This is a genomic window from Phenylobacterium sp. (genome assembly GCF_004299445.1).
GTDB lineage: Bacteria > Pseudomonadota > Alphaproteobacteria > Caulobacterales > Caulobacteraceae > Phenylobacterium.
Map to the genome: position 1 here is coordinate 168720 of NZ_SCTC01000003.1, position 111309 is coordinate 280028.

The following is a 111309-nucleotide window of genomic DNA, read 5'->3' on the forward strand; positions in this document are numbered from 1 at the left end:
CCCCACACCGTGGCGCACTGCCCGCCGATCTCGGATGGCGCCGCGCTGCTGCTGCTGGGCACGCTGGAGGCCGGCCGAGCGCTCGGCCTGACGCCGGTGGCGCGCATCCGATCGGTCGGCGAGGCCGCCGCCGACCGGGTGATGCAGCTCACCGCCGGTCTCTCGGCCATGGAGCTGGCGCTGGATCGCGCCGGCCTGGCGCTGGGCGACGTCGGCGCCGTCGAGTTCATGGAAGCGTTCGCCGTGGCGCCCGTGCTCTTCGAGCGACGCTACCGGCCCGACATGGACCGCGTGAACCCCAACGGCGGCCACCTCGCCATGGGTCACCCGATGGGCGCCACGGGCGCCATCCTCGCCACCACCCTGCTCGACGACATGGCCCAGCTCGACGCCGCGACCGGCCTGGTGGTGGCCACCGGCGGCGTCGGGGTCGGCGCCGCCGTGGTGCTCGAACGGGTCTAGTGTTCCGTGGTCCCCAGCGCCTTCAGCAGCTGGGCCCGGTCGTAGTACTCACGCCACGTCTTCACCTTGCCGTCCTTGACCTCCAGCACGCCGACCACCGGCACCGAGCCCGGCTTGCCGTTGTAGGTGAACCGGTCGACCCGCTCGATGAACACCAGGCCGTCGATCACGCCCATGTGGGAGACGTCCAGCACCACCCCGTCCGGCGCGCCTTTGCCCAGCGCGGCGATGCGCTGGTAGATGGCCTCGCGCCCCTTCACGGGCTCGATCATCATCGAATGCAGCACGCCATCCTCGGCGAACAGGTCCCCGACCTTGCGCCAGTCGGCGGCCTTCCAGGCAGCGATCATCTCCTTGACCACCGCGATGCGGCCGGCGTCGGTGTCGGCCGCCTGTGCGGCCATCGGCGCAAGCGCCATCGCAAGCGCCGCAGCGGCGGCCAGAAGCACTCTCATGACGTCTCCTCCCGTGCCGGCGCCGCCTCGACGCCGACTAGTCACTTGCACAACAAGACCATGATGCTAGTCTGAGCACAAGGGCGCGCCGATCCGGCCGCCATGACTCTCGGAGAGCTCTGATGAAGATGGAGCGGCTGCCGCCGGTGAAGACCTCCCTGCGGCCGAGCAACCACCCCTATCTGAACGGGGCCTGGACGCCGCTGCACGAGGAGGTCGACGCGACCGACCTCACCGTCATCGAAGGCAGGATCCCCACCGACATCGACGGGATCTACGTCCGGAACACCGAGAACCCCGTGCACCAACCGCTGGGCCGCTACCACCCGTTCGACGGGGATGGGATGCTGCATATGATCAGCTTCAAGGACGGCCACGCCGACTACCGCAACCGCTTCGTCCGGACCCGCGGTTTCGAGGCCGAGCAGGAGGCCGGGCAGGCCCTCTGGGGTGGGCTGATGGACGGACCCGACGTGTCTCTACGCCCGGGATTCGGCGCCCACGGCGGCCTGAAGGACGCCTCCTCCACCGACGTCGTCGTCCACGGCGGCAAGATCGTCTCCACCTTCTACCAGTGCGGCGAGGCCTACTGGCTGGACCCCGAGACGCTGGAGCAGGGCGGCGTGGCCAGCTGGGGTCCGCTCGACGGCGTCTCGGCGCACACCAAGATCGACGAGGCCACCGGCGAGCTCCTGTTCTTCAACTACTCCAAGCACGCGCCCTACATGCACTACGGCGTGGTCGATCGAACGGGAAAGCTGGTCCACTACGTGCCGGTGCCCCTGCCCGGCCCGCGACTGCCGCACGACATGGTCTTCACGACCAACTACTCGATCCTCAACGACCTGCCGGTGTTCTGGGACGAGGAACTGCTGAAGCGCAACGTCCACGCCGTGCGCGAGCACCGGGGCTTGCCCTCCCGCTTCGCGGTGATCCCGCGCTATGGCGACACCCAGGACATCAAGTGGTTCGAGGCGGACCCGACCTACATCCTGCACTTCCTCAACGCCTACGAGGAGGGCGATGAGATCGTCATGGACGGCTACTTCCAGGAGAAGCCGACCCCCCGGCCCCTGGCGGACGCGCCGGACGGCTACCAGCACATGATGGCCTTCGTCGACGAGCACAGCTTCATCCCCAAGCTGCACCGCTGGCGCTTCAACCTGAAGACCGGCAAGACCACCGAACACCATATGGACGAGCGCATCCTGGAGTTCGGGATGTTCAATAACCGCTATGCGGGAAAGCCCTACCGCTACGCCTATTCCACCCGCACCAAGCCCGGCTGGTTCCTGTTCAACGGCTACGTGAAGCACGACCTGCAGACCGGCGAGAGCTGGGAGCTGAACCTGCCCGAGGGCCGCTACGCCAGCGAGAGCCCCTTCGTGCCGCGCATCGGGGCCAAGGACGAGGACGACGGCTATCTGGTCAGCTTCATCATCGACGAAAACACCGGCACGTCGGAGTGCATCCTGGTGGACTGCAAGAACTTCGAGGCGGGGCCGGTGGTCCGCATCGCCCTGCCGCACAAGATCTCCAGCGGCACCCACAGCGTGTGGGCCGACCGCGAGTTTATCCGCGAGGGCCGCATCGCCAGCCTGAGCGCCGCGCCCGCCGCCTGATCGGAAGACTTCAGCACCATGGACATCAAGGACAGCGTCGCCCTGGTCACGGGCGGCAACCGCGGTATCGGCGAAGCCTTCGTCCGCGCCTTTCTGGCGGCGGGCGCGGCCAAGGTCTACGTCGGCGCCCGCGACCCGAAGAACGCCCAGCATCTGGTCGACGAAGGCCAGGGCAAGGTCGTGGCCGTCGAACTGGACATCAGCAGGCCCGAGCAGATCGAGGCTGCGGCTGCACGCTGCCAGGACGTCTCGATCCTGGTGAACAACGCCGGCCAGTTCGCCATGCAGACCCTGATGGGCGCCCCCGACCTCTCGGCGGCGCGCTCGGAGATGGAGACCAACTACTTCGGCCCGCTCGCCATGTGCCGCGCCTTCGCCCCGATCCTGGCGCGCCACAAGGAAAGCGCGATCGCCAACGTGCTGTCGGCCGGCGGCATCGTCGCCGTCCCCGGCATGGGCGGCTACAGCCCCTCGAAGTTCGCGGGCCGCGCCATGACCACCTGCGTCCGCGCCGAACTGGCCCCGCAGGGCACCTCGGTCACCGCCCTGATCGTCGGCTCGGTCGACACGCGGATGGCCAGCCACGTCGAGGGCTTCAAGGAGACCCCGGCCACCATCGCCGAGGCGGGCCTCAAGGCGATCCGCAAGGGCGCCGACGAGGTCGACACCGACTTCATGGCCATCGACGTCCGCGCCAACCTGGCCCGCGACCCGAAGGCCCTCGAGATCGCCATGCGCCGCTCCCTGCTGGGCGAGCGCGTCACCACCGGACGCCAGGGACCCGCATGACCAGCCAGGACTACATCGACTTCGCCAGGAAGTTCGTCGGCGCCATCCAGAGCGGCGACACCGCCACGGTGCGCGCCTGTTATCACCCGGACGCCAAGCTCTGGCACAACAACGACGGGATCGAGCAGACCGTCGACCAGAACATGAAGGTCCTGGACTGGTTCATCCGCGCCCTGCCCGACCGCAACTATCGGGTCCTGCGGCTCGAGGCCCTGCCGGACGGCTTCATGCAGCAGCACATCCTGGAAGCCACGCTACCGGACGGGACGAAGTGGGCGATGGACGCCTGTGTGGTCGTGAAGATGGAGAACGGGCTCATCACCCGGCTCGACGAGTACATCGACAGCGCCAAGTCAGCCCAGCTGCGCGCTCACGGGCGCTGAGGCGGGGCGTCGTAGAGCGGATCGTTCGGCTTCTTGCCGCCGTGCAGCAGGATGGCGGGATCGCCGATCCCGCCGCGGGCCCAGGTCTCAGCGATCGGCTGCTCGCGGTTCCACTCCCAGCGCAGGTTGCGGCGCGCGATCCGCCAGACCCCCTCACGCTTCTCCATCCGGTCCACGGCGCGGGCCAGCGTCAGGGTCTCGAACGGCGGCTCGGCGGCGGGATAGCGCGCGAACGAAAGGTAGTAGGCTTCGGAAGTGGCCCTGCCCGGCCCCTCCAAGTCCACAAGGATGTTGGTGACCGTATGCGTCATCAGCCGGTCGCTGTGCAGTGTCGGCAGAATGGCGGCGATATAGTCGCTGGCGGGGCCCAGGAAGGATCCGCCGTGATCCTCGACCGCATCATCGTGATAGCAGCCCCGCAGCAGCGCCTCATCCCCGCGGTCGACGGCGCGGCTGTAGCGCAGGATCACTTCCGTGATGGCCTGCTTGTCCAGCAGGGCGCGGAGTTCGGCCTGGGAGACATCCGGTTCGCTCATGGCCTTATCGGGTCTTCGCGTCGAAGTCCTCGACCAGTCCCATGGCCTTCAGGAGATGCGCCCGGTCGTAGTACTCCCGCCACACCGAGATCAGGTCGCCATCGAACTCGAGGACGCCCACCACCGGCGCTGAGCCGAACTTGCCCCGGATCGTGAACTCGTCAGTCCGCTCCATGTAGAGCACCCCGTCGATCACGCCCATGTGGCGGATGTTGAGGACGATCGACTCCAGGCCGTCGCCCAGTCCGGACACCCGCTTGTAGACCGCCTCACGACCGACGATGGGCTCCACCATCATCGAGTGCAGCACGCCATCGGGCGCGAACATATCGGCCACCTTGCGCCAGTCCAGCGCGCGCCAGGCCTCGGCCATCTCGCGGCCCTTGGCGATCTTCTGTTCGTCGCTCAGCGTTACCGCCATGGCCTGCGCCCTCCCTCGATCCAGATGCAGCAATTAACTTGCATAACAGTACGAACATCTGGCAAGTCGTTTTCTGCAAGCGTCACTGAACCATCGAAGCGCGGGGCGGCGAAGCCCTGTCACACTCCGGCGGTTATGTGACTTGCTTGACGAGACGCAAACTGACTGCCTATCGCTTTCGAGCCTACGGGTAACAAAAACAATAAGTATCGGGAGGTTGTGACCAGGGATAACTGCAAGTCATAGCGCGCCAACGGCAGTTTTTTGCTGCGGTATATTGATGGCGTTATGCAAGCCGACCGCGCGACCCTTGTCCGCGGATCGGACAGGAATGTCCCAGTCACGCCCCCCGTTCGCAACCGCCTCGTCGCGGACAACACAGGGGACCGCGCCGCCACCGCGGCGGGGCCCGGGGGAGATGAAAAATGAGACTTCAGCACACCGTATCGGCGATCGCCCTGCTGGCGGGTCTGGGCCTGGGCGCGCCCGCCATCGCCGCTGACGCGGACAACCAGCTCGAGGAGCTGATCGTCACCGCCCAGAAGCGCGAGGAGAACGTCCAGACCGCGCCGCTGGCGATCACGGCCATCTCGGGCGCCACGCTCGCCAAGGACCGCGTGCTGACCCTGCAGGATCTGGCCAACACCATGACCGGCATCTCGTTCACCGCGAACTCGCCGCAGTCGTTCGAGATCAACATCCGCGGCGTCGTGAACACCCGCCTCAGCTCGCCCACGGCCGACCAGTCGGTCTCGACCTTCATGGACGACGTCTTCGTCAGCCGCGCGGGTAACCTGAACTCGGCGTTCTACGACATCGCCCGCATCGAAGTGGTGCGCGGCCCCCAAGGCGTGCTGCTGGGCAAGAACGTGGCCGGCGGCGCGGTCAACATCATCAGCGCGGCGCCCAGCTTCGACGCCAGCGGGAAGGTCACCCTGACGCTCGGCAGCTATGACCTGCGCCAGACGCAAGGCTACGTGACCGGCAAGATCACCGACGGGCTGGCCGGCCGGATCTCGTTCCAGACGATCAACCACGACGGCTTCTACAAGGACATCCTGCACAACACGCGGCTGGAGAACCTCGACTCCACGCAGGCCCGCGTGCAGTTGCTGTACCGCCCCGAGGGCTCGGACCTCAGCGCTCACCTGATCGTCGACTACGCCAAGGACAGCAACGACGGCATCCACCGCGTCGGCCTCAAGAGCCCCACGCTGCCGGCCAGCTTCACGCCATGGTCGGGCACGCGCACGCTGATCGCGGCGCGGCGTCCGGGCGGCCTCAAGCAGGATGAGAGCCTGCCGATCTGGCCGCTGTTCCGGGGCGACACGGCCCCGACGCCGCAGCGCGCCGACCACGAGACCTACAGCATCATCGCCAAGGTCGAGAAGGACGTGGCCGAGAACGTCCGCTTCTCCAGCATCACCGGCTATCGCCACAACCACTCGTTCACGCTGTACGACCAGACGGGCCTGGGCCCGGCCAACGGCTTCAACGTGGCCGCCCCGCTGCTGTTCGCCGAGCCGGTGAACTTCATCGAGGGCATGAACCAGGTCTCGCAGGAAGTGCGGCTGGCCTCGACCAACGTCGACAGCCGCTTCGACTGGCTGGTCGGCGCCTACTACCAGAAGACCAATGTCCACCAGTACAACCGCTTCTGGGGTGAATCGACGGTCCTGCCGACGCTGTCGGGCGAGAGCCACTGGGACGACCATGGCCACAATCGCGACCTCGCCGCCTTCGCGCAGGTGGGCTTCAAGATCTCCGACACGCTCAAGCTGGACGTCGGCGCCCGATACACCAAGGACAAGAAGTACGGCTTCCAGCGCGGCATCATCGTCGCCACCGGCGACAGGCTGAACCCCAACGACACCGCGCCGCTGACCCCGCTGACCACCAACTTCGCGACGGCCTACGGAGAGTCCTGGGACGAGCTGACCCCACAGGCCACCCTGCGCTGGACGCCCGACGACGCCAACATGGCCTATTTCACGCTGTCTAAGGGCTTCAAGGGCGGCGGCTTCCAGAACAACGCGTCCAACGCCTTCGCCGCGGCGAAGCCCTACGAGCCTGAAAGCGTCACCAACTACGAAGCCGGCTACAAGACCGAACTGTTCGACCGTCGCCTGCGCTGGAACACCGCGGTCTTCTACATGAAGTACAAGGACCTGCAGGTTCAGCAGACCCTGGCCTCGTGCCTCTGCAACGTCATCAGCAACGCGCCCGGCGCGACCATCAAGGGCGCCGAGACCGACGTTCAGATCGCGCCCACGCCCTGGCTGCGCGTCTGGGGCAGCGGCAGTTACGTCCACGCCGAGTACGACACCTTCGTCTTCGCGGGCGTCAATAACTCTGGCAACCGCATGCAGCGCACGCCGCGGTGGCAGGGCGTGATCGGCGCCGAGGTCACGACCGACGTCGGCTCGTGGGAGGACGCGCTGTCGGCCCGCCTGAACTACCGCTACCAGGGCCGCATGCCCTGGGCGCCAGAGAACACCACCTGGGAAGACGCCTACGGCATTCTCGACGGCCGCGTGACCCTCACGCTGCCCAACCGCCCGTGGAGCGTCTCGGTCTACGCCAAGAACATCGGCGACACCGAATACCGGACCAACATCATTCCCTTCTTCCAGGAAGAGATGTCATCGTTCGGCAATCCCCGGACGTACGGGATCGAACTCTCGGCGTCCTTCTAGACCACCTCTTCCAGCCGGGCGGCCGTCCGCCGCCCGGCGTCCTCTTTCCCAAGAGTTTGCATGGGCCAGCGCATCGAGATCCTCCGCCGGCTGATCCAGGCCTGGCAGGCCAAGGACATCGAGAAGGTCCTGTCCTTTATGTCCGACGACATCGTCTGGCACTACGCCGTGGCCGTCATGCCGCCCGTTCGCGGCAAGGCCGCCGCCCGCAAGCTGCTGACGCGCTTCCAGGCCGACATGCATCGCATCGAGTGGCGGATCTTCGCCTACGCAGAGGCCGGCGACCGGCTGTTCGTCGAGGGCGTCGACGACTACCTCACGCCCGACGGCCATCGCGTCGCTACGCCCTATGCCGGCGTCCTCGACTTCCAGGGCGACCTGATCGTCGGCTGGCGCGACTACGTCGACCTCAGCGTCGCCGCCGAACAGAAGGCCGGCCAGCCCCTCAGCCGCCAGGTCCTCGACCTGCTCGACCGCCCGGTCGCCCCATGACCGTCAACCGCCGAACCCTCGTGGCCGCCGCCGGCGCGCTGGCCGCCGGTCCCGCCCTCGCCCCGCCGGCCCTCGCCAAGGAGACCGCCATGCCGCGCCTCTATCCCGTGCTCGAGGCGATCATCGCCGCCTGGAAGACGCAGGACGTGGAAGGCGTGCTGGCCTGCGTCACCGACGACATCGTCTGGCGCAACTCGTCCGGCTACGCGCCCTCGATCAAAGGCAAGGCCGCCATGCGCGAGGCGCTCACCAGGATGAAGGCCGCGATCGCGCCGGGCAGCAACAAGTGGCGCATCTTCGACTACGCCGAGTCAGCCGACCGGCTGTTCATGGAGGGCGTCGACGAGTTCGACCTCGTCACCGGCCAGCATGTCGCCATCCCCTACGCCGGCAGCCTGCAGTTCCGCGGCCAGCTGGTCAGCGAGTGGCGCGAATACTTCGATGGCCGCATCAGCGCCGAGATGAAGGCCGGTGCGCCGATGACCGCCGAGGTCCGGGAGATGCTGGACCGGCCTACGAAGTAGTTTTCCTTTCCCACGCAGTGGGAGAGGGGGACCGCACGCCGAGGCCGAAGGCCGTAGAGCGGGTGGTGGAGAGGGCGAGCCTCATCCACTGATCTAGCTGGCGCCCGATCGATCCGCCGAGCTTGAAGCCCGCCCTCTCCCCCATCGGCTCTCCGCTACGCTCGGCCGATGGTCCCCCTCTCCCACTGCGTGGGAAAGGAAGAGGGTTATCGGGGCGGCGTCACGTTGAACGCCGTCACCTCTTCGTGGCACTGGTCGCAGGTCACCTTCGACACCAGCTCGTGGCCACAGGGACGGTGATAGGTGATCAGCGGCGGGCCCTTGCCGTCGGCCAGCCAGCGGTCGCCCCAGCGGTTCAGCTCGGCGATCAGCGGGTAGAGGTCGCGCCCCTCGTCGGTCAGCCGATACTCCCAGCGATCCGGCCGCTGCTGGTACAACTCCTTGCGCAGGACGCCCAGGTCCACCAGCCGTGACAACCGGTCGGCCAGGATGTTGGGGGCCACGCCCAACGCGTTCTGAAAGTCGTTGAACCGCCGGCGCCCCAGGAACGCCGAGGCGATCACATGGCTGGTCCAGCGGTCGCCCAGCACCTGGAAGGCGCGGTCCAGCATCGGGTTGCCCTGGTTCAGGCTGCCCGAGGGCACGATCGAGCGGCGTTGGACGCGCGGCGGCGGGGACGGATCAAGGCCCGCGCCGGGACCCTCCTCCACATAGACGTCTCTGGGGCTCACCAGTTCGCCGCAGCACCGGCACCGGAACTCGGGCGTGAACGCCTTGCCGCAGGTGTGGGTGAGGCGGTGGGCCGGGTTGGCCGGATCGTAGAACCACCGCTTCTCCCAGCGGACGATCATCAGCGCCAGGCTGTAGAGATCGAGCCCCATCTCGGTGAGGTGATACTCTTCGCGGACCGGCCGTTCCTGGTAGCGGACCTTCTCGAACACTCCGGCCTTCTGCAACCGGCGCAACCGGTCGATCAGCAGACTGCGGGCCAGACCGATGCTGCCCTGGAACTCGTCGAAGCGGCGCACGCGCTGGAACGCGAGATAGAGGATCATCAGCGTCCAGCGATCGCCCAGGATGTTGAGGGCGCGGGTGGCGGAATTGGCCTGGACGAGCTGGGTCTGAGGCGGCGCTTCGGAAGTTGGGGGTTTGGCCATGTCGCCTCGGACTACGCCTTGCGACCCTTCGAAGCTGGCCGCCGCCTTGTCAAGGCGCGCTCAGGTCGTACGGCCCGCGCGCTCGTAATCGGCCACCATCTCGTCCACGATGGCGCCGAGCGGCTCTATCGCCTTGACCTCGCCCGCGCCGTGGCCGGCCGACCACACGTCGCGCCAGCGCTTGGCGGCGTCTTCAGGGCGGCCCAGATTGATCTCGGCCTTGGCCTTGAGGCCCTCGGCGTCGTAGCCCGCGGCCAGCAGGCTGGCCTTCAGCCAGTTGGCCGGCATGCCTGTGAGCGCCGCGGAGGTGACGATGTCCTCGGCCGTGGCGTCGACCAGCATCTGTTTGTAGCCCGGCACGGCCAGGCTCTCCTCGCAGGCGATGAGACGGGTGCCGAGATAGGCCAGGTCGGCCCCCAGCACCTGGGCCGCGCGCACAGCCCGCCCCGAGCCGATGCCTCCGCCCAGAACCAGCGTGCCCTCAAACCACTCGCGGACCGCCGGCGCAAACGCGAACCCTGAGATCGGCCCCGTGTGGCCACCCGCGCCCGAGGCGACCAGGATCAGGCCGTCGACGCCCGTGGCGGCGGCCTTGTGGGCGAACGTCAGCGAATTGACGTCGGCAAAGACCAGTCCGCCATAGCCGTGAATCGCGTCGACCACCGTGGCGGGACTGCCCAGGGCGGTGATGACAATCGGCGGCCTGTGCTTCAGCACCAGCTCCAGCTCCTCCTCCCAGCGGGCGTACGAGCGGTGGACCATGATGTTCATCGCCCACGGCGGGGCGTCGGGCGGCAGGGTCGCATTGATGGTCGCCAGCCACTGGTCCAGTTCATCCAGCGATCGCGCGTTGTTGCCCGGGAACGAGCCGATGATGCCGGCCTTGCAGGCCGACAGCACCATGTCGACGCCGCTGACCAGGAACATGGGCGCGGCGATGGCCGGGAGCCGCAGCCGCTCGGCGATGTGGGCGGGAAGCGACATGGAGGCTCCGGTCAGGCGGCTTCAGGCGGCTTCGGCGGCCACGGGACGAAAGGCGACGTGCGGCGAACGTAGTCCTCGTAGTCCGGCTTGCGCCGCTTCATGCGGCCCTCGACCGTGGGCATGCCGCTCCAGCGGGTCAGCGTGTAGACGAGGTAGATCGGCCCGACCACGGCGAACAGCCCCAGTTGCGTCTCCGCCGCCACCAGCCACAGCCCCCACCAGACGCAGGAGTCACCGAAGTAGTTGGGGTGACGCGTATAGCGCCAGAGGCCCTTGTCCAGAACCTGGCCGGCGTTGGCGGGGTTCTTCTTGAAGCGGACCAGCTGCCAGTCGGCGAGAGACTCGAAGGCCAGGCCGAACAGCGCCAGCACGACGCCGGCGATCCCCAGCGCGCCGAGTTCCGCCGGCTCGGGGGACACCTGGCCCAACTGGACGGGCAGGCAGACCAGCCACAGCAGCGGCATCTGCAGCATGAACACCAGCCGGAACGACGCGTAGCCATAGCCCCAGCCGCGCTCGGCCTTGGCCTTCTCCATCATCCGCGTGTAGCGGCCGTCCGGCCCATGATCGCGCCAGCGCCACAGCATGTATCCGCCAAGGCGCAGCGCCCAGGCGACGCAGATGCCGGTCAGGATCATCCGGCGTGACGTGCCGCCGCCAGTCTGCAGGAAGGTCGAGATCGCCACGACGCCCATGCCCAGGCCCCAGAGGCTGTCCACCGGCGTCACGTCCCTCTGGGCGACACAGATGGCCCAGGCCAGAACAAAGAGACCCAGGATCACCACCGCGTTGACCGCCAGGATCACCACGAAATCAGGCACGCGCGGCCCTCCCTTTCCCACCCTCGGAACGCGGGGCGGTTTGACAGTCTTTCTATGCAAGTTAAGGTCGCGCCACAACGCGAAAAACCCGGAGATGATGGCATGAGCAGCTACGGCGGCAAGGTGGTGCTCGTGACCGGGGCGGCGGGCGACATCGGGGCGGCCGCGGCGGCCGCCTTCGCCCGCGACGGCGCGGACGTGGTGGTCACCGACCGCCGGGCTGATGCGCTTGAGGCTGTGGCCGCCGCCCTGCGCGAAGCCGGCGGCCAGGTTCTGGCGCATGCCTGCGACCAGTCGGATCCCGCCGCGGTCGAGGGGCTGTTCGCCGCCATCAAGGATCGGTTCGGCCGCCTGGACGCCGCCTTCCTGAACGCCGGCTACGGTCGCTATGGCCCGCTGATCGACATTCCCTTCGACCAGTGGCGCAAGCACGTGGACGTCAACCTCAACGGCGGCTTCCTGATGGCCCAGGGGGCCGCGCGGGCCATGCGCGACGCGGGGCGCGGGGGCGCGATCCTGTTCACGGCGTCGACCGCGGCGACCCACATCTGCGACCTGCTGGGCGCCTATGCCTCCTCGAAGGCCGGGGTGCGGATGCTGGCCAAGTCGCTGGCATCCGAGCTGGGCGTCTGGCGCATCCGGGTGAACCTGGTGCTTCCCGGCGTGATCGAGACGGCGATGACCCAGTCGCTGATCGACGACCCCGCCGTCCGCGCCGACGCGATTACGAACACACCGGTGGGCCGGCTGGGCAAGCCCGAGGACATCGCCAGGCTGGCCGTGTTCCTGTGCGGCGACGAAGCCGGCTATGTCACGGGCGCCGAGATCCTGGCCGACGGCGGCCAGACCCTGCATGGCTATCCCCGCTGGTTCAGCGCCGACTACGCGAAGACCGGCGCCGAGTGGACCCCGCATACCCAGCGCTGAGCCCCTTCCTTATCCCACGCAGTGGGAGAGGGGGACCGCACGCCGAGCCGCAGGCGAAGAGCGGGCGGTGGAGAGGGCGAGCCTCATACACAGAGCCAAGAATACCCGGTCCGACCACAGAGCCTGCGGCCTGCCCTCTCCACCATCGGCTCTTCGGCCGATGGTCCCCCTCTCCCACTTCGTGGGAAAGGAAGGCGTTGAGTCAGAGGGAAATCACACCCGCGTCCGGCGCTTCCGCGAATAGCCGCTCAACCTCGCTGACGCGCCGGTCGATGACGGCGCGGCGGTTGATGGTGCCCTTGTCCGAGATTTCATGGGCGTTGGCGCTGGGCGGGTCCTTGAGCAGCAGGGCGCGCTTGATCCGCGCCGCGCTGCCGTGCTGTTCAGCATTGAAAGCCGCGAGGCGCCGGCCGATTTCGGCCAGTTCGGCGTCCGGCCGGGCCCACAGCATCACGCCCAGATAGGGCCGCCCGTCGTCGCAGAGCACCAGGTCGCTCACCAGCGGCGACAGCGTCTTAATCAGCCCGTCCCGCAGCCCGCCGCCATAGACCCAGGCGCCGCTGGACAGCTTGAACTCTTCGGCTGCGCGGCCGGAGAAAGCCAGGCCTTTGCTGGGGTCGGCGGGGTCGTGGAACGTCACCAGGTCGCCGGTGCGATAGAATCCTTCCTCGTCGAAAGCCGCAGCGGTCTTTTCCGGCTCGTCCAGATAGCCCGTGGTGACGTTCGGCCCGCGGGCGCGCAGCTCGTAGCGGTCGCCCACGGGAACCAGCTTCACCGTCGTGCCCGGCGCCGGCAGACCGATGCCCACCTTGTCGGTCTCGAAGTGGATGACCATGAAGGCCGAGACGGTCTCGGTCATGCCATAGCCGCTGGTCATCATGATCCGATGGCCGGTCTCGGCGACCGCGGCGGCCTGCAGCCGATCCAGCACCGTCTGCGGCAGGCCCGCGCCGCCGTACAGCATCAGCCGCATCTTCCGGAAGAAGGTCGCGCGCAGTTCGGCGTCCTGTTCCAGCGCGTCGGTGAGCATGGCGTAGCCCAGCGGCACGTTGTTGAAATAGCTGACGGAAATCTCGCGCAGGTTCCGGATCGAGGTCTCGAACAGCCCTGGCGCCGGCTTGCCGTCATCGATGTAGAGCGTGCCGCCTTCCAGCAGCGTGGTCCGCAGCACGAAGGCGCCCGCCGCATGGTGCCAGGGCAGCCAGTCCAGCATGACCTCATGCCAGCCGGCGGCCTCGCCGATGGTCTGCTGGCACTGGGTGGAGTTGGCCATCAGGTTGTCGAAGGTGATCGGCACCACCTTGGGCAGGCCGGTGGAGCCCGAGGTGAGCATCAGGGCCGCGCGGTCCTGGGGCTGCAGGCGGGCGATCGACGCCGCCACCGCCTCGGTCGGCGCGGTCGCCAGCACGTCGGCATAGGCGACCGACGGCTTCGACAGCCGGCCCGGATCGCCGGTGATGATGGTCGCGCCGCCGAGGTCCAGCGCCTCCAGCGCGCCCTTCGCCATTGCGGTGTCCTCGGCGAACACGACGCCGGGCCTCACCTTGGACACCACGTGCGCCAGCCGCCCGTAGTCGCCGCCCAGGGCCGCGTAGGTCACGCTGACCGGACAGGCCGCGCGACCCGACGCCTGCGCGGCAAAGCTCATCACCGCGAAGGCCGGCGTGTTGCCCGCCAGGATCAGGACCGCGCCGTCCGAGGCGTTGTCCAGCAGCCACTGGGTGGCCGCATCCATGTCGCGCTTGAGCTGGCCGTAGGACAGGAACGCCCACACGCCGTCCGCGCCCCGCTGGGCCAGCGCCGGCTTGTCGGCCGAGACCGCGGCACGCCGCGCGAAGGCCGCGGGGATGTTCGGATCGTAGGGCCGCAGCGGGATACGCGAGGCGATGGTGATCGCGCCGTCCGCGCGCCGCTCCACCTCCAGGTCCACCGGCATCAGGTGAGCTTCGCGGAACGGCGCCTTCACCTCGGCGACGGCGCTGTCGGCCATGTCAGACGCCCACGACCAGGCTGACCGTCGTGGTGGTCGAGCCGCCGATATTGAGAGTCTGGACGGTCTTGGCCCCCTCGACCTGATAGTCGCCCGCCTTGCCCGTCACCTGCTTGTAGGCGTCGAGGGTCATGCGCACGCCGGTCGCCCCAACCGGGTGGCCCAGGCCGATCAGGCCGCCCGACGGGTTGATCGGCAGGCGGCCGCCGATCTCGATGGACCCGTCCTCCACCGCCTTCCAGGCTTCGCCCGGCGCGGTCAGGCCCAGGTGTTCGATGGCCATGTATTCGGTGGTGGTGAAGCAGTCATGGGTCTCGACGGCGTCCAGCTCGGCGATGTCGGTCACGCCGGCCCGGCTGCGGGCCGCGTCGATCGCCTGCTTCACCCGCGGGAAGACGTAGGGCTGGCCCTCGCTGGCGCGGACCTTCCGGTCGTAGCTGATGGGCGCCGAGGTGTGGCCCCAGCCCTTGATGCGCGGCAGGCTCTCCAGCGGGATGCCGCGCTTGTCGGCGTATTCCTTCGCGGCTTTGGGCGAGGCCAGGAAGATCACCGCCGAGCCGTCGGTCACCTGGCCGCAGTCGTTCTTGCGGATCATGCCCTCGACGACGGGGTTGGCCTCGTCATCTGCAGTGAAACTGCGCTCATTGAAGGCCCACTGGCGCGTCTGGGCGTTGGGGTTCTTCCGGGCGTTGGCGAAGTTGATCTCGGCGATCCGCATGAGGTGCTCGTACTTCAGGCCCCAGCGGCGGTCGTACTCCTCGCCCAGGTCGGAGAAGGCCCGCGGCCAGAGGTAGGTCGCGTCCTGCAGCTCGTGGCCGGTCCAGGCCGCCGCGCCGAGGTTTTCGGCCGCCTTCTGGCCCGAGACATTGCGCATCATTTCCAGGCCGACGACGCAGGCGGTGTCGTAGCGGCCGGCCTCGATCTCGGCGGTGGCCGCCAGGATCGCGACGCTGCCCGAGGCGCAGGCCGCCTCATGGCGCGACGTCGGCATGCCGTCGAACGCGGGGTGCACCAGGCCGAAGAAGCCGCCCAGCAGCCCCTGGCCGGCGAACAGGTCGCCCACGAAGTTGCCGACGTGGCCGGTGTCGATGTCCTTGGGTTCGAGATCGACGGCGGCCAGACCCTCGCCCACCACCTCGGCGAAGGCGTCCGCGAAGTCCATCTGCTTGCGGGCCCAGTTCTGGGAGAAGTCCGACTGCCAGCCGCCAAGAATGTAGGTCATGGTGTCCTCGTGGTTATGCCGGAGTGGCGGCCAGCGCGGGGCGGCCGTCCATGAAGGCCGCAAAGGCCGTGTGGGAGTCAGGATAGGCCTCGCGCGGCTCGGCGCGAATAGCCGCGTGCACCGCCGTGCCGATGGGCCCGACGAGGCTGACCGGAGCGCCTTCGACCGCGGTCGCGATCCGCAGCCGGCCGCCACCCGAGACCAGCGTCTGGCCCGTGATGTCGCAGTCCTCGCTGACCAGCCAGGACACCAGCGGCGCGACATCGGCCGGGTCCATCCGCTCGGCCAGGCCGGGCGCGAGGTGCTGGGCCGTCATCGCGGTGACGGCGTAGGGCGCGATGGCGTTGATGAGCACGTTGCGAGGCCGCCCCTCCGTGGCCAGTCCACGGACCAGGCCGATCAGGGCGGCCTTGGACGAGGCATAGGCCGCCATGCCGTCGCCGCCGTGCAGACCGGCTGACGACGCGCTGACCACGATCCGGCCGCCGGCCTTCGACAGCACGGGCCAGGCCGCATGCACGAGGTCGAACGCGCCGAAGAAGTTGATGTCGAAGATGCGCCGGAAACCCTCTGGGGTCTGGCGATGCAGGCGCAGCGTCTCGGGCACGCCCGCGTTCGACACGACGCCGTCCAGCCGACCGAAAGTGTCGAGCGCCTGCTCGACCAGCCTGGCCCCCGTGTCGGGCGCCTCGGCGGGGTCCAGATTGGCCACGGCGCGGCCGCCCCTGGCCACGATGTCGGCGACGACGGCTTTGGCGCTGGAGGGCTGGCTGCGGTCAGCCCAGCGGTTGTTGACCACAACGCTGGCGCCGCGCGCGGCGAGATCAAGAGCATATGCGCGGCCCAGCCCCTTGCCGGCGCCCGTGACGATCACGACGCGGCCCGACAGGTCGGTCTCTACAGCCGCCATCGCACGCTCCTCCTGGGATCGATCATCCACATACCGTATCGTTATGCAAGTAACTTGCGCCTAAGCTGGCGATCACGCGTCCGCGAGACGGCTGCGAAACGGCGTCGCCAGCGGGCGGGTCATCAGCCCCGGGGCCGCGGCCACGACGTGCGGGATGGCGTTCAGAACCGCGCCGGCCACCCCGATCTGCTCGGCCGAAGTGGCCGTCGTGTCGCCCTCCCGCTTCTCCAGGTCGATGCTGATGCGCACGCCCGGGTGGCCCTTGATCCGGATGCGCCAAAGCGGCGGATCGGGCTCGTCGAGGTGCGCCTCCTCCATCCACCAGTGGATCGACATGGTGAGCTTCGGTTGACCCTCCACGATACCGTTCCAGCGCCAGTTCACGTGACCGATGCGGCCTTCCGGAATGACCCCTGCCGCGACGCCCAACTCCTGGGTGGCGGCGAACACGCGGTGGTCGGTCTCGACGCGTTCGAGCGCCAGGCCGAGGTGCTTGGCCATGGCCGCCAGCACCTCCTCGTACATGCCGTTCAGCGAGCTCGCCGGGCCCCACGCCGGGTCGTTGGGATCGACGTCCGCCGGGTCCGACCCGAACCCCAGAATGCGGAAGACGTAGTCCGGATTGCGCACCGCCCGGCAGTCGACGCTTTCCACCACCTCCACGTGATCCAGCGCCTGGCAGACGCCGGTGGCGACGACGGCGATCTGCTCGGCGGCGAAGCCCGGGTTGAGGCCGGCCGCCATCAGGCTGGTCCCGCCCGCCCGGCAGGCGGCCTCCATCGCCTCGCGGCGTTCACCCGTCCAGTGCGAAGGCCGGCTGTAGCCGTTGATGCTGATGACGTTCTTGCCCGAAGCCAGAAGCTGCAGGATCTCGGCGTCGTGCGAGCCGTAGGGCGGGGCCAGCCGCGCGCAGTGGATGACGACGTCGGCGTCCAGCGCCAGGATCTCGCCGATGTCGCGGGTGGCGATCACGCCGGTGGGCTCGCGGCGGGCGATCTCGCCCGCGTCGCGGCCGGCCTTGTCGCCATAGACGTAGAGGCCCACCAACTCGGCTTCGGGATGGTCGAGCACCGCGCGCAGGCACGCCTTGCCCATCGCCCCCGTCGCCCACTGGATCACGCGAAAGGTCATGCCGCCGTCTCCCTCGCGGTCCGCCTTAACGCATTCAGTATCGTTATGAAAGCGACTTCAGGCCGGCTCTCTTTGGCGGGTTGGGTCGGCCTCGATCACCTCGAAATCGACCGCGTGCGCCTCGACCGGCTGCCCGCAGCACGAGCAGGTGACCGCCGGCTCCAGGTCGTGGCCGTCGGCCTTGTGGCGCAGCAACAGCGGCGGGCCCTCGGGCGAGACGTAGTACTTGTCGCCCCATCGCAGCAGCATCAGCAGGACCGGATAGTAGTCGATCCCCTTCTCCGTCAGCCGGTACTCGAAGCGCCGCGCGCCCAGGTCATGGGTGCGGATCACCCCCTGGGCGGTCAGCCAGGACAGACGTTCCGACAGGATGTTGGTGGCCATCGCCGTGTCGCGCTGGATCTCGTCGAAGCGTCGCAGGCCGGTGAAGATCGAACGCAGCACCAGGCTGGCCCAGCGGTCGCCGGTGATCTGGGCCACATCCACCATCAGGCCCTGGGCGTTCGAGGCCGCATGCCGCTGCTGACGGCGGCGGCTGTAGCGGGCGGCCATCCAGCCCACGCCCGGCCCCTCGGCCCAGTCGACATCCCGCGCGCTGATCTCGTCGCCGCACTTCAGGCAGGTGGGGACCGGCTCGAAGGCATGTCCGCAGGTCTTGTGGCGCAGGGTCAGCCGCAGCTTGCCCTCGGGCGCGCTCCACCGGCGCTCCCACCGCAGCATCATCAGCGCCGGCCAGTAGAGGTCCCGGCCCTTGGCCGTCATGTGATATTCGAACCGCGGCGGCGCCTCGCTGTAGAGCTTCTTCTCCAGCACGCCCGCGGCGACCAGCTTCTTGAGCTTGTCGCTGAGACGGGTCTGCACCAGGCCCGTCCGCGCCCGGAATTCGTCGAAGCGCCGCGCCCCGATCCAGCTCGCTTCCAGGATCAGCAGCACCGACGTGTCGCCCACGACTTCCAGCGCCCGCCAGATCGAACAGGTGCGGATGAACTTGGGCGTCGTCATGGTTTAGGCGTGCTCTTCCAAGGCCTTGGTCGCGAAACGCCGCGGTTGAAGTAGCAGTATGCAAGCCACCTAGAGCGCGCAAGCGATCGCACGCGACAGGCGATCACGCCGACAGCAACTGCCCAAGTTCACGGCGCAGCACCTTGTTCAGCGCGTTGCGAGGCAGGGCCGCCACCACCTGCAGCCGCTCGGGCAGCTTGTAGGTGGCGATATCGTGCGCCTTGAGGTGAGCATTCAGTTCGTCGAGGGTCAGGCTCTCGCCCGGCTTCAGCGCCACGAAAGCGCAAACGCGTTCGCCCAGGCGTTCGTCGGGATAGGCCGCGCAGGCCCCTTCCCGCACCTTGGGATGACCTTCGATCAGGACGTCCAGCTCGGCCGGCGAGATGTTCTGGCCGCCGCGGATGATGATCTCCTTGCAGCGGCCGACGAAGCGATAGAACCGCCCGCCGTCCTCGGGCGCGATCTCGAAGAGGTCGCCGGTGCGGAAGAAGCCCTGATCGTCGAACGCCCCCTTCGTCAGCTCGGGCGCGCGGTAGTAGCCGTCGAAGGTCATGGCGCCCGAGATGCGCAGCTCGCCCTCGACGCCCGGCTCGGTGATCTCGCGGCCGGTCGCGAGGTCCACCAGGCGGGTCCGGATCTTGCCGGGGAACGCCGCCGGCCAGTCCACGCCCTGAGCCCCGAAACGCGGGAAGAAGCGGGCGCGATGGTCGGGATCGGGGATCGCCTCGCCGGTCGAGAACAGCGAGGCGCCCTCGTTCGAGCCGAAGACGTTCATCACCGTCACCCCATGCCGCTCCTGCCAGCCGGACACCATCCAGGGCGACAGGGGCGCCGAGCCCGAGCCCAGGCAGCGCAGTTTCGACAGGTCGGCCTTCGCGAGCAGCGCCTCGTTCTGCAGCAGCATGTTCAGCACAGCGGGCGGCGCCACGGTGTAGACGACGCCCTCTTCCTGCATCTGGCCCAGGAAGATCGGCAGATCGAACGGATGGTGCTGGATCAGCCGGCCCTGGCACACGAGCCACGGCATCAGCATGCCCCCGATGGCCGCGATGTTGATCAGCGGGAACGGGTTCAGGATCGTGTCGCCGGCCGTCAGACCCGCCGCCTCGACCAGGGCCTCGCCATTGACGACCCAGTGGTCGTGATGCCGCGGCACGCCCTTGGGCATGGCCTCGGTGCCTGACGTCCAGCAGATGGTCAGCGCCTCGGCGGCGTCCAGATCGGCCGGCGTCGGGAAGGGCGTCCTCGCCGCCCGGTCCAAGAGGTCCGACATACGGCTGACGCCCTCGGGCGCCTGGTCTGCCAGCGAGAGGATCTCGGCCGCCGTGACACCCTCGCGCCTCAGGTCCGCCAGCATCGCGGCGTGGTCGCAGCCGTGAAACTCGCCAACCGTCAGGTAGGCCTTCGGCTCGATGACCGGCAGGATCTGGCGCAGCTCGTGGCCGCGGTACGCCATCGCGATCGGACTGAGGATCGCCCCCATCCGCGCGCACGCCAGGAACGCCAGCACGCCTTCGACCACGTTCGGAAGCTGTGTCGCCACCACATCCCCGCGCCCGACGCCCAACCCGGCCAGCGCGTGGGCCAGCGCATCGACGCGCGTCTCGAGCTCGGTCCACGTCAGCCGCTGCGGCGGCGACCCGACCAAAGCCTCGCGGTTGGGGGCATCCGCCAACGCCGCCTCAGGGCCGCGCTTCGCCACCGCGTCGCGGAACAGCGCATCGACGGTCTGGCCCCGCCACCACCCCCTGCGACGATACTCGGCGACGCGCTCGGGCGGGCTCGGACGCACGGCAGTGTTCCCTCTGACAAGCTGTCCCGCGAGCATGCACAGTGAGTATCGTTTTGCAAGTCACTCGGATCTGAAGGCCTCGACGGAGGCCTTGATGCGCATGGCATTTTCGGCCGTCTCGCGAGCCGCCTGTCCTGGACGGAACAGCTCGCCGCCGAGCCCGAACGCACGAGCCCCGGCCGCCCACCAGTCCGCCATGCTGTCCGGGCCCACGCCGCCTACCGCCCAGACGATCGCGTCCGCCGGCAGGACGGCCTTGAGCTGCCGCAGGTGGATCGGGCCATAGGTCGTGGCGGGGAACAGCTTTAGATGCCGGGCGCCGGCTCCATAGGCGGCGAACGCCTCGCTGGCGGTGGCGAAGCCCGGCGCACACTCCAGCCCCAGCTCGACAGCGCGGCGGATCACGGCCACATCGGTGTTCGGCGAGACGATCAGCCTCCCGCCGGCCTCGGCCACGGCATCCACGCGGTCGGCCGCCAGCACAGTCCCGGCGCCGATCGTCATGCGCCCTTCGAAGGCGGCCACGATCCGGCGCAGGCTGTTGAGCGGCTCCGGCGAATTGAGCGGGACCTCCACAGCCCGGATTCCGGCCGCATAGAGGGCGTGGACATGCTCCACCACCTCGTCCGGCCTCACCCCGCGCAGGATGGCGACCACGGGGCATTCGACCAGCGCCTCGGCGAGCTTCATGAGGAGACCTTCGTGGTGTGCAGCGCCCAGAGACCGGCGACGGCCGCCGCCTCGCCGTCGTACGCGCGCGTCCGCACGCCCCGGGCGTCCAGGGCGCGGGCGTAGAGCGCGCAGAGCTTTGCGTCACCCAGCAGGATGACGTCGGTGACCGGCGCGTCGGCGAGCAGCCTGGGCGTCGCCGCCACGTCGGCGCCGATAAGGAGGCCGGAGAGGAAGCTTGCCGACGTCGCGGGCGCTGCGTCGCCGCCAACCACACGGGCGCGCGCAGTAAAGAGCCGGGCCGCGAGCGCCGCTCCGTCGCCGGCGGCCGACAGGCCTTCGTCGAAGGCTTCGCTGTCGCCGGGGGTCGAGTCGGTCGCCAGCACGCCGTGCGTCGTCAGGAGGGCGAACAGCTCGCCCGTCATTGCGGTTGCGAAGGCGGTCAGGCGCCCGTTCTCCACGACCATCCATTTGGCGTGCGTCCCGGGATGGCAGACCAGATGGCGCCCCTCGGCGTATTCCGGGTGCTGAGCGAGCCAGCCGAAGAGCTGGGTCTCCTCGCCTCGCATGACGTCGCCATGGCCGTTGAAACCGGCGTAGCGGACACCGGGGACGATACGCACATCCGGCGCGCCAGGCGCGGCAATCATCGACTTCGCCAGATCTGGCAGCGTCGTCGGGCAGTCATGGTAGGGCGCTGTCGTCCAGCCAAGGCCCGAGCCAACCATGCCGCAGAGTATGGCTGGAGTGTTTTCGGCATGCAGGACCGGTCGGACCTGATCGGAGAAGACGGCTGCCGCCTCGCCCCGCGGCAGGCGCGAGACCCCCAGCGGAAAATCGCGTTCGGCCACCACGGCGCCCTGCCCGTCCAGCGTCCAGGCCCGCAGGTTTGTGGTGCCCCAATCGCAGGCCAGCAGGGCTGCGGCGGGCATCAGAGGCGCCCCGCGTCGACGACGAGGTTCTGCCCGGTCATCATGCGGCTCTCATCCGACGCCAGGAACAGGGCGGCGCGCGCGATGTCGTCGGGCAGGATACGATCCTTCAGCGCGACCTGACGGGCCCACTCGGCCTCGGCCTCCTGGGTCAGCCACAACTCGAGCTGCCGCCCGGTCACCACCCAGCCCGGGGACAGGGCGTTCACCCGTATGCCGTCCGGGCCCCATTCGCGCGCGAGCCCCTTCGACAGGCTGTTGATGGCGCCCTTGGCCGCAACATAGGCCGCCATCCCCGCCGGGCCCCAGAGGGCGTTGATGGAGCCGACATTGACGATCGCGCCACCGCCCTCGGACTTCATCATCGGATGGACGGCCACCGAGGCGATGAGCGCGGGGTCCAGGTTCACGGCCAGCGACCTGCGCCAGGCCTCGGGCGTGAGCCCCGCGGCCTCGTGACGGGTGTCGTCCGCCACGTTGTTGACCAGGATGGTGATCGGGCCCAACGCCGCCGCCGCGTCCTCGATGGCAGCCTGCAGCGCCGGCGCGTCCGTGACGTCGCAGCGCCGGAACCAGCCGCCCACCTCCCCGGCCAGCGCCTCGCCGGCCTCAGCCTGCAGGTCGATGAAGGCGACGCGGCACCCTTGGCGGGCGAACTGGCGGACGAAGCTCTCACCGATACCGGTCGCGCCGCCCGTCACGAACACCACTCGCCCGCGCAGGCTGGGATAGGAGGCGCCATCCATCAGTGGGACTCGCGCGTGACGTCGGCGCTGGATTTTCCCACCAGGAAGTCGAGGTCTGCGCCGCGGTCGGCCTGGAGAACGGTGTCGATGTAGAGCTTGTACCAGCCACGGGTGAACGTGGAAGGCGCGCGGGCCGCCTCCCAGGTCTGACGACGCGAGGCGAGCTCAGCATCGCTGACCAGCAGTTCCAGGCTGCGGCCGGGGCCGTCGAAGGCGATCTCGTCGCCGCTGCGAACCAGGGCCAGCGGACCGCCGGCCTCGGCCTCGGGCGACACATGCAGGATGACCGTGCCGTAGGCGGTGCCGCTCATGCGCGCGTCCGAGATCCGCACCATGTCGCGCACACCCGCCTGCAGCAGCTTGCGCGGCAGGGCCATGTTGCCCACCTCGGGCATCCCTGGATAGCCCTTCGGCCCGCAGCCCTTGAGGACGAGGATCGAGGTGGCGTCGACGTCGAGGTCCGGATCGTCGATGCGCGCCTTGTAGTCCTCGATGTTCTCGAACACGACCGCCCGGCCACGGTGGGTCAGCAGGTCCGGCGTCGCGGCGCTGGGCTTCAGGATCGCGCCGTCAGGGCAAAGATTTCCCCGGAGCACCCAGACTCCTGAGGAAGGGCCGATCGGGGCCTCGATGCTGCCGATCACGTCGCGGTTCCAGACTTCGGCGGCGTCGGCGATCTGACCCTGGGTGAAGCCGGAGACGGTCAGCGCTTCCCGGCGAAACACGCCCGACAGTTCGCGCATAACGGCGGGGCAGCCGCCCGCGTAGCAGAAGTCCTCCATCAGATAGCGCCCCGAGGGCATCAGGTTCACCAGCAGGGGCGTTTCGCGTCCCAGCCGGTCAAAGTCCTCAAGACTGAGCTCGACGCCGACCCGTCCCGCCAGAGCCAACAGGTGGACCACCGCGTTGGTCGAGCCGCCGATGGCGGCGTGCATCAGGATGGCGTTCTCGAACGCCTCGCGCGTCAGGATCTGCGACAGCCGCACGTCCTGCTTTACCAGCTCGACGATCCGGTTCCCGGTCATGTGCGCCAGGGTCTTTCGGCGCGCATCCACGCCCGGCAGGGCCGCATTGTTGGGCAGGCTGACGCCCAGCGCCTCGATGAGGCTGGCCATGGTCGAGGCGGTGCCCATGGTGTTGCACGTGCCGTGACTGCGGCTCATCCCCGCCTCGGCGCCCATGAAATCCGCAAGCGTCATCTCGCCGGCCCGCACGGCCTCGGAGAAGCGCCAGACATCCGTGCCGGAGCCGATATCACGCCCCTGAAACTTGCCGTTCAGCATCGGTCCGGACGACACCACCATCGTGGGCAGGTCGACGCTGGCCGCGCCCATCAGCTGGCCGGGCGTGGTCTTGTCGCAACCGCCCAGCAGCACCACGCCATCGATCGGATTGGCCCGGATCGACTCCTCCACCTCCATCGCCAGGAGGTTCCGGAACAGCATGGCCGTGGGCCGCATCTGCGTCTCGGGAAGGCTCATCGCCGGGAACTCGATCGGGACGCCGCCGGCCTCCCAGACGCCTCGCTTCACGTACTCGGCCAGGTCGCGCAGGTGGAACTGGCAGGTCACCAGCTCGGACCAGGTGTTGCAGATCCCGATCACCGGGCGGCCGTCGAACACATGGTCCGGCAGGCCCGTTCCCTTGATCCAGCTGCGGTGGATGAAGCCGTCGCGGTCCAGCTTGCCGAAGTTCTTCTGACTGCGGGCGGGCTTATCGGCCATTCAGGCGCTCCGGATGGATAAGAGTCCCCTCGAACAGGGGCAGGGGCTGCCCGGCGACTCCCGGTCGAAACGCGAACAGACCGCCGGCCAGAGGCTGTGCATGCCGATCCGCATCCGACAACCCGTCCCAAGCGCTGGTGACGAACAGGGTCTGAAGGTCAGGTCCGCCGAATGCGCAACTTGTGGGCTGCTCCACCGGCATCGGCACGATCCGGTCGATCCGCCCGTCCGGCGCGTACCGGACCAGGCGCGCGCCGCCCCACTGGGCGTTCCAAAGGAAGCCTTCGGCGTCCAGCGCGCCTCCATCGGGCGTCGCCGTCTCGCCCCGCGTGTGGGCGAAGACCGTACGGCGGCTCAGATCCACGGTGTCGTAGGCGAAAATCGTCTGCGCCTGCGAGTCCGCCAGCAACAGCTTGCGCCCATCCGCTGTGAAGGTGACCGTGTTGGCGATGTTAACGCCGTCGATGATCGGTTCGGTCTCGCCCGATCGTCGGGTGCGGTAGAGGCGGCCCGGTCGGCGCCCGCCGTCGTCGTCCATGGTGCTCCACCAGAAGTCGCCATGGGCATCGATCTTGCCGTCGTTGGTCCGGAAGCCGGGCTCGAGCGCCATCGGTTGCAGAATTCTCAGCGCAGCGCGGTCACTATCCCAGTGCGCCAGGCCGCGCTCGGTCGCCACCAGCAGGCCGCCGACGGCGCAAGCCGCCGCCGCGCTGGCGCGCAGTCCCAGGTCGTGGCGTCCTGCCTCGCCGGAGTCTGGGGAAACCCAGTTCAGCGCACACCCCTTGATGTCGAACCAATAGAGCCGCCCCTCGCGTGCCGACCAGCAGGGCCCCTCGCCCAGTCTGTCGTGGGATCGGACCAGGCATTGCGGCTTGAGGCCTTCGGTTCGGCTATCCATGGCCCCCATCTCGCCCGGCTTGACGCGCCGACGTCAACGCCGGCGCGTCCCGCGTCGCGGCCGCTCTAGAAGCGCTTCTGCACGATCACGCCGTAGGTCCGCGGCTCCAACAGCCGCGCGTTCCGGTAGCGGCCGATCAGGGCGTCCTCGATGATGATGTTGGTGATGTTGTCGTCGTTGGTGAGGTTCTTCACGAAGACCCGTGCGCTCAGGCCCTTCGGATCGTTGTCGAAGCGGACCTGCAGGTCGACGACGCCCCACGAGTCGATGCGGTCGGTGGGGGTGTTGTATTCCCGCGCGAAGTACGAGTCCTGCCAGGTGGCGTCGACGCGGAAGGTCGCCGTCCAGTCCCCGGCCCCGATGGCGGTCTGGTACTGGGCCCCCGCCTTGACCTTGAAGCCCGGCGAATGCGGCAGCTCGTTGCCCTTCAGGTTGACCCGGACGGTCGGCGTCGTGGCCGTCAGGCTCTGCGCCGGGTTGGCCGCATCCTCGCTGAGGAACGTCCCGATGCTGGTGTGGAGATGCGAGATGTTGGCGTCGAACAGCCAGTGCTCGCCCAGCGAGTACGCGAACTCGCCTTCGAGACCATAGATCGTCGCGTCGGCGTTTCGCGTGACCACGCCGCCGTTGATGCGCTGGCCCAGCTGCAGACCGGTGTAGTCGTAGTAGAAGGCCGTCACGTTCGCCTGCAGCGCGCCGTCCATCAGGACGTTCTTCGTCCCCACTTCATAGGCGGTGACCGTCTCGGGCCCGAACGTTGGCGCAGACGCATTCGCATTCTGCCCGCCGCCCTTGTAGCCCGTCGAAACCGATCCATAGACCAGGGTCTTTTCGGTGAAGGCGAGGTCCGGCGTCCAGTCCAGCGCGACCTTGTAGGTGGTCTTCTGGCCTTCGAACTTGGCGTAGACCCAAGGGCCCACTGGGGACAGCACAATGGATCGCGACTCGCCCGAGCGCTCCTCCTCGGTGTAGCGGGCGCCCACGGTGAGCCGGAGGTCGGGGGTGACCTCGAAGTAGCTTTCGCCGAACAGGGCCCAGGTCTCGCTCTTGCCGTTCCGCGTCAGCGTCGAGACGCGCCAGGCCTCCTGCGGCCGGCCGAGCGCACGCTGGAACAGCTCGATGGCCGGATGCCAGGTCTCGAAGCCGCCCGAGTTCGTGCCCTGGGCGCCGAAGTACCCGACCAGGAAGTTGAACCGCCCCTCGAACTGCGACGCCAGGCGCAGCTCCCCCGTCTTGGTGGTCCCGCGCCCCGTGAAGCTGTCGGTGGTGAGCAGGCGATCGGTCGTCACCTGCGTGTCGCGATCCTTGAAGTAGGTGATCGGCCGCGTGAAGCGGAACGGCAGGTCTGCGTTATCCCAGTCAGTGTTCTGCTCGGTCGAGAACTTCGAGTAGCCCAGGACGGCCGACAGGGTGATCGGGCCGAAGTCGTGATTGAACTCGAACGACGCGGCGGTCTGGGCCGCCTCGTAGGTCGGGTCGGTGTCAGCCGCGATCGCGCGCAGGTCCGTGGGGTTCGGCGCGCCGGCGTAGATGTTCCCGCCGGCCGGGAAGGGCGTGAACGCGCGCGCCAGGGTCTGGAGGATCGTGGTGTTCGCGTCCGGCGAGTCGAAGCCCAGGACGCGCGGGTCACAGCCCAGCACGGGATGGGCCTTGCACAGGCGCTTGCCTTCCCGGGCGCGCGAGCTGTCCTCTTCGAACCGGCTCAGCATCAGTGTGGCGTCGGTCTTTTCGCCGAGGTTGAAGACGAGCGATCCGCGGGCGCCCCATTGGTCGCGGCCGTCCACGTCGTGGCCGGTCGCAACGTTGCGGGTGTAGCCGTCGCGATCCAGGGAGTAGCCGGCCAGCCGAAGGGCCGCCACGCTGCCGAGGGGCAGATCGACCGCGGCGCCCAGCCGGATGTTGTCATAGTTGCCGGCCTGGACGCTGACCTCGCCGCCGAACTCGGTCCCCGGCTTGCGGGTGATGATATTGATCGCGCCGCCCGTCGTGTTGCGCCCGTAGAGCGTGCCCTGCGGCCCCCGCAGCACCTCGATCCGCGCGATGTCAAAGAACTCGTTCTGCGGCGGATAGCCGATCGCCGCGCCGTTGACGAACGTCGGCACGCCGGGGTCGACGCCGGCCAGGGCGTTGTTGCCCACGCCGCGCAGCGTGAAACGGTCGTTGCCGGTGAGGACGGCGTTGGGGATCGAGAGCTGGATGTCGGTCGCATCCTCGATCTGGACCCGATCAAGCGCCGCCTCGGAGAATGCGCTCACGGCGATCGGTACGTCCTGGAGGTTCTGCTCGCGCTTCTGCGCGGTGACCACCAGTTCCTCGAGCTCGTTGGCGGTGTCGGCAACGGCGGCGGGCGCCCCGGCCATGAGGGCGATCGTGGACACCGCGGCGATGGCGACGGATCGGTAGCTTCGCATGTCTCTAACTCCCCCTGAGGCGTCGGGAGGTTCTCCCTTGTCCGCCGGCGTGTTTATTGTAAGTAACGTCAATAACTAGATTGGGAGGCGCGCGACCGTCAAGCCCAATTGAACACTTCGTCAATAGTGGGGAATGCGCCGTGGAGCGAACCGACACCCAGGCCCAGGCGACCGGGCTGGTCCCCGCGGCCTCCCCCAGCATCGCGCAGAAGGTGTTCTACAGCCTGGGTCAGGCGGCCCAGTCCGGGGGCTTCGACACCGCTGTGGGCTTCGTCTTCTTCTACTACTCGGCGGTGCTGGGGCTCTCAGGCACGCTCATCGGCGCGGCGCTGGCGGTGGGGTTGGTCTTCGATGCCCTGGTCGATCCGGCGATCGGCTCCTGGTCAGACAACCTCAAGTCCCGCCTCGGACGGCGCTTGCCGCTGATGATCGTCTCGATTCCGCCGACGGTGATCTGCGTCGGCTTGCTGTTTTCTCCGCCAGCCGGTCTCTCGCAGCCGCTGCTGTTCGCCTGGCTGGCGGCCTTCTCCATCGCGGCGCGTTGCGCCATCTCGCTGTTCCATGTGCCTTACGTCGCCCTGGGCGCAGAACTGACCACCGACTATGCGGCGCGGACCAGCGTCGTGGTTTATCGCTCAGCCGCCGGCGTGCTGGCCGGGCTGGTGATCACAGCGCTCGGGTACACGGCATTCTTCGCCGATGGCGGCCTGCAACGGGCGGAAAGCTATCCGGGATTCGGCTGGTCGGCGGCCGGGGTCCTGTTCGTCTGCATGAGCGCCTGCTGCCTGGGCCTCTGGCGCTACGCCGCAGCTTTGCCGCAGCCTGAGCGCGTGGCCGAACCCATGTGGCGGCGGATGCCGTCCGAAGTTGTGGAGATCTTCGCCAACCGTTCGTTCCGGCTGCTCTTCATCTCGGCCGTCATCACCTACGTGGCCCAGGGGCTGAACGCGACGCTGAACCAGCATTCGTTCGTGTTCGTCTGGCTGATCAAGAGCGAGAACATCCAGTTCATCTCCTACGCCTTCGTCGTGGGCCTGCTGCTGGGGGTGGGCTCGGCGCCGAAGATCCAGGCGCGCCTCGAAAAGAAGACGGTCGTGCTGATCGGCCTGTCCCTGCTGATCGCCAACTGGCTGGTGATGCAGGGCGCCTGGCTGGCCGGGATCTATTCCCCTGTCGGCGAGGCCGCGCTGCTGCCGATGCAGATCAACTCCTTTGTCGCCGGCGTCGGCCTGGGCTTTGTCAGCGTCGCCTACCCTTCGATGATGGCCGACGCCGCCGACGAGCATGAGCACCTGTTCGGCCGGCGCCGTGAGGGGCTCTACTTCGCGGGCTTGGGCTTCGCCAACAAGGCGGCGGTGGCTGTCGGCGTCTTCATCGCCGGCCGGGCGCTGGACGTCATCCGCTTCCCCGCAGACCTCGCCAAGAACCCGGGCGCGGTGCTCCCGGATGACGTCAAGGTGCAGTTGGTCTGGGTCTGGGGTCCGATCCCGGCTGTCATCGCGGTCATCTCTATGGTGATCTTCGCGTCCTATGGGATCACCCGCGCCCGTCACGCCGCGATCGCCGCCGCGCTCCGCCCCTCCGGCGGCGGCTAGGCGCAGCGGAAGGCGTTAGGGCTTGCACATCGATCCCAGTCGACTTACTATTGACGATTAGTACAATAAGACACTCGAAGCAGGATGAGGACGATGGGTGGAGCGCAGCTGGTCCGCGAAGCGTCGGCAGATGCCGGTCTCGAGGAGTTCAAGGCCTATCTCGAGGCCAACAACGGCATTCGCGGTCTGGACATCCTGGAGCCAGGCGACACCCGGCACGCAGTGGACCTGTTCCGCCGCGACGGCTTCGTGGTGATCGCCAACGTGCTCGACAGCGCCCAGACCGACCGTCTCGCGAAGGGTTGCGCCGACGTCGCCGCCGAGATCCTGGCCCTGGACGATGGCCGCCGCGGCAATCGTGGCTCGCATCGCTATTCGTTCGGCGGGTCGAGCCTGACCCGCAGCCAGCTCCACCGCCCGGAATGGCAGATGCTGCTCGACATCCCTGTCGTGGACGAGGTGGTGACGGCGATCTTCGGATCGTCCGACTACGTCCTGCGCGCCGCCAGCGGCGACTTCTGCCTGCCGGGCGCCACCGAGTACCAGCCCCTGCACTCCGATGTTGGCGACTGGCGCGACAACGCGACGACTCCCTTCAGCGCCTTCCACGATCCGCGGGGCCACGTGACCATCCGCGATCTGCCCTGCCCCTACGTTTGCGTGAATTTCCTGCCGCAGGATGTCACCCGCCTGAACGGCCCCACGCGTCAGATTCCGGGGACCCAGCACTCCCGGACGAAAATCCCCAGCCTGGAGGAAGAGCCCGAGTGGATGCGCCTGAGCACCGTCTGCCCGGCGCCCGCCGGCGCGATCATGGTGCGCGACGTGCGCGCGTGGCACGGCGGGACGCCCAATGTGTCGGACGCGATCCGCTCGATACCGAACCTCGAGTTCTACGCGCCCTGGTTCCGCGAGCCGATTGTTCCCGGGATCACCTACGGCGACTATCGCAAGCTGTCCGAGCGCGCACAGAAGCTGGTCCGCCATTGTGTCGCCGACTCCAGCGAGACCCTGGTGACGGGCACGACGTTGCGCGCGCCGTGAACCGGGACAGCCAGCGATGAAGTACCGCCCTCTCGGCCGCTCGGCCCTCAAGGTCAGCGCCCTTTGCCTCGGCACGATGAACTTCGGCCCGCGGACGTCCGAAGCCGAGAGCTTCGCGGTTCTGGACGCGGCCGTGGAGGCCGGCGTCAACTTCATCGACACCGCCAACCAGTACGGCGGGTCTCTGGGCGTCGGGACGACGGAAACGATCCTCGGGCGATGGCTGGCGCGTAACCCGGGCCGACGCGACAGGCTGGTGATCGCCACCAAGGTCCACGAGCCGATGTCGGACGACATCAACGACCGGGGCCTGTCGGCGCGACACATCCAGATGGCCTGCGACGCCAGCCTGAAGCGCCTGGGCCTGGATCACATCGACCTCTACCAGATGCATCACATCGACCGCGCCGCGCCGATCGAGGAGATCTGGCAGGCGATGGACAGGCTGATCGCCCAGGGCAAGATCACCTATGTCGGCTCCAGCAACTTCCCAGGCTGGGCGATCGCGCGCGCCAGCGAGAAGGCTATCGCAAGGCAGCGCCTGGGTCTGGTCAGCGAACAAAGCCTCTACAATCTGATCGAGCGCCGCGCCGAGCTGGAAGTGATCCCGGCGTGCGAGGCCTATGGCCTGGGCCTCATCCCATGGAGTCCTCTGGCGGGCGGCCTGCTGGCCGGCGGCGCGGCCGCGCCGGAGGGCCGCAGGGGCACGCCTGAGGCCTTGAGCGCGGCGGCGGCGCGGGAAGCTCAACTCGCCGCGTTCGGCGCTCTGTGCGGCGACCTGGGCCAGACGCCCAGCACGGTCGCGCTGGCCTGGCTGCTGCACCAGCCCGCCGTTACGGCGACGATCATCGGGCCACGCGATCGGAGCCAGTTCGAAGCGGCGCGGGCGGCCCTGGAGGTGCGGCTGGACGCGGAAGCCCTGGCGCGGATCGACGCGATCTTCCCGCCCTGCGGGCCGGCGCCCGAGGCCTATGCCTGGTAGCGGCTGGTCTACCGGCGCAGCGGCGGTCACCGGCGGGGAACTGGTCTACCACCGCACGGGCGGCGTCGGACCGGCCCTCGTCCTCTCGCACGGCCTGACCGACAACGGTCTCTGCTGGAGCCGCTTCGCCGCGGCGATGGCCGGCGACTTCGACGTGATCATGATCGACGCCCGCGGGCACGGCGGCAGCGCAAGGCCCAGCGCTGGGGGGATCGACGACCCCGCGCGGGACCTTGGCGAAGTCATCGCCGGCCTCGGCCTGGAGAACCCCATCGTGATGGGGCATTCCGTGGGCGCCCGCGCCACCGCGGCTTATGCCAACGCCCATCCGGGCAAGGTCCGACAGGTCATCCTGGAGGACCCGGTGTTCCTGCCCCTCATCGACGACGAGGCCGCCGCCGCGCGACGCGCCAGGTTCGGCAGCCAGGTGGCGCGGTTCCAGACGATGAGCGAAGCCGACATCCTGGCGATGGGCCGCAAGGACTCTCCCGGATGGCACGACGACGACTTCCCGGCCTGGGCGACGGCGAAGCGCCAGGTAGACCCCGAAGCCTTCCCCCACTACACGACGCCCTGGCAGCAGGAGGTGGATCGTATCGACGCCCCGACGCTGATCGTCCACGGCGAGCCCCGACTGGGCAGCCTCATCACCCCGTCGATCGCCGACGAAGCCCGGGCCCTGAATCGCAACATCCGGACGATCGAGATCCCCGGCGCCGGGCATAATGTGCGCCGGGAGAACTTCGTCGGCGTCCTGACGGCGGTGCGCGCGTTTCTCAGGCCTTGAGCGAGCGGCCCAGGCCGGCCAGGCCACCGGTGATCAGGCCTACGCACATGTCGGTGGCGGCGTCGATGTCGAGCTGGCCTTCGGCCACAAGGCGGCCGGCGCGATCCGTGATCGCCGAGACCATCTCCACCGCGGCGATCGCCATCGGCAGCGGCAGGTCGTACTCGCGCCGCGTGGCCCGCACGAAGTAGCGCACGGTCCGCTCGCGATCCGCTCTGTTCTCCCCTTCCATAAGGGCGGCGACCGAGGGATCGGACATGAGGGCGGCGATCAGGGCGCCGCGATCACGGGTCTGCTCCAGGTAGAGGCGGGTGGTCTGGCGGATCAGATCGGCGAAGCTCTCGGCCTGGAGGGCGCTGGCCATCCCGCGATCGCGCAGCTCGGCCTGTTCGCGGTTCAGCAGGGCCGTGAGCAGGGCGTCCCGGGTCGGGAAATAGTTGTAGACCAGCCCCTTGCTGATGCCGACGTCGCGGGCAAGCCGCTCCATGCTGACGGCGTACAGGCCTTCCGAAAGGATGAGGTGGGCGGCCTCGTCCAGGATCTGCTCGCGTCGCACCTCGGGCGCGAGCCGCGTCCGCTTGCGTTGAACCGCCGCCAATCCGCTCACGAGGCCGAAATGCGCCAGGCCGCCACGCCCGCTGGCGGAAGACTGGCGCCTCCCAGCACGAACGTCGCATCGGCGGGCGCCGGCGTCCGCCGCGGCTCCGGCGCGAAATTGAAGGCGAAGCAGACATCGCCCCGCCGACGCACGCGCACGCCTTCCTCGAGGGGCTGGACGGACAGTCCGGCCTCCAGGGCGACGGTGGCGATGACATGGTCGAGCAATGCGGTCTCCGGCCAAGTGGCGAGATAGTGCCACAATTCGCTCGAGACCCAAGCCGCTCCGCCCTCGGCGAACTCCGCTCGTGCAGGCAACCCGGTTTCGATCACCTCGCGCCACAGGCGGGCGCCGAACGTGCGGCCCGCGATGTCCACCTCGGGACCCGCGCCGGGCCGCAGGCTTTCCACACGGCTCACGCGAACGGGCAGACGGGCCTGCAACGGCCCGGGCGGCAGGGCCGCGGGAATGTGCCCTTCCCGCGTCCGGGATCCGCTTCGGGGACCGAACAGCACGACCGCGCCCGAGGCCGCCAGGGCCTCGACAGTCTCGTCTTCGATGATGGGCAACGACGGCGCGACCACCAGGGCATACCCCGTAAAGTCCGCGTCCGGCGACACGATATCGACGTCGAGCCCCAGCCGCCGCAGCGCCGAGTACATCTCGAAGGCCAGTTGGAGCCACCGGAACCCCTGAGCATGCGGCTGTATGCCGAACTGCCAGTCGGCCTCGTAGCTGAACACGAGCGCCACCGGGGCGCGCGAACAGGCCGCCAGCGCGCCCATCTCGCCCAGTTCGAGCGCCACGGCGTGCGCCTCCTCCCCACCCCGATCGAGAACGTTGTCGGGCCGGTTCAGCCCGGCATGCATCTGCTCCTGGGCGAAGGGCGCCTGCCTCCATCGGAAGTAGCTGACGACCTCGGCGCCGTGGGCGAAGGCCTCCCAGGTCCAGGCGCGCACCGCGCCGGGGAGCGGCGCCGGATTGTAGCGCGCCCAGTTCACGGGGCCCGGCTGCTGCTCCATCACCCACCACCGACCACGACCCACGCCGCGATACAGGTCATGGTGGAAAGCCGAGATGTCCGGGTGGCCCTGGCGCAGATAACGGAGCTTCTCGGCCTCGGGGAACCAGAACTGCTCCAGGAAACCGAGCGGGTAGGAGTCCCACGTCGCCATGTCGAGGTCGGCGCCGACGCGGAAGTGGTCGAACTCGGTGTAGAAGCCCATGAAATTGTGGGTCACGTCCCGGCCGGGCGACAGCCGGCGGATGATGTCGACCTGGAGCCGGTTGAAGAGCGCGACCTCGTCCGAGGCGAAGCGGTTGTAGTCGAGGCGATGGCTGGGGTTGGCCTCGGTGACCGTCAGGTTGGGCGGCTGCACCTCGCCGAAGTCGCGATACTCCTGCGACCAGAACACGGCGCCCCAGGCGCGGTTGAGCGCATCGACGGACTGATAGCGTTGCGCCAGCCAGCCTCGGAACGCGTGCGCGGCCGCCGGCGAATAGCTGATCGTGGTGTCGTGGCAGCCGAATTCGTTATCGGTCTGCCAGGCCCCTACGGCCGGGTGGCGTCCGTAGCGCCCCGCGACGGCCTCGGTGATCCGCGCGCACTCCGCCCGGTAGCTCTCGCTGGAGAAGCAGTAATGGCGGCGCGAACCGAAGCCGCGTTGTCGTCCGTTGGCGTCCAGCGCCAGCATGTCGGGGTGGGCGTCCACAAGCCACTTCGGCGGGGTTGCGGTCGGGGTGCACATGACGATCTTCAGCCCGGCCGCGGCCAGGGTCTCGACGGCGCGGTCCAGCCAGGCCCAATCGAACCGCCCCGGCTCAGGCTCGATCCGGCTCCAGGCGAACTCGCCGATCCGCACCCAATGGATGCCCAGCTCGGCCATACGCCGCGCATCATCCGGCCACAGCTCCTCGGGCCAGTGTTCGGGGTAGTAGCAGACGCCCAGTTTCATGCCGTGCTCCGGCTAGGTGTAAGTCGGCGGTCACTCGGCGTGGAGGCTCGACGAGGCAAGCTCGTCGCTAGGTCCAGAGCGGCGACGACGCCTTCAACAGACGGCTCATCATGATGAGTCGCGCAACCGGCCGACCGTCCGACGCGTCGCGCAGCGTGCTCTCGTACCAGGCGACCTCCGTCTTCGGCGACTCGCCCAGCGCCAGGATCCGTCCATCGGCGAGATAGTCACGGTCCAGGAAGACCGGACCATCGAGAAACTCCAGCTCGATGGCGCCGAACATGCCGACAAAGTCCTTACCCACCCGGAACAGCGGCTCTTCCACAGCGCGCAGCGCATCGATCGCCACGGCCGGCGCGGCCACCAGTCCGCCGAAGATGGCCGGGTCGCGATACTCGGGCAGCAGCTCCGTCACGCCCTCCAGGCGGCGCAGCGCGGTGATGCTGTCACGGCGGCTTGGAATATCGCTGACGCGATCGCCCACCCGGGAACCCTTCAGAATCCTCAGGTCGGTCGCCGGACGCTGCTGGGCGACCCGGAGGCGCAGGGCCGAACGTGGATCGTCGCCGCCCGCCCAGGCCGTCCCCTCGCTCACGCGAATGCCTTCCGGGGTGGCCATCCAGGCCGACGCGCGGCGCACCCCCAGGCCTGCATGCTCGACCGGCCCCGCAAAGGCCTGGACCGGTTCGCCATCCGTGGTGGCGTTGAGGAAATAGAGCGACAGCCCGCCACGGCTGCGCCATCCGTCTCCGAACCGCGCCAGCATGAGCGGCGGAAACTGCTCGAAGTGGATGTTGCCCGCGACGGTGCCGCCCCGGAAGCCCAGCGTCTGCGCGGTCTTGTCGTCGTGGATGGATCCCACGGCGTCGCGCGAAAAGTTGACCGGGTGGCGCACCGGTCCGGCGATGACGCCGTCGTGCTCGGCGAACGTGAAAGGTTCTGTCGACATGCCGTGCTTCCTTGACCGCCGCAGCCTAAGCCCACTATTGACGAAAGCTACAATAAATAGAGAGCGCCTGTCCATGGACCTGAGCCTCACGGAAACCGAACGGCTGTTCCGCAAGGAGGTTCGCGACCTGATCGCCACCGCCTTCCCGCCGCCCGAGCGGTACGACGGCAGCCCGGACCACGAGCAGCGGTGGCATCAGGCTTTGCTCGCGCGCGGCTGGGCCGCCAACAAGTGGCCGACGGCCTTCGGAGGGCCCGGGTGGACCGCCACCCAACACTTCATCTGGGAGCGCGAAGTCACGGCCGCTGGGTTGCCGCCCCAGGTGGGGGGCATGGGGATGGGCATGCTCGCGCCAATTCTGTTCGCCTACGGTTCGCCGGAACAACAGGATCGCTTCCTCCCCGACATTCTCCACAACCGGACGCGATGGTGCCAGGGCTACTCCGAGCCTGGCGCCGGCTCGGATCTGGCGTCCCTTCGCACACGCGCCGTCCTCGATGGGGGTGACTACGTGATCTCGGGCGAAAAGGTGTGGACCAGCGGCGCCCATCGCGCGGACTGGATGTTCTGCCTGACGCGAACGTCGGATGAGGCCAGGCGACAGGACGGGATCACCTTCCTTCTGGTCGACATGCGTTCGCCCGGCGTCACCATCTTCCCGATCATCTCGCTGGACGGCCGTCACGCCTTCAACCGGGTGACGTTCGACGGTGTCCGCACGCCGGTGGGGAACCGCGTCGGGCGCGAGGGCGAGGGCTGGACCGTCGCCAAGGGGCTGCTCACTCACGAGCGGACCGGTCAGGCCTTCGTTTCGCTGTCCACCGACCTGCTCGGCCGGATTCGGGACGCCGCGGCGACGCTGCCGGGGACCGACGGCGGCGCCCTGCTCGACGATCCAGGCTTCGGGCGTCGGCTGGCGCTGGCCGACATCGAGCTCCAGGCCCTGGCCGCGACCGAGCTGCGCACGCTCTCCGAGGTGTCCGCCGGCGGCGCGCCGGGCGCCCAGTCGTCTGTGCTCAAGCTGAAGGGCACCGATATCGTCCAGCGCATGACCGAGTTCTTCGTGGAATGCGCGGGCCCATACGCCGCGCCCTGGTTTCCCGAGGTCGCCGGCCCTGCCCCGGACGATATCGGCCCACACTGGGCGCGCCGGGAAGTGACCCGCTACTTCGAAGGACGGGCCGCCAGCATCGCGGGCGGCTCGGACGAGATCCAGCGGAACATCATCGCCAAGCAGGTCCTGCGCCTTTGAACGCAGCTAGCCGCTCGGCGGCGAACTCGTCGCGGCGCCACGTGGATGGCCGGTGCTGGACGCCGGAATGGCGCGGCTTTCAGAAGCTGACCCGCACACGCCCCATGATCGTTCTCGGCGCGCCAGGGGCGATCCAGACATTGCTGAACGAGCTTTCGAGGTAGTAGGCGTCGAAGAGGTTCTCGACGTCGAGGTGCAGCGAGACCCGCGCGCTGGCCTGGTAGGTCGCGTTCAACCGGGCCGTGACATAGTCGGGTAGTTCGAACCCACTGTTGATGTCGTCGCCCGCACGCTTGCCGACGTAGACGAGGCCGCCCCCGAGACCGACGGAGCCCGCGTTCGAGCCGTTCGAGCGCCAGTTGGCGTAGATCGCCCCCGAGTGCTTCGGGATGTTGCTCAGCCGACTGCCGACAAGGGCCGGGCGCGTGTCGCGCGTGATCTTCGTGTCGGTGTAGGCATAGACCGCCGTGGCGGTCAGCCCATCGAACAGCGTGGCGTTCGCCTCGACTTCCACCCCCTGGCTGCGGGCGCTCCCGACGGGAATGAAGAAACCGCTGTTTGCCGGATCGTTGACCAGGACATTGTCCTTCTCGATGTGGAAGGCCGAGGCCGTTCCCTCGAGCCGGCCGCCGATCCGCCACTTCAGACCCGCCTCCCAGGCTTCCCCGATCTCGGGGGCGAAAGCTTCGCCCGCAGCATCCGAGCCCTGGTTGTAGCGGAAGGACTGTCCCCAGCTGGCATACACCGAGACGCTCTCGGTCGGCGCCCAGGTCAACGCGGCTCGCGGGGAGGCGCGCGACGGCGACTGACGCGTCACGACGCCGTTGCGAAAATTGGTGTTGGTCTGGCGCACCCAATCCTGGCGAAGGCCGACCAGAAGTGTGAACTGCTCGCTCAGCGTGACCAGATCCTGCACGTACAGGCTCTCTCCGCGAAGCTCTTCCAGGAGGTTCTGGTTGAGCGGCGCGATGGGTTTGGGCTGGCCGTAGACGGGATTGAAAATGTCGACGGCGTAGGGGTTCGTGGCGGTCGGACTGAACCGGTAGAAGACCCGGCTCTGATCGTAGGTGAAGGCGTCGGCTCCCACCCGCAGCTGGTGCTCTAGCCCAGCGATGCTCCCATCGAAGCTGACCTCGACCCGACCCGAGAGGTCGTCCCAGTCGTAGTCGTGGACGCGGAGCTGCCGACGGAGCTGGCTTCCGACCAGCACCGAGTTGTGGGTGGATCGCCCCTCGAAGCTCCCGTCGCGGTACTGCACGCCGGCCTCGATCGCGAGGCTCGGGCTGAGGTTGTAGGTGGCGCTGAACTGATGCTGCACCGTCTCCTGGGTCATGCTGCCGTCGTTCGGCTCGCCCAGGAATCGAGAGCGGGGCAGCGCCTTTCCGTCGCCCGCGATCGCCACCAGCCCCCGATCGTGGACGAAGTGAACCTTGTTGACCTCGAGCTGGTAGAGCAGCCGCAGATCTTCGGACGGCGCCCAGGACACCGACGGGGCCAGCAGAAGACGGTCGCTGTCCACAAAGTCGCGCCAGCCGTCCGTCGACTGGTAGACGCCGATCATCCGCGCGGCGAACCCATGGCCCAGCGGCCCCCCGATGTCGGCGACGCCGCGGCGGGTGTCGAAGCTGCCATAGGCCAGTTCGGCCGAAGCGTGGGCCGTGTCCCGCGGCGCCTTGGTGACGATATTGATGGAGCCGCCGGGTTCGCCCTTGCCGGACAGCGCTGAAGCCGGCCCCTTCAGGATCTGGAAGACCTCGACCGTGGCCACATCGCGTCGCGCGTTGAAGCCGCGGTTGGCCGTGAACCGGTTCACGAGCAGGTCCGGCCCCTGGTTGATGTCTCCCGAGAAGCCGCGGATCGCATAGGCGTCCCAGGCGCCGCCGAAGCTGTTCTGCCGCGCCATGCCGCCGGCGTAGTCGAACAGGTCGGACAGGTTCGCGATCCCGGCCTGGACGATCAGCGCGTCATCCAGAACTCGCACGCTCTGAGGAAGGCGCAGGGTATCGACGTCCAGGCCGTTGATGCTGGCGCTGGCGGCTCGCGAGCCGGTCACCACCACCGCTTCGACGTCGGCCGCCTCGTCGGCCTGGGCGACGCCCGCCCACGACAGGGCAGACACGCCCGCCAGCAGTCCTCGCCAGTTCGAACGACGACGCATCCTTACGACCTCCCACCCGACCGGCCCGAACCCGGCGAGGGACGAATAAGCGGCGCCTTGAAGGCCGGTCAATAAGAATGTTATGATATAACATTACATTCAGTGGACGGCTCGTTCCTGCATCCGTCCGCCCACTTCGAGGAGCCGGAATGCAAGCCGAGACCCCGCCCGTCGCGATCCACGACCTGGTCGTCCGCTACGGGGAGCGTCGCGTCCTTGACGGACTCTCACTGTCCGTCGGCGCGGGCGAGGTCTACGCGCTGCTGGGAGGGAATGGCGCGGGCAAGTCGACGACCCTTCAGGCGCTTCTCGGCTTCGTCGCTCCTACCTCCGGCGAGGTGCGGGTCTGCGGGCACGCTCCGAGCGACGAGCCAGTCGAGGTGCGCCGCTCGATCGCCTACATCCCCGAGAACGTGGCGCTCTACGAACATCTCTCGGCGCGCGAGAACGTGACCTACTTCCTCGATCTGGCCGGGGCCCGCCGCCGGCCCGGCGAGATCGAGGAGGCCTTCCGCACCGTCGGCCTCGCCGCAGAGGCTTGGGAGCGGCGGGTGTCAGGCTTCTCCAAGGGCATGCGCCAGAAGACCGCCATCGCACTCGCCATGCTGCGGCGGGCGTCGGTGCTCCTGCTTGACGAGCCGACCTCGGGTCTCGACCCGGGCGCCGCAGCCGACTTCAACGCGCTCCTCACCACTCTGCGCGCAGAAGGGGCTGCCATCCTGATCGTGACGCACGACCTTGTCGGCGCGGCCGACATCGCCGACCGGATCGGCTTCCTGGACCACGGGCGCATCGTCGACGAGGCGCGGGCGGCCGGGCCGGAGCGCTTCGATCTGCGCGCCCTGCACGCGCTCTTCACGAGGGCGAAGGCGGCGTGAGCGGCGTCCTGACCATTGCTCGAAACGAGCTACGCCATCTGGCGCGCAGCCGCGTCGCTCTCACCGGCATCCTGCTGGTCGCGCTGTTGAGCTTGACCGCCGCCCTGACTTCCAGCGCCTACCAGGCGGAACAGGCCGGTTTGCGCGAACGCCTGCAGCACACAGCGAACGAGGAATTCGAGTCCCAGCCCGACCGCCATCCCCACCGCGTGGTGCACGCCGGGCACTTCGCCGTGCGCCCGGCCAGCGGCCTCGCAGCCATGGACCCGGGCGTGGAAGCGTTCACCGGCAACATGATCTTCCTGGAGGGTCATCGCCAGAACAGCGCGAACTTCGGCGATGCGCGGCAGTCGTCGCTCTTGGTGCGCTTCGGCCAGCTGGCGCCGGCCCTGGTGCTCCAGGTCGTGGCCCCGTTGCTGCTGGTCTTCATAGGCGCGGGCGTGATCGCCGGCGAGCGCGAACGCGGCACCTTGCGCCAGGCCCTCCTCGCCGGCGCCTCCGGACCCCGCCTGCTGGTCGGCAAAGCGATGGCCCTGGGCGGCGCGGCGCTGATCATCGCCGCCCCGGCGGCGGCGCTTCTGCTGTGGCTGAGTCTGTCCGGGCCGGCCCGGGGATCGGCGGTCCTGCTGAGCGCGGGAGGCTACGCGGTCTACCTTGCCTTCTGGGTGGTGCTGATCGTGGCCGTTTCGGCGCTGGCGGGGCGCAGTCGCTCGGCCTTGATCGCGCTGGTGGCCATCTGGTCGTTCGGAGTGCTTCTCGTCCCCAGAATGGCCCCAGAAGCGGCCATCGCGATCGATCCGCTGCCGACGCGGGTGGAGACCGACATCGCCATCCAACGCGACCTGCGCGGCCTGGGCGACAGCCACAATCCGGACGACCCCTACTTCGCGGCCTTCAAGCGGAAGACCCTCGCCAAGTACGGCGTCACGAAGGTCGAGGACCTGCCGCTCAACTATCGCGGCCTCCTGGGCATGGAGGGCGAGAAGCTCACCTCGAGCCTCTTCGACCGGTATGCAGACAGCGCCTTCGGCGCCATGGCGCGCCAGAGCACGACGATGGACGCGTTGTCGGCGCTCAGCCCGACCATCGCGATCCGGCGCCTGTCCATGACCGCCGCCGAGACCGACCTCGCCGGCTATCGACGCTTCATGGAACAGGCCGAGGCATATCGCTACGACCTGATCCAGCGTCTGAACCTGTTGCAGGCCACCGCCGTAACCGCGGCAGACGACGCCGCGAAGAGCAGCGATGCGGCAGCCGAGGCCCGAAGCCGCATCTCCGCGGAAAACTGGCGGAAGATGCCCGAGTTCCGGCCGAGCCGTCCCACGGAGAGCGCCGTTCTCGCGCGGGCTGCGCCTTCGTTTGTGGTCCTCGCGACTTGGCTCGCCGCCGCCGCCCTGCTCGCCGGCTTCGCTGCCCATCGCATCAGCCGGAGCGCCACATGAACGACGTCCTCCGCGAGGCGCGCCTCTTCCTTCGGCTCCGCGCCGCTCTGGCCGCAGTGCTGGGCCTCTTCCTGCTCGCCGCGGCCGGCACGGCGGCCGGTCTGGTCGAGGTCGCTCGTCAGAACGACGCCATCCGCCGGATCGCGCCCCAGCAGGCCGCCGACGTGCAGGCCATTTCCGACTGGGTTTCGCGCGACAAGGACGCCGGCAACGCCGCGTACTACACCTTCCACGCCACCTGGGACCCGCCGTCGGACCTGGCGTTCGCGGCGCTCGGCTTGCGCGACGTCGCCCCGTACCTGCTCCGTGTCCGCGCGCTGGGCCTCGAGGCCCAGCTTTACGAAGGCGATATCGGCAACCCGGAAGCCTCGCTCCCAGGCCGCTTCGACTACGCGTTCGTGCTGGTCTACCTAACGCCGCTGTTCGCCATCCTCCTCTTCCACGACCTGCTGTCCGGTGAGCGCGAGGCGGGTCGCCTGCAGTCGCTGGAGGCCGCCGCCGGCGACGCCCGGCGGCTCTGGGCGGCGCGCGTGGGGGTCAGGGTGACGGCGCTTCTGCTGGCGCTCGCATTGCCATTCCTAGCCGGCGCGATAATCGCGGGGACCGCGGGCTGGAAGGCGGCGGCAGTGCTGTTGCTGATCCTGGGCTACATCGGGTTCTGGACGGCGCTCTGCCTCGTCGTCGCGCGGATGACGCGCAGTTCCGTGGCCAACGCCATGACTCTGGCCGCGACCTGGCTCGTGCTCACGGTCATCGCACCCGCCGTGGGCCATGTGGCGATCAACACCGCGGTTCCGCTTCGCCAGGGCATGGAACTCAGCCTGCATCAGCGCACGGCGGTCCATAAGGCCTGGGACATTCCGAAGGCCGAAACCATGCAGGCCTTCTTCGCCACACATCCGGAATGGGCCGCAACGGCGCCGGTGATCCAGCCTTTCCACTGGAAGTGGTATTTCGCCTTCCATCAGGTGGGCGACCAGTCGGTGGCCGGCATGTCCCGCGACTATCGCGCGGGCATTCTCAAGCGCGCGGCCTGGAGCGAGCGCCTGGGCTACGGTCTTCCCGGCGTGGCCGTCCAGCTCGCGCTGCACCGCCTGGCGGACACCGACCCGGCCGCGCAGATCGCCTATCAGGATCGCATCCGCGCGTTCCATGCCGACCTGCGCCGCTTCTACTATCCCTACCTGTTCAACGAGACCCCCTTCGGCGCTGCGGATTTCGACAAGGCTCCGGCGTTTCGGGCCAAGGGCGACGGCGGAACGCTCCCGGCCGCCTTGTTCGCGGGACTTCTGATCGTCACCCTGGGGACCGCGGTCATCGGCATGCAGCGCAGCCGGCGCCCCAGGCGCTGAGGACGCCGGCCTGCGGTCCCCGGCCTCCGGGCCCGGTCATTACGCGCGCCATGCCGCCGCCGCGGGACGTCGCTCGAGGGACACAGCGCCCTCCGCCTGGGCCGCTACAGACAAGTTCGCCGACGCTCACCCAGGCTTCATGGAACTAGCGCGGGGGTGACACCACAGGAGCCTAACTAGCCCGCCCGTCGGCTGACGACATCAGCAGGGGGCGATCAATGGACAGCAAGGCACTTCGCGGGGCGATGCGGCGGCGCATCAGCCTGGAGCTCATGGCGTGCGTGGCGGCGGCGCCGCTGGTGCTGGCCGGCGCGCCGGCGTTCGCGGAAGAGGCGGCGATGGCTGCGGCCGGCGCGGATGCGAGCGGAGACGGCGTGGGGCTCGCCGAGGTCACCGTGACCGCCCAGAAGCGCGAGACCAACCTCCAGCAGACCCCCATCGCCATCTCGGTGGAAAGCGCCGAGGATCTGGCGAACCGCCGGGTCAAGAGCCTGGCCGACCTGATGGACGGTTCAGTGCCGTCGCTGCGAATTGCGCAGTTCGCGCGTCGCAACTCGGCGTTCTCGATCGGCATCCGCGGCGTGTTCCCGAGCTCGGACACCAACCAGCCGGCGCGGGACTCCGCCACCGGCGTCTACATCGACGGCGTCTACCTGGGCCGCCCGCAAGGCCTGGGCGCGGCGCTGTTCGACATCGAACGCATCGAGGTGCTGAAGGGCCCGCAGGGCACTCTGTTCGGCCGGAACGCTACGGGCGGCGCGCTCAGCATCGTCACCCGCGAACCGTCGGGGGAGTTCAAATTCCGCCAGACCGCAGGCGTCAGCAATTTCAACGGATACTCGTCAGAGACCCACATCGACCTGCCGTCGTTCTACGGCGTAGCGATCAAGATCGACGGCCTGATCACCAAGCGCGATGGCGTGGTGGACAACCCCGCCCAAGGCCAGCCGGGATTCAACGCCTTTGACCGCCGCGGCCTGGCGATACGGGCCAAGTGGGCGCCCAGCGAGACCTTCAGCGCCGACTACGGCTACGACGTCTCGTACGACGACACGACGCCCAGCTATTCGCAGCTGGTCGAGGTGGCCGCGAACACGCGCCTCTCACCGCTGGTGGTGGTGCAGACCAACCGCGCCGAAGTGGCCGACATCGGCGTGCCGATGGCCGAGAGCGAGGGCTACATCTACGGCCACCGGCTGACCCTGCGCTGGACGCCGTGGGAAAACACCGAGATCCGCTCAATCTCAGCCTACCGTGAAATCAAGCAGAGCCAGTACGACAACGGGGCCGGCGCGCATTCCAATCCCTTCACGCCCAATGCCCAGTTCGCCCGCTACAGCCTGGCGTGGATGCACCAGGACCAGCTCAGCCAGGAACTCCAGTTGGTGGGGTCCATCCCGCGGCTGAACTATGTGGCCGGCCTCTACTATTTCAAGGAGACCGGCGGCGACCAGGCCTGGGCCCCGAACACGCTGCAATGGAACGCGACGGGCACGGGCTACACCCAGCTTCCAAGCCTGCGGGCGGGCGCCGAGTTCGACTTCCCGGACCGCGAAAGCGAGGCCAAGGCGCGCTCCACGGCCGCCTTCGCCCAGTTCACCTGGACGCCGCCGATCCTGGACGATCGCCTGCGCCTCACCGCCGGCGCGCGCTACACCAAGGACACCCGCAGCGGAGTGCTTACCAAGGTCAATGGCCTGCGGGATGGTTCGCGCTTCACCTTCAAGGACGACCGGATCGACCCCGCCGTCTCGGCCGACTTCGACGTGATCGAGAACGTCCACGCCTACGCCAAGTACGGCACCGCCTACCGCGCCGGCGGCGCCAACTCGCGCTCGCTCACCTACCGGCCGTTCGGCCCTGAGGTGATCAAGTCGGCCGAGATCGGGCTGAAGTCCGAGTTCTGGGATCGCCGCGCCCGGGTGAACCTGGCGGCCTACAAGACCGACTACGAAGACATGCAGGTGGACTTCAACCGCAACGCCATCGTGCTCGGCAGCAACCGAACGGTGAACGAGACGGTGAACGTACCCGGCGTCGCCAAGATCAAGGGCTTCGAGGCCGACATTACGGTCGCGCCGATCGAGAACCTGACGATCAAGACCAGCTACGCCTACACCACCGCCCACATTCCGCCGGCGGTGAACCCGTTCAACAACGCCCTGACGCCGCTGAACGTGATCTACACGCCGCGCAACGCGCTCAACGTGGCGATCGACTACACTTGGCCGCAGGAGAACTTCGAGGTCCTGTTCCATATCGACGGATCCGCGGCCGGCGGGTTCAACTCGGGCAACAACACCATCACCTCGCCCAAGACCGACGCCTCGCTGAATATCAATGCGCGGCTGGCCATCGTGAACTTCGAGCTGGCCGACGGACACCAGATGGACATCTCGCTGTGGTCGCGGAACCTGCTCGACGAGGAGCACGCCACCGCCCAGAGCTTCAGCACAGCCTCGCGGTTCCGGACGAACGTCTTCAACGATCCCCGGAGCTACGGGATCGACTTCACGATCCGCTATTGAGGTCCACGACGACGGCGGCGTGGTCGCTGGGATAGCGGCCATCGCCGTCGGGCGTCGCCAACGCCCGGACCCGGCGGCTCACGTCCAGATCGCCCGGGTCCAGCAGAATGGCGTGGTCAATGGCGCACCCCTCGCCGGCTGCATGCAGCGTCGAGCCCAGCTCATCGCCCGCCGCCGCCCTGAGCGGCGCGAGCTCCGGATCGCCCCGACCGGCATTGAGGTCGCCGCACACAAGCAGGCTGCCGCTCCTGTCCCGCCGCGCCCAGTCCAGCGCCTCGTCGAGCTGGCGCCGACGCAGCACCGCCCCCGCACCGCCGCGCAGGTGTGAGAGGTGCAGGTTGAGGATCCGCAGGCGGAACGTCGTGAACCGTTGGGCGATCCGCTCGCCGTCGGTCGGGTGGCTGATCAGCCCCAGGGTTTCGGCCCGCCCCGGCAGGCGGGTGAGGATCGCCAGGCCTGACGTGCTGTCGACTGCCGCGCCCTTGAGTTCACGGACCTTCGCACGGGCCGGCGCGGCGTAGAGCTGCAGGTTCAGAGCGTCGGACAGGACACGGGCGGTATCGTGGCCGCCCCCCGCGAAGCACTCCTGCAGGCACACGACGTCCGGATCGAGCGCGGCCAGGCCGTCCGCGATCCGGGTCAGCCGCGCCGGATAGTCTCCGTCGTTCTTCCAGGTGTTGAGCGTGACGACGCGCAAGCGCCTCAACCCGCCCGGGCTCCTTCCACCCAGACGCCGCGCAGCATGGGCAGGCCGTCGTGGATCCGCACACGCAGCAGATCGGCGCGAAGGCCCGGCGCGATGGCGCCCCGGTCGTGCAGTTGCGCCGCGCGGGCCGGCGCGGAAGTGACCGTCGACACGGCCTGGGCCAGGCTCCAGCCGAACGTCGGGGCCGTGAGCTTTATGGCGCACTCCACCAGGCTGCGGGGCACGTAGTCCGAGGCGAAGGCGTCCAGCAGGCCCGCATGCGCCAGATCGGCCGCCGGGACATTGCCCGAGTACGAGCCGCCCCGGATCAGGTTCGGCCCGCCCATGACAACGACCATGCCCCGCTCATGGGCGCGGCGCGCGGCCTCCAGAGTCACCGGAAACTCGGCGACGGTGGCGCCCAGGTCGGCGGCGAGGTCGATGTGCTCGACGTCCTCGTCATCGTGGCTGGCCAGCGGGTGGCCGCGGGCGATCGCGAGTTCGGCGACGAGGCGGCGGTTGCGGTCGGCATTGCGGGCCTGCCGATCCCGGATGCCGGCCATGCGCTCGTCCATGGCCTCGGAGCTCATCCCCTGCTCGGCCCAGTTCGCCAGGTAGCGCTCGAGATTGCGGTACTGTCGCTGGCCCGGCGTGTGGTCCATCAGCGAGAGCAGGCCCGTCATGGGATGGCCGACCAGGGCCTCCAGCCGGTCCGGCAGGTCGTCGGCCGGCGTCTCGCAGCGCCAGTGCAGTCGGTGATCGGCCTTCAGCATGCCCGCGGCCCGCGCAGAGGCCAGGCCATCCGCCAGGCGGATGAGATTGTCGTGGTTGCGGGACGCCGCCGCGTTGAACGAACCGATCGAGAGGCTGTCGAACACCGTCGTCACGCCCACCGACAGACAGCAGCCGTCGTGCGTCACCGCCGCAGAGACCGGGCTCCAGTCGATGTTGGGGCGTGGGAAGAAGTGCTTCTCGAGGTTGTCGGTGTGCAGATCGATGACGCCCGGCATGAGGACGTCGCCCTCGAGGTCTTCGCCCACCGCCGAAGGCCCGCGATCGATCGCGACGATGCAGCCTCTCCGGACCTGAACCGAGCCCAGGAACGCGTCGTCGGGGGTGACGACCATGGCGTTGCGGAAGCACGCCTCCGCCACAGATGCGGGCGACGCCAGCACGTTGTTCATTCCACCCCCGGGAAGTCGATCTCGACCTCTGTGGCGGCGCGGGAGATGCCGTACTCCAGCGGCCGGCCCAGGCCGTCGATGTTGAGATAGCGCTGCACCAGCAGCGGGACATGCCGCGGCACCTGCAGGATGTCGGCCTCGTGCGCCGACGGCAGTCGGGCCGAGATCCAGGTGCGGCTGCGCGTGTAGTCAGGCACGCCGAAGTCGATCAGCGTCTGGGTGATGGTGCCGCGCGCACGATAGGTCTCGACGAAGGCCGGGAAGCGGGCGTGGCTGAAATGGTGCTGGCTGAGACCCGTCGGCTCGCCGTCGATGAACCGACGCCGCTCCAGGTAGACCACCGGCTCGCCCGGGCGCAGGCCCAGCTGCACGGCGACCTTGGTGTCGGCCGGGCGCACGATCAGCTTGATGGTGTCGGTCCGCGGGATGCGCCCGCGCTCGCGCACGTGCTCGGTGAAACGCGGCCTTCGCTGCAGGCGCATAGGAGCCGAGGGGCGGCGCACATAGCTGCCACGGCCCTGTGTGGACTCCACGATGCCCTTTTCCTGCAGGTCGGTCAGTGCGCGGCGAACCGTGTGCCGGTTGACCATGAACTGCCGCGACAGCTCGAACTCGGTCGGCAGCTTGTCGCCGGGGGTGAGCTCGCGCGCCAGGATCCGGCGCTCGAGGGACTGTGAGATCTCTCGCCAGAGGGTCATGAGCGCTACCCTACCAACGGCGTTTATCAATCTTACGACATCAAACTAGACAAGTTTTACTGCTGTCGTCGAAATTTCACGAGCCAATATTTGCACGTCAATTCGGATACTCGTATCTCTCTACTTGCAACAACACAACAACTTGCAGAATTGTTGGAGGTCAGGAGATGCCAGCCACCCCGGTTGTCGAGGCGGAGCCGCGGAAACGCTGGCTTTCGGTCCTGGCCAAGGCGAAGCCGGCTGAGGTCGCCGCCGCCTGGGACGGGCTGGCGCAACAGCCCGGCTACCGCGTCCTGCGCGCTCCCGAGATCGGCATGGTCATGGTGCGTGGTCGCGCCGGCGGCACGGGCGATGCGTTCAACGTCGGCGAGATGACCGTGACCCGCGCCGCGGTGCGGCTGGAAACGGGCGTCACGGGTATCGGCTATGTCGCCGGCCGCGACCGCCGTCACGCCGAGATCGCAGCCGTCGTGGACGCCATGATGCAGTCGCCTGACCTGCGCCCCCTGGCGGAGGGGATCGTCGATCCGCTTGAGACCGCCCAGCTGCAGCGCCGCGACGCCGCCGCCCGCAAGGCCGCCGCCACCAAGGTCGACTTCTTCACCATGGTCCGTACGCGAGGGCCCGCAGCATGAACATGCACGCCTCCCCTCTCGATCTCACCGAGATCGCCCCCGGCTTCGCCGATCCGACCCGCGACTCGCAGGCTGTCTTCCGGCGCGTGATGGACGCCATCGCGCGGCCGGGCACGATCCAGGACCTGTCGTTCGCGCCGGAGCCTCCGGCCGGCCTCGGACGCGCCGCCGCCGCAGTGGCCCTGACCCTGTTCGACTTCGAGACCCTGGTCTGGCTGGATCCTGTTTTGCGGACCGGTCCGGCCGCGGACTGGCTGCGATTCCACTGCGCCTGTCCGTTCACGGACAGGCCCGGCGAGGCCGCCTTCGCCATCGTGGTCGACGCCCAGGCCTGCCCGCCGCTGTCGTCCTTCAATCCCGGCGACGCCAAGTATCCTGACCGGTCCACGACCCTGATCGTCCAGACGCCCGGCCTGGTCGGCGGCCGCTGCGCGACCCTGGAGGGGCCGGGCATCAAGGGCCGCACCTCGCTGGCGCCGGCGGGGCTGGAGCCGGGCTTCTGGACTCAGGTCCAGGCCAATCACGCCCGCTTCCAGTTCGGCGTCGACCTGATCTTCGCCGCCGGCGACCTGATCGCCGGCCTGCCGCGCTCCACGCGCGTCACCATCAAGGGAAACTGACCATGGCCTATGTGGCAGTGAAAGGCGGCGAGGCCGCGATCAGCAACGCCCATCGGTGGCTGGCCGAAGATCGCCGTGGCGATCCGGCCGTGCCGGAACTGGGCGCCGATCAGGTGCGCGAGCAGCTCTCGCTGGCCGTGGACCGGGTGATGAGCGAGGGCTCCTGCTATGACCGCGACCTCGCGGCCCTGGCGGTGAAGCAGGCGCGCGGCGACCTGCCCGAGGCGATCTTCCTCATGCGGGCCTACCGCACCACCCTGCCCCGCTTCGGCTACGCGCAGCCGGTCGAGACCGCCGCCATGGCGGTGCGCCGGCGCATCTCGGCGGCCTTCAAGGATATCCCGGGCGGCCAGGTCCTTGGCCCGACGTTCGACTACACCCACCGCCTGCTCGACTTCCGGCTGGCGGCCGACGGGATGGTCCCGGACGCGGCGGTCGAGGCCGAGGAGCCCCAGACCTATCCGATGGCCACCATCGCGAGCGTCTTCGACCACGAAGGCCTGTTGGAGAGCGACGTTCCCAGCGCCGACACGGGCGAGCCCTTCGACCTGACCCGCGAGCCCATGAGCTTCCCGGCCGGTCGCGACCAGCGCCTGCAGGCCCTGGCCCGCGGCGACGAGGGCTTCCTGCTCAGCCTTGCCTATTCCTCGCAGCGGGGCTGGGGCAACACCCACCCGCTGTGCGCCGAGATCCGGCTGGGCGAGGTGGCCGTCGCGTTCGTCCCCGACGAGCTGGGCTTCGCCATCGAGATCGGCGAACTGACCCTGACCGAGTGCCACATGATCTCGACCGGCGCCGCCGGGATGGAGACGGCCCCGCAGTTCGCCCGCGGCTATGGCCTCACCTTCGGCCACTGCGAGCGCAAGGCGATGTCCATGGCCATCGTCGACCGCGCGCTGCGCGACGCCGAGGAGGTCGAGGTCGCCGCGCCCTGCCAGGACCAGGAGTTCGTCCTCTACCACTCAGACAACGTCGAGGCCTCGGGCTTCGTCCAGCACCTCAAGCTGCCCCACTACGTGGACTTCCAGGCCGACCTGCAGCTCATCCGCCGCTTGCGCCGGGAATGGTTCGATCGCGAGGCAGCCCTCAAGGAAGCCGCCGAATGAGCCCCGCGTCCAATACGCCCGAGCGCTACTACAACTACGCCTACCTCGACGAGCAGACGAAGCGGATGATCCGCCGCGCCATCCTCAAGGCGCTGGCGATCCCGGGCTACCAGGCCCCCTTCGGCTCGCGCGAGATGCCGGTCCCCTACGGCTGGGGCACCGGCGGGATCCAGCTGACCGCCGCCATCATCGGTCCCGACGATGTCTACAAGTGCATCGACCAGGGCGCCGACGACACCACCAACGCGGTGTCGATCCGCCGCTTCTTCGCCCAGGTGGCGGACGTGGCGGTGACCGAGGATACCGCCGAGGCGACGATCATCCAGACCCGCCACCGCATCCCGGAACAGCCCCTGAAGGCCGGCCAAGTGCTGGTCTTCCAGGTGCCGCAGCCCGAGCCCCTTCGCGGGCTGGAGCCCCGTGAGACCGAGACCCGGGCCATGCACGCCTACGAGGAATACGGCCTGCAGTACGTTTCGCTCTATGAGAGCGTGGCCACATACGGGCGCATCGCCTCGACCGTCGGCTATCCCACGATGGTCGACGAGCGCTACCTGATGAGCCCGTCGCCGATCCCCAAGTTCGACAACCCGAAGCTGGACGACAACGAGGCGATCCTGCTGTTCGGCGCCGGCCGCGAGAAGCGGATCTACGCCGTCCCGCCGCACACCCGAGTCCGCAGCCTCGACTTCGAGGACTATCCCTTCGAGACCCAGACCTGGGAAGAGGACTGCGCCCTCTGCGGCGCCAGGGATTCCTACCTCGATGAGGTGGTGCTGGATGACGCCGGCGAGCGGATGTTCGTCTGTTCGGACAGCCATTTCTGCGCCGAGCGCCGCGCCCAGGGTCACGTGGGTCGCATGGCCGACCATCAGCTGGCCGCCACGCCTGAGAAGGAGCCGGCGCAGTGAACGCCCCCCTGCCGAACAATCTCGCGAAGATGCAGGCCGCCCCGCTGCTGCGGGTCGACAACGTGACCAAGTGGTACGGCCAGATCCTGGGCTGCCGCGACGTGTCGTTCGAGATGCGCCCCGGCGAAGTGCTGGGCATCGTGGGCGAAAGCGGGTCAGGCAAGACCACCCTGCTCAACTGCATCTCGGGCCGGCTTGCGCCGACCTCGGGGTCGGTCGAGTTCGACACCGCCCGCTTCGGCCTGACCGACGTCTACGCACTCAACGAGCCCGACCGCCGCCGGATGCAGCGCGAGGAATGGGGCTTCGTCCACCAGAACCCGCGCGACGGCCTGCGCATGCGCGCCTCGGGCGGCGCCAACGTGGCCGAACCGCTGATGAACCTGGGCGGCCGCCACTACGGCAAGATGCGCCAGGCCACGGTCGAATGGCTGGAGCGCGTCGAGCTCGACACCCGGCGGATCGACGACAAGCCGCGGCGCTTCTCCGGCGGCATGCAGCAGCGCATCCAGGTGGCGCGCAACCTGATCCACGGCCCGCGACTGGTGTTCATGGACGAGCCCACCGGCGGCCTCGACGTCTCGGTCCAGGCCCGGCTGCTCGATCTGCTGCGCGAACTGGTCCGCGACCTGGGGCTGGCGGTGATCGTGGTGACCCACGACATGGCCGTGGCCCGCCTGATGGCGGACCGGCTGATGGTCATGAAGGGCGGCGAGGTGGTCGAGACCGGCCTCACCGACCAGGTGCTGGACGACCCGCAGCACCCCTACTCGCAGCTCCTCGTCTCCTCCGTCCTGCAGATTTGAGCGTCGTCATGAGCAGCCTCCCCCTGATCGTCGTCGACGACCTGGCCAAGACCTTCGTCCTGCACAACGCCGAGGCCGCGGCGATCCCGGTGTTCAGCGGGCTGCGGCTGGAGGTGCGCCCCGGCGAGTGCGTGGTGCTGGCGGGCGAGTCCGGCGTCGGCAAGTCCACCCTGATGCGCGCCATCTACGGCAACTACCTGCCCTCAGCCGGCGGCGTGCGGGTCCTTCACGACGGCGAGTACGTGGACATCACGCGCGCCGCGCCGCACCAGGTGATCGACGTGCGCCGCCGCACTCTGGGTTATGTCAGCCAGTTCCTGCGGGTGATCCCGCGGATCTCCACCCTGCAGCTGGTGACCGAGCCCCTGCTGGAGAACGGCGTCGATCCAGCCGAGGCGCAGGAGCGGGCCGAACGGCTGCTGACATCCCTGCGCCTGCCCCGCGCCCACTGGGACCTGCCGCCGGCGACCTTCTCGGGCGGGGAGCAGCAACGGGTGAACATCGCCCGCAGCTTCATCCGCAACTATCCCGTCCTGCTGCTGGACGAGCCAACGGCGTCGCTCGACGCCGAGAACCGCGCCATCGTGGTCAACCTGATCCGCGAGGCCCTTGCCGGCGGCGCGGCGATGATCGGCATCTTCCACGACCACGACGTGCGCGATGCGGTGGCGACGCGGCTGTTCTCGGTCACCGACTTCAAGGCGGCGGCGTGATGGAGAGGCGGATCTTCTCCGAGCACGTCGTCACGCCCGAAGGCCTGTTTCGCGCCGAGGTCACAGTGCGCGACGGGGCCATCCTGGCCATCGAGCCGGCCAGGTCCGCATCGGTGGGCGTCGAGGACTGGGGCGCCGACTGGCTGGTCCCCGGCCTGGTCGACATCCACACCGACAACCTGGAGCGCCACTACCAGCCGCGCCCGGGCGCGCTGTGGGATGCCTATGGCGCCGCGCTGGCCCACGACGGCCAGTGCGCTTCGGCCGGGATCACCACGGTCCTGGATTCGCTCAGCCTGCACGGCATGAAGGACGGCCTGGACCGCAAGGCCTCGCTGGGCCCGATGATCGCGGCGATGGACCAGGCGACCGCAGACGTCGCCCTGCGCGCCGAGCACCTGCTGCATCTGCGCTGCGAAGTCACCAACCCCGAGCTCCTGGACCTGCTGGAGCCTCATGCCGACCACGCGCGCCTGCGGCTGCTGTCGGTGATGGACCACACGCCGGGCCAGCGGCAGACGACCGATGTGGCGGGCCTGCGCACGCGCCTCTTGGCCGGCGGCCACTCCGAGAAAGAGGCCCAGGAGTTCCTGGTCCAGCAGCACCAGGGCCGCGATCCCTCGGTCGCCCATGACAACCGCCGCAGCGTCGTCGCTATCGCGCGCGAGTTCGGCGTGCCGCTCTGCGCCCATGACGACGCCACCGTCGCCCATGTGGACGAGGCTCATGCCGACGGCTGCGTCATCGCCGAGTTCCCGGTGACCCTCGAGGCGGCGCGGGCCTCGCGCGACTACGGCATGATGATCTGTATGGGCGGCCCCAACTTCGTGCGCGGCTCGTCGCATTCGGGCAATCTGTCGGCCCGCGTCTGCGCCGAGGAAGACATGCTCGACATCCTGGCTTCCGACTATGTGCCGCTGTCGATGCTGCGCTCGGCATTCATGCTGATCGACCGCTTCGGCTGGGCGCCGGAAAAGGCGCTGGCGACCGTCGCCGTAAACCCGGCCCGTTCGGTTGGTCTGACCGATCGCGGCGAGATCGCGCCCGGCCAGCGCGCCGACCTGATCCGCGTCCGCCGCGGCGCCGATGGCTGGCCCGTCCCGGGCGAGGTCTGGCGCGAGGGCCTGCGGGTCGCATGACGGCGCGCTACGCCATCTACTACGCCCCACCCGAGGTCTCCGCACTCTGGCGCAAGGCCTCGGCCTGGCTGGGCCGCGACGCTTTCACGGGCAAGGACGCCGCGCGCCCGGTCATCCCGGGGCTCGACGGCCTAGACGTGGGCGCCCTCACCGCCGACCCTCGCCATTACGGCTTCCACGCGACACTGAAGGCCCCGTTCGAACTGGCCGAGGGCAAGACCGAGTCCGAGCTGCTCGCGGCGGCGGCCGACTTCGCCGCCGGGCTGGCGCCATTCGAGGCCGCCATCGCCCCGGCCGCGCTGGGCCGATTCCTGGCGTTCCGGTTGCTGGATGGCGACGCGGATATGGTCACCCTGCACGCGGCCTGCGTGCGCGGCTTTGAGACCTTCCGCGCGCCGCTGGGCGACGCCGACCTGGCCCGACGCCGCAAAGCGAACCTTACCCCGGAGCAAGACGAGCGCCTCGTCAGTTGGGGCTATCCCTATGTCTTCGAGGACTTCCGCTTCCACATGACCCTGACCGGCGCGATCCGCGACGACGCCCTTCGAGAGCGCGTGCTGGCGGCGCTTCAGGAACACTTCGCGGCCGAGAGCGGTCCGCATCGCTTCGACGCCGTCGCCGTGTTCCGCCAGACGGATCGCCAAGCGCCCTTCGACATCCTCGCCCGCTGCACGCTTCGGGCGTCTGTCGCCGCCTAAACCTCTCGACGACGCTCCACGGCCTCCGGGAAGAGCGCCGATTGGGCGAGTTTGGGAGCTCTCAGGCCCCGCGGATCGCCGCCACGAGCGCGGCCACGCCCGCTTCTGGCGAGCCGTCGTTCCGGACCTCGACCACGTCATCACCCTGGGTGACGTAGAGATCGGCGCGGGCCAGCCGGTCCCGGATGCCGGCGGCGTCCTCGCGGCCGCGGGCCGCCAGACGCCGTGCGACGGTGGCGGGGCTGGCCGAGATCGACACCACTCGCACGCGCGCGAACCGCGATCGGGCCTCGTCCAGAACGGCCCGCGACACGTTGGCGACGACCGTGCGGCCGGCACAGAGCTCGGCGGCCAGTTCGGCGGGTAGACCATAGCCGAAGCCGTGCGCCTCCCAGGCCAGCAGGTATCCGCCCCTGGCCCGCCGGGCCTGAAAGTCGGCCTCGCCGACGTGATCGTGATCCTCGCCGCCGGCGTCGGCCGCCCGGGTGATCTCGCGCCGGGCGAACAGCACGCTCGCGTCGCCGGCCAACACCGCGCGGGCGCCATCCAGCAGCGTATCCTTGCCGACCCCAGATGGGCCGACCACCAGCACCAAAAGGCCGTCAGCTGTGCTTTTCGACGAAGGCGTGGGCGTCGAGGCGGCGGAAGTCTTCGAGGGCTTCAGCGAGGCGGTCATGGCTCCAGTCCCACCAGGCGAGCGCCAGCAGGCCGTCCTGCACGGCCTTCGGGAAGCGCTCGCGGATCGGATGCGACGGCACTCCGCCCACGATCGTGAACGGGGGCACGTCCTTCGACACCACGGCGCCCGCGCCGACGACCGATCCCGTGCCGACGGTCACGCCCGGCAGCACCGTGGCGCCGTGCCCGATCCAGACATCGTGGCCCAGGACCACGCGATGCGAACGCCGCCACTCGAAGAATTCCTGATCGTCGGCCTCGGCGAGGCGGTACGACACCGCACGATAGCTGAAGTGGTGCTGGGCCGCCTTCCAGGTCGGATGGTTGCCCGGATTGATCCGTGCGTCACGGGCGATCGAGCAGAACTTCCCGATCTCGGCGTAGGTCGCCGAGGCGTCGTTCACGACGTAGCTGTACGCCCCCATCGTCACTTCCGAGAGGCTGGTGCGGGCGCCCACGCGGGTCCAGGCGCCCAGGACGCAGTCGTGAACCGACGCTTCCGGATGGATCACCGGCGCCGCCGGGTCCAGCTCATCGGCGCCGGCCGGCGTGTGGCGCTCGAAATAGCGGTCCCCCGGCTCCAGCGGACGTTCGGCCAGGCGCAGCATCAGGCCGCCTCGACCGCAGGCAGCGGCTCCAGCGTGCGGCCAGCGCGGCGGCCATAGACGCGTTCCAGCACTGCCGGCGTCAGACCCTGGGGCGGGCCGTCGAAGACGACCGCGCCCTTGGCCATGGCGATCACCCGCGTGCAGTACGTCCGCGCGATCTCCAGGCTATGCAGGTTGACCAGCACCGGCACGTTCCGCTCGTGGCAGATCCGCTGCAGGGCCTCCATCACCACCTCGGCGTTGACGGGATCCAGCGAGGCGACCGGCTCGTCGGCCAGCACGACGTCGGGGTCCTGCAGCATGGCCCGCGCAATGGCCACCCGCTGCTGCTGACCGCCCGAGAGCGTGCCAGCCCGCTGCAGCGCCGCATGCGCCATATCCAGCGCGTCCAGCTCCAGCACCGCGCGGGCGCGATCCGCGGCCGGGAAGATCTTGAACAGCGTGGGCCCCAGCGGTCGCTCGGCGACCACGCCCACCAGCACGTTGGTGACCACGTCCAGCCGCGGGCAGAGGTTGAACTGCTGGAAGATCATCGCGCAGCGGCGCCGCCAACGCCTCAGGTCATCGCCGCGCAGGCGGCTCACCTCTCGGCTTTCCCAGAGGATCTTGCCTGCGTCGGGCTCGCTAAGTCGGTTGATCATCCGAAGCAGGGTCGACTTGCCGGCGCCGGACCGGCCGATGATCCCGACCATCTCGCCGCGGCGGCACGCCAGCGACACGTTGTCGACCGCGACCGTATCGCCGAAGCGCTTGGTCACTCCCTGGAGCTCGAGCATCGACCCTCCGCTGCTGTCACGGTGAGAGTAGGCCTCCCAGGTGACGCCCCCATGACGTCGCGGGTCGCGGGCAAAGCGACGAGACGCCAGGTTGTCGGGTCAGGCCAGCCGCGCGCGCAGGCGCTGGGAAATCGTGTCCAGAACCGCCACGCACACAACGTAGAGCAGGACGATGAAGGCCACCTCGTCGAACGCGAAGATGCGGATCCGCTCTTCCAGTTCGAAGCCGATGCCGCCCGCGCCCACGATGCCCAGCACCGCGGCGTTGCGGAAATTGCTCTCCAGGAAGAAGAGCGTCTGACTGGCCATCAGAGGCGCCACCTGCGGCAGCAGGCCATAGCGCAGGACCACGGGCGGCGCGGCGCCCGCCGAGCGCAGGCCCTCCAACGGCTTCTCGTCGCAATTCTCGATCGCCTCGGCATACAGCTTGGCCAGGCCCGGCACGTCCGCGATGGCCAGGGCCAGCACGCCGCCGAACGGTCCCAGGCCGAACGCGGCGACGAAGATCAGCGCCCACACCAGCGCCGGCACGCCCCGGAACATGTCCAGCACCCGGCGGAAGCCGAAATGCAGCAGCGGCTGGGGCACAACTGACTTCGCACCGAAGACCCCCAACGGCAGTGCGGCGACGGCCGCCAGCACGGTGCCCGCGAACGCCATGGCGAAGGTCTCGCCCAGCGCTCGGACGATACGCACCAGCTCGCCGCCAGCGTTGGGCGGGATCATCGCCCGCAGGAACGTGGCCAGCTTGCCCGAGCCAGCCGCCAGCGCGGTCGGCGTGACGCCGACGTCGACCGCCATCGCAATCAGCGCGGCAAGGGCCAGAGCGCCGATCAGGCCGCGCAGCACCCGATCGCGCCAGCTGGGGCGGACGGCCCGGGGCGACAGCTCCAGCGCCTGATCCATGTCGGCCGGCGTCATCGCTTGGCTCCCAGGCCAATGAGGCGGTGGCGAATCTGCTCGGATCCGATGTCGATCAGGAAGATCATCGCCACGATCAGCAGCAGGATCGCCAGGTAGGTGTCGAACTCGGTGTAGGTGATCGCCCGCTGCAGCTCGACCCCGATGCCCCCGGCGCCCACGATGCCCAGGGCGGCGGCGGCGGCCACGTTCCCTTCCAGGCGCAGCAGCGCGTAAGATGCGTAGTTTGGCAGCACCTGGGGCAGCACGCCGTAGCGGATCTTCCGGGCCAGCCCCGCGCCGCTGGCCTCCAACGCCTCCAGCGGTCGTGGGTCGACTTCCTCGTTGACCTCGGCGAACAGCTTGCCCAGCGAGCCGAAGGTCGAGAGCGCCAGCGTGATCACGCCCGCCAGAGGCCCCACGCCGAATGCGGCCACCAGGATCAGCGCAACGATAAGATCGGGCAGCGTCCGGATCAGCTCCAGGGTCCGGCGCACCACGAACCGGACAGGCGCCAGCGGCATCAGGTTGCGCGCGCAGGCAAAGCCCGCGAAGCACGCCGCCGCTGCGCCGGCCGTGGTGGCGATCAACGCCATCTCTACGGTCTGCCACCCTGTCCGCAGCCAAAGAGGCAGGTCGTAGTACCACCATGCCAGCGACCCGCGCGCTTGCCGGTCCTCCAGCAGGGCCTCGGCCTTGAGGTCAGGAACCATGCGGGCCAGGAACTCGCCGATGCGGCCCAGCGGGTCGCCGCCGATGTCGGCCGAGAAGAACTCGCTCCGCTGGAACGCGAGCGCGAGCAGCGCCGAAAACGCCAGCAACCCGATCAGCGCCTCGGCGCGGCGCCGGCGCAGAACGCGCCGACGCTCCTGTTCGAAAACCTCGACGGCCGCGGTCACTTGAGCGTCGCCAGGATCAGCGCATCGGCCTCCGCCGGCTGGAACTCGGCGGCGTCCTTTGCCCGCAGAGTCGCGAACGCAAAGGCCGCCGGCGCCTCCAGGTGCATCGGCATATGAAGGCCGATCAGGCGATAGCGCAGCTCGTCCGGGATATCGCGACGCACGACAAGCGCCTCCGCAGCGCGGGGGCGGGCCTTCAGCACGATGCGCAGATCGGCGCAGGGGTTCGGAACTTTGGGCGAGACCATCCGGCAGACCCGCTGCCAGGCCGCCGCATGGACGGCCACGGCGTCGACCCGGCCCGCCCGCAGTTCGGCGATGGCCTGGTCGCCGTCGACGTCGATCTTCGCGCTATAGCTGGCCGGAGGCAGACCGCGCTCGGCCAGCACGGTCTGGGGTGTGGCCAGGCCCGCCGGGGAACGTCCGCCGAAACCGATGCTCAGCCCCTTCAGCGCGACAGCGTCGCGGGCCGTATTCGCCGCGCGCACAGCCACGACCACCGCGATCCGGTTGGACTCGCGGGCGCCGCGGACGGTCAGGATCGCGCGGGTCTGGGCGCGGACGGGCGCGAACGCCGCAGGGTCAAGCCACGCCATGTCGGCCTCGCCGCGCGCCAGGCCGGCGGCGGCGTCAGCCACGCCGGCGTAGCCGCACTTCAGCACCGGGCGGGCGAGCCGCTTGCTCAGCAGGTCGTAGTAGGCCCGTTCGCCGACCGCGGCGTCGCCGCCCAGCGGCGCGCAGGCGGCCTTGGCGCCCGTGACGGCGATACGGAACGGCTCGGCGCGAGCCCCCACGGCGGTGAAGACGACGGCCACGGCCAGTGCGAGCGCGGCGAGCCTCACGGCCGACCTCCGCCACGCCGCTGGGCCAGCTCTTCGCGGCGCAGGTCGATGATCTCCTGGTAGTGCCGGCGATCGACCGCTGTGTAGGCCGAACCGTCCAGCTGACCGATCTCGGTCCACAGCGCGGGCTCGTCGTAGGGCAGCGCCGCCATGGCGCCGCGGACCAGGTCGATCAGCGCCTGTGGTCGGTCGGTGCGGGCGACCAGCGCCTCGCTGGGGATGGGCCCCGCCGTCCAGACGATCCGGAAATCATCGATATCCACCAGGCCTTCGCGCGCCAGGGTGCGCAATGGTCCGCGGGTGAACCCGGTCTCAGGGGTGCCGCCGCTGGCCTGGAGGATCGCCGCATCGAACTGGCCGTTCGCCAGGGCCATCACCGCCTGGGTATGGCCGCCTGCGAAGCTGGTCTTTCCGAAGAACGTGTCCGGGTCGATGCCCTGCTTCCGCAGCGCGGCGCGCGGATAGAGATATCCGGAAGTGGAGTTGTAGTCGACGTAGCCCAGGCTATGGCCCTTCATGTCGGCCAGCGATTTCATCGGACTGGCGGCGCGGACGACCAGCGCCGAGTAATAGCCGGTCTCGCCCTCGGCCTGGCGCGGGGTCAGCAGCGGGGCGACCTTGTCGCCCACCTGGGCGTCGACGTTGGCGTAGCCGCCGCCAGCGATATTCGCGAAGTCCACCTGCCCCGACGAAATCGCCTGGATGACGCCGTTGTAGTCCGAGGACTCATACAGACGCACCGGCATGCCCAACGCCTTGGACAGGTGCTCACGGTAGACTTCGCGGCGACGGACCAGCTGCGGGTCGTCGTTGTTGCCGCTGATAGCCATCTTCACTTCCTTGATCTCGCCGCGCCAGTCGGCGGAGGCGCTGGGCGCGCGCTCGCCGCACCCCGCCAGCGCCAGCAGCCCCGCGACGAGCAAGCCCGCCCGCCATGCCGATCGTGCCATGCCCTCACCATGCTGCCGCCGGCGCCGCCGCCCGCGTCGCGGCATGAATCCCCGGCGCGCGTGTCGGCTCGGTGACGCCTGAATGACGATTGGATGCGCGTTGGGCCGCTTGTCGGCCGCGTTGATCAGTATCCCGACCTGGGTCCCGCCCGATGGTCTCGCGCTCCCGCGCGCGAGGCCAGGCGTCGAGGTCACGCCCGAAGGCGGGCGGTTAACGAAGCCGGTTGCGGAAGACCTTCGCGGGCGGCGGTCGCCGGGGAACGCGTGACGGTCGTGACTGCTGCTGGTGGGCCCGGCAGGACTCGAACCTGCAACCAGACCGTTATGAGCGGTCGGCTCTAACCATTGAGCTACAGGCCCCTGCAGCGCACTTACCCGCGGCGGTTAGCATGGGCTGCACGGCGCTTAAAGCTTGCGTTCAGGTTGGAATTGCGAGGGATGAGGCTCGTTCCATCCTCCCCCACTGGAGCTACCGATGAAGACCCTGATGCGCGCCGCCGGACTTGGGCTGGCGCTGACCCTCACCGCCGCGGCCCCCGCCGCCCTGGCCCAGGCCACGCCGCCCGCGGCCGACACCATGTTCCGCGCCACCACGCTGAACCTCGCCGCCTATGGCGAGACCCGGGTGGAGCCCGACATGGCGATGATCGCCCTGGGCGTCATGACCGAGGGAAAGACCGCCGACGAGGCGATGACCGCCAACGCAACACGCATGAACGCGGTGATCGCCAGCCTGAAGAAGGCCGGCATCGCCCAGAAGGACATTCAGACCTCGGGCCTGAACCTGAACCCCCAGTACAGGTATGTGGAGAACCAAGCCCCGATCCTGACCGGCTACCAGGTCTCGAACCAGGTCACGATCCGGGTGCTGGACCTGAAGAAACTGGGCGGCGCGGTCGATGCGACGGTCAACGCCGGCGCCAACCAGATCCAGGGCGTCAGCTTCGGCCTGGTGGATGCTACGGCACCCGAGAACGCGGCCCGGGAGGCGGCCGTGAAGGCGCTGGCGGCCAAGGCCGACCTCTACGCCAAGGCCACCGGCTATCGCGTCGCGCGGCTGGTCTCGCTGAGCGAAGGCGGCGGCTACTCGCCGCGTCCCCCGGCGCCGATGCTGGAGATGGCCGCGGCCCGCGGCTTCGCCAAGGACGTCACGCCCGTGCAGGGCGGGGAGCTTACGGTGCGCATCGACGTCTCGGGCCTCTACGAAGTCACCCGCTAAGGCGCCTTCGACACCTTCGCGCGACGGAAAGCGCCTTCCAGGCGGTCGGCCATCATCCGGCCCGGGAAGGCGCGATCGCCCTCCATCATCGCGGCATAGACGAGGTCGGTCCCGGCGATGGGACCGGCCGCCCAGCCGACACCGCGCGAAGCGTCGGCCTTGCTGTCGCAGCTGAGCGTGACGGCCGCGCGGCTCTTGACCGTACGGTCCAGGAGCTGGCCCACCTTGACCCTGTCGGGTCCCTCGCACGAGGGCTGCTCCCGGTCGCAGGCCGTGTGGGAGTTGTAGCGGTAGTAGAGCCTGCCTGTCCCCGCCTGGGCGATCAGCAGGCAGCTGTTGGGGTCGCCGATGGCGCGCGAGACGGCCGCGTCCAGCTGGTCGCGATCGACGCCCGGCGGCGCGGTCGGCGAGCAGGCGGCGAGGGAGAGGGCCGCCAGCGCGGCCCCCGCCAAGGCCTTAGGCGGCGTTCTTGATCTGGTTGGCGTCGTCCAGCAGGACCACGGTCGGAGCATAGTTGCGGGCTTCCTCGGCGGGCAGCATCCCATAGGTGACGACGATCACCTTGTCGCCCTTCTGGACGAGCCGGGCGGCGGCGCCATTGACGCCGATCACACGCGAACCACGTGGCGCTTCGATGGCATAGGTGGTGAAGCGCGCGCCGTTGGTGATGTTCAGCACGTCCACCTGCTCGTGCGGCAGGATGCCGGAGGCGTCGAGCAGATCGCGATCGATGGCGATGGAGCCCTCGTAATCCATGTCGGCCTGGGTCACCGTGGCGCGGTGCAGCTTGGCCTTCATCAGCGTGAGCAACATATGCGGTCCTTGCCGGCTAGAGCCCCGAGGCCGGGCATATACGCACGGCCCGCACACGGTTCAATGCGGCAATGCAGCGAGCTGCCGCCGGGTCCGCCCAGCCCACGATTTCCTTACGCTGTAAGGGTTTTTCGTGACACCGGTCACCTGTGGAATTTGCGCGACTTCCGTCCCCTTCCGCGCCGCAGCAGAGTGATCAGCTTGCGTAGCGACGCAGGAATTTGGTCATTTCGTCCAGCACCGGCGCCCGTCCCCGGAGCGGCCGCGACAGCGCCAGCACCATGTTCACATGGTCGACGCCGTCGTAGTGGCGCTCCTCGACCGGAACCCCCGCATCGCGCAGCTTCCGGGCCAGCGCGATCGTGTTCTTGGGCCACACCATATCGTCCGCCGCGCCGGTCGCGAGGAACGCGGGCGGCGAGTCGGGGCGCACAAAGGCCAGGGGCTGGGTCGACGGCAGATCGTCTGCGGCGCCGAAGATCCGCCGGGTGATGTCGCTGGCGATCGGCAGGAAGTCGTAGGGCCCCGAAAGGCCGGCCATCGCCTTCACCGACTTCGGATCGACGCCGGCGGCCTGCAGATAGCGCCCGTTCAACGCCAACATCACGGCATTGTAGGCGCCGGCCGAGTGGCCCACGAGCACCGTGCGGCCGGGATCGCCGCCCAGGCGCCGGGCGTTCTGATTGGCCCAGGCCACGGCTTGTGCGCCGTCCTCCAGGAAGCCGGGATAGCGGACCTCGGGGTAGAGTCGGTAGTCGGCCACGATCGTCAGGAAGCCGCGTGACGCGAGGGCGCGGCCGGCCCAGTTGTAGTCCTGGCGGCGACCCGAATCCCACGAGCCGCCATAGAAGAACACCGCCACCGGCGCGGGCTGGGAGCCCTTTCGCGGCGCATAGACATCCAGGCGCTGGCGCTCGCCCGCGCCATAGGCCGCGCCGCGCGCCACCTGGCTGGCGGGGTCTTTCGGCGACAGGGTGGCGAACAGGCTGAGCGGCGAGCAGGCCGCAGCTACGGTTCCGGAGAGGGCGGCCAGGGCCGAACGCTTGCTGATGGGAACAGACATCCAGGCCAGACCTACGGACGCGGGCGCGGCGGCGCAACTGTCGCCGCGCCCTTCGCCTGTACGTTGGGTCCAGGCGCCAGGACGCAAGGCGCCCTGCCCTTGCGTCGCGCTTGACGCCGGCCCTGCCGCCCTGCGCTAATCCAACTGAACAACGATAAGGGAGACGTCACGTGGATGGAGCTCAGGCCCCGGCAGGCTTCAAGCCGGAAGTGCTGGCGCAGGTGGAACCGGCGCTGCAGGGGCTGGTCGACCAGGGCGCCCTCTCGGGCATGGTGACGATGGTCTGGCGCCGCGGCGAAGTGGTGCAGGTCAACACTATCGGCCGGCGCGACATCGAAGGCGGCCTGCCGATGGAGCGCGATACGCTCTTCCGCATCGCCTCCATGACCAAGCCCGTGACCACCCTGGCCGCGCTGATGCTGGTCGAGGAAGGCAAGCTGAAACTCACCGACCCGATCACCCGGTGGCTGCCCGAGTTCGAGGACATGCAGGTCCTGACCGACGCGACAGGGTCGCTGGACTCCACCGTGCCGGCGCACCGCGACATCACGGTCGAAGACCTGATGACCCACCGCTCGGGCCTGGCCTACGGGTTTACGTCGATGGGCCCGATCGCCCACGCCCATGAAGAGAAACTGGGCTCGGCGCTGGCCAATCCGCATGCCCCCGACGAGTGGATGAAGCGCCTGGGCGAGCTGCCGCTCAGCTATCAGCCGGGCGAGCGCTTCCACTACAGCCACGCCACCGACGTGCTGGGCTTCCTGGTGGCGCGCATCGAAGGCAAGTCGCTGGGCGAGGCGCTGAAGGCGCGCATCTTCGCGCCGCTGGGCATGCACGACACCGGCTTCTGGACACCGCCCGAGAAGCGCGGCCGCATGGCCAAGCTGTACCAGGCGCCGCTGGAAGGCGGGCTGAAGGACGTCTCATGGTCCGATCCGCCGACCCCTGCGCCATTCGAGGGCGGCGGCGGCGGGCTGGTGTCCTGCCTCGACGACTATCTGAAGTTCGCCCGCCTGATGCTGGGCCGCGGCGAGGTGGACGGCGTGCGCCTGGCCAAGTCTGAGACGGTCGACGCCATGACCACGAACCTCCTCACCGAGGAGCAGCGCGGTCACACCTTCATGGGCATGCCGTTCTGGCTGTCCCAGGGCTTCGGCCTCGGCACATCGATGGTGCTGGACGCCCAGAAGCACGAATGGATGGGCGCCGGCGCTGCGGGTTCGTTCGGCTGGCCGGGCGCCTTCGGCACCTGGTGGCAGGCCGATCCGGCCAACGACATGATCCTGATCTACCTGATCCAGGACTCCATGCCGCTGGGGCCCGAGGCGGTGACCGCCATGCAGGGTCAGCGTCCGACCGGCCGCATCGGCTGCCCCATGTTCCAGAAGATGGTCTACGCCGCGCTGGGCTAGGATCGATCCGCCATGGCCTGGACCAAGGCCTCTCAGGGCATGGTGGATCTGTTCCATGCCTGCCTGCCCGAGGGGCCGGGACTGGAACGGCGACGCATGTTCGGACAGCCGTGCGCCTTCGTGAACGGCAACATGTTCGCTGGCCTTCTCCAGGAGGTCGCGTTCGCACGCCTGCCCCCCACCCTGCACGCCGCGCTCGACGCGGAGTTCGGCGTACGCCATTTCGAGCCGATGCCGGGCCGGCCGATGCGGGCCTATGTGGTGCTGCCCGACGCGGTGCTGGAGGACGAGGGCCGCTACAGTGAACTCCTGCAGGCGGCGTACGCCTTCACGTCGGCGATGCCGCCGAAGGACAAGAAGCCCCGGAAGCCGCGTAAGACTTAGTTCAGGACGTTTGCGAGCACCGGCTTAACCGGTCTCGTGTCAGCGTGGCGGCATGGACCCGATCGCCACCGCCCGCTACGGCCTCATGGCGGCCTCGCGCCGCTTCGAAACGGCCGCCGCCGAAGTCTCCCGCATGGGCGGCGACCAGCCCGTCGACGTCGAGGGCGCGATGGTCGAGATGATCCAGTCCAAGCATGCCTTCACCGCCAACCTTTCGGTGATCGGCTTCGCCCAGGACATGTGGGACTCGCTGCTGGCGATCCAGAAATAGCCTTACGGCTCAGCCTCGCCTTCCACGCACGAAAAAGGGGAGCCTCGCGGCTCCCCTTTCCGCATCCGGCTCGCGCCGGAAATCCTATTTCTTCTCGGTCGGGTCCGCCCCGTCGGTCGGCGCGCCGGTGCCCGACGAACCCATGAACAGCTTCTTGCCGTCGGGGAACGTCACGTCACGGCCGTTGGCCTTGCAGGCCGGACGGCAGAGCTTGTCCTTGGACTGATAGCCGCGGACGATAATTTCGGTGCCCGGAGGCAGCGAGGCCTTGGTGATCCCCGAGCGCATCAGGGTGTTGGGCGTGCCGCCCTCGACCATCCACGCCGTGGTGGTGCCGTCCTTGTTGACCGCCGCCATGTGGACCCAGGCGTGCGGATTGATCCACTCCACCCGCGTGACCTTGCCGCGCAGCAGGACCGGGGCCTTCCCGTCGAACTCGGCCGCGAAGGCGTGGTGGGCCCACGCCGCGCCGCCAGCGGCGGCGACTGCGAGCGCCGCGCCAACGGCCCCCGCAATGATCAGCTTCTTCTTCGTCATCTCGCGCCTCCAACGCCGGATGCAGACTGTATCTCTAGAAGGTCGGGTTTGCCGACCGATTCCTTAATTCGCTACTTCAGCGGTTCCTTGCGCAGGTCGCCGTACATCAGCTCCTCGACGAACTCGACGCACTTGAACTGGTTCAGGCGCGCGTCCTCGCCCTGACGCTTGTAGAGATTGAAGCTCATCTTCCACGGTCGGGTGAAGGTGGCCGGGTCGGTGATCGTGGCCTCGTAGCGCATCACGCCAGGGCCCGTCGGTGTCCAGCGCTCCTCGACCTTCATCTGGTCTGAGTGGTGGTTGCCCGCGCGGTCGAACCAGGTGCGGTCATTCATGCCGGTGACCGTCACCACCAGGCTGTCGCCGTCCCACTTCGCCACCGACTGGCCCATCCAGCTGTCGACCGGGGCCGGGCCCGGATCGGTGAAGAGGAAGTTCCGCACCGCGCCCGCGTATTCATAGGCGACGATCATCGACTTCTCGGATTGGAAGATCTGGAACGGCAGGTGCATGTAGTTCGCGCGCGGCACGCCGGGCAGGTAGCACTTCACCTCGGGATCGCCGGTCTCCAGGCTGAGGTAGTTGGCCCGGTTCTCGTCGCGCTTCTTCTTGGCTTCGGGGGTGTAGGGGATCTCGCCGCCTTCCACGATGCCGAGACCCGCCGGCACCGCGCCCACCGCGCCCAGCGCCACCACGGCCTTGGCCGGCACGGGCACGAACGGGCCGGGCCGCATCTGCAGCGCCGCGCGCGCAGCGTGGGGCTCGATGTCCCAGCCGGCGGTGTTCATCACCTGCCAGACGCCATTGAGATCGGGATGCTTGCCGTCCGGACCGCGCGGAGCCTTGTAGGTCGCGCCCGCCTTGGCCTTCTGCGCCAGCACTGGCGCCGGGGCCGCCGCCACCAGGCCCACAACAGCCAGCGCCGCCATGAACTTCATCATGTTCTCGTTTCCCCCAAAGCTCTGCCTGGAACCGGCGAAGCTGTAATTGACGCCAACCCTAATCAACCTTCGCGGACGGCGCCAGCGACGCCGACCTTTTGACAAACTCCGGCGCGGCGATTGCGCCCACTTTCACAAATCCGGAGGCTGCTTTAAGCCGCGCAGCATGACGCTGCGCCCGCTCTTCGCCACGCCGGTCTACGAAGCCAGCCTTACAACAGACCGTAGCTTCGAAAATTTCAACCGCGAGATTTTGGACGCCTGCCAGTCCCTCTCGGAAGAGGACGTCGCCGGACGCGCTTGGAGCCGGGCGCACGGCTACGGCGGGTACACCTCGTACGCGTCGCTGAACGACCTGCCTCAGCGGATGAGCGTCTTCGATGAGTTGAAGCGGCGACTCGACAGGCACGCCAGGATCTTCGCCGATCAGCTCGCCTTCGACCTTCAGGGCGGCAAGCTGCGCATGGACAGCCTGTGGGTGAATATCCTCAAGCCCGGGGCGGCCCACTCGGGCCACGTCCACCCGCACAGCGTGCTGTCGGGCACGGTCTATGTGGCCACGCCCCCCGGCGCGAGCGCGCTGCGCCTCGAGGATCCGCGCCTCCCGCTGATGATGGCCGCCCCGCCCCGCAGGCCCGACGCGCCCGAGGCCGCCCAGACCTTCGTCTACCTGCAGCCTCAGCCCGGTACGATCTACATGTGGGAGAGCTGGCTCCGCCACGAGGTGCCCGTGAACCGCGCCAAGACTCCGCGGGTCAGCGTCAGCTTCAACTACGGGTGGCGGTAGGGCGATCGTCACGTCCGGACGCTACCCCGACCGCTGCGGCGCGCACATAGCCGCAGCGATCAGAGTCGTGACGCTGCGTTGCAGCCCCTAACGATCCGCGATGGCGTGAGCCGGGGCGAACCTGGTCCCGAAGAAGTCGCCCTTGTTCCACTGCGGGCGCGCGTCCGCGTCGGCCAGCTCGCGGGCGATCTCGTAGTTGATCCGGGCGAACTTGGCGCCGGCCGCGTAGTCGATCCCCTGTCCCAGGTCGTCGCAGGGCTTGTGGTAGCAATCCTTGAGGAAGCCGCGGAACTTGGCCTCGCCGCCGTTCTGGAAGCCGGTCATCAGGAACGTCGAGGGCACGCCCACCTCCACGAAGCGGAAGTGATCCGAGCGGGTGAACAGTCCCTCCTCCGGCATCGGATCGGGCGAGAGCGCGACCCCCACCCGCTGGGCCGCGCGTTGCACCGCCGGCGCCAGCGTGGAGCGCTCGGCGCCGAACGCCACCACGTCCAGGAAGTCGTAGGTCAGGATCGGCATGTCCAGGTTGACGTTGGCCACCAGGGCGCCCGGCACGGTGGGATTGCGCGCGAAGTACTCCGCGCCCAACAGGCCCTTCTCCTCGGCGGTGACGGCCAGGAACAGCACCGAGCGGCGCGGCGCCTTGCCGATCTCGCGGAAGCCGCGCGCCACCTCCAGCGTGGTGGCGATGCCGCCGGCGTTGTCGAGCGCGCCGTTGTTGATCTCGTCCCCGTTCAGCGGCGCCGTGACGCCGATATGGTCCAGGTGGGCCGACAGGACGATCACCTCGTCCTTCAGCTTGGGGTCCGATCCCTCGATCAGGCCCCCGACATTGGCGCTCTGGATGGTCTTCACCTCGGTGCGCAGCGTCACGTCCAGGCTGGTGGTCAGCGGGAAACGCGGGACTGCGCCCTTGCCGCTGTCGGCCGTCGCGGCGACCTCGGCGAACGTCTTGGGGGCGCCGGCGAACAGCTTCTCGGCGCCCTTGACACTGACGCTGCCCAGGCCGGGCGCGCCGGGCGCGGCCTCGAAGCCCTTCCCGTCCGGGCCGCGCCAGGTCATGGACCAGGCGCGCCACGTGCGCTTGCCCTCGACGAAAGGCCTGCGGGCCTCGTCCTTGGGCGTCGAGACATAGATCACGCCGACCGCCCCGGCCTTGGCCGCCGCGAGCTGTTTGGTGCGGGCGTTGCCGTAGAAGGCGCGCTCCTCGGTCTGGAAGCCGGGCGGGCCGCCGGTGAGGACGACCACGATCTTCCCCTTCACGTTCAGGCCCTTGTAGTCATCATGCTTCTTCTCGGGCGCGACGACCCCCCAGCCGGCGAACACCAGAGGGGCCGAGACCTTGTGATCCCGCGGGCCGGCGTTGCGGCCGCTCAGCACCTCCTCGCCGAACACCAGCGGGGCAGCGACGCCGTCCTTGCCACGCACGGTGAAGACACCCTCCTCTGCCGGCCGGAACGCGACCAGCGGCACGGTCTGGAAGTAGGTCCCGTCCTGGCCTGCGGGCTTCAGACCCAGTTGTGCGAACTGCGAGGCGACGTAGCCGGCGGCGATGTCATAGCCTTTCGAACCCGCTTCGCGACCTTCCAGCAGGTCGCTGGCCAGGAAGCTCACGTGCGCCCGGATATTGTCGGCGGATGGCTGGAAGCCGGCGGGCGTCTGCGCGGTGGCGGAGGAGACAAGCAGGGCCGTGGCCGCGAGGCCGGCCAGGATCGGTGACGGGTTCAAGCGAAACTCCCAGGTTTGCGCCATCTCTAGCGCAGGCGCGCGCCGCCGCGCCAGCGCGGGATTTTCCCAGCGTTTTCAACACGGATACGCCCCATCGAACGGGCGCTTACGAAAACTCCCCGGAGTTGAGCCCCGGGGAGTTCCAGCCGATCAGCTCACGCCGCCAGCCTTGGGATGGAGTCACCGAACGAGCCGGATCAGCTGTCCAGGAAGCTCCGCAGCTTCCGCGACCGCGACGGGTGCTTCAGCTTGCGCAGCGCCTTGGCCTCGATCTGGCGGATCCGCTCACGGGTGACGCTGAACTGCTGACCCACCTCTTCCAGAGTGTGGTCGGTGTTCATGCCGATGCCGAAGCGCATGCGCAGGACACGTTCTTCGCGCGGCGTCAGCGACGCCAGCACGCGGGTGGTGGTCTCGCGCAGGTTCGACTGAATGGCCGCATCGATCGGCAGGATGGCGTTCTTGTCTTCAATGAAGTCGCCGAGGTGGCTGTCTTCCTCGTCGCCGATCGGGGTCTCGAGGCTGATCGGCTCCTTGGCGATCTTCAGGACCTTGCGCACCTTCTCCAGCGGCATGGCCAGCTTCTCGGCCAGCTCTTCCGGGGTCGGCTCGCGGCCGATCTCGTGCAGCATCTGGCGGCTGGTGCGGACGATCTTGTTGATCGTCTCGATCATGTGCACCGGGATGCGGATGGTCCGGGCCTGGTCGGCGATCGAGCGGGTGATCGCCTGCCGGATCCACCAGGTGGCGTAGGTCGAGAACTTGTAGCCGCGCCGGTACTCGAACTTGTCCACCGCCTTCATCAGGCCGATGTTGCCCTCCTGGATCAGGTCCAGGAACTGCAGGCCGCGGTTGGTGTATTTCTTGGCGATGGAGATCACGAGGCGCAAGTTGGCCTCGACCATTTCCTTCTTCGCCTGACGGGCCTCACGCTCGCCCTTCTGGACGGTCTGCACGATGCGGCGATAGTCGTCGATCGGCACGCCCGTCTCTTGCGCCAGAGCCGCGATCTCGTTGCGGATGTCGGTGATCTGGCCGGCGTCGTTGTCGGCGAACTTGGTCCAGCGCACGCCCAGGGCCTTCACCTGGTCGCGCCAGTCGGGGCGCATTTCCTGGCCGAAGTAGGCCTTCAGGAACTCGCCGCGGCTGATGCCGTAGCTGTCGGCCAGACGCAGCAGGCGGCCTTCCAGGACCATCAGGCGCTTGTTGATCGCATAGAGCTGCTCGACTAGCGCCTCGATGCGGTTGTTGTTCAGCTTCAGGGTCTTGAGGTGCAGAACGATGGCGCCCGCGGCGGCCTGGTAGGCGGCGCGGTCCTTCTCGCTCAGGTCCTCGCCCTTCAGCTTCGCGCCGACCAGCTTTTCCTGCAGCAGGCGGAAGGCTTCGAATTCACCGGCGATGGCGTCCAGCGTCGCCATGACGCCTTCGCGCAGCTCGGCCTCCATCGCGCTGATGGTGGGGCCGGCGCCGTCGTCGAATTCGTCGTCGTCGTCGCTCTCGCCCTTGGCGACGGCTTCACCGTCCTCATTGACCTCGGCGGCTTCTTCTTCCTCGGCCGGCGGCGCATTGGCGGCCAGCTCCTCGGCCGCGGCGGCGTTCACGCCGCCATAGGTCTGTTCGAGGTCGATGACCTCGCGCAGCAGGATGCGACCGCCTTCCAGTTCCTCGCGCCACACCATGATGGCTTCGAAGGTCAGCGCGCTCTCGCACAGCCCGCGGATCATCGTGTCGCGGCCAGCCTCGATGCGCTTGGCGATGGCGATTTCGCCCTCGCGCGACAGCAGCTCCACCGAGCCCATCTCGCGCAGGTACATGCGGACCGGGTCGTCGGTGCGGTCGTAGGCGGGCTCCTTGGTCGTTTCCACGACCGCCGATTCCTCGCGCACGGCCACTTCGCCGCCCTCGGCGTCGTCTTCCGACTCGACGACGTTGACGCCCATCTCGCTCAGCATGGCGAGGGTGTCTTCGATCTGTTCCGAGGTGACTTCCTCGGACGGCAGGACCTTGTTCAGCTCGTCCATCGTGACGTAGCCGCGGGTCTTGGCCTGCTTGATGAACTTCTTGACCGCCGCATCCGTGAGGTCGAGCAGCGGACCGTCGCCGGCCGTGGACTCGGGGGCTTCGGTTTCGGCCGTATTAGCGCTCATCTAAATCTCCGAAATCGGCTGCCGCCCCTCTTGCAAGCGGCGGGCCGAAAATGGTGGGCGGCGGCCCGGGATCGAGAGGTCGCGTCAATACGACCCGCAGCCCGCCAATTCGTTCCGTGCAATCTGATCGCGTTTCACCAGTGGCTACGCCTCGTCACCGCCATTGGACGCGCCATGCAGACGGTCGCCGCGAAGGGAGACCTTCACAGCGCCTGCGTGGCGTCGACCGCGGGAACGGCGCGACCACTGAGATTTCCGCACATCGAGGGAGACATCATGATCCGCGTGGGGGGCGCGTTCGTGTTCGCAACGGCCCGGCGATGTCTGTCGTAGCGCGCTAAATCCGCAGGCCCGCAGATGGCGTGCGAGTCGTCCGGTGTCAAGGCGAGGCGCGGAATGGGCGGGCCGACCCGGTCGTTTCGCCGCATCTCACAGACCGGAAGGCGATCCATTGGCAACCGGCGGTCGAGGCGATCCGCAAGTGCTGTTGGAGCAACCCACGGGCGCCCGGCGCTTGCGCCGACTCTCAACCCAGAGTCACCTAGTCGACATGAAGATCCTGGTGGTCGACGATCACACCCTGGTCCGGCAAGGGCTTGCAGCGCTGCTGCGCGATCAGGGCGCGGCGACCGAGGTCGTTCATGCGGGCGATGTGGCGCAGGCGCTGGCGGTGGTCGCCACCCGGGCCGACCTGGACGCCGTGCTCCTCGACCTGCGCATGCCGGGCGCGGACGGGTTCGCGGCCATTGGCGAGATCGGCCGGCGTCGCCCCGAGTTGCCCGTCCTGATCCTGTCGTCGTCCGAAGATCCCGAGGACGTCCGCGAGGCGCTCCACTGCGGCGCGTTAGGCTATGTGCCAAAATCGGCCAGCCCCGAGGTGCTGCTGACCGCGGTGCGCATGGTGATGGCCGGCGAGATCTACGTCCCGTCCCAGATGTTGCGGGCGGGCGAAACGCCCATGCGTGGGCGGCCTGAGCGCGGGCCCCTGCTGGAGCTGACGCCCCGCCAGGGCGAGGTGCTGGAAGCCCTGGCCCGCGGGCTCTCCAACAAGGAGATCGGCCGCAAGTTCAACCTGTCGGAGAAGACGGTGAAGGCCCATGTCGGCGCGATCTTTCGCACCCTGGCCGTCACCAACCGAACCCAGGCCGCCAACGCCGCCCAGGCGGCCGGACTCATTCCGCAGCCACTGCCGTCGGGCTCGCGCGACGGCGAATGAGCGCGGTCACCGCCGCGCGCAGCCTGGCGTGCGACAACGGCTTGTGCAGCAACGGATAGCCGCTGGCCTGCACGTCGCGGATGTTCTCGGGCGAGGTGTCGCCGGTCACCAGGATCGCGGGGACGTCGACGCCCAGCGCTCCATGGATGCGCCGGATGGCCTCGACGCCGGTCTCGCCCCGTAAGCGGTGGTCACAGACGATGACGTCCGGCGCCGGCCGCGCCCGGAGCGCCGCGATCGCCGCTTCGCTGCCGGAGGCCGCGATCACCGTATGGCCCCAGCTTTCGAGCAGCGCGGTCATCCCCACCCGGATCGCCTGTTCGTCGTCGACGGCCAGGATCACGCCGGTGCGCACGTCGGCAAGCACACCTGCGCGGAGCGCCGGCGGCGGGTCGATCCGGGCGGCTGCGGCGCGCGGGACCAACACCCGGAACGTCGTCCCCTGCCCCACCTCGCTCTCCATCTCCAGCGGATGATCCAGGATGGCGGTCAGGCGGCGCACGATGGGCAGACCCAGGCCCAGGCCCTTGGCCCGATCGCGGTCGGGATTGTCGACCTGGTAGAACTCTTCGAACACGGACTCCTGCAGGTCTTCCGGGATGCCCGGGCCCGTATCGCGCACTTCAAGGCAATAGCTGCGCCCGCGACGCCGGCAGCCCACCACCACCCAGCCCTTTTGCGTGTGGCGCACGGCGTTGCTGATGAGGTTGCGCAGCACACGCTCCAACAGGACCGGATCACTGCGGACCCAGGCCGTCGTCGGCACGACCACCAAGTCGATCCCCTTGGCTTCAGCCTCGGGCTCAAGCTCGCGGCAGATCCGGGCCAGCAGGGGCTGCACGGGCATCGCCACGGGTTTGCTCTCGATGACGCCGGCGTCCAGGCGCGAGACGTCGAGCAGCGAACTGAACAGGCCGTCCAGGGCGCCGATCGAGGCGTCCATCTGATCCACCAGCTCGAGCGAGCGGCGGGGCAGCCGGCGACCGCGCATCGCCCCGATGAACATGCCCAGAGCATGCACGGGCTGGCGCAGGTCGTGGCTGGCGGCCGCCAGGAATCGTGACTTGGCCAGGCTGTTCTGTTCGGCCACCTGTTTCTGGGCGCGCAGGTCGTCGGCCAGGGCGGCGTTTTCGAACCTCAGCTTGAGCGCTTCCTCCAGCGTCTCGTTGAAGCGTGAGCCCATGGTCAGCACGCTGGGCAGCCAAAGGCACAGCAGGATGGCGCAGGCGATGTGCAGGGTGTCGCCCTGGAACAGCATCCAGCCCACCACCGAGGGGAAGGGCAGGAAGAAGGTGAGGAACGCCGACTTCAGCGCGCCGGCCGAGCCGATGACGCCGTAGGTGCCGATCACCAGCGATACGATCACCAGGGTCTGCAGGTCGAAGCGCTCGGGCGACAGCAGGAACGGCAGAGCCACGGCCCATGTCAGCCCGCTGACAATGCAGCCGGCGACGAACCAGCGCCCCCACTTGCGCCATTCGGCGACGGGCGGCCGGACCCGGTTGTAGGCCGCCCGCACGCCCAGGCGGACCACCGTATGCAACGCCATGAAGCCCAGCCAGAGCGCCGCGATCGTCGGCGAAAGCGCGTTCTGCCAGATGAGGATACCGGCCAACGTGGTGCTGGCGGCCATGGTCGAGAAGTACGAGGCGCTGTCGGCGTAGAGCATGCGGACCTGCTCGGCGCGGACCTTGTCGGTCAGCGTCGGCGCCGGCTGTTCCCCATCGCGCGCCCCGTCCATGGCGCAAGTTGTACGCCGTGAGGCCGAGCTTCGAAATTGGACTAAAGTCGTAGATCCCTTTCCGCGCCGTCGGCGGGGAAGGTCAGTGCGGCAGCACGGTGGGCGGCGCCATCTCGTCCTGGGTCCAGTCGCTGTTGATCAGGCGGCGCAGGTGGTCGCGTTCCGCCTTCAGCGGGCCCAGGGTGTTGAGGGCGCTGGGGTCGCGGCCGACGTCCTGCAGGGCCGCTTCGACGGCGCGCTCCAGCGCCTCCAGCTGCATCAGGAGGTCGAAGGCCTGGCGCCAAAGGACGCGGGCCCGCTCGCCGCTCTCCTTGAGAAACGGCGCCGACACGCCCGCGCGGCCGGCCTCACGCTCGACCCGGTCCAGATCGGCCTTGGTCACGCCGCTGGCCAGCAGGCGCCGGTAGAGCGCGTCCATCTCCAGATGGTCGGTCTCGTAGCGCAGGCGCACCAGTTCGTGGGCCAGCTTGTCCAGCTTCTCGTCGCCGAAGCCGCGCGAGCCCACCAGCTCGATGGAGTCGTCCAGCAGGGTCAGGTCGTGGACCGCCGCGTGGGCCAGGGCCGCCGACAGCGGCTTCGACGAGGCGCGCAGGCGCTGGGCCGCGTCCTTGCCCTCGGTCGTGGCGCCGGTCAGCACGGGCTTGCGCTTGTCCCAGCGCGCGCGCGACAGCTCCCGGCCCGCCGCCCCCACCGTGTAGACAGGCGCCCGCGTCGGCCACAGGGCCTCGTAGCGGGCCAGCAGGTCTTCCTTGTAGGCCTGAGCCAGGTCGGGGTCGGCGATGCTGGCGGCCAGCTTGCGCAGCCGCACCTTCAGCGCGGTCTTCCGCTCGGGTGTGTCCAGCGGCTCGGCGTCGTCGTGCTCGCGGCGGAACAGGGCCTCGGCGAACGGCGTGGTCTTGGTCAGCTGGGCGCGGAGCGCCGGTGCGCCCTGGTCACGCAGCACGTCGTCCGGGTCCTTGCCGCCTTCCACGATGGCGAACTGCAGGCTGCGCCCCGCCTTCAGCAGCGGCAGCGCCCGGTCGATGGCCCGCGCCGCGGCCTGGCGGCCCGCCCGGTCGCCATCGAAGCAGAGGGTGGGCTCGGGATGGTGACGCCACAGCGCCTCCATCTGATCTTCGCCCAGGGCGGTGCCCATGGGCGCCACCGCCGGGACGCCCGCCCGAATGCAGGCGATCACGTCCATGTAGCCTTCCACCACCACCAGCGGGGGCGCTTCGTCCGCCTTGGCGGCGGCCAGGATCTTACGCGCCTCCGAGAGGCCATAGAGATGGTGGCCCTTGTGGAAGACCACGGTCTCTGGGCCGTTCAGGTACTTGGCGCGCGCCTGCGGATCCATCGCCCGGCCGCCGAAGCTGACCACCCGGCCGCGCGCATCCAGGATGGGGAAGATGATGCGGTCGCGGAACCGGTCGTAGGGCGCCCCGCCCTCTTCCGGCGCCACCAACAGGCCCGCCTCGACCAGCTCGCCCGGCTTTGCGCCCTTGGTGATCAGGTAGTCCTTCAGCGCGGTGCGGTTCGACGGCGAGAAGCCGATCCGGAACCGGGCCCACTCGGCCTCGGGCAGGCCGCGCTTCTCCAGGTAGGCCCGCGCCTCGCGGCCGTGCGGGCGGCGAAGGTCGGCCTCGAACCACTGGGCCGCCAGCTCCAGCCAGTCGCCCAGGCCCTGGCGAACCTTCTCCTGCTCGGCCCCGCGCGGGTCCACCGCCGGCAGCGGCACCCCGGCCTCGCCCGCCAGCCGCTCGACGGCCTCGGCGAAGCTCAGCCGCTCGGTCTCCTGCAGGTAGGTGATCAGGTCGCCGGTCTTGCCTGACGAGAAATCGAAGAACATCCCCTTGTCGTCGTTCACGTAGAACGAGGGGGTCTTCTCCTTGTTGAACGGCGACAGGCCCACGTACTCGCGGCCCTGCTTGCGCAGCTTGACGGTGCGACCGATCACGTCGGACGGCCGAAGCCGCGACTTGATCTCCTCGAGAAAACGTTCGTCGAACCGCCCGACCATCACACCGAGCCTTCACATCTCCCGGCGGCGAGCGCGAGAGAGTCGCAAGCCGCACCCGTGGATGCGCCGATTCCCCTGTGGGCGACCTGTGGGAAACCGTTGGGCTCGCTCGCTGTCAAAAGCGGACGTATGTCGCCGATGATCGGGCCGGCCACTTTCGCTCCCCGTCCCCCGCCGCCTGCGCGGCAGGGGTCGAGAAGCAGGTCGGTCACGACGCGGGAAGCGTGTCGGCCAGGGCCGCCAGCTGCGGCTTGCCCGAATTGGCCAGCGTGCTCTTGTAGGTGGCCACCACGCAGGCGCGGTGCGCCTCGATCATGGTGATGGCGACTTCGCGCTTCAGGCAGGCGCGCTGGGCAGCGGCCCAAACGGCGCGGCTGACTTCCTGGGGAGTCTTGCCGTCCAAAGCCACTTTGGCCGTGCCGGCGGCGGCGGGGGCGGCGATGAGGGCGCTGGCGGCAAGCGCCAGGGCAAACGTGCGCATCATGGTCGTTCCTCGTCTAGCTGAAGGGCGACCCAGTTCCTGTTCATTCCCTGTCCGGACGCGCAGGCTCTTACGGCCGAGCTTTCCGGACGCGCGTTACTTAGTGACCAACGTTCGCATCGCAAGGGTATGCCAACCGGAAAAGGAGCACCCGGTCGCGAAGGCGGACGGCTAGCGACTGAGCCCGCCCTACTTCGCCTTGTCCATCAGCCCGGCGAAGCGCTCGAACAGGTAGAGGCTGTCCGTCGGCCCCGGGGAGGCTTCGGGGTGATGCTGGATGGAGAAGACGGGCTTGTCCTTCAGCGCCAGGCCGGCGTTGGTGCCGTCGAAGAGCGAGACGTGGGTTTCGACCACCGGCTCGGGCAGGCTGTCGCGGTCGACCGTGAAACCGTGGTTCATCGAGACGATCTCGACCTTGCCGGTCGTCAGGTCCTTCACCGGGTGGTTGGCCCCGTGGTGACCCTGCTCCATCTTGACGGTCTGGGCGCCCAGCGCGCGGGCCAGCATCTGGTGACCCAGGCAGATGCCGAAGACGGGCTTGCCGCTCGCCACCAGCTTCTGGATTTCAGGCACGGCGTACTCGCCCGTCGCCGCCGGGTCGCCGGGGCCGTTCGACAGCAGAATGCCGTCCGGGTTGCGCGCCAGGATGTCCTCGGCCGAGGTCTTGGCCGGCACTACGGTGACCCGCGCGCCCACCGAGGTCAGCGCGCGCAGGATGTTGCGCTTCACGCCGTAGTCGACGACCACCACCTCGTACTTCGGCTGTTCGGCCGCCTTGGCGTAGCCGCCGCCTTCCCAGCTCCACAGCCCTTCTTCGTAGACGAAGGGCTGCAGGCACGAGGCGTCCTTGGCCAGGTCCAGGCCTTCCAGGCCCGACCAGGCCTTGGCCTTGGCGGCGAGCGCATCGAGGTCGAAGACGCCGTCCGGATTGTGGGCAATGACGCCGTGCGGCATGCCGTGCTCGCGGATCGCCTTGGTCAGTGCGCGGGTGTCGACCCCGGCCAGGCCGATGACGCCGCGCCGGCTCATCCAGGTCTCAAGATCGCTGTCGGCGCGCCAGTTGGCGGGCCGGGTCGGAAGGTCGCGGAAGATCGCGCCCCGAGCCGCCGTCTCGGCCGAGCCCGACATCTGCTCGATGTCCTCGACGTTCGTGCCGACGTTGCCGATGTGCGGGAAGGTGAAGGCCACGATCTGGGCCATGTAGGAGGGATCGGTGAGGATCTCCTGGTAGCCGGTCATGGCGGTGTTGAAGCACACCTCGCCCACCGCATCGCCCACCGCGCCCACGCCGATCCCCTGCAGGACCGTGCCGTCGGCAAGCACGAGGACTCCGGTGACGCCGGGCAGCAGGTCACGGCTCATGAGGGAGGCTCCTTGTGGGCAAACGGCGCGCTAGGTAGTGAGTCCCGCAGGTGCGGTCAATGCGGCGGGGGGACCTATGACCTATATCGATCCGGATCGCGAGGCCTGGGCCGTCTTCAAGACCCTGCCCAAGGGCCAGCCCATCAACATGCTGAACCTGATCCGCCTCAAGCCGAGGGCCGAATACCCCGCGGATCATCCCGATCACGGCAAGGACATCACCGGCCTCGACGCCTACCGCGCCTATGGACGCACGTCGGCCGAGGTCTTTGCACGCGTCGGCGGCCGCCAGGTCTGGGTTGGCAATCCCCGGGTCATGGTGACCGGCCCGCAGGCCGAGGCCTGGGACCTGGCCTTCATCGCGGAGTACCCCGACGCCGAGGCGTTCATCGCCATGGTCCGAGACCCTGAGTACCGCGAGCACGTCAAGCACCGCACGGCTGGCGTGGCGGACTCGCGGCTGCTTTGCCTCACGCCTCGCGAGCCCGGCGACGGCTTCGGCGAATGACCCCGGGCGTCGCCCTCGACCATATCCTGTTCGGCGCGCCTGACCTTGAAGTCGGCGTCCGCGAGGTGACCGCGCGGCTGGGCGCGACGCCCGCGCCGGGCGGCGTCCATCCCACGATGGGCACGACCAATGCGCTGCTCTCGCTGGGCGGCGGGGTCTACCTGGAAGTCCTGGCGCCTGCGCCCGGCCACACCGAACTCCGTGGATTCGGCCAGCAACTTGCCGGACTCGAGACCCCGGCCCTCGTGAACTGGGCCGCCCGGGCTTCGGACCTTGAGGCCGTGGCTGCGGCGGCGACCGCGGCTGGGCTGGCCCCGTTGGGCCCCGTCCCGGGTTCGCGCCGCACCGAGTCCGGCGACCTCCTCGAGTGGCGGATGCTGCTGATCGGCGGCCACGATTTCGGGACCTTCATCCCCTTCTTCATCGACTGGGGCGCGACCCCGCACCCCTCGATCACCTCGCCGACCGGCCCACGCCTCGTGCGGTTCAGCGTTGCCCACCCCCGCGCCGCCGAACTCGCCGGCCTCTACCGCGCGCTAGGTCTTGAGATCGAGGTGGCCGAGGACGCCAGCCCCCTCTTCAACGCAGAGATCGAAGGCGCCGTCCTCACGGGGCCCTAGCGGCAGAAAACGAGGGAAACTTGTCATTTAGGCCAGCGCTGATCTGAGAGAAACTGACGCCATGCTCGCCCTCCGACCCAACTGCGAATGCTGCGACCGCGACCTGGCGGTCGACAGCCCCGACGCCCGCATCTGCACGTTCGAGTGCACCTTCTGCGCCGAGTGCGCCGAGGTTCGCCTGGCGGGCGTCTGCCCGAACTGCGCAGGCGAGCTGGTCCGGCGGCCGATCCGCCCGGCTGCCGCCCTGGCCCGTTTCCCGGCCTCGACCGAGCGGGTGACCAAGGCTCACAAGGCCTGCGCGGCCTGAGGCGGGTACAGCGCCGCATCCAGCGCCGCGAACAGGGCCTCGACCCGGATGGGCTTGGCGATGTGGCCGTCGGCGCCCGCCGCGGCGGTGGCGGCGCGATCTTCGGCCGAGGTGTTGGCTGACAGCACCACCGCAGGCGTACGCGGCCGGCCCAGAGCCCGCTCTTCGCTTCGGATGGCGCGGATCGCCGATAGGCCGTCGGTGACCGGCATCCGCAGGTCCATCAGCACCGCATCGAAGCCGCCGACCCGCCAGGCCTCCACCGCCTCGAAGCCGTTCTCCACGGTCACCACCTCGACGCCGGCGGCCTCCAGCATCAGCTCCAGCACCTTGCGGTTGGTGGGGTTGTCGTCCGCCGCCAACACCCGCAGCGGCCGGTCAGGGACGGCCCGAACCGGATGGTCGTCGGGCGCGAGGTCGACGCCGCCATAGTCCAGAAGCCCGTTCACGAGCCGATCGAGCTGGCGGCCCGCGGCGCGGATCTCTGAGACCAGGGCGCGCTGGTCGGGCCCCAGGTCGGTGGCGTCCAGAGCCTGGGCCAGCCCGAGCACGCCGTTCAGGGGCGTGCGGAGCTCGTGGCTCATGTCGGAAAGGAACTCGGCCTTGGCGCGATGGGCGGCCTCGGCGTGGGCCAGCGCCTGCTCCAGCGCCTCGGCCTGGCGCTTCATCTCGGTGATGTCGACCCGCAGGCCGATGACGCCTCCGTCCGAAGTGCGCCGCTCCTCGATCATCAGCCAGCGGCCGTCGGCCACCTGCTGCTCATGGCGTTCGCCCGTGGCGGTGGCGAGCTTGGCCTCGCGCGCCGCCAGCCACTCGGCCTCGCGACCGACGGCGTCGGGATAATCCCCCCGCCGCACCCCCTCGCGCAGGGTGTCGATCAGGCGTGCGCCGGGCCGGAACAGGTCGGCCGAACGGTGATAGATCTCGGCGTAGCGCCGGTTCCACAGGATGTAGCGACCCTCGGAGTCCAGAAAGACCACGCCTTCCGGGATCGCGTCGATCGCGTCGCGCAGCCGGCTCTCGGCCAGATCGGCCTGAGCCTGCGCCCGGGCCACGGCGTGGCCGCCGACCAGCCTGGCCAGCCATCGCTGCATCGCGCCCGCTCCACAAGAACCGCCCGTCAGCAAACTCCCCGAAATGGGTTTCGAAACCCTTGCGCCATAAGGGATTGCGTGGGTTCAGACGCGCCCGCATCGCCCGCCCGTGGCGATTGCACACCGATGGGTCCGCGGCGTATGGGCGAGGCCATGCGCATTACGACGGTCGGCCTCGATGCCGACGACACCCTCTGGCACAACGAGACGATCTTCCGCCTGACCCAGGACCGGTTGCGGGAGATGCTGGCCGACTTCGCCGACCACGAGACCACCAACACCAAGCTGGCCGAGGTGGAGCGTCGCAACCTGCGGCTCTACGGCTACGGGGTGAAGGGGTTCACGCTGTCGATGATCGAGACGGCGATGGAACTGGCCGGCGGAGAGCCGCCCGGCCGCCTGATCGCCGACATCCTGGCCGCCGGCCGCGAGATGCTGGCCCACCCCGTCGAGCCCCTGCCCGGCGTCGAGGAGGCGCTGCACGACCTGGTCGACGGTTATCGCCTGGTATTGATCACCAAGGGCGACCTGCTGCACCAGGAACAGAAGCTGGCCGCGTCTGGGATGGGCGAATTGTTCGCGGGCGTCGAGATCGTCAGCGAGAAGGACGCCGGCACCTACCGCCGCGTCTTCGAGCGCTTCGGCACGGGCGCCGAAGAGGCCGTGATGGTCGGCAACTCCATGCGCTCCGACATCCTCCCGGCCCTCGAGGCCGGCGCCTGGGGCGCCTACATCCCTTACCACATCACCTGGGCCCACGAAGTCGCCGACCCGCCGGGCGAGCACCCGCGCTTCGCGGAGCTGGAGAGCATCTCCGACCTGCCGGCCTGGGTGCGCGGACTCAGCTGAACCGCCCCGACGCGGCCAAAGGCTAAGCCGACGTCATTCGCCACGATGTCACAACCGCCGCCGCCCCTCCGTCCTAGGCGCAAAGGACCGGATGGAGGGCGTGGATGCGCGCGTGGGATCGATACCTGGCAGGGGTGATGGCCCTTCTGCTGGGGGCCAACGGGGTGGTGATGCTGGGGGCGTCGCTGGCCTGGTATGACGCCGTGCCGGGGGTGGTCACGACCGGACCGTTCAACCCGCACTTCATCAAGGACATCGGCGCGATCTACGTCATGTGCGGGCTGGGACTGGCCTGGTTCGCGTGGCGGCCGGCCGCCGGCTGGGCGGCCATGGCCACAGCGGCCGCGTGGCTCACGATGCACGCGGCCATCCATGTCTACGACGCCACCTGCGGGTCGAGCCCGCTGGCTGACGTCCAGCGCGACTTCGTAGGCGTCTACCTGTTCGCCGCGATCCCGCTGGCCCTGGCCCTGTTCCGCAAACCCCGCACGATCGGAGCCTGACCCATGCTCAAGACCTTCCTGACCCGCTACCTCGACAAGTTCGAGAAGGCCTTCAACTACGACGCCGGCTACATGCGCCACGTCCTGCGCGTGAAGCCCTGGAGCCTCATGAAATTCAGTCTGGGCACGCAGGCCCTGGACCCGTCGGCCGCCCCGCGCGAGCTGCTGGTCGCCGCCGGCCTTTACGGCACGCTCACCGAGGACTGCGGACCCTGCGTGCAGGTGGGCGTCGACATCGCTGCTGCGAACGGCGTGGACCCGCAGATCCTGCGCGCCATCATCGCCGGCGACGAGCGGGCGATGGGCGAGACCGCCGCGCTGGGCTACCGCTTCGCCCGCGCCAGCCTGGCACGCGACATGGAGGCGTGCGACCCGCTGCGCGACGAGATCGTCCGCCGTTTCGGCGACCCGGCCCTCGTGGCCGTGGGCCTGGCCCTGGTGGCGTCTCGCATGTACCCGACGCTCAAGTACGCGCTGGGCTACGGCAAGACCTGCTCGCGGGTGAAGGTCGCCGGAGAGACGGTCGCGCCCCTTCGGCTGGCGGCCTAGGATGGCGACGATGGATGCGGCCCTGATCGACGGCTTCGAGGCCAATCGCCAGCGTCTCAAGCGGCTGGCCTATCGCATGCTGGGCTCGGTCAGCGAGGCCGAGGACGCCGTACAGGACGCCTGGCTACGCTGGCAGCGGGCGGGCGCCGACGTTGCCGACCCCGCGGCCTGGCTGGTGCGCACGACGACGCGGCTCTGCATTGATCGCCTGCGCGCCGCCAAGGCCGAGCGCGCCGCCTACAAAGGCCCCTGGCTGCCCGAGCCGCTCATCGAGCCCCTCACCGCCGATCCGGTGGAACGGGCCGAGGAGGTGTCCGTGGCCTTTCTGCTGGCGCTGGAGCGGCTCTCGCCCCTGGAGCGAGCCGTCTTCCTGCTGCACGACGTCTTCGAGCAGGACTACGCCGAGGTGGCCGAGACGCTGGACCGCAAGGAGTCGGCCGTCCGCCAGCTGGCCAGCCGCGCCCGCGAGCACGTCCAGACCGCGCGGCCTCGCTTCACCGTCGACCATGACAAGGCGCTGAAACTGGCCGCCGCCTTCGCCGCCGCCAGCGCCACCGCCGATACGAAGGCGTTGTCCGAGCTGCTGGCCGAGGACGCGATCATGGTCTCGGACGGCGGCGGCAAGCGGACGGCGGCGCTACGGGTGCTGGTGGGCCGCGACGACGTCATGGGCCTGATCCAGGGCATCGTGTGGCGCCACGGCGACATGGGCGTGAAGTCTGTCGAGGCGGTGCGCATCAACGGCGCGCCGGGCCTGCTGCTGCAGATGGCCGATGGCCCCGAAACCTTCGCTTTCGAGCCCGACGAGGACGGCCGGATCGCCGCCATCTACGTGATGCGCAACCCCGACAAGCTGCGGCACGTGTAGGATCTCCCACAGGGCCATTCCGCTTCGAATGGGGTATTCATCTCACCAGCCGATATGCTCAAGGGCCGCTGGCAGAATCTGCAGGAACACATCGAAGTCATCCTGCAGCGCTTCGAAGGTCCCGCCGGGTGCGACGTTGGCGTCATAGGCGAATGTCACGTCGCCGCTGTCGTCGATGTAGGCGCGCAGATACCGTTGCTTGCGGTTCCACGCGTTCACCTTGTCGGCCGAGACCGGATCCTTGACGTCGAAGCTGGCGACGAACTGCAGGGCCCGGCACCGACCCTCCGCGCAGTCGTAGAGATCCACGCTGAACTTCACGCCGCCCGCCGTGGCCGATTCCACATAGGGTTCGCCGTCGTCGGTCTTCTGAATCTTGGGCTCGTGGCCCACCGACTTCAGCCAGGCCGAGACCTCCTCGACCGTCATGCCCTTGTCCGAAATCGGACGCGCCTGCGCCGACCCGGCCGCAAGCGCCAGGCAGGCCGCGGCGGCCAGCAGGTGACGGATCATGCCGGGCCTAGAGCTTCGAGAGCTTGCCGACGCCGATGACCGGGCCCGATGGGCCGTCGGGGCTCTTCGAGCCGCCTGGCGGTTCCAGCGAGACGGCCAGCGCCGCGCCGTCGGCCATCTTGGCCAGAAGCTCGGTCGGCAGGGCGATGACCTTGGCCTTGCCGCTCTCGACCAGGCCCAGCGACTTCGGCTTGTCCTGACCGGCGATCAGCCACAGCTCGTGCACCTTGTCGCGCTCCGAGCCTTCCGGCAGCAGCGAGGTGACGATCAGCGACTTGCGGTCGGGGTCATAGGCCGCCACGAAGAGCGGCTGCACGCGGCTGTCCTGGCTGACGACGCTGGCGCTCAGCAACTGGCCTTGCGGCGAGACGGGGACCTGCTTCTCGATCGTGACGGGCGGCTGGTTCACCTGGACCACCACGGCCGCGAGACTGGCGGCGGCGAGAGCGAAACCGCCCATGGCCGAGTTGCGCCAGAACTTCAGGCGGTTCATCAGCGCGCCGTTGTCGTTGGCGGGCAGCAGCCGCTCGATGCGGCGCCATAGCTCGGGCGACGGCGGCGCAGAGGCGACGGAGTCCAGCATGGGGGCCAGGCGATTGCGCCAGGCCTCGACATCGGCGGCGAACGCCGGGTCGGTGGCCATGCGGGTCTCGGCAGCCGCCCGTTCGCGGGCGTTCAGAACCCCCAGCGCGTGCTCGGCGGCCAGGGCTTCGGCTTCGGAAAGATCGGGAGCTTCGCTCATGACTCGAGACAGCCCTTAAGTTTCGCCAGTCCCCGACGAATCCAACTTTTCACCGTCCCCAGTGGCGCATCCATCCGGCGCGCCAGGGCTTCGTACGTCACCCCCTCGAAGAAGGCGGTGCGAATGACTTTTTCCGTCCGGTCGTCCAGCTCGCTCAGGCATCCCTGAAGGCGATTGCTGTCGTCGGCGGCCTCGAGCAGCGCCTCGGCCCCCACAGACCCGTCGGCGATCTCGAGGTCGTCCACCTGTTCGGCGTAAGCCATCGGACCGCGGGCGCGGAGACGGTCGATCGCACGGTTCCGTGCGATCGTGGACACCCAGGTCATCACGCTCGCGCGGGCGCCGTCGAAACGGTCGGCTCGTCGCCAGATGGTGACGTAAACGTCCTGCAATACGTCCTCGCTCTCCTCGCGGTCGGAGAGGATACGGAGGCAGACGCCAAAAAGCTTCGCGGAGGTGGCGTCGTAAAGTTGTCGCAGGGCCTCGCGCTCACCGGCGGCGATGCGGGACATCAGCGTGGAGAGGACGTCTGGCGTCGTGGCTACAGCGGCCAATGGAGGTCCCTGGGGCAAGCGTTCGCGTGCGACGAACTGACACGGCGAAGCTGCCTGTCCGCGCGCGCGGATGCAAGCGTTGGCGTATCAGGGATTGCGCATGATGGTCACCGGCTTGCCCGGCGGGGCCTGGTCGATGGTCATCAGCCGCACCGGTTCGTCGCCCACGACGACGGCCTCGTGCCACTGGTCGACAGCGTCCACCATCCAGTCGCCGGCGCTGGCCTGCCGACTCTGCCCGGTCTCCAGATTGCGCACTTCCAGCCGTCCAGCCAGCACCTGGACCACGCGCGGATAGGGATGCTTGTGCGCCGCCAGCTTGCCGCCGACGGGCAGCTGCGTCTGAGTGATCGTCACCCGCAGATCGCCTGACGGCGCCCGGATGGGCTGACCCGACAGCGTCGCGTCGAGGATCACCGGCGTGCCGACGGTGACGGGCTGGGCCGCGGCCGGGGTGGACAGCACCAGGGCGGCGAGAATGAGAGTTCGCATGCCGCGAGCCTGCCTCACTTCTGCGGCCGCGTCAGCGCCCTCCACCCACTTCGTGGTCCCTCTCCCCATTGGCGTCCCGGAGGAACTGAAGCGGATCGCCCGCTTCGAGTTCCTCACGCGCTTGCGGAGGAGCCCGTAGTCGTGGAGGGGGCGCTGGCCTCCGGCGGGCCTACGCCGCCTGAACTCTCAGCGTGGCCTTGCGGGTGGCGGCGCGTTTTTCCTTGGCGCGCTCCATGCGTTCGGCATGGCGCTCTTCGGCCTGGCTCTTGAGCAGCGGCAGGAGCTCCAGCGCGGCGGCCTTCTGCTTCTCGTCGCCCTGTTCGACCAGCCTCTGCGCGTTCGCCAGCAGGTTCACGACCTCCTCGTCGCTGAGGGTCGGGATTCTCTCCAGCAGGCTCATGGGAACTCCACTTCGACTGCGCCGACGGTCGGCGCTCGTGGGAGATAGAGCGTGAGGCTCCGGTTAGTTGCGTGATTCCACAGAGAAATTTCCGGGAACCAAATCGTGTGTTCGGCTGCGTCGAGAGAGCGGGTTGCGTGACCGGGCGCGGGTCTCTATTGGGGCGCCTTAACCTGAAGTTCTGACCGGCGCCGGCGCGCGTTTTCGCGCGGCCGCCCATTCGCGCGAGACCGATGCCCAAACGTACCGACATCTCCTCGATCCTGATCATCGGCGCCGGCCCCATCGTCATCGGCCAGGCCTGTGAGTTCGACTATTCGGGCGTCCAGGCCTGCAAGGCGCTGCGCGCTGAGGGCTACCGGATCGTCCTGGTGAACTCGAACCCGGCGACGATCATGACCGATCCGAACGTCGCCGACGCCACCTACATCGAGCCGATCACGCCCGAGATGGTCGAGAAGATCATCGCCAAGGAACGCCCGGACGCGCTGCTGCCCACCATGGGCGGCCAGACGGCGCTGAACACCGCGCTGGCGCTCGAGGCCAACGGCGTGCTGGCCAAGTACAATGTCGAGATGATCGGCGCGAAGGCCGACGTGATCGACAAGGCCGAAGACCGCCAGAAGTTCCGCGACGCCATGGACAAGATCGGGCTGGAAAGCCCCAAGTCCAAGGCCGCCCATTCGATGGACGAGGCCCTGGAGGGGCTCGAGCTGGTGGGCCTGCCGGCGATCATCCGCCCGTCGTTCACCCTCGCCGGAACCGGCGGCGGCATCGCCTACAATATCGAGGAGTTCCGCGAGATCGTGGAGCGCGGCCTCGACCTGTCGCCCACCACCGAAGTGCTCATCGAAGAGAGCGTGCTGGGCTGGAAAGAGTACGAGATGGAGGTCGTCCGGGATAAGGCCGACAACTGCATCATCGTCTGCTCCATCGAGAACATCGACCCGATGGGCGTGCACACCGGCGACTCCATCACCGTCGCTCCCGCGCTGACGCTGACCGACAAGGAATACCAGTGGATGCGCCGCGCCTCGATCGCGGTGCTGCGCGAGATCGGCGTCGAGACCGGCGGCTCCAACGTGCAGTTCGCGGTGAACCCCGCCGACGGCCGTATGGTGGTCATCGAGATGAATCCGCGCGTGTCGCGCTCTTCCGCGCTGGCCTCGAAGGCCACCGGGTTCCCCATCGCCAAGGTCGCCGCCCGTCTGGCCGTGGGCTACACGCTCGACGAGCTGATGAACGACATCACGGGCGCCACGCCCGCATCGTTCGAGCCCTCGATCGACTATGTGGTCACCAAGATCCCGCGCTTCGCCTTCGAGAAGTTCCCGGGCTCTGAACCTTACCTCACCACCCAGATGAAGTCGGTCGGCGAGGTCATGGCGATCGGCCGCACCTTCGCCGAGAGCCTGCAGAAGGCGCTCCGCGGCCTGGAGACAGGCCTGAGCGGCCTGGACGAAGTCGCCATCGAGGGCGGCGACGATCCCGAGATGGGCCACGCCGCCATCCTGCGCGCACTGGCCACCCCCACCCCAGACCGCCTGCGCGTCATCGCCCAGGCGTTCCGCGCCGGCCTGACGGTCGAAGAGGTGCACGGCGCCTGCAGCTATGAGCCCTGGTTCCTGCGCCAGCTGGAAGCCCTGGTGAAGACCGAGGAGGCCATCCGCAAGGACGGCCTGCCCGCCGACGCGCCCAGCTTCCGCAAGCTGAAGGCCGCCGGCTTCTCGGACGCCCGCCTGGCGAAGCTGACGGACGCCACCGAGAAGGCCGTCCGCCAGCAGCGCCGCGCCCTGGGCGTGCGCCCGGTGTTCAAGCGCATCGACACCTGCGCCGGCGAGTTCCGCGCCTCGACCCCCTACATGTACTCGACCTACGAGACGGGAGCTCTGGGCCAGGCGCCCGACTGCGAGAGCGATCCGTCCGACCGCAAGAAGGCGATCATCCTGGGCGGCGGGCCGAACCGGATCGGCCAGGGCATCGAGTTCGACTACTGCTGCGTCCACGCCGCCTACGCGCTGGACGAGATCGGCGTCGAGTCGATCATGGTCAACTGCAACCCCGAGACGGTTTCGACCGACTATGACACCTCCGACCGCCTCTACTTCGAGCCGCTGACGGCCGAGGACGTTCTGGAGCTGATCGACGTCGAGCGCGCCAAGGGCGAGCTGATCGGCGTGATCGTCCAGTTCGGCGGCCAGACCCCGCTCAAGCTGGCCAAGCCGCTGGAAGACGCCGGCATCCCGATCCTGGGCACGAGCCCCGACGCCATCGACCTGGCCGAGGACCGCGAGCGCTTCCAGCAGCTGCTGCACAAGCTGCAGATCGCCCAGCCGGTGAACGCCATCGCCCGCACCCGCGACGAGGCCTTCGCCGGCGCGCACAAGGTGGGCTATCCCGTCGTGATCCGCCCCTCCTACGTGCTGGGCGGCCGGGCGATGGAGATCGTCCGCGATGACGAGCAGCTCGAGCGCTACATCACCACCGCCGTCCAGGTGTCGGGCGACAACCCCGTCCTGATCGACCAGTACCTGCGCCGCGCCACCGAGGTGGACGTCGATGCCCTGTGCGACTCCACGGGCGCGGTGTTCGTGGCCGGCGTGATGGAGCACATTGAGGAAGCGGGCGTGCACTCGGGCGACTCGGCCTGCTCGCTGCCGCCCTTCTCGCTGCGTCCCGAGACCATCGCCGAGCTGAAACGCCAGACCGAAGCCATGGCCAAGGCGCTGAACGTGCGCGGCCTGATGAACGTGCAGTTCGCGATCGAGGAGCCGACCAGCGCCAACCCGCGCATCTATGTGCTCGAGGTCAACCCGCGCGCCAGCCGCACGGTGCCGTTCGTGGCCAAGACCATCGGCGAGCCCGTGGCGGCCATCGCCGCCAAGCTGATGGCCGGCAGGCCGCTGTCGGACTTCAACCTGGTCGACAAGCCCTACGACCATATCGCGGTGAAGGAAGCGGTGTTCCCGTTCGCCCGCTTCCAGGGCGTCGACACCATCCTGGGCCCGGAGATGCGCTCGACCGGCGAGGTCATGGGCCTGGACTGGATCCGGCCCGGCGAAGGCCCCGGCCCGGCGTTCGCCCGCGCGTTCGCCAAGAGCCAGCTGGGCGGCGGCACCGTGCTGCCCGCCAAGGGCTGCGCCTTCATCTCAGTCAAGGACGCCGACAAGGACTGGATCCTGGAAGCCGCCCAGATCATTTCGGCCCAGGGCTTCCGCATCCTGGCCACCACCGGCACCGCCGCGTTCCTCGCGGACAACGGCGTGAAGGTGGAGGTGGTGAAGAAGGTCCTGGAAGGCCGCCCCCACATCGTGGACGCGATGAAGAACGGCGAGGTCCAGCTGGTCTTCAACACCACCGAGGGCAAGCAGTCGCTGAAGGACAGCTTCGAGATCCGCCGCACGGCTCTGATGATGAAGATCCCCTACTTCACCACCACGCCCGCCGCGCTGGCCGCCGCCCGCGCCATCGCGGCGGTGGCCGAAGGCCCGCTGGAAGTGCGTCCGCTGCAGAGCTACGCGTGATTAGGTTCTCTCGCCGCGGTGCGGCGGGAGTGGGCCTAAAGCCGAGGCAGCCCCCTATCGCGACCGCCAGTGCGCGCCGATGAACGCGCGCAGGTCGCGGTAGCAGATGACCTCCATCTCCCGGAGCGCGGTCAGCTTCTCGGCAACACCGCCCCGGTCGAACCGCGTACGGGCCTTGGAGACGGCCGCGAGGTAGGCCGCATAGCGCTCGGCGTCTCCCGCCAGCAGGCGCCCGTCGTTGAGCATCGCAAGGGCCATCACCGCGACGACCGCCCCGGCCGTGACTTCCAGGGCCAGCTTGACATCGGTGTCTCCCAGCGCCCGGCCCATGCCCAAGACCAGCACCGCGGCGATCGCGCCGGTGACTCCCGCGGCGCCCAGCAGCAGCCGGCTCAGCATCCTGACCACCGCAGCCCGCTGGCCCGGGGCGCCCAGCGAGGCGCCGAGCTTCCGCTCCACATAATCGATCTGCCCGTCCATCCGCTGCCCGCGCAGCAGCCGCAGCAGCAGCTCCAGCTGGGCCGAGGGCTCAGGCGGCGGCGGCGGGTTCGACCACTCGGGGGCCACCCAGGCCTCGGCGTCGTCATCGACCGGGCCGGCGAGCTTCGGGACCTGGCCGGGCAGATCCTCGGGCTCGGGCAGATGATCCAGCAGACGCCCGCGCGCCATCTTCCACTCGCCCAGCGCGGCATCGTCCGTCATGGCCCGCGACACGAGGTCGAGGTTGGCGAGCACCGCCTGGAAATACAGCGCCCTGACCCGTTCGGCTCCGAACCGCTGGCCCAGCGCGCGGGACTTCGATTTCGCGCCCAACCTGTGGAACCCCATGATCGCCAAGCCCGCGACCACCAGCGCGGCCGCCAGCATCTCCACCGCCCGCTCGGCGCCGATGGCCAGCGGCGAGGCCAGCGCCAGCACCAGACCCAAAGCCGCCACCGCCACCGAGAGCAGACCGAACCTGCGGTCGCGCAGGCCGTGCTGCGTGGCCGGCGGATCGTACTTGGCGAAGAGAGCCCGCAGCTCGGGCCAGTCCAGCACCCGCAGGGCGGTCGGGTGCCGCGCGCCCAGCGCCGCCCGGGCCTCCTTGGTCTGCAGGACGTCGTCGTTCGTCCAGTCGGCCAGGGCGTCCTGGAACAGGCCGTGACGCGCCTCCGCGCTATCGACGCTCCGCCCAGCCATCGCCATCGCTCACGTCCCCCGACCGCCCGCGACCTGCCCGCCGCCCCGCACCACTATAGCTCAAGCCTCGCCGATCACGGCGCCACGGTCGCCAGCGGCCGCACATGCTTCAGCAGCGCCTTGTGGAAAGCCTCGGGCATGGCGAACACCGCGTTGTGCCCGCCGCCCGGCAGGATCGCCCAGGTCTTCGACGGCGCCTGGAGGCGGTCGAAGTATTCGCGAGCCAGGACCGTCGGGGTCTGGATGTCCTCGTCGCCCTGGATGATCACCACCGGGACGGGGATCGGAGCCGGCGCCGCGCGGTCGGTGTAGGTCATCATCTCCCCGTAGAGCCGGCTCACGCTGAACTCGCCGGCCTTGAGCCAGTCGCCGATGTCACCCAGTCCCGCATCGGGCGCCGAGAGCGCCGCGGTGACGGCCTTGGGGTAGAGGTCGCGCTCGCTCGCGGGTGGATGGGCCATCAGGATCTTCCGCTCATCCAGCAGCTCGGCCATGTCGGCGTAGGGCGGCGGGCCGATGGCTTTCAACTGTTCGAGCGCCTTGGTCTCGCCGCGCGCCGTCAGCCGCGCCACCAGGCCGTCGTAGCCCACGGCCTCGTTGGCGGCCATGTCGACCACCTGCCCGGCGCCCACGTAGGCGTGCAGCAGGTCGGGCCGCCGACGGGCGACCTGGACGCCCACGATAGAGCCCCACGACACGCCCAGCACGATCGCCTTGCTTTGCCCCGTGCGCGCCAGGGCGTGCTGGACCACCTCGACGGCGTCGGCCGAGATCCGGTCGATGGACATCGTCCCCGAGCCCTCGGGTCCGTTGCGCCCGAACGTCCGGCCGGCGCCGCGCTGGTCCCATTGCACAACGGTGAAGTCGCGCTCCCAGGGCCGCATCGCGTCGTAGGCGATCAGCTGGAACGCCGCGCCGGGACCGCCGTGCAGGATCACCAGCACCGGGTTGTCGCGATCCTCGCCGCGGATCGAGACCCACTGGTCGATGCCGCCGATGCGGACGAAGCCCGCCTCGCTGATCGCGTCCGGTCCTGTCAGCGCCAGCCGCTCGGCGGCCTGCGACTGGCGCAGCACGCGGTAGCCGGCCAGACCTGCGCCCACGACGACGAGCAGCGCCAACAGTCCCAGCAGGCCCAGCCCAATCTTCCGCAGCATACGTCGCCCCCGCGCTCTCCGCCGGCATTAGACGCCATCGCCGCCGCGGCCGCGAGGGGGGCTATGGCGCGTTCGGGCGACCCTGGCCGGCGTTCAGTCGTCGTCGTCGTGATCCGCGTGGTCCAGGGCGGCATGTTCGCCGCCCTCGCCGGCCTCGGCGTTCGCGTGCGGGAGGAAGGCTTGGGGGTCGATCCGCATCGCGCCCAGCATCGCCGCGGCGACGGCGAGCCCCGCCAGCGGCAAGGCGTAGATCGCGGCTGGCTTCGCGTCCGCGCCGCCGGGATGCCTGTCGCTGGGCTTGCGGCCCGTCACCATCGCCCGCATCAGGTTCTCGCGGGTGGCGAACGACATGAAGACCACGCCGGCCACGTGGACGCCGATCACGGCCAGGAGGCCGTAGGCCAGCTCCTCGTGCAGGTCTTCCCCGCCGCCGGTCAGCAGGGTGATCCCGGTGACCACCGAGCCCGCGACAAGGGCCAGCATCGCCACGACGGCCAGCGCGCCCAGCGGATTGTGCCCGAGTTCGGCCGCTGGCTTGCGCCGCAACAGGTCGCCAACGTGGCTCACGAGCCGCCCGGGTCGCAGGAAGTCGGCGAAGCGGGCGTGCTCCCCGCCCAGGAACCCCCAGACCAGCCGAAACACGATCAGGATTCCAGCGATCCAGCCCGCGGCCTGGTGCCACTGCGCCAGTGCGCTGTCCTCCTCGGACGACAGGAAGGCCAGCACGATCACGGCCACGAGCGCCCAATGAAACAGCCGGGTGGGCAGGTCCCAGACCTTGAGGCTGGCGGGGCGTTGGAGGAGGGTTTCGGTCATCGCATCAATCCCGATCTGTTGGCCCGCCCGCATCCCGGTTAGGCGCGGCCCGCCCCTGCGCCCATGACCTCGATCAATGCGCGCGCTTGGCTATTCGGTCAGAGAGGGCGAGCCTGGGCGCAATCGCCTCTCACTCCCAATCGCAAGGACCCGCCATGGCGCCCCGCCATCTCGAACGCCACATGGTCCAGCGCATCGGCTGGCTGCGCGCTGCGGTGCTGGGCGCGAATGACGGCATCGTCTCGACCGCCAGCCTCGTGGTGGGCGTGGCCGCCGCCTCTCAGGGGCGCAGCGAAATCCTGCTGGCCGGCGTGGCTGGCCTGGTCGCCGGGGCGTTCTCGATGGCGGCCGGTGAGTACGTGTCGGTCAGCTCTCAGGCCGACACCGAGTCCGCCGACCTGGCCCGGGAGCGCGGCGAACTGGCCACCCAGCCGGCCTTCGAGCGCGAGGAATTGGCGAACCTCTATGTCGCTCGAGGCGTCGAACTGGGCCTCGCCCGCCAGGTGGCCGACCAGCTCATGGCCAGGGATGCGCTGGGCGCCCATGCGCGCGACGAACTGGGAATCTCCGAGATCACCACCGCCCGCCCGATCCAGGCCGCGCTGGCGTCGGCCCTGACGTTCTCGGCCGGAGCCGCCCTGCCCTTGCTGGCGGCGCTGCTGGCGCCGCCGCCGCTGATCGTGCCGGTGGTGTCGGCCGCGGCGATCCTGTTCCTGGCCATACTGGGCGCGATCGGCGCGAAGGCTGGCGGCGCGGGCATGGGCAAGGCCGTCGTGCGCGTCACCTTCTGGGGGGCGCTGGCGCTCGCGGCAACGGCCGGCGTCGGCGCCCTGTTCGGCGTGGCCGCTTAGGACTCTTCCTCGTCCTCGGCGGCCTCTTCCTCGGTTCCGGACTCCAGCACCTTCATCGCCTCGTGGAAGCGCTTGAGGGCGCCGATCGAGGCCTGCACGCGCTGGGTAGCGGCGGCGACGTCGCCCTGGGCGCCGTTGATAACCGCCAGGTTGGTGCTGGCGATGGCGTCCGCAAGAGCCTTCAGACAGCCCTTCAGCGCGGCGAAGTCGGCCGCGACGTCCGGCCCCTCTTCGCCGTCGTCGCCGTCATCGATGAAGTCGTCGAGGTGGACCATGCGCGTCTCCGGAATTCCGCCGGCTAAGTGCCGCCGGATGCCGCACAAGTCCATGGCGCATAGCCTGGAGCCATGCCGGCGGCGCCTTCGCGTCCGCCGCGATGGTGCTAGCCTCGTCGAAACGAGAGGGAGGCTAGGCGTGCTGAAGGCCGTGCTGGGGGTGTTATTCGCGGTGACGCTGGCGGGCGCGGCGAACGCGGCGTCGAAGCTGGAGACGATCGAGCTCACCTCGAAACTGGTCCCCTCGCCGGTGAAGGTCGCCGTACTTCTGCCCGACGGCTACCAGCCCAGCCAGAAGCTGCCCCTGATCCTGATGCTGCACGGCGGCGGCGGCGACGAGGGCTTCCTCACCCAGATGCGGCCCATCGTCGACGCGGCCTGGGCGGCGAACGAGGTGGCGCCGGCGGTGGTGGTCACGCCCAACGTCCAGCGCTCGCTCTACATGGACTACAAGGACGGGTCGCAGAGGTGGCAGACCTTCCTTGTCACCGAGATGATCCCCGAGCTGCGCCGTCGCTACGGCCTGTCTGCCGAACGCAGCAAGACCGTGGTCACGGGCATCTCCATGGGCGGCCTGGGGTCTTTGCGCCTCGGCTTCGACCACCCGCAGGTGTTCGGCGGCCTGGCGGCGCTGGAGGCCGGGATCGAGCCGGCGCTCAGTTTCGACGACGTGAAGATGCGCAACCGCTTCCAGCGGAATGACGCGTTCTTCAAATCGATCTTCGGCGACCCTGTGGACGGCGAACTCTGGAAGCGCTCCAATCCGGCCAACATGGTCATCGCCAACCGCGAGGCGATCCTGGCCAGCAAGCTCGCCATCTACATCGAGGTGGGCGACCTCGACATGTTCCACCTGGATGAGGGCGTGGAGTTCCTGCACCGCGTGATGTGGGACCATGGCGTCCCCCATGAGTACCGGCTGGTCCGCGGCGCCGACCACCTGGGCAGGACCATGCAGCCGCGCATGCGTGACGCGCTGAAGTTCCTGGACCGCGAGGTCCTGCGGCCCGGCCCGCCCGATGACAGCTTCGCCGACCGCAAGGCCGCGATCGATCGCCTGCGCCGCTCGATGGGCGTGCCCGACGGCGAGCCGCGCCCTCCCTTCCCTTCGACGAGCCCGGCCCGATGACCCTCCTTCGCCGCACCCTGCTGGCCGCCGCGCCCGCCGCCCTGGCCCTGCCCGCCAAAGCCGCCGACACCGCCGTGCGCGGGTCCAAGGCCTATTCCGAGAGCGCGATGGTCATGACCGTCGGCCTCGACGGCGGCAGCGCCATGACGCTCCGCTTCTGCCGCTTCCCGGTCGAGGGACAGACCTGGCTGTGGTGCCACATCTTCCACGAGGGCCGGTTCTACGCCTTCACCAGCCACGACCTCCCATGCGGCGGCGACCGCCTGGCCGGCGCTCAGGTGGCGGAGTATCGGGCGAGCCCGTTGAAGGCCGAACTGATCCGTGTGCGGCGGGGCGGCGGCGCCCTGCCGGCGGTGCGGCTCTCGGCCGAGCTGATGTTCCACGAAAGCCGCACCGCTCCGCACGGCCCGGGCCGGATCCCAGGCAGGATCAGCTGTCAGTTCCTGGGCGTGAGCCCCCTCGGGGCGCAGGTCCTGGAAGGCCGCGACGAGGTCTACGGCTTCGTCGACGGCGAGGTCGAGATTGGCGGGCGCAAGCTGCGCCTGAACGGCCCGTCCAAGTTCCACGAGCAGCGCCAGGAGGCGCCCCGGTTCGACCAGCCCTTCAACTATGCCTGGCTGGCCGGCGACGGCGCCAACGCCACCACGCTGCTGGGCGCCAAGGGCGCCAGCGGCGGCTGGCAGATCGACGGGGCCGAGACCGCGCTCAGCGATATGGTCCTCGATCCCCCGGGGTCCGATCGCCGCGTGATCTGGAAGTTCAAGAACGGACAGGCTGTGCCTGGACGTCTGAAGGCCTTCGTCCGCTACGAGATTCCCGTCTACGACCGCAAATGGCAGGGCAGCTTCGTGCAGGGCGACGGGCCCGGCCGCAGGGTGGTCGGCGCCGTGAACGACTGGCTGGCCGAGCCCGACATCTATGCCGCGGCGAAGGCGCGAGCCGCCGCCTGACCGCGGCATGATGGGGCCGGGACCAGGGACCCAGCGCCAAGCGCCACCACGGTTGACCCCATGACGCAGGAGGCGCAGACTCCCCTCATCGCCTGACTGAGACAGGCGGCAAGGGCGCGCCCCGGCGGCCCGCGACAAACGCCCTCTCCGCCTCCCGGCCGCATTGGCTGGGGACGGTCTGGACGGGCGCACTTCCGGGGGACGCCTCTGGCGTCTGCCGCAGCCTGGCGTGGAGACCAAAAACTCCACAAGGGATTGCGAGGAAGAAGTCATGCATACCGAACCGCACGCCGGCGATGTGAAACATCACAAGCCGAAACACCTGGCGGAAAAGTTCGAGGGGATGGTCGGCGTCATCATGGTAGCCGCCATTGTCCTCCTCGCCGTCGGGTTCATCTACGGGATCGTCACCACCGGCAGCGCCGACCCCAAGTGGATGCAGTAGCCGTCCCGGGCTGACCTAGAGATCGCGCGCCAGCACCAGGTCGTCATAGGTGTTGGCGCCCACCTGAAACTTCCGCACGCCCGCCTGGGTGAAACCCTGGCGGGCGTAGAAGCCGATTGCGCTGGCGTTCTCGCCGTAGACGCCCAGCCAGAGCCGTCTTGCGCCCCGCGCCCGCGCCGCCTCGCAGACGGCGCCCATCAGGCGCGCGCCCACGCCGCCGCCCTGGAACTTCGACAGCAGATAGATGCGCTTGAGCTCCAGATCGCCCGGCGCGGTCGCCACCGGCAGGTCGGGCGGGCTCAGCATCGCATAGCCGACCAGTCCCCCCAGGTCGTCGATTTCGGCGCCCCAGAAATCGTAGCCGGGCTGGCCCAGCCAGCCGGCGTACCGCGCCTCGCCGTGCTCGTGACGGCAGTGGTACACGATGTCGGCAGCGGGCAGCACCGAGGCGTAGGTCTCGAGGAACGTGGCCTGCCCCACCAGGGCCAAGGCCGCGGCGTCCCCAGGTTCCAGCGGCCGAATATTCAAGATCATGTCCAGCCCTTCCCTCGCGGCGCCCTGTTCCACGTCCCAAGCGTGAGCTACCACTCCAACTAACCAGCGATAAGGGGAGGAACGTCATGGGCGATCGGGTACAGGGCAAGGTGGCCCTGGTCACCGGCGGGGCCAGCGGCATCGGCCGCGGCTGCGCAGAGAAGCTGGCGTCGGAAGGCGCCTTCGTCGTCGTCACCGACATTCAGGACGCCCTGGGCGCCGAGGTCGTCGCCGGCATCAAGAAGGCCGGCGGCAAGGCCGAGTACGTCCATCACGACGTCACCCAGGAAGATGTCTGGGCCGACGTCGTCGCGGGCATCCGGGAGCGCCACGGGCGCCTCGACTTCCTGGTGAACAACGCCGGCATCGGCATCGGCGGCTCCATCCTGGAGATGAAGCTCGAGGATTGGCGCCGCCAGACGGCCATCAACCTCGACGGCGTCTTCCTGGGCACCAAGCACTCGATCCCGCTGATGCGCGAGAGCGGCGATGGCGGCTCGATCGTCAACATCTCGTCGGTCGCGGGCCTGAAGGGCTCGGCCAACCTGGCCGGCTACTGCGCCACCAAGGGCGGCGTGCGCCTCTTCACCAAGGCGGTCGCCATGGAATGCGCCAACGCCAAGGACGGCATTCGCGTGAACTCGGTGCACCCGGGCCTGATCGAGACGCCGATCTGGCTGACCGTCGGCCAGGCCGTGAACCCGCTCGCCAACGCCCCGCCCGACCTGGACGCCATGTCGACCCTGGCCGTGCCGCTGGGCGTCAAGGGCTGGCCCGAGGACATCGCCAACGGCGTGCTGTGGCTGTGCTCGTCCGAGAGCCGCTATGTCACCGGCCAGGAACTGGTGATCGACGGCGGCCTCACCATCCGCTGAGATCGGTTGGCCGGAACGGACTCATCGCGGACGGATCCGCCCCGAGCGTCGGCCGGATCCGTATCGCAGCCATAGCTCATGAGCTGTAGGACGAGCTGGGCATGCGCATGCCGTCAAGTCGACGGGTGTCCGTCTGTCGTCTACAGGCGTGAGCATGACGTCCCTCCCGACCCTCCACGTGATCTTCGGCCCGTCCGGCGCCGGAAAGACCGTCTACGCCCACAGCTTCGCGCGCCGGGAAAAGGCGGTGGCCTTCGTGCTGGACGAATGGATGGCCCAGCTCTTCGCGCCCGACATGCCCCAGCCCATCGAGTACGAATGGATGATCGAGCGGGTTCAGCGCTGCGAGGCGCAGATCTGGTCCGTCGCCGCCGGCGTGCTGGCGACAGGAACGCCGGTGATCTTCGACATCGGCCTGATGCGTAAGGCCGACCGGGCGCGGGTGCGGGAGATCGCCGAGGGGGCGGGGCTACCGCTGACGTTCCACTATGTGACAGCGCCGGCAGAGGTGCGACGCGCCCGTGTGGCCGAGCGCAACGTCGTGCGCGGCGAGAACTTCGCAATCGAGGTCCCACCCGAGCATTTTGACTTCATCGAGGGTGTGTTCGAGGCGCCTGATCCATGGGAACTCGAAGGCGCGATCATCAGCGAAAGCAACTGACAGGCGGACGGGGCATGATGCGGGTTGCGGCGTTTCTGATGGGGATCACGATGGCGACAGCGGCCAACGCGGCGGAGCGGTTCCCCGAGCTCAGGCCCGAGCAGATGACGCCGGCGCAGAAGCAGGTGGCCGACGCGATCGTCTCGGGCCCCCGCGGTTCGATCCGCGGTCCCTTCAACGCCTGGCTGCGCAGCCCAGAGCTGGCCGACCGGCTGCAGAAGGTGGGCGAGCACATCCGCTACAAGTCCAGCCTGCCGCCGCGCCTGAACGAGTTCGCGATCCTGATCACCGCACGGCACTGGAACGCCAAGTTCGAATGGTACGCCCACTACCCTCTGGCGATGCAGGGCGGCCTGAGGCCCGAGGTCGCGGCCGATCTGGCCAAGGGGCTTCGGCCCCGCGGCATGGCCGAGGACGAGGCCGCGATCTACGACTTCTGCATCGAGCTGCGCCGCGACCGGAAGGTCAGCGACGCGACCTACGCCCGCGTCCAGAAGCTGTTTGGCGACCAGGGCGTCGTCGACCTGATCGGGGTCAACGGCTATTACGATCTGGTCTCGATGACCCTCAACGTCGCCGAGGTCGCGACGCCTTCGGACGGCGCGTTACCCCTGCCCGACCTGGACTAGGCGACCGGCGGAAACAGGTGTGCCGGCCAGGTGGCGTCGGCGGCGCGGTGGTAGGCCTCGCGGCGGGTGAGTCGGCCGTTGTAGTCGCTGAGCACCGGATCGTCGGGCAGCACCTTACGGTAGATCAGCTGCGAGATCGTGCCGCCCAGCACCACGTCGGCCGCGCTGAACCGCTCGCCCAGCAGCCAATTCCGGCCCTTCAGCGCCATGCTCAGCACGCCTACCATGTCGTCGAAGGTCCCGAACCCCGGCCCGAACCCTGGCAGGTCGATCGACTGTTCGTGCAGGTAGGCCACCGGATCGACCACGGCGGTCGAATAGACCATCCACTTCAGGTAGGCGCCGCGGTCCGGATCGTCGATCTTCGGCGCCAGGGTCCCGTAGCTGTAGCGGTCGGCCAGGTAGATCGCGATCGCCGGATTCTCGCTGACCACGACATCGCCATCGGTCAGGGTCGGCACCTTTCCGGCGGGATTGAGCTTGAGGTACTCTGGGTCCTTCTGCTCGCCCTTGCGGATGTCCACGATCCGCACGTCGAAGGCGGCGCCGATCTCCTCCAGCATCCAATAGGCGGTGAACGCCCGACTGGCCGGCGAGTGGTAAAGGGTGATCCCGCGCCTCGCGGCCATAGCATTCTCCTCGTCGCGTACTTAGCTAAGGCGCGCAGGTCGCGCGGCCAAGCGCCGCCTCGGTCCTTCGGGCCGAAGACCTACCTACCCGGTCTTGCTTTTTGCGGCGCACAATCCTAGCATCTCTGCCCCCGGGACGCGTGCGCCCGCGGCCGGGTTGGGGATCCACCAAGGCGAACTTCGAGTCACGATGGAAAAAGTTCCGATGACCGCCGAGGGCTACAAGGCCCTCGACGAAGAACTGAAGCGTTTGAAGACGGTCGAGCGGCCCGCCGTGATCGGCGCGATCGCCGAGGCGCGAGCTCACGGCGACCTGTCGGAGAACGCCGAGTACCATGCTGCGAAGGAGCGGCAGGGCTGGATCGAGGGTCAGATCGCCGACATCGAGGATCGCATGGCGCGCGCCCAGGTGATCGACGTCTCGAAGCTGTCGGGAAGCCAGATCAAGTTCGGCGCGACCGTCTCGGTCGTGGACGAGGACACCGAGGAAGAAGCTCGCTACCAGATCGTGGGCGAGCACGAGGCCGACGTGAAGCGTGGCCGCGTCTCGATCACCTCGCCGATCGCGCGTGCGATCATCGGCAAGGAGAAGGGCGACGTCGTGGAGGTGATCACCCCCAGCGGCGGCAAGTCCTACGAGATCACCAAGGTGGAGTGGGTCTGATCCACGCCTGATGGCCACCGGCGGGCGTCCCCTACGGATCTGGGCCGTTTCCGACGGCCGCGCCGGCATCGAGGCCCAGGCCCTGGGCCTCGCGGAAGCCGTCGCTCGCCTGCGACCGGCCCACATCGCCACGCGCCGGATCGGCTGGCGGGCCGGGCTCGGCCGGCTGCCTTGGAGGCTGATCCCGCCCGCAGCCCGCGCCGGCGACCCGATCGAGCCGCCGTGGCCCGACATCTGGATCGGCGCCGGACGGGCCACTCTCCCGCTCTCGACGCGAATGCTCGAATGGGCCGAGGGCAAGACCTTTGTCGTGCAGACCCAGGACCCGAAGGCGCCGCTCGAACGCTTCGACCTGGTCGTCCCGCCCGAGCACGACGGCCTCATCGGCCCCAACGTCTTCCCCATCCTGGGCGCGCCGAACCGTATCAGCCCCGAGAAGCTGGCCATCGAGCGGGCGCGCTTCGCCGAGCGTATCGACCCTCTTCCGCGACCGCGCGTGGCCGTGATCGTCGGGGGCCGGTCCAAGGCCCATGACCTGCCGCGTCAGGCCGCCCTCGCGATAGCGGGTCGGATCGCAGCCGGCGTCGAGGCCGCCGGCGGCTCGATCCTGCTGAGCTTCACCCGCCGCACGCCACAGGCCGCCCGCGAGGCCATGACCGCCGCGCTCGCCCACCTGCCGGGCATCATCTGGGACGAGACAGGCGAGAACCCCTACTTCGCCTTCCTGGCCGCCGCCGATGCGATCCTGGTGACCGAGGACTCGACCAATCTGGCCACGGATGCGGCCGCGACCGGCGTCCCGCTGTTTACCATTTCGATCCCCGGCCACAGCGCCAAGCTGAGTCGTTTCCAGGAGGCCCTGCGCGCCCGTGGAATCGCCCGGCCCTATGTCGGCGACCTGACGGGCGAAGCCTATGAACCGCTTGCGGAAACCGACCGCGCAGCCCGCGAACTGTTGCGCCGATACGACGGATCGCCCTGATCGGGGCAATAAAGACAACCGTGAGCAATGGTTTCTTGCCCGGTTCGCCTGTCGCGGTAACCTTAGCTAAGGAATTATGAGTAGCCTCCCGACAAGGGACGCAACCGAATCGTTTTGGGGGCCGCACAGTGGCGACTTACTTTTTCAACGACATCACGGCGGAACAGGCGCTGGCGTACAACGCCGGCACCGACCAACTGATCTTCCAGGGCGATCTTTCGGCCTCCCAGGTCTCGGTCAGCTTCGTGCCGTTCACGATCAACACGCCGGACTACATCATCATTTCCACGCCCACGCGGTCGGTGACGTTCTCCGACCCGGGTCCCCGGAACGAAACCGACTTCCTGCTCCCCGACGGTTCGCTGCTGCGCATCGGCACCACGGGCAACGACGCCTTCACCGGCGGCGGCCTGCGTGACGGCCTTTACGGCGGCACGGGTTCCGACACCCTGGACGGCGCGGGCGGCAACGACCTGCTGCAGGGCAACCAGGGCGATGACAGCCTGGTCGGCGGCTCGGGCGACGACGTGATCTACGGCGGTCGCGACAACGACACCATCTCGACGGGCACGGGCGGCACGGCCACCGTGTTCCAGTTCGCCCAGGGCAACCTCGGCGACGACGTCATCACCGGCGGCACGGGCCGCGAGCTGCTGCTGGGCGGCCAGGGCAATGACAGCATCGACGGCACGGCCGGCGGCGGCGACTTCCTGCTCGGCAACCTGGGCGACGACAGCCTGACGGCCGGCTCATCGGCCGACACCGTGGGCGGCGAAGGCGGCAACGACACCATCACGGGCGGCGGCGGCGCCGACTCCCTGGCTGGCGGCGACGGCAACGACGTCATCACCGGCGGCACGGCCAGCGACACCATCGACTCCGGCGAAGGCGACGACGTCGTTACGGCCAGCACGGGCGCGAACATCATCGTGACTGCGGGCGGCAATGACGTCATTACGGCCGGCACCGGCGCCGACTACGTCGACAGCGGCTCGGGCAACGACAGCATCGGGGCCAGCGACGGCGCCAACACCATCATCGCGGGCGTGGGCGACGACAGCATCACCTCGGGCATCGACGCCGACAACATCACCTCCAGCGACGGCCACGACACCATCGCGGCCAGCGATGGCGACAACGTCATCAGCGCTGGCATCGGCAACGACCTCGTCAGCTCGGGTTCGGGCAACGACAACATCACGCTCAGCGACGGCGACGACACGCTGACCAGCGGCGCGGGCGAAGACACCGTCGACGGCGGCACGGGCAACAACAACATCACCCTGGCCGGCGGCGGCACGGTCAGCACCTCCACCGGGGCCGACACGATCTCGACCGTAACGGCTGCGATCATCAGCTCCGGCGGCGGGGCCGACATCGTGACCTCGGGCGCCGGGGCCGACAATGTCAGCCTGGGCGACGGCGCGGACACCCTCACCGATACCGGCGGCGCGAACACCGTCCTCGGCGGCGCGGGCGACGACAGCATCACCACCGGCGCGGGCTCCGACATCATCGACGGCGGCGAGGGCATCAACACGATCGTGGCGGCTGGCGGCAACAACAGCATCACCAGCGGGTCGGGCAACGACAACATCAGCGCCACCGCCGGCAACGACACCGTCAACTCGGGCGCGGGCGACGATACGATCAGCACGGGCGCCGGCCTGGACATCATCAGTTCGGGCGCCGGCAACGACCGGATCACCTACACCAACCGCGGCTCGATCCTGGCCAGCGACGGCGACGACACCGTGGACGGCAGCGCCAGCACCGTCGACAGCATCATCGACGGCAACAACGGCATCGACTCGATCAGCAGCGGAACGGGCGCGGACACCATCACCGGCGGCGCCGGCAACGACACGATCACCGATGCCGGGGGCGCCAACAACATCTCGGGCGGCGAAGGCAACAACGTCATCACCGCGGGCGGCGGCGCCGACACCCTGTCCACCGGATCGGGCAACGACACCATCACCGGCGGAGCCGGCGGCAATCTCATCGACGCGGGCAGCGGCAACGACTCGATCACCGGCGGCGCCAATGCCGACAACATCACCGGCGGCCTCGGGGACGACACGATCACCGACGCGGGCGGCGCCAACACCATCGTCGCCGGCGAAGGCGCCAACAACATCACCGGCGGCGCCGATGACGACGTGATCAGCGCGGGATCCGGCAACGATACGATCGACGGCGGCAACGGCGCCAACTCGATCAACGCCGGCGAAGGCAGCAACCAGATCACGGGCGGCACGGGCGCCGACACGATCGTGTCGGGCGCCGGCGGCGACGTAATCACCACCCTCGGCGGCGCCAATTCGGTAAGCGCGGGCGGCGGCAACGACACCGTGACGGGTGGCGGCGGAACCGACAGCATCACCGGCGGCTTGGGCGTGGACAGCCTGATCGGGGCCGCTGGCGCCGACACGTTCTTCTTCAGCGCGGGCGACACCGGCCTGAGCCTGGGAACGGCCGACAGCATCGGCAGCTTCGACTCGTCGGATCGTTTCGAATTCGGGCTCGCGGCCGGAAGCGGGACCAACTACGCAGCTGAGGCGACCGTCGCGGACTACGCGACTGCGCTCGCGGCCGCAAACACCGCGATGGACGGCACGGTCATCTACGCCGTCTACGACATCGGCGCCGACCTCGCCGTCTTCGTGGACACCAACGGCGATGGCACTGCAGATCAGTCGATCATCATCGTCGGCGGCGATCTTGCGGACATCAGCGCGGCCAACTTCATCTAGCTAGGCCGACAAAATCGTACAGCGAGGGCCGCCCTTCGGGGCGGCCCTTTGCGTTTGGGGCCGCATCGGGTCATGTGAGGCGGATGATCCTCGCCATCCTTCAGGCCCGCATGAGTTCCTCGCGCCTGCCCGGCAAGGTGCTCAAGCCGCTGTGCGGCCGCCCGATGGTGCTGCGCCAGATCGAACGGCTGTCGCGCTGCCGCCGGCTGGACCGGCTGGTGGTCGCCACCAGCACTGAGACCTCTGACGACCCCCTCGCTGCGGCGATGACCGCGGAGGGCGTGGCGGTTCACCGCGGCCCGCTGGACAACGTCCTGGCCCGCTTTGTCGGCGCGCTCGACGCCCATCCCGCCGACCACGTCGTGCGCCTAACCGCCGACTGCCCGCTGACCGATCCCGTTGGCGTCGACGACACCATCGCGCTGCACCTGGAAAGCGGTGCCGACTACACGTCGAACACCCCCGACACCTTCGCCTTTCCCAAGGGCCTGGACGTCGAGGTCGTCACCGCGCCAGCCCTGCGCCGCGCCGCCGCCGAGGCGACAACGGCCGAGGAACGCGAGCACGTCACCTGGGGCCTCTACAACGGCGACCACGGCTACAAGACCGCCTGGCTGAAGAGCGCGCACGCCGACGACGGCGACATCCGCTGGACCGTCGATACGCCCGACGATTATGCCTTCGCCGTCGCGGTCTACGAGGCGCTCTACCCCGGCAATCCGGCCTTCACCTCGGCGGACATCCGCGCGCTATTGGCCGCGCGCCCCGATCTTGCCCAGTTCGGAGGCCATCGGCGGCTATGACCGGCCCACGCATCCTCTTCGTCGTCGACGCCGGCCCCGCCGTGGGCGGCGGCCACGTCATGCGCTCACTGACCCTGGCGAAGGCGCTGGAGGCCCAGGGCGCGACCTACGCCTTCGTGGGTCCGCCCGCGGTCAGCGACCTGCTCGACACCTACGCGCCCGACGCCGCCCGCATCTCCGCCGAGGACCTGGCGGCCGCTGCGGTCCGCGAGTCGTTCGATGCGGTGGCCTTCGACCACTACGGGCTGGCCGAGCCCGACCATCGCACGATGGCCCAGGGGCGCCCGACCCTGGTGGTCGACGACCTGGCCGACCGCCCGCTGGGCGCCGACATCGTCGTGGACGCCGGACCCGAGCGGAAGGCCGCCGACTACCAGGGCCTCGTGCCCGAGACCTGCCGCCTGCTGCTGGGCCCGAGTTTCGCCGCCGTGCGCCCGGAATTCGCCGCCCTGCGGGGCCCTGCCCTGGCTTGGCGCGGCGAGCCGGTGCAACGGATCCTGATCAGCATGGGCCTGACCGACGTTGGCGGGATCACCAGCCGTATCGTCGAGATTGTCCGGCGGCGCTCGGGCGAAGCCGGCCTCGACATCGTGCTCGGCGCGGCCGCCCCCAGCCTGCCGGGCCTGACCAAGATCGCGCGGCGCGACCCCCGCCTGATGCTGCACGTCGACACCCCGCACATGGCCCGCCTCACGGCCGAGGCGGACATCGGCGTCGGCGCGCCGGGGTCGACGACCTGGGAGCGCTGCATCCTGGGCCTGCCCTCGGTGCTGGTCGTCCTGGCCGAGAACCAGCGCCCGGCCGCCCGCGCCATGGCCGACCGCGAGGCGGCCCTGGTGGTCGACGTGGGCGATCCCGAGTTCGACAAGAGCTTCGACCGGGCGCTGTGGAACCTGTTGCGCGACGCGGATCTGCGCCGCGACCTGGCCCGCAAGAGTTCCGAGATCTGCGACGGCCTGGGCGCCGGCCGCACCGCCGAGACATTCCTGAAGCTGATCGCGGCGCGCGCCGGCTGAGCGCCGCGTCCCGCCTCACCCTGAGGGTGCGACTTTCTCGTATCCTTAACCGAGTGTTTTCTTCCGCGGTCCAAGCATGGCCGCATGCGATCCCTGCGCGAGATTCGTGGCCTGAAGTACCCCGACGAATTCGTCGTGCGGCACTTCTTCAAGCGTGGCCTCGGCGAACGGACCGGCCGCGTGCTCGAATTGGGCTCCGGGACCGGCAACAACCTGTCGCTCTACCAGACCTGGGACTGGACCTGCGTGGGCGTCGACTACGACGCCGGCGCGCTGGCCGATGCGCGGCATAACCTGGGCGAGGGTCCCGAGTTCATCCAGGCCGATCTGTCCAAGGGCCTACCCCCGCTGACCGGCCCCTTCGACGCCCTGATCATCCCGAACCTGCTCTGCTACCTGACGCTCAACCAGGCCAAGGCGGTGCTTGGCGGATTGAAGCCGCTCCTGGCGGCCGGCGCCGAGGTGTTCGTCCGCACCCGCCTGGTCGACGACTACCGCTACGGACGCGGCGTCGAGGAGGAGCCCGACGGCTTCCGCCTGGCCACGCCCGAGACCGGCGAAGCCGGCCTCTTCAACCGCTTCTACACCCAGCACGGCCTGGTCGACCTTCTGGTCGAGACCCTGGGCTTGACCGATCGCAATGAACTGGCCGTCCGGTTCGACAACCTTCAGGCGGGTCGGCGTGTGCCCGGCAACAGCGACCTGGTGGTCTGGGGGAGGGTACCGTGAGTCGGGTGAAGATCGTCGGCGGCGGCCTGACCGGCATCCTGGCCGCCTTCCAGGCGCACGCCATGGGCGCTGTCGACATCGAACTGCACGAGCGGTTCGACAACCTGGGCGGCGTGGCTCTGCCCGACGTCCGCAACGGCCTGGAGATGCGCGAGGGTTGCATCTACTTCGGTCCCGGCACGGACCCGATCCGAGCGCTGCTCGAAACCCACGGCCTGGAGTTCCAGGACTTCGACAATCGGTTCGGCTCACTCTCGCCCGGCGACGTCTACATCGAGGACTTCGGCGGCCCCGGGTTCGCCTGCGCCGACATTGCGCTGACCGCCCCCGTCGGTCCCAGCCTGGCCGACCGCCTGGACTGCTATCCGGCGGCGATGCGCGATCCGCTGGTCCGCTATGCGCACTGGCACCTCGGCTGCGACCTCTCGACGGTGCATGAAAGCGCCGCGACCCCGCTCGCGATCAACCGCAGCTATCCGGTCGGCGCCGACCTCGAGACCCTGGCCGAGGCGAAGAGGACCAACCCGCTGGCCAATGAGCTGCTGGCGATCCCGCGCCATCTCTGGGGGCATACGAACAACCTGCAAGCCAGCCTGCCGGTCGGCGGGTTCCCTACCCTGCTCCGTGGCTGCCGCAGGGCGCTGGAGGCGATCGGCGTGACCATCCACGAGCGTGACCTGGTCTCGCCGCGTCAGGCGCTCGCCGAACATGCCGGCGAAGTCCTGGTCTGGGCCGCCAATCCGACGCCCCTGTTCAAGGCCGCCGGCGTCCCCGTGCCCCGGCTGCTGCCCAAGAGCTTCGCCACCTACACCTTCGAGGCCCGCTGGACCGGCGCCCTGCCCTTCTACGTCCAGAACTTCACGGCAGAGGGCAGCTGCTTCCGCGTCTACGTCTACGAGAGCGGCGGCAAGACCCTGTTGACCGCCGAGTGCGTGGCCGAGGACGGCGGCGACGAGCTGAGCTGGGACATCCATCGCCTGCTGAAGGGCTTTGAGGGCGACCTCACCCTGGGCGACCTGCTGGCCGCGTCGATCAAGCCGCGCTGGATCTACCATACGGTCGACGCCATCGAGCGCCTCACCCAACTGCGCGCGACGCTGGCCGAGCGCGTGGGCCCAGCCTTCGTGGCGGGGGCCTGGGAGCCCTATGCCAAGGGTGAGAAGTTCGTCGAGATGGACGCGGCGCTGTCGGCCGCGCTGGGCGTGTCGAAGGCCAAGGCCGCCGCCTGATGGCCCCGCCCGCCGCAGGCAGAACCGCGGCCATCATGCAGCCGACGTACCTGCCCTACCTCGGCTACTTCCACCTGATCGCCGCCTCCGATGTCTTCGTGTTCCTGGACGACGTCCAGTTCGCCCGCCGCTCGTGGCAGCAGCGCAACCGCATCTGGGGCGCCGCCGGGGAGGTGATGCTGAGCGTGCCCGTCCAGAAGACCGACCGCGACGCGAACATCAGCGAAATCCGCCTCTCCGACGCCGAGCCGTGGCGGGAAAAGCACCTGAACTCGATCCGCCACACCTATGCAAAGCGTCCATTCTTCGCCGAGGGCATGGCTTTCCTGGAAGAACAGTTCGCGCAACCCGCCGACGGCCTGGGCGACTTCAACTGCGGCCTCATCCAGGCGGCCGCCGGCCGGCTCGGCCTTGAGCGCGAGTTCGTACGGGCCAGCACCCTGGGCGCGCCCGGCCAGCGCTCGGACCACCTCCTCGCCATCTGCCGGTCGGTGGGCGCCACCGACTATCTCTCGCCGATGGGCAGCCACGACTACATGGAGGACGACGGCGTGTTCGCCGCCGCCGCCTTCCCCGTGCGCTTCCAGGGGTTCGTCGAGATCGCCTACCCCCAGGGCCGTGAGCCGTTTACGCCCTACATGGCCTTCATCGACGCGGTGATGAACCTGGGCTGGGCCGGCACAGCCGACCTGATCGGCCGGATGCAGGCGTCACGCGGCGCGTGATCGGTTCGCCTGGGTCCCGCTGTAGACGAACGCGGCGTCGTCGAGATCGATGACCGGGAGTTCGTCCTTCTCGCGCCAGTAATCCTGACTGTGCTGCCATTCGGGCTTGTCGCCCCGCTTGGGGAGCAGATGCATGCCGCGCATCAGGTAGCCCGGGTTGAAGTTCTCGGGGTCGATCCACGACAGCAGGGGCATGTCCTTGTCCTGCGGGCGCAGCGCCACCTCGACCTTCCGGGCCCCCTTCTCGTCCATGTGGTGGAGCAGCCGGCAGACGAAGTCGGACACCAGGTCGGCCCGCAACGTCCAGCTGGCCCGGAAGTAGCCGAACACCCAGACCATGTTGGGCACGCCGGTGAACATCATCCCGCGATAGGTGACGGTGTCGCCGAAGTTGAGCGGCTTGCCGTCGATCACGAAGTCGATATCCCCCAGGGCGTTCAGGTTGAAGCCCGTGGCCGTGACGATGATGTCCGCTTCGAGCGTCTCGCCGGACTTCAGCAGGATGCCTTTCTCCGTGAAGCGCTCGATCTCGTCGGTGACCACCGAGGCCTTGCCGTCGGCGACCGCGCGGAACAGGTCGCCGTCGGGAACGAACGCGATCCGCTGGCGCCATGGCCGGTAGCTGGGCGTGAAGTGCTTGGCGGTGACTTCAGGGCCGACCAGCGAGGAAACGCCCGCCAGCAGCTCCGCCTTCACGGCCTCAGGCTCCTCGAAGGCGCGGCGGGTGAACAGGTCGCCATTGTACAGCTGCTGGCGCCGGACGATCTCGTGGATCCAGGTCTCGTCCACCTTCAGCAGGCGCAGCTGGTCGGCGATGTCGATCGCGTTGCGGCCGGGGATGAAATAGGTGGGCGAGCGCTGCAGCAGGGTCACGTGCGCGCAGTCGTCGGCAATATTGGGCAGCAGCGTCGCCGCCGTCGCGCCCGAACCGATGATGACCACCTTCTTGTTCTTCAGATCCAGGTCGGACGGCCAGGTCTGCGGATGGATGATCTGGCCCTTGTAGTCGGCCATGCCGTCCCACTCGGGCGTGTAACCTTCGGACTGGCGATAGTAGCCCTGGCACATCCACAGGAAGCCTGCGGTGAAGCGCAGCTGTTCGCCGGTGTCGGTGCGCGTGGCCTCGATGGTCCAGAGGTTGTCGTCCGACGACCACTCGGCGCGGTCGATCCGGTGGCGGTAGCGGATGTGGCGCCCGAGGTCGTTCTCCTCGATCACCTCGCCCATGTAGTTCAGGATCTCTTCGGCGGTGGCGATCGGCGGGCCGACCCACGGCTTGAAGCGGTAGCCGAAGGTGTAGAGGTCGCTGTCCGAGCGGATGCCGGGATACTTGTGGGTGAGCCAGGTGCCCCCGAAGCTCTCCAGCGTCTCCAGCACCACGAAGGACTTGTCCGGGCATTGCCGGGTCAGGTGATAGGCGCCGCCGACGCCCGAGATTCCCGCGCCCACGATCAGGACGTCGAAGTGCTCGGCCGCAGCCGCTTGTGACGCGCTCATTCCAGCAACCCTCCCAGTCTGTGTTTCGCGGCAGATTCTACGACCCGCCCACGCCGACCTTGATCTGAATCAAGATAAGTTATCAACGATAACTCACTTTAGCGTCGGCGTGGAGTCTTCCGTCCCGTGGTGAGCTTGTGGCCCACCTCGCGGCGCACTCTGGGACGAAAGCAGTCGGCATGGGTGTCCCAGAAGGCGTCCACCACGGCGCGGTCCTTCTGCGCGAGCCAGCGCAAGGCCCACGACACGGCCTTCTCCACCATGTCGTCGCGGTCCTCGGCCAGCCGCAGGCACAGGGCGAAGGTGCGTTCGGGATCGGGCCGCACGGCGTTGCGGCCCACCGTCGCCACTAGGGCCGCGCGCCGCAGCCAGCGGTTCTCCGAGCGGGACCAGGCGTCGAACAACGCGTCCGGCAGCTGTCCCTTGGCCCAGAGAGCTCCAGTGAGGACCGTCCCCAGACCGTCCACCGCGTACCAGGATGCGGTGCGGGCGGCGAAACCCTCGATCTCGTCCGCGCCGATCGCCGCGAACGCGCCGGGGTGATGTCGGATCAGCTCGTAGGCGACCCATTTCTGCTCTTGGGCAAGCAAGCCCTCGGCATGCCGCGCGGCCCGAAGAACCTCTGCGGCCGGCCAGTCTCTAAGAGCGCGGGAAATCCCGCGCCGTCTCGCCCGCAGGATCGGAGTCGTGAGCCGCGCTTTCGGATCGCCCGGCTGCGGCGCGACGATCTGTTCGGTTATGGCGGCGATCTTCGCGTTGTCGTCGAGGTCCATGACCTCAGGCTAGCATGTCCCAGGCCAGGGGCTCGCCTCGCGCCAGGTCGCGCTTGGCGGTGCGGCCCAGCACCTCTTCGAAGTGGGCGGGCGGCAGGCCGTTGCCGGGCCGGATCGAGCGGACGTTGGCGCGGGTCAGCGGCTGGCCGGCCTTCACGTCGGCGGTGACGTACAGCGAGCGGCGGAACAGGAGGCTGCCCCGCTCCGAGCCCAGCACGTCATAGTGCGCCTGACCCAGCGCCGCCCAGGCGGCCTTGGTGTCGTCGCACAGGGCCTTGAACTCGTTGGGTTCCAGGCTGAACGCCGCATCGGGC

At 68.9% G+C, this 111309-nt stretch carries 112 protein-coding genes and 1 tRNA gene (2 of these 113 running past the window's edge); 54 read left to right on the plus strand and 59 right to left on the minus strand.

What is annotated here, in order from left to right:
- On the plus strand, positions 1-462 hold the end of the coding sequence (locus EPN98_RS01050; RefSeq protein ID WP_293359038.1) for an acetyl-CoA C-acyltransferase. The gene continues 744 nt to the left of window position 1, outside the view; 462 of the gene's 1206 nt are visible here — the last part of the coding sequence; its start codon lies off the left edge, out of view; its stop codon occupies positions 460-462.
- On the opposite strand, the gene EPN98_RS01055 is transcribed toward EPN98_RS01050, so the two are convergent.
- Positions 459-917 (minus strand): nuclear transport factor 2 family protein, encoded by a 459-nt coding sequence (locus tag EPN98_RS01055; RefSeq protein ID WP_293359040.1) that lies wholly within the window; start codon positions 915-917, stop codon positions 459-461. The two genes, EPN98_RS01050 and EPN98_RS01055, sit on opposite strands and share 4 nt — an antisense overlap.
- A 122-nt stretch (positions 918-1039) precedes the next feature.
- Here EPN98_RS01055 and EPN98_RS01060 point away from each other — a divergent pair, with 122 nt between their 5' ends.
- From EPN98_RS01060 to EPN98_RS01070, 3 genes are read left to right on the plus strand one after another with little or no spacing between them, the layout of a single operon-like run.
- Entirely contained in the window at positions 1040-2539 is a 1500-nt protein-coding gene (locus tag EPN98_RS01060) for a carotenoid oxygenase family protein (protein ID WP_293359043.1), read from the plus strand.
- Positions 2540-2557: 18 nt separating this feature from the next.
- Positions 2558-3328, plus strand: coding sequence for an SDR family oxidoreductase (locus EPN98_RS01065; RefSeq protein ID WP_293359046.1), 771 nt, complete (start codon positions 2558-2560; stop codon positions 3326-3328).
- Positions 3325-3711, plus strand: coding sequence for a nuclear transport factor 2 family protein (locus EPN98_RS01070; RefSeq protein WP_293359049.1), 387 nt, complete (start codon positions 3325-3327; stop codon positions 3709-3711). The genes EPN98_RS01065 and EPN98_RS01070 overlap by 4 nt, the downstream gene beginning before the upstream one ends.
- Here EPN98_RS01070 and EPN98_RS01075 read toward each other — a convergent pair.
- Positions 3699-4247, minus strand: coding sequence for a nuclear transport factor 2 family protein (locus EPN98_RS01075; protein WP_293359052.1), 549 nt, complete (start codon positions 4245-4247; stop codon positions 3699-3701). The genes EPN98_RS01070 and EPN98_RS01075 overlap by 13 nt on opposite strands.
- Before the next feature lie 4 nt (positions 4248-4251).
- Positions 4252-4668, minus strand: a complete 417-nt coding sequence (locus EPN98_RS01080; RefSeq protein WP_293359055.1) for a nuclear transport factor 2 family protein — start codon at positions 4666-4668, stop codon at positions 4252-4254.
- Positions 4669-5093: 425 nt separating this feature from the next.
- Between EPN98_RS01080 and EPN98_RS01085 the strand changes: the two genes are divergently transcribed.
- Genes EPN98_RS01085 through EPN98_RS01095 form a run of 3 tightly spaced genes read left to right on the plus strand, consistent with a single transcriptional unit; the run spans position 5094 to position 8380 of the window.
- A complete protein-coding gene (locus tag EPN98_RS01085; RefSeq protein WP_293359058.1) occupies positions 5094-7364 on the plus strand; it encodes a TonB-dependent receptor in 2271 nt (756 codons plus the stop codon).
- Positions 7365-7424: 60 nt separating this feature from the next.
- Entirely contained in the window at positions 7425-7856 is a 432-nt protein-coding gene (locus EPN98_RS01090; protein ID WP_293359061.1) for a nuclear transport factor 2 family protein, read from the plus strand.
- Positions 7853-8380, plus strand: coding sequence for a nuclear transport factor 2 family protein (locus tag EPN98_RS01095; RefSeq protein ID WP_293359063.1), 528 nt, complete (start codon positions 7853-7855; stop codon positions 8378-8380). The genes EPN98_RS01090 and EPN98_RS01095 overlap by 4 nt, the downstream gene beginning before the upstream one ends.
- Before the next feature lie 206 nt (positions 8381-8586).
- On the opposite strand, the gene EPN98_RS01100 is transcribed toward EPN98_RS01095, so the two are convergent.
- The 3 genes from EPN98_RS01100 to EPN98_RS01110 are packed head-to-tail and all read right to left on the minus strand — an operon-like array spanning position 8587 to position 11342.
- The gene (locus tag EPN98_RS01100) at positions 8587-9537 is read right to left on the minus strand and encodes a helix-turn-helix domain-containing protein (RefSeq protein WP_293359066.1); all 951 of its coding nucleotides are present in this window, start codon (positions 9535-9537) and stop codon (positions 8587-8589) included.
- A gap of 60 nt (positions 9538-9597) precedes the next feature.
- Complete coding sequence (locus EPN98_RS01105; RefSeq protein ID WP_293359068.1) at positions 9598-10521, minus strand: nitronate monooxygenase; 924 nt, start codon at positions 10519-10521, stop codon at positions 9598-9600.
- A gap of 11 nt (positions 10522-10532) precedes the next feature.
- Positions 10533-11342, minus strand: a complete 810-nt coding sequence (locus EPN98_RS01110) for a DUF1295 domain-containing protein (protein WP_293359071.1) — start codon at positions 11340-11342, stop codon at positions 10533-10535.
- Between the two features lie 102 nt (positions 11343-11444).
- On the opposite strand from EPN98_RS01110, the gene EPN98_RS01115 reads away from it, so the two are divergent.
- Positions 11445-12269, plus strand: coding sequence for a glucose 1-dehydrogenase (locus tag EPN98_RS01115; RefSeq protein WP_293359073.1), 825 nt, complete (start codon positions 11445-11447; stop codon positions 12267-12269).
- A 202-nt stretch (positions 12270-12471) separates the two neighbouring features.
- On the opposite strand, the gene EPN98_RS01120 is transcribed toward EPN98_RS01115, so the two are convergent.
- The 12 genes from EPN98_RS01120 to EPN98_RS01175 all read right to left on the minus strand — a co-directional run bounded on the left by EPN98_RS01120 (position 12472) and on the right by EPN98_RS01175 (position 27696).
- Positions 12472-14259, minus strand: a complete 1788-nt coding sequence (locus EPN98_RS01120; RefSeq protein ID WP_293359076.1) for an AMP-binding protein — start codon at positions 14257-14259, stop codon at positions 12472-12474.
- A gap of 1 nt (position 14260) precedes the next feature.
- Positions 14261-15481: an acetyl-CoA acetyltransferase gene (locus tag EPN98_RS01125; protein ID WP_293359079.1), complete on the minus strand. Its 1221-nt coding sequence runs from the start codon at positions 15479-15481 to the stop codon at positions 14261-14263.
- 13 nt (positions 15482-15494) lie between these two features.
- Positions 15495-16391 (minus strand): SDR family NAD(P)-dependent oxidoreductase, encoded by an 897-nt coding sequence (locus tag EPN98_RS01130; RefSeq protein WP_293359082.1) that lies wholly within the window; start codon positions 16389-16391, stop codon positions 15495-15497.
- A 72-nt stretch (positions 16392-16463) separates the two neighbouring features.
- Positions 16464-17522 (minus strand): hypothetical protein, encoded by a 1059-nt coding sequence (locus EPN98_RS01135; protein WP_293359085.1) that lies wholly within the window; start codon positions 17520-17522, stop codon positions 16464-16466.
- 57 nt (positions 17523-17579) lie between these two features.
- A complete protein-coding gene (locus tag EPN98_RS01140; RefSeq protein ID WP_293359087.1) occupies positions 17580-18524 on the minus strand; it encodes a helix-turn-helix domain-containing protein in 945 nt (314 codons plus the stop codon).
- Between the two features lie 103 nt (positions 18525-18627).
- Positions 18628-20316, minus strand: a complete 1689-nt coding sequence (locus EPN98_RS01145) for a class I adenylate-forming enzyme family protein (RefSeq protein ID WP_293359089.1) — start codon at positions 20314-20316, stop codon at positions 18628-18630.
- A gap of 60 nt (positions 20317-20376) precedes the next feature.
- Positions 20377-21006, minus strand: coding sequence for a 2-dehydro-3-deoxy-6-phosphogalactonate aldolase (locus EPN98_RS01150; RefSeq protein WP_293359091.1), 630 nt, complete (start codon positions 21004-21006; stop codon positions 20377-20379).
- Positions 21003-21917 (minus strand): 2-dehydro-3-deoxygalactonokinase, encoded by a 915-nt coding sequence (locus EPN98_RS01155; protein WP_293359094.1) that lies wholly within the window; start codon positions 21915-21917, stop codon positions 21003-21005. The genes EPN98_RS01150 and EPN98_RS01155 overlap by 4 nt, the downstream gene beginning before the upstream one ends.
- Positions 21917-22663: an SDR family oxidoreductase gene (locus EPN98_RS01160; protein WP_293359096.1), complete on the minus strand. Its 747-nt coding sequence runs from the start codon at positions 22661-22663 to the stop codon at positions 21917-21919. Before EPN98_RS01160 ends, EPN98_RS01155 begins: the two co-directional genes overlap by 1 nt.
- Entirely contained in the window at positions 22663-24387 is a 1725-nt protein-coding gene (locus EPN98_RS01165; protein WP_293359099.1) for an IlvD/Edd family dehydratase, read from the minus strand. Before EPN98_RS01165 ends, EPN98_RS01160 begins: the two co-directional genes overlap by 1 nt.
- Positions 24377-25285, minus strand: a complete 909-nt coding sequence (locus EPN98_RS01170; protein ID WP_293359102.1) for an SMP-30/gluconolactonase/LRE family protein — start codon at positions 25283-25285, stop codon at positions 24377-24379. The genes EPN98_RS01165 and EPN98_RS01170 overlap by 11 nt, the downstream gene beginning before the upstream one ends.
- A 65-nt stretch (positions 25286-25350) precedes the next feature.
- Entirely contained in the window at positions 25351-27696 is a 2346-nt protein-coding gene (locus EPN98_RS01175) for a TonB-dependent receptor (RefSeq protein WP_293359105.1), read from the minus strand.
- A gap of 140 nt (positions 27697-27836) precedes the next feature.
- On the opposite strand from EPN98_RS01175, the gene EPN98_RS01180 reads away from it, so the two are divergent.
- The 4 genes from EPN98_RS01180 to EPN98_RS01195 all read left to right on the plus strand — a co-directional run bounded on the left by EPN98_RS01180 (position 27837) and on the right by EPN98_RS01195 (position 32104).
- On the plus strand, positions 27837-29291 hold the full coding sequence (locus tag EPN98_RS01180) for an MFS transporter (protein ID WP_293359108.1): 1455 nt from the start codon (positions 27837-27839) through the stop codon (positions 29289-29291).
- A gap of 93 nt (positions 29292-29384) precedes the next feature.
- Positions 29385-30335: a phytanoyl-CoA dioxygenase family protein gene (locus EPN98_RS01185; protein WP_293359111.1), complete on the plus strand. Its 951-nt coding sequence runs from the start codon at positions 29385-29387 to the stop codon at positions 30333-30335.
- Between the two features lie 16 nt (positions 30336-30351).
- Positions 30352-31317: an aldo/keto reductase gene (locus EPN98_RS01190; protein ID WP_293359114.1), complete on the plus strand. Its 966-nt coding sequence runs from the start codon at positions 30352-30354 to the stop codon at positions 31315-31317.
- Positions 31307-32104: an alpha/beta hydrolase gene (locus tag EPN98_RS01195; protein ID WP_293359117.1), complete on the plus strand. Its 798-nt coding sequence runs from the start codon at positions 31307-31309 to the stop codon at positions 32102-32104. Before EPN98_RS01190 ends, EPN98_RS01195 begins: the two co-directional genes overlap by 11 nt.
- Here the strand turns inward: EPN98_RS01195 and EPN98_RS01200 are convergent.
- From EPN98_RS01200 to EPN98_RS01210, 3 genes are all read right to left on the minus strand, one after another.
- The gene (locus EPN98_RS01200) at positions 32094-32711 is read right to left on the minus strand and encodes a TetR/AcrR family transcriptional regulator (RefSeq protein ID WP_293359120.1); all 618 of its coding nucleotides are present in this window, start codon (positions 32709-32711) and stop codon (positions 32094-32096) included. The genes EPN98_RS01195 and EPN98_RS01200 overlap by 11 nt on opposite strands.
- Positions 32708-34657, minus strand: a complete 1950-nt coding sequence (locus EPN98_RS01205; protein WP_293359122.1) for a beta-galactosidase — start codon at positions 34655-34657, stop codon at positions 32708-32710. Before EPN98_RS01205 ends, EPN98_RS01200 begins: the two co-directional genes overlap by 4 nt.
- A 67-nt stretch (positions 34658-34724) precedes the next feature.
- On the minus strand, positions 34725-35606 hold the full coding sequence (locus tag EPN98_RS01210) for a hypothetical protein (RefSeq protein WP_293359124.1): 882 nt from the start codon (positions 35604-35606) through the stop codon (positions 34725-34727).
- Between the two features lie 73 nt (positions 35607-35679).
- On the opposite strand from EPN98_RS01210, the gene EPN98_RS01215 reads away from it, so the two are divergent.
- The gene (locus EPN98_RS01215; RefSeq protein ID WP_293359126.1) at positions 35680-36858 is read left to right on the plus strand and encodes an acyl-CoA dehydrogenase family protein; all 1179 of its coding nucleotides are present in this window, start codon (positions 35680-35682) and stop codon (positions 36856-36858) included.
- 79 nt (positions 36859-36937) lie between these two features.
- Here EPN98_RS01215 and EPN98_RS01220 read toward each other — a convergent pair whose 3' ends face one another.
- Positions 36938-39016 (minus strand): TonB-dependent siderophore receptor, encoded by a 2079-nt coding sequence (locus tag EPN98_RS01220; protein WP_293359129.1) that lies wholly within the window; start codon positions 39014-39016, stop codon positions 36938-36940.
- A gap of 149 nt (positions 39017-39165) precedes the next feature.
- Here EPN98_RS01220 and EPN98_RS01225 point away from each other — a divergent pair, with 149 nt between their 5' ends.
- The 4 genes from EPN98_RS01225 to EPN98_RS01240 all read left to right on the plus strand — a co-directional run bounded on the left by EPN98_RS01225 (position 39166) and on the right by EPN98_RS01240 (position 45219).
- Positions 39166-39894 (plus strand): ABC transporter ATP-binding protein, encoded by a 729-nt coding sequence (locus EPN98_RS01225; RefSeq protein WP_293359132.1) that lies wholly within the window; start codon positions 39166-39168, stop codon positions 39892-39894.
- On the plus strand, positions 39891-41339 hold the full coding sequence (locus EPN98_RS01230) for a DUF3526 domain-containing protein (RefSeq protein WP_293359135.1): 1449 nt from the start codon (positions 39891-39893) through the stop codon (positions 41337-41339). The genes EPN98_RS01225 and EPN98_RS01230 overlap by 4 nt, the downstream gene beginning before the upstream one ends.
- Complete coding sequence (locus EPN98_RS01235) at positions 41336-42691, plus strand: DUF3526 domain-containing protein (protein WP_293359138.1); 1356 nt, start codon at positions 41336-41338, stop codon at positions 42689-42691. Before EPN98_RS01230 ends, EPN98_RS01235 begins: the two co-directional genes overlap by 4 nt.
- Before the next feature lie 218 nt (positions 42692-42909).
- Complete coding sequence (locus tag EPN98_RS01240) at positions 42910-45219, plus strand: TonB-dependent receptor (protein WP_293359141.1); 2310 nt, start codon at positions 42910-42912, stop codon at positions 45217-45219.
- Here EPN98_RS01240 and EPN98_RS01245 read toward each other — a convergent pair.
- The 3 genes from EPN98_RS01245 to phnF are packed head-to-tail and all read right to left on the minus strand — an operon-like array spanning position 45203 to position 47786.
- The gene (locus tag EPN98_RS01245; protein WP_293359144.1) at positions 45203-45925 is read right to left on the minus strand and encodes an endonuclease/exonuclease/phosphatase family protein; all 723 of its coding nucleotides are present in this window, start codon (positions 45923-45925) and stop codon (positions 45203-45205) included. The genes EPN98_RS01240 and EPN98_RS01245 overlap by 17 nt on opposite strands.
- Positions 45922-47088 carry an alpha-D-ribose 1-methylphosphonate 5-triphosphate diphosphatase gene (locus tag EPN98_RS01250; RefSeq protein WP_293359147.1) on the minus strand — a complete coding sequence of 389 codons (1167 nt, stop codon included), beginning with the start codon at positions 47086-47088 and terminating at the stop codon, positions 45922-45924. The genes EPN98_RS01245 and EPN98_RS01250 overlap by 4 nt, the downstream gene beginning before the upstream one ends.
- Positions 47085-47786: a phosphonate metabolism transcriptional regulator PhnF gene (gene phnF, locus EPN98_RS01255; protein WP_293359150.1), complete on the minus strand. Its 702-nt coding sequence runs from the start codon at positions 47784-47786 to the stop codon at positions 47085-47087. The genes EPN98_RS01250 and phnF overlap by 4 nt, the downstream gene beginning before the upstream one ends.
- Positions 47787-47953: 167 nt before the next feature.
- Between phnF and phnG the strand changes: the two genes are divergently transcribed.
- The 8 genes from phnG to EPN98_RS01295 are packed head-to-tail and all read left to right on the plus strand — an operon-like array spanning position 47954 to position 54414.
- A complete protein-coding gene (gene phnG, locus EPN98_RS01260) occupies positions 47954-48421 on the plus strand; it encodes a phosphonate C-P lyase system protein PhnG (protein WP_293359152.1) in 468 nt (155 codons plus the stop codon).
- Positions 48418-49041, plus strand: a complete 624-nt coding sequence (gene phnH / locus EPN98_RS01265) for a phosphonate C-P lyase system protein PhnH (RefSeq protein WP_293359154.1) — start codon at positions 48418-48420, stop codon at positions 49039-49041. Before phnG ends, phnH begins: the two co-directional genes overlap by 4 nt.
- A 2-nt stretch (positions 49042-49043) precedes the next feature.
- The gene (locus EPN98_RS01270) at positions 49044-50147 is read left to right on the plus strand and encodes a carbon-phosphorus lyase complex subunit PhnI (protein ID WP_293359156.1); all 1104 of its coding nucleotides are present in this window, start codon (positions 49044-49046) and stop codon (positions 50145-50147) included.
- The gene (locus tag EPN98_RS01275; RefSeq protein WP_293359158.1) at positions 50144-51058 is read left to right on the plus strand and encodes an alpha-D-ribose 1-methylphosphonate 5-phosphate C-P-lyase PhnJ; all 915 of its coding nucleotides are present in this window, start codon (positions 50144-50146) and stop codon (positions 51056-51058) included. The genes EPN98_RS01270 and EPN98_RS01275 overlap by 4 nt, the downstream gene beginning before the upstream one ends.
- Positions 51055-51864: a phosphonate C-P lyase system protein PhnK gene (gene phnK, locus EPN98_RS01280; RefSeq protein WP_293359161.1), complete on the plus strand. Its 810-nt coding sequence runs from the start codon at positions 51055-51057 to the stop codon at positions 51862-51864. Before EPN98_RS01275 ends, phnK begins: the two co-directional genes overlap by 4 nt.
- An 8-nt stretch (positions 51865-51872) precedes the next feature.
- Positions 51873-52577: a phosphonate C-P lyase system protein PhnL gene (gene phnL / locus EPN98_RS01285; protein WP_293359164.1), complete on the plus strand. Its 705-nt coding sequence runs from the start codon at positions 51873-51875 to the stop codon at positions 52575-52577.
- Complete coding sequence (locus tag EPN98_RS01290; RefSeq protein WP_293359166.1) at positions 52577-53716, plus strand: alpha-D-ribose 1-methylphosphonate 5-triphosphate diphosphatase; 1140 nt, start codon at positions 52577-52579, stop codon at positions 53714-53716. Before phnL ends, EPN98_RS01290 begins: the two co-directional genes overlap by 1 nt.
- Entirely contained in the window at positions 53713-54414 is a 702-nt protein-coding gene (locus EPN98_RS01295) for a DUF1045 domain-containing protein (protein WP_293359169.1), read from the plus strand. Before EPN98_RS01290 ends, EPN98_RS01295 begins: the two co-directional genes overlap by 4 nt.
- Before the next feature lie 61 nt (positions 54415-54475).
- On the opposite strand, the gene phnN is transcribed toward EPN98_RS01295, so the two are convergent.
- From phnN to EPN98_RS01335, 8 genes are all read right to left on the minus strand, one after another.
- Positions 54476-55090, minus strand: coding sequence for a phosphonate metabolism protein/1,5-bisphosphokinase (PRPP-forming) PhnN (phnN, locus tag EPN98_RS01300; RefSeq protein WP_293359171.1), 615 nt, complete (start codon positions 55088-55090; stop codon positions 54476-54478).
- Positions 55017-55700: a hypothetical protein gene (locus tag EPN98_RS01305; RefSeq protein WP_293359173.1), complete on the minus strand. Its 684-nt coding sequence runs from the start codon at positions 55698-55700 to the stop codon at positions 55017-55019. The genes phnN and EPN98_RS01305 overlap by 74 nt, the downstream gene beginning before the upstream one ends.
- On the minus strand, positions 55700-56476 hold the full coding sequence (gene phnC, locus EPN98_RS01310) for a phosphonate ABC transporter ATP-binding protein (protein WP_293359176.1): 777 nt from the start codon (positions 56474-56476) through the stop codon (positions 55700-55702). The genes EPN98_RS01305 and phnC overlap by 1 nt, the downstream gene beginning before the upstream one ends.
- 99 nt (positions 56477-56575) lie before the next feature.
- The gene (gene phnE, locus EPN98_RS01315; RefSeq protein WP_293359179.1) at positions 56576-57397 is read right to left on the minus strand and encodes a phosphonate ABC transporter, permease protein PhnE; all 822 of its coding nucleotides are present in this window, start codon (positions 57395-57397) and stop codon (positions 56576-56578) included.
- Positions 57394-58275, minus strand: coding sequence for a phosphonate ABC transporter, permease protein PhnE (gene phnE / locus EPN98_RS01320; protein ID WP_293359182.1), 882 nt, complete (start codon positions 58273-58275; stop codon positions 57394-57396). Before phnE (EPN98_RS01320) ends, phnE (EPN98_RS01315) begins: the two co-directional genes overlap by 4 nt.
- Positions 58272-59117, minus strand: coding sequence for a PhnD/SsuA/transferrin family substrate-binding protein (locus EPN98_RS01325; protein WP_293359185.1), 846 nt, complete (start codon positions 59115-59117; stop codon positions 58272-58274). The genes phnE (EPN98_RS01320) and EPN98_RS01325 overlap by 4 nt, the downstream gene beginning before the upstream one ends.
- Complete coding sequence (phnD, locus tag EPN98_RS01330) at positions 59114-60067, minus strand: phosphate/phosphite/phosphonate ABC transporter substrate-binding protein (RefSeq protein WP_293359188.1); 954 nt, start codon at positions 60065-60067, stop codon at positions 59114-59116. The genes EPN98_RS01325 and phnD overlap by 4 nt, the downstream gene beginning before the upstream one ends.
- Positions 60068-60351: 284 nt before the next feature.
- Positions 60352-60427: transfer RNA gene (locus EPN98_RS01335), tRNA-Ile, on the minus strand.
- A gap of 115 nt (positions 60428-60542) precedes the next feature.
- Here EPN98_RS01335 and EPN98_RS01340 point away from each other — a divergent pair.
- Complete coding sequence (locus EPN98_RS01340) at positions 60543-61286, plus strand: SIMPL domain-containing protein (RefSeq protein ID WP_293359191.1); 744 nt, start codon at positions 60543-60545, stop codon at positions 61284-61286.
- On the opposite strand, the gene EPN98_RS01345 is transcribed toward EPN98_RS01340, so the two are convergent.
- From EPN98_RS01345 to EPN98_RS01355, 3 genes are all read right to left on the minus strand, one after another.
- Positions 61283-61738 carry a hypothetical protein gene (locus tag EPN98_RS01345; RefSeq protein WP_293359194.1) on the minus strand — a complete coding sequence of 152 codons (456 nt, stop codon included), beginning with the start codon at positions 61736-61738 and terminating at the stop codon, positions 61283-61285. The genes EPN98_RS01340 and EPN98_RS01345 overlap by 4 nt on opposite strands.
- Before the next feature lie 4 nt (positions 61739-61742).
- Positions 61743-62099 (minus strand): aspartate 1-decarboxylase, encoded by a 357-nt coding sequence (gene panD, locus EPN98_RS01350; RefSeq protein ID WP_293359197.1) that lies wholly within the window; start codon positions 62097-62099, stop codon positions 61743-61745.
- Between the two features lie 196 nt (positions 62100-62295).
- Positions 62296-63162, minus strand: coding sequence for an alpha/beta hydrolase (locus EPN98_RS01355; RefSeq protein WP_293359200.1), 867 nt, complete (start codon positions 63160-63162; stop codon positions 62296-62298).
- A gap of 170 nt (positions 63163-63332) precedes the next feature.
- On the opposite strand from EPN98_RS01355, the gene EPN98_RS01360 reads away from it, so the two are divergent.
- From EPN98_RS01360 to EPN98_RS01370, 3 genes are read left to right on the plus strand one after another with little or no spacing between them, the layout of a single operon-like run.
- Positions 63333-64574 carry a serine hydrolase domain-containing protein gene (locus EPN98_RS01360; RefSeq protein ID WP_293359203.1) on the plus strand — a complete coding sequence of 414 codons (1242 nt, stop codon included), beginning with the start codon at positions 63333-63335 and terminating at the stop codon, positions 64572-64574.
- A gap of 12 nt (positions 64575-64586) precedes the next feature.
- Positions 64587-64958: a TfoX/Sxy family protein gene (locus EPN98_RS01365; RefSeq protein WP_293359206.1), complete on the plus strand. Its 372-nt coding sequence runs from the start codon at positions 64587-64589 to the stop codon at positions 64956-64958.
- Between the two features lie 52 nt (positions 64959-65010).
- Positions 65011-65229 carry a flagellar basal body rod C-terminal domain-containing protein gene (locus EPN98_RS01370; RefSeq protein ID WP_293359209.1) on the plus strand — a complete coding sequence of 73 codons (219 nt, stop codon included), beginning with the start codon at positions 65011-65013 and terminating at the stop codon, positions 65227-65229.
- Positions 65230-65313: 84 nt separating this feature from the next.
- On the opposite strand, the gene EPN98_RS01375 is transcribed toward EPN98_RS01370, so the two are convergent.
- Complete coding sequence (locus EPN98_RS01375; protein WP_293359212.1) at positions 65314-65766, minus strand: DUF6152 family protein; 453 nt, start codon at positions 65764-65766, stop codon at positions 65314-65316.
- A 71-nt stretch (positions 65767-65837) separates the two neighbouring features.
- The gene (locus tag EPN98_RS01380) at positions 65838-66707 is read right to left on the minus strand and encodes a hypothetical protein (RefSeq protein ID WP_293359214.1); all 870 of its coding nucleotides are present in this window, start codon (positions 66705-66707) and stop codon (positions 65838-65840) included.
- 166 nt (positions 66708-66873) lie between these two features.
- On the opposite strand from EPN98_RS01380, the gene EPN98_RS01385 reads away from it, so the two are divergent.
- Positions 66874-67494, plus strand: a complete 621-nt coding sequence (locus tag EPN98_RS01385; protein WP_293359217.1) for a TIGR02466 family protein — start codon at positions 66874-66876, stop codon at positions 67492-67494.
- 87 nt (positions 67495-67581) lie between these two features.
- Here the strand turns inward: EPN98_RS01385 and EPN98_RS01390 are convergent, their stop codons facing one another.
- Both EPN98_RS01390 and rpoD read right to left on the minus strand, forming a co-directional pair.
- The gene (locus tag EPN98_RS01390) at positions 67582-69222 is read right to left on the minus strand and encodes a M28 family metallopeptidase (RefSeq protein ID WP_293359220.1); all 1641 of its coding nucleotides are present in this window, start codon (positions 69220-69222) and stop codon (positions 67582-67584) included.
- Positions 69223-69419: 197 nt separating this feature from the next.
- A complete protein-coding gene (gene rpoD / locus EPN98_RS01395) occupies positions 69420-71369 on the minus strand; it encodes an RNA polymerase sigma factor RpoD (protein ID WP_293359222.1) in 1950 nt (649 codons plus the stop codon).
- A 550-nt stretch (positions 71370-71919) separates the two neighbouring features.
- Between rpoD and EPN98_RS01400 the strand changes: the two genes are divergently transcribed.
- Positions 71920-72585: a response regulator transcription factor gene (locus EPN98_RS01400; protein WP_293359224.1), complete on the plus strand. Its 666-nt coding sequence runs from the start codon at positions 71920-71922 to the stop codon at positions 72583-72585.
- Here EPN98_RS01400 and EPN98_RS01405 read toward each other — a convergent pair.
- The 4 genes from EPN98_RS01405 to carA form a co-directional block, all read right to left on the minus strand.
- Positions 72542-74326: a hybrid sensor histidine kinase/response regulator gene (locus EPN98_RS01405; protein WP_293359227.1), complete on the minus strand. Its 1785-nt coding sequence runs from the start codon at positions 74324-74326 to the stop codon at positions 72542-72544. The genes EPN98_RS01400 and EPN98_RS01405 overlap by 44 nt on opposite strands.
- Before the next feature lie 82 nt (positions 74327-74408).
- Positions 74409-76325, minus strand: coding sequence for a DNA primase (dnaG, locus tag EPN98_RS01410; protein WP_293359230.1), 1917 nt, complete (start codon positions 76323-76325; stop codon positions 74409-74411).
- Between the two features lie 208 nt (positions 76326-76533).
- On the minus strand, positions 76534-76809 hold the full coding sequence (locus EPN98_RS01415) for a hypothetical protein (protein WP_293359233.1): 276 nt from the start codon (positions 76807-76809) through the stop codon (positions 76534-76536).
- Between the two features lie 186 nt (positions 76810-76995).
- Entirely contained in the window at positions 76996-78168 is a 1173-nt protein-coding gene (gene carA / locus EPN98_RS01420; RefSeq protein ID WP_293359236.1) for a glutamine-hydrolyzing carbamoyl-phosphate synthase small subunit, read from the minus strand.
- A gap of 76 nt (positions 78169-78244) precedes the next feature.
- Between carA and EPN98_RS01425 the strand changes: the two genes are divergently transcribed.
- The 3 genes from EPN98_RS01425 (at position 78245) to EPN98_RS01435 (ending at position 79603) form a co-directional block, all read left to right on the plus strand.
- Positions 78245-78676 (plus strand): DUF1330 domain-containing protein, encoded by a 432-nt coding sequence (locus tag EPN98_RS01425; protein WP_293359239.1) that lies wholly within the window; start codon positions 78245-78247, stop codon positions 78674-78676.
- Positions 78673-79296, plus strand: a complete 624-nt coding sequence (locus EPN98_RS01430; RefSeq protein ID WP_293359242.1) for a VOC family protein — start codon at positions 78673-78675, stop codon at positions 79294-79296. Before EPN98_RS01425 ends, EPN98_RS01430 begins: the two co-directional genes overlap by 4 nt.
- 61 nt (positions 79297-79357) lie before the next feature.
- Entirely contained in the window at positions 79358-79603 is a 246-nt protein-coding gene (locus EPN98_RS01435) for a DUF1272 domain-containing protein (protein WP_293359245.1), read from the plus strand.
- Here the strand turns inward: EPN98_RS01435 and EPN98_RS01440 are convergent.
- On the minus strand, positions 79582-80697 hold the full coding sequence (locus EPN98_RS01440) for a response regulator (protein ID WP_293359248.1): 1116 nt from the start codon (positions 80695-80697) through the stop codon (positions 79582-79584). The two genes, EPN98_RS01435 and EPN98_RS01440, sit on opposite strands and share 22 nt — an antisense overlap.
- Positions 80698-80850: 153 nt before the next feature.
- On the opposite strand from EPN98_RS01440, the gene EPN98_RS01445 reads away from it, so the two are divergent.
- From EPN98_RS01445 to sigJ, 4 genes are all read left to right on the plus strand, one after another.
- The gene (locus EPN98_RS01445; RefSeq protein ID WP_293359434.1) at positions 80851-81546 is read left to right on the plus strand and encodes an HAD family hydrolase; all 696 of its coding nucleotides are present in this window, start codon (positions 80851-80853) and stop codon (positions 81544-81546) included.
- A gap of 104 nt (positions 81547-81650) precedes the next feature.
- Positions 81651-82049, plus strand: a complete 399-nt coding sequence (locus tag EPN98_RS01450) for a hypothetical protein (RefSeq protein WP_293359251.1) — start codon at positions 81651-81653, stop codon at positions 82047-82049.
- 3 nt (positions 82050-82052) lie between these two features.
- On the plus strand, positions 82053-82598 hold the full coding sequence (locus tag EPN98_RS01455) for a hypothetical protein (RefSeq protein WP_293359253.1): 546 nt from the start codon (positions 82053-82055) through the stop codon (positions 82596-82598).
- 1 nt (position 82599) lies between these two features.
- A complete protein-coding gene (gene sigJ, locus EPN98_RS01460) occupies positions 82600-83466 on the plus strand; it encodes an RNA polymerase sigma factor SigJ (RefSeq protein WP_293359255.1) in 867 nt (288 codons plus the stop codon).
- Positions 83467-83508: 42 nt separating this feature from the next.
- On the opposite strand, the gene EPN98_RS01465 is transcribed toward sigJ, so the two are convergent.
- The 5 genes from EPN98_RS01465 to EPN98_RS01485 all read right to left on the minus strand — a co-directional run bounded on the left by EPN98_RS01465 (position 83509) and on the right by EPN98_RS01485 (position 86167).
- Complete coding sequence (locus tag EPN98_RS01465) at positions 83509-83979, minus strand: YbjN domain-containing protein (protein ID WP_293359258.1); 471 nt, start codon at positions 83977-83979, stop codon at positions 83509-83511.
- Positions 83980-83986: 7 nt separating this feature from the next.
- Positions 83987-84721: an anti-sigma factor gene (locus EPN98_RS01470; protein WP_293359261.1), complete on the minus strand. Its 735-nt coding sequence runs from the start codon at positions 84719-84721 to the stop codon at positions 83987-83989.
- Positions 84718-85233 (minus strand): sigma-70 family RNA polymerase sigma factor, encoded by a 516-nt coding sequence (locus EPN98_RS01475; RefSeq protein ID WP_293359264.1) that lies wholly within the window; start codon positions 85231-85233, stop codon positions 84718-84720. Before EPN98_RS01475 ends, EPN98_RS01470 begins: the two co-directional genes overlap by 4 nt.
- Positions 85234-85362: 129 nt before the next feature.
- The gene (locus EPN98_RS01480) at positions 85363-85767 is read right to left on the minus strand and encodes a cupin domain-containing protein (RefSeq protein WP_293359266.1); all 405 of its coding nucleotides are present in this window, start codon (positions 85765-85767) and stop codon (positions 85363-85365) included.
- Between the two features lie 169 nt (positions 85768-85936).
- The gene (locus tag EPN98_RS01485; RefSeq protein ID WP_293359268.1) at positions 85937-86167 is read right to left on the minus strand and encodes a hypothetical protein; all 231 of its coding nucleotides are present in this window, start codon (positions 86165-86167) and stop codon (positions 85937-85939) included.
- 233 nt (positions 86168-86400) lie between these two features.
- On the opposite strand from EPN98_RS01485, the gene carB reads away from it, so the two are divergent.
- Positions 86401-89691, plus strand: a complete 3291-nt coding sequence (carB, locus tag EPN98_RS01490; protein WP_293359269.1) for a carbamoyl-phosphate synthase large subunit — start codon at positions 86401-86403, stop codon at positions 89689-89691.
- A gap of 54 nt (positions 89692-89745) precedes the next feature.
- On the opposite strand, the gene EPN98_RS01495 is transcribed toward carB, so the two are convergent.
- The 3 genes from EPN98_RS01495 to EPN98_RS01505 form a co-directional block, all read right to left on the minus strand.
- Entirely contained in the window at positions 89746-90876 is a 1131-nt protein-coding gene (locus EPN98_RS01495; protein ID WP_293359270.1) for a hypothetical protein, read from the minus strand.
- A gap of 68 nt (positions 90877-90944) precedes the next feature.
- Entirely contained in the window at positions 90945-92027 is a 1083-nt protein-coding gene (locus EPN98_RS01500; protein ID WP_293359272.1) for an alpha/beta hydrolase, read from the minus strand.
- Positions 92028-92120: 93 nt separating this feature from the next.
- Positions 92121-92843 (minus strand): cytochrome b/b6 domain-containing protein, encoded by a 723-nt coding sequence (locus EPN98_RS01505; RefSeq protein ID WP_293359274.1) that lies wholly within the window; start codon positions 92841-92843, stop codon positions 92121-92123.
- Positions 92844-92998: 155 nt separating this feature from the next.
- Here EPN98_RS01505 and EPN98_RS01510 point away from each other — a divergent pair, with 155 nt between their 5' ends.
- Positions 92999-93694 carry a VIT family protein gene (locus tag EPN98_RS01510; protein ID WP_293359276.1) on the plus strand — a complete coding sequence of 232 codons (696 nt, stop codon included), beginning with the start codon at positions 92999-93001 and terminating at the stop codon, positions 93692-93694.
- Here EPN98_RS01510 and EPN98_RS01515 read toward each other — a convergent pair.
- Positions 93691-93969 (minus strand): hypothetical protein, encoded by a 279-nt coding sequence (locus EPN98_RS01515; protein ID WP_293359278.1) that lies wholly within the window; start codon positions 93967-93969, stop codon positions 93691-93693. The genes EPN98_RS01510 and EPN98_RS01515 overlap by 4 nt on opposite strands.
- A gap of 139 nt (positions 93970-94108) precedes the next feature.
- On the opposite strand from EPN98_RS01515, the gene EPN98_RS01520 reads away from it, so the two are divergent.
- From EPN98_RS01520 to EPN98_RS01530, 3 genes are all read left to right on the plus strand, one after another.
- Positions 94109-95098 carry an alpha/beta hydrolase-fold protein gene (locus tag EPN98_RS01520; RefSeq protein ID WP_293359280.1) on the plus strand — a complete coding sequence of 330 codons (990 nt, stop codon included), beginning with the start codon at positions 94109-94111 and terminating at the stop codon, positions 95096-95098.
- On the plus strand, positions 95095-96048 hold the full coding sequence (locus EPN98_RS01525) for a hypothetical protein (RefSeq protein WP_293359283.1): 954 nt from the start codon (positions 95095-95097) through the stop codon (positions 96046-96048). Before EPN98_RS01520 ends, EPN98_RS01525 begins: the two co-directional genes overlap by 4 nt.
- A gap of 271 nt (positions 96049-96319) precedes the next feature.
- Positions 96320-96493, plus strand: coding sequence for a hypothetical protein (locus EPN98_RS01530; protein WP_293359285.1), 174 nt, complete (start codon positions 96320-96322; stop codon positions 96491-96493).
- Between the two features lie 15 nt (positions 96494-96508).
- Here EPN98_RS01530 and EPN98_RS01535 read toward each other — a convergent pair whose 3' ends face one another.
- On the minus strand, positions 96509-97027 hold the full coding sequence (locus EPN98_RS01535) for a GNAT family N-acetyltransferase (protein WP_293359288.1): 519 nt from the start codon (positions 97025-97027) through the stop codon (positions 96509-96511).
- 86 nt (positions 97028-97113) lie between these two features.
- On the opposite strand from EPN98_RS01535, the gene EPN98_RS01540 reads away from it, so the two are divergent.
- The 3 genes from EPN98_RS01540 to EPN98_RS01550 all read left to right on the plus strand — a co-directional run bounded on the left by EPN98_RS01540 (position 97114) and on the right by EPN98_RS01550 (position 99192).
- A complete protein-coding gene (locus EPN98_RS01540; protein ID WP_293359291.1) occupies positions 97114-97902 on the plus strand; it encodes a glucose 1-dehydrogenase in 789 nt (262 codons plus the stop codon).
- Between the two features lie 154 nt (positions 97903-98056).
- Positions 98057-98563 carry an ATP-binding protein gene (locus EPN98_RS01545; protein ID WP_293359294.1) on the plus strand — a complete coding sequence of 169 codons (507 nt, stop codon included), beginning with the start codon at positions 98057-98059 and terminating at the stop codon, positions 98561-98563.
- A 50-nt stretch (positions 98564-98613) separates the two neighbouring features.
- Entirely contained in the window at positions 98614-99192 is a 579-nt protein-coding gene (locus EPN98_RS01550; RefSeq protein ID WP_293359297.1) for a hypothetical protein, read from the plus strand.
- Here the strand turns inward: EPN98_RS01550 and EPN98_RS01555 are convergent.
- Positions 99189-99821, minus strand: a complete 633-nt coding sequence (locus tag EPN98_RS01555) for a glutathione S-transferase family protein (protein ID WP_293359300.1) — start codon at positions 99819-99821, stop codon at positions 99189-99191. The two genes, EPN98_RS01550 and EPN98_RS01555, sit on opposite strands and share 4 nt — an antisense overlap.
- Positions 99822-100011: 190 nt before the next feature.
- Here EPN98_RS01555 and greA point away from each other — a divergent pair, with 190 nt between their 5' ends.
- The 8 genes from greA to EPN98_RS01595 all read left to right on the plus strand — a co-directional run bounded on the left by greA (position 100012) and on the right by EPN98_RS01595 (position 108725).
- Entirely contained in the window at positions 100012-100485 is a 474-nt protein-coding gene (gene greA, locus EPN98_RS01560) for a transcription elongation factor GreA (RefSeq protein ID WP_293359303.1), read from the plus strand.
- A gap of 10 nt (positions 100486-100495) precedes the next feature.
- Positions 100496-101467: a mitochondrial fission ELM1 family protein gene (locus EPN98_RS01565; protein WP_293359306.1), complete on the plus strand. Its 972-nt coding sequence runs from the start codon at positions 100496-100498 to the stop codon at positions 101465-101467.
- Between the two features lie 128 nt (positions 101468-101595).
- Complete coding sequence (locus tag EPN98_RS01570) at positions 101596-104223, plus strand: calcium-binding protein (protein WP_293359308.1); 2628 nt, start codon at positions 101596-101598, stop codon at positions 104221-104223.
- 83 nt (positions 104224-104306) lie between these two features.
- Positions 104307-105026 (plus strand): glycosyltransferase family protein, encoded by a 720-nt coding sequence (locus tag EPN98_RS01575; RefSeq protein WP_293359310.1) that lies wholly within the window; start codon positions 104307-104309, stop codon positions 105024-105026.
- Complete coding sequence (gene pseG, locus EPN98_RS01580) at positions 105023-106042, plus strand: UDP-2,4-diacetamido-2,4,6-trideoxy-beta-L-altropyranose hydrolase (protein WP_293359313.1); 1020 nt, start codon at positions 105023-105025, stop codon at positions 106040-106042. The genes EPN98_RS01575 and pseG overlap by 4 nt, the downstream gene beginning before the upstream one ends.
- Before the next feature lie 84 nt (positions 106043-106126).
- Positions 106127-106771 (plus strand): class I SAM-dependent methyltransferase, encoded by a 645-nt coding sequence (locus EPN98_RS01585; protein WP_293359316.1) that lies wholly within the window; start codon positions 106127-106129, stop codon positions 106769-106771.
- Positions 106768-108000, plus strand: a complete 1233-nt coding sequence (locus EPN98_RS01590; protein WP_293359319.1) for a flagellin modification protein FlmF — start codon at positions 106768-106770, stop codon at positions 107998-108000. The genes EPN98_RS01585 and EPN98_RS01590 overlap by 4 nt, the downstream gene beginning before the upstream one ends.
- A gap of 35 nt (positions 108001-108035) precedes the next feature.
- Entirely contained in the window at positions 108036-108725 is a 690-nt protein-coding gene (locus EPN98_RS01595) for a WbqC family protein (protein WP_293359322.1), read from the plus strand.
- Here EPN98_RS01595 and EPN98_RS01600 read toward each other — a convergent pair.
- From EPN98_RS01600 to pseI, 3 genes are all read right to left on the minus strand, one after another.
- Entirely contained in the window at positions 108711-110222 is a 1512-nt protein-coding gene (locus tag EPN98_RS01600) for an NAD(P)/FAD-dependent oxidoreductase (RefSeq protein ID WP_293359325.1), read from the minus strand. The genes EPN98_RS01595 and EPN98_RS01600 overlap by 15 nt on opposite strands.
- 98 nt (positions 110223-110320) lie before the next feature.
- Positions 110321-110995, minus strand: a complete 675-nt coding sequence (locus EPN98_RS01605; RefSeq protein ID WP_293359328.1) for a DNA alkylation repair protein — start codon at positions 110993-110995, stop codon at positions 110321-110323.
- Between the two features lie 4 nt (positions 110996-110999).
- Positions 111000-111309: the 3' end of a pseudaminic acid synthase gene (gene pseI, locus EPN98_RS01610; protein WP_293359331.1), read on the minus strand. 746 nt of this gene lie beyond the right edge of the window; only the last 310 of its 1056 coding nucleotides appear in the window; its start codon lies beyond the right edge, outside the window; its stop codon occupies positions 111000-111002.

Bases quoted from the DNA above. Each gene is read 5' to 3' on its own strand.
- EPN98_RS01500 (WP_293359272.1), bottom strand. From the start codon at position 92,027: ATGCTGCGGAAGATTGGGCTGGGCCTGCTGGGACTGTTGGCGCTGCTC.
- EPN98_RS01305 (WP_293359173.1), bottom strand. From the start codon at position 55,700: ATGCTGCGCCTGGCCGAACGTCCGCTGGAGCCGGGGGACCGCTATTTC.
- EPN98_RS01090 (WP_293359061.1), top strand. From the start codon at position 7,425: ATGGGCCAGCGCATCGAGATCCTCCGCCGGCTGATCCAGGCCTGGCAG.
- EPN98_RS01515 (WP_293359278.1), bottom strand. From the start codon at position 93,969: ATGGTCCACCTCGACGACTTCATCGATGACGGCGACGACGGCGAAGAG.
- EPN98_RS01270 (WP_293359156.1), top strand. From the start codon at position 49,044: ATGGCCTATGTGGCAGTGAAAGGCGGCGAGGCCGCGATCAGCAACGCC.
- EPN98_RS01115 (WP_293359073.1), top strand. From the start codon at position 11,445: ATGAGCAGCTACGGCGGCAAGGTGGTGCTCGTGACCGGGGCGGCGGGC.
- carB (WP_293359269.1), top strand. From the start codon at position 86,401: ATGCCCAAACGTACCGACATCTCCTCGATCCTGATCATCGGCGCCGGC.
- EPN98_RS01355 (WP_293359200.1), bottom strand. From the start codon at position 63,162: ATGTCTGTTCCCATCAGCAAGCGTTCGGCCCTGGCCGCCCTCTCCGGA.
- rpoD (WP_293359222.1), bottom strand. From the start codon at position 71,369: ATGAGCGCTAATACGGCCGAAACCGAAGCCCCCGAGTCCACGGCCGGC.
- EPN98_RS01545 (WP_293359294.1), top strand. From the start codon at position 98,057: ATGACGTCCCTCCCGACCCTCCACGTGATCTTCGGCCCGTCCGGCGCC.
- EPN98_RS01215 (WP_293359126.1), top strand. From the start codon at position 35,680: ATGGACCTGAGCCTCACGGAAACCGAACGGCTGTTCCGCAAGGAGGTT.
- EPN98_RS01455 (WP_293359253.1), top strand. From the start codon at position 82,053: ATGCTCAAGACCTTCCTGACCCGCTACCTCGACAAGTTCGAGAAGGCC.
- EPN98_RS01105 (WP_293359068.1), bottom strand. From the start codon at position 10,521: ATGTCGCTTCCCGCCCACATCGCCGAGCGGCTGCGGCTCCCGGCCATC.
- phnG (WP_293359152.1), top strand. From the start codon at position 47,954: ATGCCAGCCACCCCGGTTGTCGAGGCGGAGCCGCGGAAACGCTGGCTT.
- EPN98_RS01405 (WP_293359227.1), bottom strand. From the start codon at position 74,326: ATGGACGGGGCGCGCGATGGGGAACAGCCGGCGCCGACGCTGACCGAC.
- EPN98_RS01565 (WP_293359306.1), top strand. From the start codon at position 100,496: ATGGCCACCGGCGGGCGTCCCCTACGGATCTGGGCCGTTTCCGACGGC.
- EPN98_RS01375 (WP_293359212.1), bottom strand. From the start codon at position 65,766: ATGACGAAGAAGAAGCTGATCATTGCGGGGGCCGTTGGCGCGGCGCTC.
- EPN98_RS01495 (WP_293359270.1), bottom strand. From the start codon at position 90,876: ATGGCGATGGCTGGGCGGAGCGTCGATAGCGCGGAGGCGCGTCACGGC.
- phnF (WP_293359150.1), bottom strand. From the start codon at position 47,786: ATGACCCTCTGGCGAGAGATCTCACAGTCCCTCGAGCGCCGGATCCTG.
- EPN98_RS01440 (WP_293359248.1), bottom strand. From the start codon at position 80,697: ATGCAGCGATGGCTGGCCAGGCTGGTCGGCGGCCACGCCGTGGCCCGG.
- EPN98_RS01275 (WP_293359158.1), top strand. From the start codon at position 50,144: ATGAGCCCCGCGTCCAATACGCCCGAGCGCTACTACAACTACGCCTAC.
- EPN98_RS01120 (WP_293359076.1), bottom strand. From the start codon at position 14,259: ATGGCCGACAGCGCCGTCGCCGAGGTGAAGGCGCCGTTCCGCGAAGCT.
- EPN98_RS01370 (WP_293359209.1), top strand. From the start codon at position 65,011: ATGGACCCGATCGCCACCGCCCGCTACGGCCTCATGGCGGCCTCGCGC.
- EPN98_RS01400 (WP_293359224.1), top strand. From the start codon at position 71,920: ATGAAGATCCTGGTGGTCGACGATCACACCCTGGTCCGGCAAGGGCTT.
- greA (WP_293359303.1), top strand. From the start codon at position 100,012: ATGGAAAAAGTTCCGATGACCGCCGAGGGCTACAAGGCCCTCGACGAA.
- EPN98_RS01595 (WP_293359322.1), top strand. From the start codon at position 108,036: ATGCAGCCGACGTACCTGCCCTACCTCGGCTACTTCCACCTGATCGCC.
- EPN98_RS01475 (WP_293359264.1), bottom strand. From the start codon at position 85,233: ATGTCCCGCATCGCCGCCGGTGAGCGCGAGGCCCTGCGACAACTTTAC.
- EPN98_RS01290 (WP_293359166.1), top strand. From the start codon at position 52,577: ATGGAGAGGCGGATCTTCTCCGAGCACGTCGTCACGCCCGAAGGCCTG.
- EPN98_RS01155 (WP_293359094.1), bottom strand. From the start codon at position 21,917: ATGCCCGCCGCAGCCCTGCTGGCCTGCGATTGGGGCACCACAAACCTG.
- EPN98_RS01600 (WP_293359325.1), bottom strand. From the start codon at position 110,222: ATGAGCGCGTCACAAGCGGCTGCGGCCGAGCACTTCGACGTCCTGATC.
- EPN98_RS01065 (WP_293359046.1), top strand. From the start codon at position 2,558: ATGGACATCAAGGACAGCGTCGCCCTGGTCACGGGCGGCAACCGCGGT.
- EPN98_RS01190 (WP_293359114.1), top strand. From the start codon at position 30,352: ATGAAGTACCGCCCTCTCGGCCGCTCGGCCCTCAAGGTCAGCGCCCTT.
- panD (WP_293359197.1), bottom strand. From the start codon at position 62,099: ATGTTGCTCACGCTGATGAAGGCCAAGCTGCACCGCGCCACGGTGACC.
- EPN98_RS01240 (WP_293359141.1), top strand. From the start codon at position 42,910: ATGGACAGCAAGGCACTTCGCGGGGCGATGCGGCGGCGCATCAGCCTG.
- carA (WP_293359236.1), bottom strand. From the start codon at position 78,168: ATGAGCCGTGACCTGCTGCCCGGCGTCACCGGAGTCCTCGTGCTTGCC.
- EPN98_RS01130 (WP_293359082.1), bottom strand. From the start codon at position 16,391: ATGGCGGCTGTAGAGACCGACCTGTCGGGCCGCGTCGTGATCGTCACG.
- EPN98_RS01430 (WP_293359242.1), top strand. From the start codon at position 78,673: ATGACCCCGGGCGTCGCCCTCGACCATATCCTGTTCGGCGCGCCTGAC.
- EPN98_RS01075 (WP_293359052.1), bottom strand. From the start codon at position 4,247: ATGAGCGAACCGGATGTCTCCCAGGCCGAACTCCGCGCCCTGCTGGAC.
- EPN98_RS01365 (WP_293359206.1), top strand. From the start codon at position 64,587: ATGGCCTGGACCAAGGCCTCTCAGGGCATGGTGGATCTGTTCCATGCC.
- EPN98_RS01095 (WP_293359063.1), top strand. From the start codon at position 7,853: ATGACCGTCAACCGCCGAACCCTCGTGGCCGCCGCCGGCGCGCTGGCC.
- EPN98_RS01425 (WP_293359239.1), top strand. From the start codon at position 78,245: ATGACCTATATCGATCCGGATCGCGAGGCCTGGGCCGTCTTCAAGACC.
- EPN98_RS01100 (WP_293359066.1), bottom strand. From the start codon at position 9,537: ATGGCCAAACCCCCAACTTCCGAAGCGCCGCCTCAGACCCAGCTCGTC.
- EPN98_RS01525 (WP_293359283.1), top strand. From the start codon at position 95,095: ATGACCCTCCTTCGCCGCACCCTGCTGGCCGCCGCGCCCGCCGCCCTG.
- EPN98_RS01465 (WP_293359258.1), bottom strand. From the start codon at position 83,979: ATGATCCGTCACCTGCTGGCCGCCGCGGCCTGCCTGGCGCTTGCGGCC.
- EPN98_RS01060 (WP_293359043.1), top strand. From the start codon at position 1,040: ATGAAGATGGAGCGGCTGCCGCCGGTGAAGACCTCCCTGCGGCCGAGC.
- EPN98_RS01605 (WP_293359328.1), bottom strand. From the start codon at position 110,995: ATGGACCTCGACGACAACGCGAAGATCGCCGCCATAACCGAACAGATC.
- EPN98_RS01380 (WP_293359214.1), bottom strand. From the start codon at position 66,707: ATGATGAAGTTCATGGCGGCGCTGGCTGTTGTGGGCCTGGTGGCGGCG.
- phnD (WP_293359188.1), bottom strand. From the start codon at position 60,067: ATGGCACGATCGGCATGGCGGGCGGGCTTGCTCGTCGCGGGGCTGCTG.
- EPN98_RS01485 (WP_293359268.1), bottom strand. From the start codon at position 86,167: ATGAGCCTGCTGGAGAGAATCCCGACCCTCAGCGACGAGGAGGTCGTG.
- EPN98_RS01225 (WP_293359132.1), top strand. From the start codon at position 39,166: ATGCAAGCCGAGACCCCGCCCGTCGCGATCCACGACCTGGTCGTCCGC.
- phnL (WP_293359164.1), top strand. From the start codon at position 51,873: ATGAGCAGCCTCCCCCTGATCGTCGTCGACGACCTGGCCAAGACCTTC.
- phnE (WP_293359179.1), bottom strand. From the start codon at position 57,397: ATGACGCCGGCCGACATGGATCAGGCGCTGGAGCTGTCGCCCCGGGCC.
- EPN98_RS01055 (WP_293359040.1), bottom strand. From the start codon at position 917: ATGAGAGTGCTTCTGGCCGCCGCTGCGGCGCTTGCGATGGCGCTTGCG.
- phnH (WP_293359154.1), top strand. From the start codon at position 48,418: ATGAACATGCACGCCTCCCCTCTCGATCTCACCGAGATCGCCCCCGGC.
- EPN98_RS01175 (WP_293359105.1), bottom strand. From the start codon at position 27,696: ATGCGAAGCTACCGATCCGTCGCCATCGCCGCGGTGTCCACGATCGCC.
- EPN98_RS01135 (WP_293359085.1), bottom strand. From the start codon at position 17,522: ATGACCTTTCGCGTGATCCAGTGGGCGACGGGGGCGATGGGCAAGGCG.
- EPN98_RS01575 (WP_293359310.1), top strand. From the start codon at position 104,307: ATGATCCTCGCCATCCTTCAGGCCCGCATGAGTTCCTCGCGCCTGCCC.
- EPN98_RS01205 (WP_293359122.1), bottom strand. From the start codon at position 34,657: ATGAAACTGGGCGTCTGCTACTACCCCGAACACTGGCCCGAGGAGCTG.
- EPN98_RS01550 (WP_293359297.1), top strand. From the start codon at position 98,614: ATGGCGACAGCGGCCAACGCGGCGGAGCGGTTCCCCGAGCTCAGGCCC.
- EPN98_RS01185 (WP_293359111.1), top strand. From the start codon at position 29,385: ATGGGTGGAGCGCAGCTGGTCCGCGAAGCGTCGGCAGATGCCGGTCTC.
- EPN98_RS01480 (WP_293359266.1), bottom strand. From the start codon at position 85,767: ATGCGAACTCTCATTCTCGCCGCCCTGGTGCTGTCCACCCCGGCCGCG.
- EPN98_RS01530 (WP_293359285.1), top strand. From the start codon at position 96,320: ATGCATACCGAACCGCACGCCGGCGATGTGAAACATCACAAGCCGAAA.
- sigJ (WP_293359255.1), top strand. From the start codon at position 82,600: ATGGCGACGATGGATGCGGCCCTGATCGACGGCTTCGAGGCCAATCGC.
- EPN98_RS01150 (WP_293359091.1), bottom strand. From the start codon at position 21,006: ATGAAGCTCGCCGAGGCGCTGGTCGAATGCCCCGTGGTCGCCATCCTG.
- EPN98_RS01165 (WP_293359099.1), bottom strand. From the start codon at position 24,387: ATGGCCGATAAGCCCGCCCGCAGTCAGAAGAACTTCGGCAAGCTGGAC.
- EPN98_RS01140 (WP_293359087.1), bottom strand. From the start codon at position 18,524: ATGACGACGCCCAAGTTCATCCGCACCTGTTCGATCTGGCGGGCGCTG.
- EPN98_RS01160 (WP_293359096.1), bottom strand. From the start codon at position 22,663: ATGGATGGCGCCTCCTATCCCAGCCTGCGCGGGCGAGTGGTGTTCGTG.
- pseG (WP_293359313.1), top strand. From the start codon at position 105,023: ATGACCGGCCCACGCATCCTCTTCGTCGTCGACGCCGGCCCCGCCGTG.
- EPN98_RS01235 (WP_293359138.1), top strand. From the start codon at position 41,336: ATGAACGACGTCCTCCGCGAGGCGCGCCTCTTCCTTCGGCTCCGCGCC.
- EPN98_RS01505 (WP_293359274.1), bottom strand. From the start codon at position 92,843: ATGACCGAAACCCTCCTCCAACGCCCCGCCAGCCTCAAGGTCTGGGAC.
- EPN98_RS01250 (WP_293359147.1), bottom strand. From the start codon at position 47,088: ATGAACAACGTGCTGGCGTCGCCCGCATCTGTGGCGGAGGCGTGCTTC.
- EPN98_RS01070 (WP_293359049.1), top strand. From the start codon at position 3,325: ATGACCAGCCAGGACTACATCGACTTCGCCAGGAAGTTCGTCGGCGCC.
- EPN98_RS01080 (WP_293359055.1), bottom strand. From the start codon at position 4,668: ATGGCGGTAACGCTGAGCGACGAACAGAAGATCGCCAAGGGCCGCGAG.
- EPN98_RS01470 (WP_293359261.1), bottom strand. From the start codon at position 84,721: ATGAGCGAAGCTCCCGATCTTTCCGAAGCCGAAGCCCTGGCCGCCGAG.
- EPN98_RS01170 (WP_293359102.1), bottom strand. From the start codon at position 25,285: ATGGATAGCCGAACCGAAGGCCTCAAGCCGCAATGCCTGGTCCGATCC.
- EPN98_RS01585 (WP_293359316.1), top strand. From the start codon at position 106,127: ATGCGATCCCTGCGCGAGATTCGTGGCCTGAAGTACCCCGACGAATTC.
- EPN98_RS01445 (WP_293359434.1), top strand. From the start codon at position 80,851: ATGCGCATTACGACGGTCGGCCTCGATGCCGACGACACCCTCTGGCAC.
- EPN98_RS01535 (WP_293359288.1), bottom strand. From the start codon at position 97,027: ATGATCTTGAATATTCGGCCGCTGGAACCTGGGGACGCCGCGGCCTTG.
- EPN98_RS01220 (WP_293359129.1), bottom strand. From the start codon at position 39,016: ATGCGTCGTCGTTCGAACTGGCGAGGACTGCTGGCGGGCGTGTCTGCC.
- EPN98_RS01540 (WP_293359291.1), top strand. From the start codon at position 97,114: ATGGGCGATCGGGTACAGGGCAAGGTGGCCCTGGTCACCGGCGGGGCC.
- EPN98_RS01415 (WP_293359233.1), bottom strand. From the start codon at position 76,809: ATGATGCGCACGTTTGCCCTGGCGCTTGCCGCCAGCGCCCTCATCGCC.
- EPN98_RS01210 (WP_293359124.1), bottom strand. From the start codon at position 35,606: ATGTCGACAGAACCTTTCACGTTCGCCGAGCACGACGGCGTCATCGCC.
- dnaG (WP_293359230.1), bottom strand. From the start codon at position 76,325: ATGGTCGGGCGGTTCGACGAACGTTTTCTCGAGGAGATCAAGTCGCGG.
- EPN98_RS01555 (WP_293359300.1), bottom strand. From the start codon at position 99,821: ATGGCCGCGAGGCGCGGGATCACCCTTTACCACTCGCCGGCCAGTCGG.
- EPN98_RS01435 (WP_293359245.1), top strand. From the start codon at position 79,358: ATGCTCGCCCTCCGACCCAACTGCGAATGCTGCGACCGCGACCTGGCG.
- EPN98_RS01085 (WP_293359058.1), top strand. From the start codon at position 5,094: ATGAGACTTCAGCACACCGTATCGGCGATCGCCCTGCTGGCGGGTCTG.
- EPN98_RS01195 (WP_293359117.1), top strand. From the start codon at position 31,307: ATGCCTGGTAGCGGCTGGTCTACCGGCGCAGCGGCGGTCACCGGCGGG.
- EPN98_RS01340 (WP_293359191.1), top strand. From the start codon at position 60,543: ATGAAGACCCTGATGCGCGCCGCCGGACTTGGGCTGGCGCTGACCCTC.
- EPN98_RS01295 (WP_293359169.1), top strand. From the start codon at position 53,713: ATGACGGCGCGCTACGCCATCTACTACGCCCCACCCGAGGTCTCCGCA.
- EPN98_RS01510 (WP_293359276.1), top strand. From the start codon at position 92,999: ATGGCGCCCCGCCATCTCGAACGCCACATGGTCCAGCGCATCGGCTGG.
- EPN98_RS01125 (WP_293359079.1), bottom strand. From the start codon at position 15,481: ATGACCTACATTCTTGGCGGCTGGCAGTCGGACTTCTCCCAGAACTGG.
- phnC (WP_293359176.1), bottom strand. From the start codon at position 56,476: ATGCTCGAGCTCCAGGGAGTGACCAAGCGCTTCGGCGATACGGTCGCG.
- EPN98_RS01385 (WP_293359217.1), top strand. From the start codon at position 66,874: ATGACGCTGCGCCCGCTCTTCGCCACGCCGGTCTACGAAGCCAGCCTT.
- phnN (WP_293359171.1), bottom strand. From the start codon at position 55,090: ATGACCGCCTCGCTGAAGCCCTCGAAGACTTCCGCCGCCTCGACGCCC.
- EPN98_RS01450 (WP_293359251.1), top strand. From the start codon at position 81,651: ATGCGCGCGTGGGATCGATACCTGGCAGGGGTGATGGCCCTTCTGCTG.